Annotated in this window: 96 protein-coding genes, 4 tRNA genes and 5 pseudogenes; 34 read left to right on the top strand and 71 right to left on the bottom strand. The window is 66.4% G+C overall.

The features are described from left to right. The coding region (locus ACO6D6_RS12270; RefSeq protein ID WP_484785534.1) for a tetratricopeptide repeat protein at positions 1–2,400 on the bottom strand (2,400 nt) is incomplete at its 3' end. Between the two features lie 429 nt (positions 2,401–2,829). Then, the gene (locus ACO6D6_RS12265) at positions 2,830–3,375 is read right to left on the bottom strand and encodes a 2'-5' RNA ligase family protein (RefSeq protein ID WP_484785529.1); all 546 of its coding nucleotides are present in this window, start codon (positions 3,373–3,375) and stop codon (positions 2,830–2,832) included. A gap of 106 nt (positions 3,376–3,481) precedes the next feature. On the opposite strand from ACO6D6_RS12265, the gene ACO6D6_RS12260 reads away from it, so the two are divergent. Together ACO6D6_RS12260 and ACO6D6_RS12255 are read left to right on the top strand one after the other, a co-directional pair. Then, positions 3,482–4,690 carry a M20 metallopeptidase family protein gene (locus ACO6D6_RS12260; protein ID WP_484785528.1) on the top strand — a complete coding sequence of 403 codons (1,209 nt, stop codon included), beginning with the start codon at positions 3,482–3,484 and terminating at the stop codon, positions 4,688–4,690. A gap of 11 nt (positions 4,691–4,701) precedes the next feature. Further along, positions 4,702–5,409, top strand: a complete 708-nt coding sequence (locus tag ACO6D6_RS12255) for a hypothetical protein (protein ID WP_484785527.1) — start codon at positions 4,702–4,704, stop codon at positions 5,407–5,409. Between the two features lie 578 nt (positions 5,410–5,987). Here ACO6D6_RS12255 and ACO6D6_RS12250 read toward each other — a convergent pair. The 4 genes from ACO6D6_RS12250 to ACO6D6_RS12235 form a co-directional block, all read right to left on the bottom strand. Further along, the gene (locus ACO6D6_RS12250; protein ID WP_484785526.1) at positions 5,988–6,797 is read right to left on the bottom strand and encodes a MetQ/NlpA family ABC transporter substrate-binding protein; all 810 of its coding nucleotides are present in this window, start codon (positions 6,795–6,797) and stop codon (positions 5,988–5,990) included. Between the two features lie 68 nt (positions 6,798–6,865). Continuing rightward, entirely contained in the window at positions 6,866–7,537 is a 672-nt protein-coding gene (locus ACO6D6_RS12245) for a methionine ABC transporter permease (protein ID WP_484785525.1), read from the bottom strand. Beyond that, positions 7,534–8,667, bottom strand: coding sequence for a methionine ABC transporter ATP-binding protein (locus ACO6D6_RS12240; protein WP_484785524.1), 1,134 nt, complete (start codon positions 8,665–8,667; stop codon positions 7,534–7,536). The genes ACO6D6_RS12245 and ACO6D6_RS12240 overlap by 4 nt, the downstream gene beginning before the upstream one ends. A gap of 106 nt (positions 8,668–8,773) precedes the next feature. Further along, positions 8,774–9,349 (bottom strand): type II toxin-antitoxin system PemK/MazF family toxin, encoded by a 576-nt coding sequence (locus ACO6D6_RS12235; protein WP_484785523.1) that lies wholly within the window; start codon positions 9,347–9,349, stop codon positions 8,774–8,776. A gap of 598 nt (positions 9,350–9,947) precedes the next feature. On the opposite strand from ACO6D6_RS12235, the gene ACO6D6_RS12230 reads away from it, so the two are divergent. Further along, the gene (locus tag ACO6D6_RS12230; protein ID WP_484785522.1) at positions 9,948–10,529 is read left to right on the top strand and encodes a hypothetical protein; all 582 of its coding nucleotides are present in this window, start codon (positions 9,948–9,950) and stop codon (positions 10,527–10,529) included. 253 nt (positions 10,530–10,782) lie between these two features. Here the strand turns inward: ACO6D6_RS12230 and ACO6D6_RS12225 are convergent, their stop codons facing one another. Beyond that, positions 10,783–12,093 (bottom strand): hypothetical protein, encoded by a 1,311-nt coding sequence (locus ACO6D6_RS12225; RefSeq protein WP_484785521.1) that lies wholly within the window; start codon positions 12,091–12,093, stop codon positions 10,783–10,785. 338 nt (positions 12,094–12,431) lie between these two features. Here ACO6D6_RS12225 and ACO6D6_RS12220 point away from each other — a divergent pair, with 338 nt between their 5' ends. Further along, positions 12,432–13,463, top strand: coding sequence for an SH3 domain-containing protein (locus ACO6D6_RS12220; protein ID WP_484785520.1), 1,032 nt, complete (start codon positions 12,432–12,434; stop codon positions 13,461–13,463). A 602-nt stretch (positions 13,464–14,065) separates the two neighbouring features. Here the strand turns inward: ACO6D6_RS12220 and ACO6D6_RS12215 are convergent. Next, positions 14,066–14,806 carry an MOSC domain-containing protein gene (locus tag ACO6D6_RS12215; RefSeq protein WP_484785519.1) on the bottom strand — a complete coding sequence of 247 codons (741 nt, stop codon included), beginning with the start codon at positions 14,804–14,806 and terminating at the stop codon, positions 14,066–14,068. Positions 14,807–15,069: 263 nt separating this feature from the next. Between ACO6D6_RS12215 and pgi the strand changes: the two genes are divergently transcribed. Then, positions 15,070–16,743: a glucose-6-phosphate isomerase gene (pgi, locus tag ACO6D6_RS12210; protein ID WP_484785518.1), complete on the top strand. Its 1,674-nt coding sequence runs from the start codon at positions 15,070–15,072 to the stop codon at positions 16,741–16,743. Continuing rightward, positions 16,740–17,429, top strand: a complete 690-nt coding sequence (locus ACO6D6_RS12205) for a SanA/YdcF family protein (protein WP_484785517.1) — start codon at positions 16,740–16,742, stop codon at positions 17,427–17,429. The genes pgi and ACO6D6_RS12205 overlap by 4 nt, the downstream gene beginning before the upstream one ends. Positions 17,430–17,774: 345 nt before the next feature. On the opposite strand, the gene ACO6D6_RS12200 is transcribed toward ACO6D6_RS12205, so the two are convergent. From ACO6D6_RS12200 to ACO6D6_RS12190, 3 genes are all read right to left on the bottom strand, one after another. Further along, positions 17,775–17,848, bottom strand: a tRNA-Phe gene (locus ACO6D6_RS12200). Positions 17,849–17,873: 25 nt separating this feature from the next. Continuing rightward, positions 17,874–17,947 (bottom strand) — tRNA-Asp (locus ACO6D6_RS12195). A 123-nt stretch (positions 17,948–18,070) separates the two neighbouring features. Continuing rightward, positions 18,071–18,146, bottom strand: a tRNA-Glu gene (locus tag ACO6D6_RS12190). A 256-nt stretch (positions 18,147–18,402) separates the two neighbouring features. Here ACO6D6_RS12190 and ACO6D6_RS12185 point away from each other — a divergent pair. Continuing rightward, complete coding sequence (locus tag ACO6D6_RS12185; protein ID WP_484785516.1) at positions 18,403–18,582, top strand: DUF6767 domain-containing protein; 180 nt, start codon at positions 18,403–18,405, stop codon at positions 18,580–18,582. Between the two features lie 138 nt (positions 18,583–18,720). Here the strand turns inward: ACO6D6_RS12185 and ACO6D6_RS12180 are convergent, their stop codons facing one another. The 3 genes from ACO6D6_RS12180 to ACO6D6_RS12170 form a co-directional block, all read right to left on the bottom strand. After that, a complete protein-coding gene (locus ACO6D6_RS12180) occupies positions 18,721–20,379 on the bottom strand; it encodes an alpha/beta hydrolase (protein ID WP_484785515.1) in 1,659 nt (552 codons plus the stop codon). A 112-nt stretch (positions 20,380–20,491) separates the two neighbouring features. Further along, positions 20,492–21,448 carry an alpha/beta hydrolase gene (locus tag ACO6D6_RS12175; protein WP_484785514.1) on the bottom strand — a complete coding sequence of 319 codons (957 nt, stop codon included), beginning with the start codon at positions 21,446–21,448 and terminating at the stop codon, positions 20,492–20,494. 9 nt (positions 21,449–21,457) lie between these two features. Further along, positions 21,458–21,670 carry a DUF3073 domain-containing protein gene (locus tag ACO6D6_RS12170; protein WP_484785513.1) on the bottom strand — a complete coding sequence of 71 codons (213 nt, stop codon included), beginning with the start codon at positions 21,668–21,670 and terminating at the stop codon, positions 21,458–21,460. Between the two features lie 151 nt (positions 21,671–21,821). Here ACO6D6_RS12170 and ACO6D6_RS12165 point away from each other — a divergent pair, with 151 nt between their 5' ends. Beyond that, positions 21,822–24,029: an NADP-dependent isocitrate dehydrogenase gene (locus tag ACO6D6_RS12165; protein ID WP_484785512.1), complete on the top strand. Its 2,208-nt coding sequence runs from the start codon at positions 21,822–21,824 to the stop codon at positions 24,027–24,029. Positions 24,030–24,312: 283 nt separating this feature from the next. Here ACO6D6_RS12165 and purM read toward each other — a convergent pair whose 3' ends face one another. Together purM and purF are read right to left on the bottom strand one after the other, a co-directional pair. Beyond that, on the bottom strand, positions 24,313–25,353 hold the full coding sequence (gene purM / locus ACO6D6_RS12160; RefSeq protein ID WP_484785511.1) for a phosphoribosylformylglycinamidine cyclo-ligase: 1,041 nt from the start codon (positions 25,351–25,353) through the stop codon (positions 24,313–24,315). Then, entirely contained in the window at positions 25,350–26,813 is a 1,464-nt protein-coding gene (gene purF / locus ACO6D6_RS12155; RefSeq protein WP_484785510.1) for an amidophosphoribosyltransferase, read from the bottom strand. Before purF ends, purM begins: the two co-directional genes overlap by 4 nt. Before the next feature lie 635 nt (positions 26,814–27,448). Between purF and ACO6D6_RS12150 the strand changes: the two genes are divergently transcribed. Then, the gene (locus ACO6D6_RS12150) at positions 27,449–27,844 is read left to right on the top strand and encodes an endonuclease domain-containing protein (protein WP_484785509.1); all 396 of its coding nucleotides are present in this window, start codon (positions 27,449–27,451) and stop codon (positions 27,842–27,844) included. A gap of 94 nt (positions 27,845–27,938) precedes the next feature. Here ACO6D6_RS12150 and ACO6D6_RS12145 read toward each other — a convergent pair whose 3' ends face one another. The 4 genes from ACO6D6_RS12145 to ACO6D6_RS12130 form a co-directional block, all read right to left on the bottom strand. Next, positions 27,939–29,267, bottom strand: coding sequence for a M20/M25/M40 family metallo-hydrolase (locus ACO6D6_RS12145; protein ID WP_484785508.1), 1,329 nt, complete (start codon positions 29,265–29,267; stop codon positions 27,939–27,941). Between the two features lie 86 nt (positions 29,268–29,353). Continuing rightward, positions 29,354–30,220, bottom strand: coding sequence for a sugar ABC transporter permease (locus tag ACO6D6_RS12140; protein ID WP_484785507.1), 867 nt, complete (start codon positions 30,218–30,220; stop codon positions 29,354–29,356). After that, entirely contained in the window at positions 30,220–31,791 is a 1,572-nt protein-coding gene (locus tag ACO6D6_RS12135) for an ABC transporter permease subunit (protein ID WP_484785506.1), read from the bottom strand. The genes ACO6D6_RS12140 and ACO6D6_RS12135 overlap by 1 nt, the downstream gene beginning before the upstream one ends. A 58-nt stretch (positions 31,792–31,849) precedes the next feature. Further along, positions 31,850–33,055 carry a sugar ABC transporter substrate-binding protein gene (locus ACO6D6_RS12130; RefSeq protein WP_484785505.1) on the bottom strand — a complete coding sequence of 402 codons (1,206 nt, stop codon included), beginning with the start codon at positions 33,053–33,055 and terminating at the stop codon, positions 31,850–31,852. Between the two features lie 155 nt (positions 33,056–33,210). Between ACO6D6_RS12130 and ACO6D6_RS12125 the strand changes: the two genes are divergently transcribed. Continuing rightward, positions 33,211–34,194 carry a LacI family DNA-binding transcriptional regulator gene (locus ACO6D6_RS12125; RefSeq protein WP_484785504.1) on the top strand — a complete coding sequence of 328 codons (984 nt, stop codon included), beginning with the start codon at positions 33,211–33,213 and terminating at the stop codon, positions 34,192–34,194. Continuing rightward, a complete protein-coding gene (locus ACO6D6_RS12120) occupies positions 34,191–35,813 on the top strand; it encodes a glycoside hydrolase family 13 protein (RefSeq protein WP_484785503.1) in 1,623 nt (540 codons plus the stop codon). The genes ACO6D6_RS12125 and ACO6D6_RS12120 overlap by 4 nt, the downstream gene beginning before the upstream one ends. 97 nt (positions 35,814–35,910) lie before the next feature. On the opposite strand, the gene ACO6D6_RS12115 is transcribed toward ACO6D6_RS12120, so the two are convergent. Further along, positions 35,911–36,546: a class II aldolase/adducin family protein gene (locus ACO6D6_RS12115; protein WP_484785502.1), complete on the bottom strand. Its 636-nt coding sequence runs from the start codon at positions 36,544–36,546 to the stop codon at positions 35,911–35,913. A 72-nt stretch (positions 36,547–36,618) separates the two neighbouring features. Further along, on the bottom strand, positions 36,619–37,335 hold the full coding sequence (locus ACO6D6_RS12110) for a GntR family transcriptional regulator (RefSeq protein ID WP_484785501.1): 717 nt from the start codon (positions 37,333–37,335) through the stop codon (positions 36,619–36,621). 129 nt (positions 37,336–37,464) lie between these two features. On the opposite strand from ACO6D6_RS12110, the gene mtnA reads away from it, so the two are divergent. The 5 genes from mtnA to mtnK are packed head-to-tail and all read left to right on the top strand — an operon-like array spanning position 37,465 to position 43,438. Beyond that, a complete protein-coding gene (mtnA, locus tag ACO6D6_RS12105) occupies positions 37,465–38,502 on the top strand; it encodes an S-methyl-5-thioribose-1-phosphate isomerase (protein WP_484785500.1) in 1,038 nt (345 codons plus the stop codon). Positions 38,503–38,521: 19 nt separating this feature from the next. Then, positions 38,522–39,628 carry a substrate-binding domain-containing protein gene (locus ACO6D6_RS12100; protein ID WP_484785499.1) on the top strand — a complete coding sequence of 369 codons (1,107 nt, stop codon included), beginning with the start codon at positions 38,522–38,524 and terminating at the stop codon, positions 39,626–39,628. 2 nt (positions 39,629–39,630) lie between these two features. Next, a complete protein-coding gene (locus ACO6D6_RS12095; RefSeq protein ID WP_484785498.1) occupies positions 39,631–41,163 on the top strand; it encodes a sugar ABC transporter ATP-binding protein in 1,533 nt (510 codons plus the stop codon). After that, entirely contained in the window at positions 41,156–42,181 is a 1,026-nt protein-coding gene (locus ACO6D6_RS12090; RefSeq protein ID WP_484785497.1) for an ABC transporter permease, read from the top strand. Before ACO6D6_RS12095 ends, ACO6D6_RS12090 begins: the two co-directional genes overlap by 8 nt. Before the next feature lie 24 nt (positions 42,182–42,205). Continuing rightward, positions 42,206–43,438: an S-methyl-5-thioribose kinase gene (gene mtnK / locus ACO6D6_RS12085; protein WP_484785496.1), complete on the top strand. Its 1,233-nt coding sequence runs from the start codon at positions 42,206–42,208 to the stop codon at positions 43,436–43,438. On the opposite strand, the gene ACO6D6_RS12080 is transcribed toward mtnK, so the two are convergent. From ACO6D6_RS12080 to ACO6D6_RS12060, 5 genes are all read right to left on the bottom strand, one after another. Further along, on the bottom strand, positions 43,429–43,845 hold the full coding sequence (locus ACO6D6_RS12080) for a heat shock protein transcriptional repressor HspR (RefSeq protein WP_484785495.1): 417 nt from the start codon (positions 43,843–43,845) through the stop codon (positions 43,429–43,431). The genes mtnK and ACO6D6_RS12080 overlap by 10 nt on opposite strands. A 1-nt stretch (position 43,846) precedes the next feature. Then, a complete protein-coding gene (dnaJ, locus tag ACO6D6_RS12075; protein ID WP_484785494.1) occupies positions 43,847–45,004 on the bottom strand; it encodes a molecular chaperone DnaJ in 1,158 nt (385 codons plus the stop codon). Positions 45,005–45,059: 55 nt separating this feature from the next. Beyond that, positions 45,060–45,542 carry a nucleotide exchange factor GrpE gene (gene grpE, locus ACO6D6_RS12070; protein ID WP_484785533.1) on the bottom strand — a complete coding sequence of 161 codons (483 nt, stop codon included), beginning with the start codon at positions 45,540–45,542 and terminating at the stop codon, positions 45,060–45,062. A gap of 86 nt (positions 45,543–45,628) precedes the next feature. Beyond that, positions 45,629–47,488 (bottom strand): molecular chaperone DnaK, encoded by a 1,860-nt coding sequence (gene dnaK / locus ACO6D6_RS12065; protein ID WP_484785493.1) that lies wholly within the window; start codon positions 47,486–47,488, stop codon positions 45,629–45,631. Between the two features lie 307 nt (positions 47,489–47,795). Then, a complete protein-coding gene (locus tag ACO6D6_RS12060; protein ID WP_484785492.1) occupies positions 47,796–48,461 on the bottom strand; it encodes a DUF1707 SHOCT-like domain-containing protein in 666 nt (221 codons plus the stop codon). A 206-nt stretch (positions 48,462–48,667) separates the two neighbouring features. On the opposite strand from ACO6D6_RS12060, the gene ACO6D6_RS12055 reads away from it, so the two are divergent. Next, entirely contained in the window at positions 48,668–49,387 is a 720-nt protein-coding gene (locus tag ACO6D6_RS12055) for a glycoside hydrolase family 16 protein (protein ID WP_484785491.1), read from the top strand. A 935-nt stretch (positions 49,388–50,322) separates the two neighbouring features. Further along, a complete protein-coding gene (locus tag ACO6D6_RS12050; protein ID WP_484785490.1) occupies positions 50,323–52,812 on the top strand; it encodes a calcium-binding protein in 2,490 nt (829 codons plus the stop codon). A gap of 360 nt (positions 52,813–53,172) precedes the next feature. Here the strand turns inward: ACO6D6_RS12050 and ACO6D6_RS12045 are convergent, their stop codons facing one another. Then, entirely contained in the window at positions 53,173–53,631 is a 459-nt protein-coding gene (locus tag ACO6D6_RS12045; protein ID WP_484785489.1) for a hypothetical protein, read from the bottom strand. A gap of 312 nt (positions 53,632–53,943) precedes the next feature. Between ACO6D6_RS12045 and ACO6D6_RS12040 the strand changes: the two genes are divergently transcribed. Further along, positions 53,944–54,255 carry a helix-turn-helix domain-containing protein gene (locus ACO6D6_RS12040; protein WP_484785488.1) on the top strand — a complete coding sequence of 104 codons (312 nt, stop codon included), beginning with the start codon at positions 53,944–53,946 and terminating at the stop codon, positions 54,253–54,255. On the opposite strand, the gene ACO6D6_RS12035 is transcribed toward ACO6D6_RS12040, so the two are convergent. The 12 genes and pseudogenes from ACO6D6_RS12035 to ACO6D6_RS11980 all read right to left on the bottom strand — a co-directional run bounded on the left by ACO6D6_RS12035 (position 54,147) and on the right by ACO6D6_RS11980 (position 64,890). Next, on the bottom strand, positions 54,147–54,719 hold the full coding sequence (locus tag ACO6D6_RS12035) for a transposase (protein WP_484785532.1): 573 nt from the start codon (positions 54,717–54,719) through the stop codon (positions 54,147–54,149). The genes ACO6D6_RS12040 and ACO6D6_RS12035 overlap by 109 nt on opposite strands. Positions 54,720–54,730: 11 nt before the next feature. Beyond that, a complete protein-coding gene (locus tag ACO6D6_RS12030; RefSeq protein WP_484785531.1) occupies positions 54,731–54,973 on the bottom strand; it encodes a hypothetical protein in 243 nt (80 codons plus the stop codon). A gap of 10 nt (positions 54,974–54,983) precedes the next feature. Further along, complete coding sequence (locus ACO6D6_RS12025; protein ID WP_484785487.1) at positions 54,984–55,190, bottom strand: transposase; 207 nt, start codon at positions 55,188–55,190, stop codon at positions 54,984–54,986. Positions 55,191–55,257: 67 nt separating this feature from the next. Further along, positions 55,258–55,572 carry a transposase gene (locus tag ACO6D6_RS12020; RefSeq protein WP_484785486.1) on the bottom strand — a complete coding sequence of 105 codons (315 nt, stop codon included), beginning with the start codon at positions 55,570–55,572 and terminating at the stop codon, positions 55,258–55,260. A 596-nt stretch (positions 55,573–56,168) separates the two neighbouring features. Further along, positions 56,169–56,435, bottom strand: a pseudogene (locus tag ACO6D6_RS12015) (NAD-dependent epimerase/dehydratase family protein); the annotation flags it as partial. Positions 56,436–56,559: 124 nt separating this feature from the next. Further along, positions 56,560–56,847 (bottom strand): annotated as a pseudogene (locus tag ACO6D6_RS12010) (NAD-dependent epimerase/dehydratase family protein); the annotation flags it as partial. Positions 56,848–56,897: 50 nt separating this feature from the next. Then, positions 56,898–58,277, bottom strand: a pseudogene (locus ACO6D6_RS12005) (UTP--glucose-1-phosphate uridylyltransferase). Between the two features lie 639 nt (positions 58,278–58,916). After that, positions 58,917–59,336: pseudogene (locus ACO6D6_RS12000) on the bottom strand (galactokinase family protein); the annotation flags it as partial. Between the two features lie 184 nt (positions 59,337–59,520). Then, positions 59,521–61,653 carry a glycoside hydrolase family 2 protein gene (locus tag ACO6D6_RS11995; RefSeq protein WP_484785485.1) on the bottom strand — a complete coding sequence of 711 codons (2,133 nt, stop codon included), beginning with the start codon at positions 61,651–61,653 and terminating at the stop codon, positions 59,521–59,523. Positions 61,654–61,684: 31 nt separating this feature from the next. After that, entirely contained in the window at positions 61,685–62,575 is an 891-nt protein-coding gene (locus ACO6D6_RS11990) for a carbohydrate ABC transporter permease (protein WP_484785484.1), read from the bottom strand. A 3-nt stretch (positions 62,576–62,578) separates the two neighbouring features. Continuing rightward, positions 62,579–63,496, bottom strand: coding sequence for a carbohydrate ABC transporter permease (locus ACO6D6_RS11985; RefSeq protein WP_484785483.1), 918 nt, complete (start codon positions 63,494–63,496; stop codon positions 62,579–62,581). A 38-nt stretch (positions 63,497–63,534) separates the two neighbouring features. Continuing rightward, positions 63,535–64,890: an ABC transporter substrate-binding protein gene (locus ACO6D6_RS11980; protein WP_484785482.1), complete on the bottom strand. Its 1,356-nt coding sequence runs from the start codon at positions 64,888–64,890 to the stop codon at positions 63,535–63,537. A gap of 105 nt (positions 64,891–64,995) precedes the next feature. Between ACO6D6_RS11980 and ACO6D6_RS11975 the strand changes: the two genes are divergently transcribed. After that, positions 64,996–66,015: a LacI family DNA-binding transcriptional regulator gene (locus ACO6D6_RS11975; protein WP_484785481.1), complete on the top strand. Its 1,020-nt coding sequence runs from the start codon at positions 64,996–64,998 to the stop codon at positions 66,013–66,015. Between the two features lie 257 nt (positions 66,016–66,272). Here ACO6D6_RS11975 and ACO6D6_RS11970 read toward each other — a convergent pair whose 3' ends face one another. The 7 genes from ACO6D6_RS11970 to ACO6D6_RS11940 form a co-directional block, all read right to left on the bottom strand. Continuing rightward, positions 66,273–68,549, bottom strand: coding sequence for a 3-keto-alpha-glucoside-1,2-lyase-like domain-containing protein (locus ACO6D6_RS11970; protein ID WP_484785480.1), 2,277 nt, complete (start codon positions 68,547–68,549; stop codon positions 66,273–66,275). Between the two features lie 480 nt (positions 68,550–69,029). Further along, entirely contained in the window at positions 69,030–69,242 is a 213-nt protein-coding gene (locus ACO6D6_RS11965) for a hypothetical protein (RefSeq protein ID WP_484785479.1), read from the bottom strand. Between the two features lie 43 nt (positions 69,243–69,285). Continuing rightward, a complete protein-coding gene (locus ACO6D6_RS11960; protein WP_484785478.1) occupies positions 69,286–70,086 on the bottom strand; it encodes a transposase in 801 nt (266 codons plus the stop codon). A 192-nt stretch (positions 70,087–70,278) separates the two neighbouring features. Beyond that, positions 70,279–70,626 (bottom strand): hypothetical protein, encoded by a 348-nt coding sequence (locus tag ACO6D6_RS11955; protein ID WP_484785477.1) that lies wholly within the window; start codon positions 70,624–70,626, stop codon positions 70,279–70,281. Positions 70,627–70,654: 28 nt separating this feature from the next. Beyond that, positions 70,655–70,730, bottom strand: a tRNA-Ala gene (locus ACO6D6_RS11950). 47 nt (positions 70,731–70,777) lie between these two features. Continuing rightward, a complete protein-coding gene (locus ACO6D6_RS11945) occupies positions 70,778–71,545 on the bottom strand; it encodes a hypothetical protein (protein WP_484785476.1) in 768 nt (255 codons plus the stop codon). Between the two features lie 76 nt (positions 71,546–71,621). Then, positions 71,622–72,911 carry a molybdopterin molybdotransferase MoeA gene (locus ACO6D6_RS11940; RefSeq protein WP_484785475.1) on the bottom strand — a complete coding sequence of 430 codons (1,290 nt, stop codon included), beginning with the start codon at positions 72,909–72,911 and terminating at the stop codon, positions 71,622–71,624. 17 nt (positions 72,912–72,928) lie between these two features. On the opposite strand from ACO6D6_RS11940, the gene ACO6D6_RS11935 reads away from it, so the two are divergent. From ACO6D6_RS11935 to mscL, 4 genes are all read left to right on the top strand, one after another. Beyond that, entirely contained in the window at positions 72,929–73,504 is a 576-nt protein-coding gene (locus tag ACO6D6_RS11935) for a 5-formyltetrahydrofolate cyclo-ligase (RefSeq protein WP_484785473.1), read from the top strand. A gap of 31 nt (positions 73,505–73,535) precedes the next feature. Continuing rightward, on the top strand, positions 73,536–73,811 hold the full coding sequence (locus ACO6D6_RS11930; protein WP_484785472.1) for an FmdB family zinc ribbon protein: 276 nt from the start codon (positions 73,536–73,538) through the stop codon (positions 73,809–73,811). Between the two features lie 68 nt (positions 73,812–73,879). After that, positions 73,880–74,494, top strand: coding sequence for an SAF domain-containing protein (locus tag ACO6D6_RS11925; RefSeq protein WP_484785471.1), 615 nt, complete (start codon positions 73,880–73,882; stop codon positions 74,492–74,494). Positions 74,495–74,787: 293 nt separating this feature from the next. After that, a complete protein-coding gene (gene mscL, locus ACO6D6_RS11920) occupies positions 74,788–75,147 on the top strand; it encodes a large conductance mechanosensitive channel protein MscL (protein WP_484785470.1) in 360 nt (119 codons plus the stop codon). A 49-nt stretch (positions 75,148–75,196) separates the two neighbouring features. On the opposite strand, the gene ACO6D6_RS11915 is transcribed toward mscL, so the two are convergent. From ACO6D6_RS11915 to ACO6D6_RS11895, 5 genes are all read right to left on the bottom strand, one after another. Next, the gene (locus ACO6D6_RS11915) at positions 75,197–75,541 is read right to left on the bottom strand and encodes a hypothetical protein (protein ID WP_484785469.1); all 345 of its coding nucleotides are present in this window, start codon (positions 75,539–75,541) and stop codon (positions 75,197–75,199) included. Between the two features lie 2 nt (positions 75,542–75,543). Continuing rightward, positions 75,544–76,920, bottom strand: a complete 1,377-nt coding sequence (locus ACO6D6_RS11910; protein WP_484785468.1) for a UTP--glucose-1-phosphate uridylyltransferase — start codon at positions 76,918–76,920, stop codon at positions 75,544–75,546. Positions 76,921–77,183: 263 nt separating this feature from the next. Then, a complete protein-coding gene (locus ACO6D6_RS11905) occupies positions 77,184–77,546 on the bottom strand; it encodes a type II toxin-antitoxin system VapC family toxin (RefSeq protein WP_484785467.1) in 363 nt (120 codons plus the stop codon). Further along, a complete protein-coding gene (locus ACO6D6_RS11900; RefSeq protein WP_484785466.1) occupies positions 77,543–77,749 on the bottom strand; it encodes a type II toxin-antitoxin system VapB family antitoxin in 207 nt (68 codons plus the stop codon). The genes ACO6D6_RS11905 and ACO6D6_RS11900 overlap by 4 nt, the downstream gene beginning before the upstream one ends. Before the next feature lie 180 nt (positions 77,750–77,929). Continuing rightward, the gene (locus ACO6D6_RS11895; RefSeq protein WP_484785465.1) at positions 77,930–78,493 is read right to left on the bottom strand and encodes a TetR/AcrR family transcriptional regulator; all 564 of its coding nucleotides are present in this window, start codon (positions 78,491–78,493) and stop codon (positions 77,930–77,932) included. A gap of 65 nt (positions 78,494–78,558) precedes the next feature. Between ACO6D6_RS11895 and ACO6D6_RS11890 the strand changes: the two genes are divergently transcribed. Further along, positions 78,559–79,575, top strand: a complete 1,017-nt coding sequence (locus ACO6D6_RS11890; RefSeq protein ID WP_484785464.1) for an alpha/beta fold hydrolase — start codon at positions 78,559–78,561, stop codon at positions 79,573–79,575. Positions 79,576–79,645: 70 nt separating this feature from the next. Here the strand turns inward: ACO6D6_RS11890 and ACO6D6_RS11885 are convergent, their stop codons facing one another. Both ACO6D6_RS11885 and ACO6D6_RS11880 read right to left on the bottom strand, forming a co-directional pair. Further along, the gene (locus ACO6D6_RS11885; protein WP_484785463.1) at positions 79,646–80,686 is read right to left on the bottom strand and encodes a glycoside hydrolase family 76 protein; all 1,041 of its coding nucleotides are present in this window, start codon (positions 80,684–80,686) and stop codon (positions 79,646–79,648) included. A 208-nt stretch (positions 80,687–80,894) separates the two neighbouring features. Next, positions 80,895–81,236 (bottom strand): hypothetical protein, encoded by a 342-nt coding sequence (locus tag ACO6D6_RS11880; protein ID WP_484785462.1) that lies wholly within the window; start codon positions 81,234–81,236, stop codon positions 80,895–80,897. Between the two features lie 364 nt (positions 81,237–81,600). Between ACO6D6_RS11880 and ACO6D6_RS11875 the strand changes: the two genes are divergently transcribed. The 3 genes from ACO6D6_RS11875 to ACO6D6_RS11865 all read left to right on the top strand — a co-directional run bounded on the left by ACO6D6_RS11875 (position 81,601) and on the right by ACO6D6_RS11865 (position 84,616). Next, complete coding sequence (locus ACO6D6_RS11875; RefSeq protein ID WP_484785461.1) at positions 81,601–83,301, top strand: NAD-dependent malic enzyme; 1,701 nt, start codon at positions 81,601–81,603, stop codon at positions 83,299–83,301. A gap of 131 nt (positions 83,302–83,432) precedes the next feature. Beyond that, the gene (locus tag ACO6D6_RS11870) at positions 83,433–83,771 is read left to right on the top strand and encodes a hypothetical protein (RefSeq protein ID WP_126379335.1); all 339 of its coding nucleotides are present in this window, start codon (positions 83,433–83,435) and stop codon (positions 83,769–83,771) included. A 191-nt stretch (positions 83,772–83,962) separates the two neighbouring features. Further along, positions 83,963–84,616: a hypothetical protein gene (locus ACO6D6_RS11865; RefSeq protein WP_484785460.1), complete on the top strand. Its 654-nt coding sequence runs from the start codon at positions 83,963–83,965 to the stop codon at positions 84,614–84,616. A gap of 24 nt (positions 84,617–84,640) precedes the next feature. On the opposite strand, the gene ACO6D6_RS11860 is transcribed toward ACO6D6_RS11865, so the two are convergent. Then, positions 84,641–85,111: a GNAT family N-acetyltransferase gene (locus ACO6D6_RS11860; protein ID WP_484785459.1), complete on the bottom strand. Its 471-nt coding sequence runs from the start codon at positions 85,109–85,111 to the stop codon at positions 84,641–84,643. Between the two features lie 114 nt (positions 85,112–85,225). Beyond that, the gene (locus ACO6D6_RS11855; protein WP_484785458.1) at positions 85,226–85,642 is read right to left on the bottom strand and encodes an SdpI family protein; all 417 of its coding nucleotides are present in this window, start codon (positions 85,640–85,642) and stop codon (positions 85,226–85,228) included. Between the two features lie 662 nt (positions 85,643–86,304). Between ACO6D6_RS11855 and ACO6D6_RS11850 the strand changes: the two genes are divergently transcribed. After that, complete coding sequence (locus ACO6D6_RS11850) at positions 86,305–87,843, top strand: MFS transporter (RefSeq protein WP_484785457.1); 1,539 nt, start codon at positions 86,305–86,307, stop codon at positions 87,841–87,843. On the opposite strand, the gene ACO6D6_RS11845 is transcribed toward ACO6D6_RS11850, so the two are convergent. The 8 genes from ACO6D6_RS11845 to ACO6D6_RS11810 form a co-directional block, all read right to left on the bottom strand. Next, a complete protein-coding gene (locus ACO6D6_RS11845) occupies positions 87,832–88,404 on the bottom strand; it encodes a TetR/AcrR family transcriptional regulator (RefSeq protein WP_484785456.1) in 573 nt (190 codons plus the stop codon). The two genes, ACO6D6_RS11850 and ACO6D6_RS11845, sit on opposite strands and share 12 nt — an antisense overlap. A gap of 91 nt (positions 88,405–88,495) precedes the next feature. Beyond that, complete coding sequence (locus ACO6D6_RS11840; RefSeq protein WP_484785455.1) at positions 88,496–89,989, bottom strand: glutamine synthetase family protein; 1,494 nt, start codon at positions 89,987–89,989, stop codon at positions 88,496–88,498. Positions 89,990–90,176: 187 nt separating this feature from the next. Next, positions 90,177–90,692, bottom strand: coding sequence for a GNAT family N-acetyltransferase (locus ACO6D6_RS11835; protein ID WP_484785454.1), 516 nt, complete (start codon positions 90,690–90,692; stop codon positions 90,177–90,179). Between the two features lie 377 nt (positions 90,693–91,069). Next, the gene (locus ACO6D6_RS11830; RefSeq protein WP_484785453.1) at positions 91,070–91,786 is read right to left on the bottom strand and encodes a tyrosine-protein phosphatase; all 717 of its coding nucleotides are present in this window, start codon (positions 91,784–91,786) and stop codon (positions 91,070–91,072) included. Between the two features lie 340 nt (positions 91,787–92,126). After that, positions 92,127–93,350, bottom strand: coding sequence for an ATP-binding protein (locus ACO6D6_RS11825; protein WP_484785452.1), 1,224 nt, complete (start codon positions 93,348–93,350; stop codon positions 92,127–92,129). Positions 93,351–93,763: 413 nt separating this feature from the next. Continuing rightward, a complete protein-coding gene (locus ACO6D6_RS11820) occupies positions 93,764–94,297 on the bottom strand; it encodes a mycothiol transferase (protein WP_484785451.1) in 534 nt (177 codons plus the stop codon). 76 nt (positions 94,298–94,373) lie between these two features. Continuing rightward, positions 94,374–95,138 carry a class I SAM-dependent methyltransferase gene (locus ACO6D6_RS11815; RefSeq protein WP_484785450.1) on the bottom strand — a complete coding sequence of 255 codons (765 nt, stop codon included), beginning with the start codon at positions 95,136–95,138 and terminating at the stop codon, positions 94,374–94,376. A 104-nt stretch (positions 95,139–95,242) separates the two neighbouring features. Beyond that, a complete protein-coding gene (locus ACO6D6_RS11810) occupies positions 95,243–96,166 on the bottom strand; it encodes a ribonuclease Z (protein ID WP_484785449.1) in 924 nt (307 codons plus the stop codon). A 654-nt stretch (positions 96,167–96,820) separates the two neighbouring features. Here ACO6D6_RS11810 and ACO6D6_RS11805 point away from each other — a divergent pair. Then, a complete protein-coding gene (locus ACO6D6_RS11805) occupies positions 96,821–98,212 on the top strand; it encodes a hypothetical protein (protein ID WP_484785448.1) in 1,392 nt (463 codons plus the stop codon). Beyond that, a complete protein-coding gene (locus ACO6D6_RS11800) occupies positions 98,205–99,392 on the top strand; it encodes an ARPP-2 domain-containing protein (protein ID WP_484785447.1) in 1,188 nt (395 codons plus the stop codon). Before ACO6D6_RS11805 ends, ACO6D6_RS11800 begins: the two co-directional genes overlap by 8 nt. Before the next feature lie 29 nt (positions 99,393–99,421). On the opposite strand, the gene ACO6D6_RS11795 is transcribed toward ACO6D6_RS11800, so the two are convergent. Then, positions 99,422–100,075 carry a hypothetical protein gene (locus ACO6D6_RS11795; protein WP_484785446.1) on the bottom strand — a complete coding sequence of 218 codons (654 nt, stop codon included), beginning with the start codon at positions 100,073–100,075 and terminating at the stop codon, positions 99,422–99,424. Between the two features lie 234 nt (positions 100,076–100,309). Here ACO6D6_RS11795 and ACO6D6_RS11790 point away from each other — a divergent pair, with 234 nt between their 5' ends. Together ACO6D6_RS11790 and ACO6D6_RS11785 are read left to right on the top strand one after the other, a co-directional pair. Continuing rightward, positions 100,310–103,657, top strand: a complete 3,348-nt coding sequence (locus ACO6D6_RS11790) for a bifunctional proline dehydrogenase/L-glutamate gamma-semialdehyde dehydrogenase (RefSeq protein ID WP_484785445.1) — start codon at positions 100,310–100,312, stop codon at positions 103,655–103,657. A gap of 763 nt (positions 103,658–104,420) precedes the next feature. Beyond that, positions 104,421–104,741: a putative quinol monooxygenase gene (locus tag ACO6D6_RS11785; RefSeq protein ID WP_484785444.1), complete on the top strand. Its 321-nt coding sequence runs from the start codon at positions 104,421–104,423 to the stop codon at positions 104,739–104,741. A 37-nt stretch (positions 104,742–104,778) separates the two neighbouring features. Here ACO6D6_RS11785 and ACO6D6_RS11780 read toward each other — a convergent pair whose 3' ends face one another. The 5 genes and pseudogenes from ACO6D6_RS11780 to ACO6D6_RS11760 all read right to left on the bottom strand — a co-directional run. Then, entirely contained in the window at positions 104,779–105,726 is a 948-nt protein-coding gene (locus ACO6D6_RS11780; RefSeq protein ID WP_484785443.1) for a CAP domain-containing protein, read from the bottom strand. A gap of 492 nt (positions 105,727–106,218) precedes the next feature. After that, positions 106,219–106,764: a GNAT family N-acetyltransferase gene (locus tag ACO6D6_RS11775; protein ID WP_484785442.1), complete on the bottom strand. Its 546-nt coding sequence runs from the start codon at positions 106,762–106,764 to the stop codon at positions 106,219–106,221. A 43-nt stretch (positions 106,765–106,807) separates the two neighbouring features. Further along, complete coding sequence (locus tag ACO6D6_RS11770) at positions 106,808–107,239, bottom strand: GNAT family N-acetyltransferase (protein ID WP_484785530.1); 432 nt, start codon at positions 107,237–107,239, stop codon at positions 106,808–106,810. 136 nt (positions 107,240–107,375) lie between these two features. Beyond that, positions 107,376–107,771: a nuclear transport factor 2 family protein gene (locus tag ACO6D6_RS11765; protein WP_484785441.1), complete on the bottom strand. Its 396-nt coding sequence runs from the start codon at positions 107,769–107,771 to the stop codon at positions 107,376–107,378. Between the two features lie 50 nt (positions 107,772–107,821). Beyond that, positions 107,822–108,004: pseudogene (locus ACO6D6_RS11760) on the bottom strand (CAP domain-containing protein); the annotation flags it as partial. Between the two features lie 48 nt (positions 108,005–108,052). Between ACO6D6_RS11760 and ACO6D6_RS11755 the strand changes: the two are divergent. Then, complete coding sequence (locus tag ACO6D6_RS11755) at positions 108,053–109,324, top strand: ATP-binding protein (protein ID WP_484785440.1); 1,272 nt, start codon at positions 108,053–108,055, stop codon at positions 109,322–109,324. Positions 109,325–109,441: 117 nt separating this feature from the next. Here the strand turns inward: ACO6D6_RS11755 and ACO6D6_RS11750 are convergent, their stop codons facing one another. Further along, positions 109,442–110,002, bottom strand: a complete 561-nt coding sequence (locus ACO6D6_RS11750) for a CAP domain-containing protein (RefSeq protein ID WP_484785439.1) — start codon at positions 110,000–110,002, stop codon at positions 109,442–109,444. Positions 110,003–110,694 lie beyond the last annotated feature (692 nt).

The raw sequence follows: 110,694 nt of genomic DNA, 5'->3' as shown, positions 1-110,694 counted from the left end.
AGCCCGCCGAGGATCACTGGTTTCCAGCATTCCCGCAACATTGTCCAAAGCAACCGTGAGGTCCCGACGAGCCTGCAAATCACCCGACAACCGCCCAGCCAGCTCCCGACTGATATCAAGAGACTCCTCATACAACTCCAAAGCCCGCCGAGGATCACTATGCTTCAGCATTCCCGCAACATTGATCAAAGCAACCGTGAGGTCCCGACGAGCCTGCAAATCACCCAACAACCGCCCAGCCAGCTCCCGACTGATATCAAGAGACTCCTCATACAGCCCCAAAGCCCGCCGAGGATCACTGGTTTCCAGCATTCCCGCAACATTGATCAAAGCAACCGTGAGGTCCCGACGAGCCTGGAGATCCTCGGGCCAGATCTCGACCAAGTGGCGGGTGATGGCGAGGGACCTCTGGTAGCTCTCTCGGGCTTGCGCAGGGTCGGTGTTTCGGAGGACATCTCCCAGCAGCGAATGAGCGAGGAAACTGGTTTGGGTGCTGGTGCCTGCTAGGTGGGCGGTCAGGTTGTGCAGCATGGCGGTGATGCGGGTATCAGTCACATACCTCAAAGCAACATGCCGAATGAAATCCGGAACCTTTTTGAGGAGTTCCGGTTTGCGGGTCAGGATGTCGGGTAGGGCGTCGGTGATGGAATCGACCTCCCACAATTCTGGTGCTTTCGTGAAATCGCTGCCGAGCTCATCAGCTCTTTGGATGATGAAATCGTCCACGAGATCGGTTTCTGGTGGGTTGTGGGTTTTGAGGTGGTCTACGACGAGGCGGTGCATGCGGCCTGTTGCTCCGGGGTGGCGTCCTTCGGTGATCAGGTCGCGGCCTTCCAGGGTGCGGCGGATCCGGGTCCAGCGGCCCTTCAGGAACTGTGGTGTCGACTCAAACACCTCCGGATTGGTCCGTTTGGTCAGTTCCTCCAGCCAGGGCCAGGGGATGGTGTCGGGTGGCATGGCGGCAGCCAGTCGAAGGACCTGCAAGGAGCCGGGGAGGGTGTGTTCCAGGTCGGTGAGCGACTGATCGAGGATCACCGACAACAACTTCTCACGATGCTCAATCTGGGTTTTCTCCCTGTCTTTCAGCATGGTGTCGCTGGCGGTCAGGTTCTGGGACCGCAGATGATCCAGGTAGTCGCGGACCGTGACCTCCGGGTGGGTGGACAGATACACCCCGGCCTGCTCGACCGCCAGGGTGAAGCCGTCGAGCAGTTCCGCCAACTCCTCGGCGGCTGCCCGGTCATCCTCGCTCCGAAAATCGGCACGATGACCCCCGCTACTGCTGGGTTGGAAGGCCTGCAACAAGGAAACGGATTCCCTGATGCTCAACCCTTGGAGGTGGATCTGTTTCAAACGACTGGAGCCGGCGAAATCCTCCGTGCCGAGGCGGGTGGTGACCGCCACATGCATATCACTGTCCTGCGGCAACACACCCACCTGGGGATCGGTCAACAGAGCCGGTTCGGACACGTTGTCGAGGATCAGCAACACATGACCACCGGCGGCTTGGCGCCGCAACTCCATCAACACATGCCTGCCCGTGAGTTCAGGATTACCCTGGGCCTCCTCGGGAAGCAGGAGACCTGGTAGGTCTGGGGCGAGTCGGGCCAGCAGGGGCAGCATCTCCCGTGCCCCTTCCGCGGGGATCTGCCAGATACCTCCCGCGTAGTGGCCCCGATGCTGGTTTCCGTAATGCCGAACCAACTCGGTTTTACCGATACCACCCAAACCCCGCACCGCAGTGACCACACCGATGGTCGACGACGACGCCAACACCGCACCGAGACGGGAGAGTTCTTGATGGCGACCCACAAACCGGGACGTGCCGCGCGCCAGATTCCCGACGCCACCTTCCCAACGGCGACGGTTCTGTCTCTGCTGATACAGGTCATCGCCCAGGTCCCGGATCCGGTCCTCCGCGCCCTCCAGGGTTGGGGCGGCATCACGGGTGAACACATCCTTCAGGTCTTGACCCTGCATCTTCGTCACCCGGGCATGCCAGGCCCGATGTTCCTGATCGGGCTGGTCCTGTTCGGATGTGTCCTCCAGCAGCACCGACACCAACCCTTCCCCGGTGCCCGGGCCCGTCGGTTTGACCTCGTACTCCTGGAACTCCCACAAACAGAAATCGCTCTCGAAATAGGGTGTGGACACACACGCCATGAGCACCTCGGACTCGCGAACCGCCCACGCCAACTGGGTCCGCCACTCCTCCCGAGTCCTCAGGTCATGACGATCAAAGAACACCTCGAACCCGTCATCAAGAACCTCCCGGGCCTCCCGGCGCAGCGCCTCCACCAACTGCTCCACCCACCCCACGGCATCATCCCGACGGGAATAACTCACAAACACCGAATACCTACGAGACGGCGTGGGGTTCTCTGGGCTCGTTGGCGGCATCGACACGACAATTCTCCCAAAACTCGCTGAACAACCTGTACAAACCCTACTGACGGACAGAACCGCCGACGGACCCGGACAGGTCAGCCCCACCCGCGGGTCGGGAGCTTCTACCGGGCGCCAGAAGTGGTTTCGACACGGGCCGCTCCTTCGTCGCAGTCCGGCTCAACCAGCTTCAAGAAGACGAACCCTTCCACGCCCCTCACCCGTGTTCACGAATCGCGGAAGAAAAACGGTTCAACGTCGTGTGACGACGTTGGACCGTCGGATCCCCGCGATTCGTGCCTGGAGCGGGAGGGGCGAAGAGACGTCTATCACGGCGTGCTCTACGTTTACAGCGATCCCCCGCGGTTCGTGCCTGGAGAGGGAGGGGCGAAGAGACGGCGGGTCGCACACGAGGCGGCGCGATTCGTGTGCGGGACGATGGGGTCAGGTTCCCAGCTGGTAGGTGCGGTGCCGTTGCCAGCGACCGGTTCCGGGGGGTGGGCCGCTCCACAGTTCGACGGTGGTGCAGACCTGGCGGATCGGTAGTTTGCTGAGCACCTCGGCCTCCGCCGCCTTCAGCTCGGAAAGGGGCGCACGTTTGCCGATGGTGACGTGCGGGACGGCCCGTTCAGGAACGGCACCGAAGGCGGGGTATTCGGGGAAGACCTCACGGATCCGGGTGACGAGGTTCGTCAGCACCGTCGCCTCGTTGGGAACGAGGTAGACCGAATCCGTGCCGAACCATGCGGTGCTGGTGAAATCGATGTGGAACCGCCCGAAGTCGCGCAACACCTCGGCCAGGGCGTCGTCTTCGTCCATCGACAGGTTGGTGGTGAACGGGTACAGCAGGTTGAGATGCGCCGATACCCCGTCGGCGGCCGACGGATCCAGGCGCTCACGCAGGGTCTGCAAAACCGGTTCCGTGTCCGAGCATTTCAGCATCAACGCTGATTGCCGACGCACCAGATAGGGCTTACGGGCGGCTTGCATGAGGACATCTTATGTTTCTCACAGCATTTACGTGGCATTGGACAGAGGCGAGTCGCGATACGGGCAGCTCCCGGAGATCCGCGGGATCGTGGAAGACTTGGGCTCCGTGAGCATCCGGGAATACTGCAGCCAGTTGAACACCGAGCTCGTGGCCCTGCGCCGTGAACTCCACCAGATCCCCGAGGTGGGCCTCCACCTGCCGCTGACCCAGGCCAGGATCCTGAAGGCCCTCGAAGGTTTGCCGTTGGAGATCACGCTGGGCAGGTCGCTGAGCAGCGTCGTCGCGGTGCTGCGCGGCACCGCCCCGGGCGGGGGTGAACGCCCCGTGGTGCTGCTGCGCGGCGACATGGACGCGCTGCCCGTGAAGGAGCTGTCGGGCGAGCCCTTCGCCTCGACGAACGGGAACATGCACGCCTGCGGCCACGACCTGCACATGTCGCTGCTGGTGGGGGCGGTGAAGGCCCTCGTCGCGCACCGCGACGAACTGGCCGGGGACGTGATCTTCCAGTTCCAGCCGGGCGAGGAGAGCGTCAACGGCTGCCTCCACATGCTGAACGAGGGCCTTCTCGACGTCGCGGGACGGCGCCCCGAGGCCGCCTGGGCCATTCACGTGTGGGCGGGCCTCGATCCTCTCGGCACCTTCTCCACCAAACCCGGCCCGGTGATGGCCAGCACCGACGAGATCAAGGTGCGGGTGATCGGGCGCGGCGGGCACGGTTCCGCCCCGCACATGGCCGCCGACCCGGTCCCCGCGATGGCGGAGATGATCACCGCCACCCACGCCATGGTGACGCGACGGTTCAGCGTCTTCGATCCGGTGGTGGTCAGCGTCGGCCGGGTCCAGGCCGGCACCGCCGCGAACGTGATCCCGGAGGACGCCTTCTTCGACGCCACCATGCGCACCTTCTCCGATGCCTCCCGGACGCGCCTGAAGCAGCTGTGGCCGGAGCTGCTGGAGGGCATCGCCCGCGCCCACGGCGTCGGGGTGGAGATCGAGGTGGTGGAGCAGTACCCCGTCACCGTCAACGACGAAGCCGCCGCCGATCACGTCGCCGACGTGGTCCGGGAGGTTTTCGGCGAACACCGGCACGTCCGCTGGAGCGAACCCCTGGCCGCGGCCGAGGACTTCTCCCGCATCCTGGAGACCGCACCCGGCTGCTTCATCGGGTTGTCGGCCTGCCTGCCGGAGCTGGATCCGGCCACGGCCCCGACGAACCACTCCGCCTACTGCCGGTTCGACGACTCGGTGATCGCCGACGGTGCCACCCTGCTGGCCGAACTGGCCCACAGGCACCTCGCGCCCTCCGCCCAGTAATCTGGTCGGTGATGACCACCCAGCCGACACCTCCCTCACCCGTCCCGCATCCCCCGGCGGCCCCCGCCCCCCGGAGCGCCGCGGCACCCCGCCGGCTCGCGGACGGCCCCCAACCCCACGGGGCCGCAGCCGTCGCCGCTGCCCCGCCCGCTCCGAAGGAGATCGCGACGCTACCGCCGCTGCCGGTGCTGCGCCAGGACGTGCCGCTGTCGAAACGCACGGGGGAACCACCCCGCCCGTGGAGCGTGCTGGTGGGGTTGGTGCTGTTCTGCCTGGCGGCCGTCGCCGTGATCCTGGTCTATGCGCGACACTGGTGGCTCGCGGTGCATCCCGACTCCTATTCGTCGTCAGCGCACCTGATCCAGTGGATGGCCCCCGAGCCCGGCAAGTGGTTGTCGCTGACCCTGGAAGGGGTGCTGGCGCTCGTCCTGGTGCTGGTCGCGGGCGCCTGCGCCGTCGCCGGCTATCAGGCGTGGATCGGCTGGAGCTGGGCCCGGGCCATCTCGGTGGCGGCGCTGGCCCTGACCGGGGTCGCTGTTCTGCTGTTCGACATGTGGGCCCTGGTCGCGGTCGGCCTGGCCCTGTTGGGCGCGGTGTGCGTGTTCCTGCCAGCCACGAACCGCTACTTCCGCTACTTCGCGGCCCATCGAGCGAGGCGGGAGGAAACCTACCGGACCCCGGAGAGGATCTTCTACGGTCGCCTGCCGCGTTTCCGCTAGAGGCGAAGGGTGACGACGAGGGAGGAGGCTCGCACCCGGGCTGTCGATGACGACGTGCCGGCCCGCGACCTCGCGGCGAGGGGTTGACGACGAGGGGGTGAGGGTCGCACGGGGTGGTTCCCGTTCACGAAACGCGGAGATTCGACGGTTCAACGTCGCCACACGACGTTGAACCGTTTTTCTTCCGCGTTTCGTGAACGGGAAGAGGGGGGTGTGGAAGGGGTTCGTCTTCTTGAAGCTGGTTGAGCCGGGGCACGCCCCCCTCCCCAAGCTGATTGAGCCGGGGCGCGACGAAGGAGCGACCCGAGTCGAAACCACCCCGCACCCGAAAAACAACCCCGACCACGGCCACTTGGTTTCGACACGGCCTACTCGCTGACGCTCGCAGGCCGGCTCAACCAACTTCAAACCGGGAAAGCTGGTCGAGCCAGCACGTCGGTACCCGGTAGCCAAACCCGACCCCCAGATCCCAGCCACCCTCACCATGGTTTCAACACGACCCACTCGCAGAACCAGCAGGCCGGCTCAACCAGCTCGGGATAGCTGGGATCTGGGATCTGGGATCCCCTTGGAGAGATCTACTTGGAGGCGAGGACCTCGCCCTTGGGCCAGGTCTGCTTGATGAAGTCCTTGACCTGCTGGCTGTGCAGCAGTTCGTCGAGCTTCTTCACACCCTGGTTGGTGTTGTCCTCACGCCACACGAGGATGTTGGCGTAGGGGTTGTTCTCCACCTGCTCGACCAGCAGCGCGTTGCTGGTGTCCAGGTTGGCGCTGAGGATGAAGTTGGAGTTCACGAAGACCAGGTCAAAACCCGGGTCGTCCAGCAGCTGCACGTTGATCTCGGGCTGGTTCTCCTTGAAGTCGAGACCGCGGGGATTCTGCTCGGCGGTCAGGTTGAGGACGGTGGATTCCTTGGTGAGATTCTTCAGCAGGCCGGCCTGCTCCAGCAGTTTGAGAGCGCGGTACTGGTTCGTCACGTCGCTGTTGATGGCGACGGTCGCTCCGTCGGGCACCGTGGAAAGGTCGGTGTGTTTCTTGGAGAACACGGAAAGGGGTTCGACGTGGACTCCCTCTCCGTGGGCGAACTTGTAGCTCTTTTCCCTCATCTCGTCTTCCAGGTAGGGCAGGTGCTGGAAGTAGTTGGCGTCCAGGGAACCATCGCTCAGGGACGAGTTCGGAAGCACGTAGTCGTCGAACTCCTTGATCTCGATCTCGATCCCGGCCTCCGCCGCGAGGTTGTCGCGGACGTATTCGAGGATCTTGGCGTGAGGCACGGGACTGGCCCCGACCCTCACCTTGGTCTTGTCCGACGAACTGCCGCCACCGCAGGCGGTCAGCATCAGGGTCGCGGCCAACAAGGCCGCGAGCAGGGACAGGTGTTTACGCATAATGGCTGCGTCCTTTCCGGGCCAACCACGAGTTGGCCGCTGTTGTCTCGTGCCGCGCCAGTTCCTGTTCAGCGGTGATCGACGCGACGGATCACCACATCTCCCAACATCTGGATCAGCTGAACCATTCCAACGAGGATCGCGATGGTGATCAGCTGCACGGATGTCTCGAAACGCTGATAGCCGTAGTTGTAGGCGAGACGCCCGAGTCCACCGCCGCCGATCAGCCCCGCCATGGCGGAGTATCCGACCAGCGTGACCACCGTGGTGGTGACGGCCGCCACCAGCGACGGACCGGCCTCCGGCAGCAGCACCTTGGTGACGGTCTGCATCCGGGTGGATCCCATGGCGTGGGCGGCATCCACCTTGCCGGGATGGACATCGCGCAGCGCCGATTCCACGAGCCGGGCGAAGAACGGCACGGCACCGATGGTCAGCGACACGCAGGCCGCCAGCGGTCCCACTGATGATCCGGTGAGCCACCGGGTGAACGGAATGAGGCTCAGCATCAAGATGGCGTAGGGAATGGAGCGGGTGACGTTGGCGATGGTGGACAGCGTGATCGAGAGCACCGGATTCGCCACGATCCCGCCGCGCTGGGTGACGAACAACACCACACCGAGCGGCAGCCCCAGGACAACGGTGGCGAGGCTGGAGATGCCGACCATGACGAGGGTCTCGTAGATCGCGGGCCCGAGAGCCCGGAGGATGTCGTCGAGGCTCAGTTCAAGGAGGATCATCGGCCGGCTCCGTTCAGCTCGGATGTGGGGGTGCGTTTGGCATCGGCGCCGAGCTGGCGCAGGTATCCCACCACTGCGTCGGGGTCGGTTCCGTCCGGCACCCGGAGTCTCAGATGACTGAAGGTGATCCCGGCCAGGTGCTCGACGCTGCCCGCGACGATCGGGATCGTCACCCCGAAGTGCTGCGATGTGAGCGCGACCACGGGACGGTCGGCGGTGCTGCCGGATGCGAGCACGTCGATGAGCTGGCCGCCGTTCTCGACGCTGGGGTCGTGGGGTGGGATTCCCAGCAGCGTCTGAGACAGCGACCCGTCGAGGGTGCGGATCACCTCGGTGAGCGGTCCGGATTCTACGATCCGTCCCGCCTCGAGCAGCGAGACGGAATCGCAGATGCGTTTGACCACGTGCATCTCGTGGGTGATCACGAGAATGGTCAGGCCCAGCTGGGAGCGCAGGTCGAGGAGCAGGTCGAGGATCTCGTCGGTGGTATGGGGGTCGAGGGCGGAGGTGGGTTCGTCACACAGCAACACGGCGGGGTTCGTGGCGAGCGCCCGAGCGATGCCGACCCGCTGCCGCTGTCCGCCCGACAACTGCGCTGGATGGGCTTTCGCGGCATCCGCCAGCCCGACGAGGTCCAGCAGTTCGAGGGCGCGGTTCCGAATGGAGTCCCGGCGCCCCTGGGATTCCAAAAGGCATCTGCCGATACGGAAGTTGGGCCGGCTGATGTGTTCGGTAAACGGCCCCAGGATCGAACGGATGAAAATCTCAAGCAGTTCGAGTGAACGTTCCCGTCTGGAGGCATGGACCTCCAGGGGGTAGGCGATGTTGCGCCACACGGTGCGGGAGTCGAACAGGTTCGCGTGCTGGAAGACCAACCCCAGGCGCCGGCGGGCGTTGCGCAGCGCGGTTGAGTGAACCTTGGTCAGTTCCACACCACCGATCTTGATCCTTCCCGAGGTGGGACGGTCCAGCATGGCCAGGCATCGCACCAGGGTGGATTTTCCCGCCCCGGAATGGCCGATGATGCCGTGGACGCTGCCCTTGGGGACGGTCAGGGAGACTCCGTCGAGGGCACGCACCTTGCGCCCGGACTGGTGATAGACCTTGCGCAGGTCGGTTACGGTGATCAAGAACCCTCCTGGATGGTTGGCGTGCTCTTCAGAGGCCGCACAATTGCATCAACCAGGAGGGCCCCAAGTAAATTCCTGCGCTGTCCGCGCCGCCCGGTTCGCGTCCTCACCCCCGGACGGCATCCGCGACGGCCTCGAAGACGTCGCGGTCCAGGACGGCACCGATCCGGCGGACGCCGTCGGGGTCGATGCGGATGATCCGGTTGATTCGTACCTCGCTGGGACGTCGCTGCGGATCCCACTCCCCCGTCCCGATGTCCATCCAGAACCTTCCGCTGCGAGCCTCCTGGGCGGCGTCGCGGTCGTGGTCCTTGGATGTCAGCAGCAGCCCGAGCAGCCACTCGCGGTCGCGGCCGATGATCAGCACGGGCCGGTCCTTGCCCTCCCTGTGGTCCTCCTCGTAGGGCACCCAGGTCCAGACCACCTCGCCCGGGTCGGCCTCCTGCCCGGGGGCCGGGGAGTAGGTGATCCTGGGGGTTCCCTTGAAATCGCCCGGGTATTCGCGGCGCGCCGATCTCCCGGTGTGCCGAGTGCCGGTCGGGTGCTGTCCCGTGTTGCTGGATGTTCTCGTGGTACGCCTCCTCGTGCTGCGGCTCCGGCGTGACCGGTTCACGTCGGGTCTGAACTGGGCCACGAGGTCGCGAAGGATCCGTGACAGCAGGGTACCCAGCCAGTTGCTCATGGGAACACCCTAGGGCCTGCTGCATCAACGGGGCGGCGCGTGGTGGAGTTTCGGTAAACCAGAGGCCCGCGCCCGTCCGATGGGGGGGTTCGGGCGGGCGCGGGCGTCCTTGGGTCCCGGTTAGCCGGGAGCCGGCATCGCGGTCCGCTGCCCAGATGGGGGGAACAGGCTACGTCTCCTGCGCTCCGGCAAGAACTACGTTACAGCACTCGACCCCCGCAGGGAAACGAAACGCCCCTCGTGTTAACCGCCAATAATCCTTTGCCCATCGACACGTTAACCGCGAGCAATCTCTCTTGCCCACCCTTTGGCCCTCCCGAAGAGACATTCACCTTCAACAAGGGGCTTGGCGACCCTTCGTCAGCCCCCCGGGGTCGCCCGCCCGGCCTCTGCCGGGACGGTCCCGGGGGGTCCGTCCCGGCACCCAGGACCACGGCCGGGTGGTTTTGACCCCGAGTTATGATTGCTGCCCCGTCCGCAGGTCCCCGGATACCCGGCTGGGCACATGGCCCCGGCCCCGCGATCGTGTCCCACGACAGCTTCCACTTGCGCAGGTCCTTGAGCACCTGGTCGCAGCCCCGATGGCATGATGGCCACCATGTCTGACGCACCCCTGAACGGCACCGTCGCGCTGCTCGACGACGCTCCCCTCGACGACCTCATCGGAGTTGTCGAGGTGCTGGCCCAGGAAGGAGTGGCAAACCTGTCGCTGCCCGCCGGGGCACCGGACCTCGAAGAACTCGTGGCCCTCTACGGCCGCCGGGTCAGGATCGGGGTGCACGGCCCGGTGGACGACCCGGCGAAACTGGTGGCGCGGGGAGCGGACTTCCTCCTCCCCGACTTCCTGCCCCCGGACCTGGCGATCACCGCGGACACACTCAAGGTGGCCTGTTACGCCTCCGCCATGACACCCAACGAGACGGTGGCCGCACTGGAGATGCCCGTGTCCGGGGTGCAGCTGCGCCCCGCGGAGATCGTCGGACCCACGATGGCGGAGCACCTGAGGGATCTGGGGCTGATCGGAAGAGTCGTTCCGCGCGGCGGGCTGATCCCCTTCACCGCCAAGCAGTGGTTGAAGGCGGGCTCCCCCGCAGTGTGCATGGACCGGCACCTGCTCGGTGACGCCCTCACGGGCGGCGACCTGGCGGCTCTCCGCGACCGCTGCCGCAGCCTCGCCTAGGAAGGCACCGATCACGGCTTCACCAGGACCCGGACCGGGCAGCCCCTCGTTCACACGTCCTGGCGCCGGGACGCCACGGCCGGCATTGGCCCGCCTCCCCGGATGCGTGCTCAAGGGGCGCCACGAGAACCGCAGCGGCAGCGAGTAGACAGGATGACGCGACGAATTCGGAGCGTGTGTGCGCACCCCGCGGGCAAGGAAACCGGTGTTTCCAGCAAAGCGGCCAGGGTCAGCGGGTCCCTGGCCGCGCACCTCAGATCCCGCGACGCGGCCGCGGATCGCCTCCGCGACGCGGCTGCGGGTCCTGTGGTGGCTCTTGGGCACGCATGCGAACCTGGGTGATCTCCGCTTCGGAGAAGTCGTCCCAGTCCTCACCGGGAGCACGCGGCGCAGGTGGCGGCACGTCCTCCCCTTCACGGAACCACGCCGGAGGCATGGCCTGCGTCTCCGGTTCCCCCCGGGACGCGGCAACCTCGGTGACGCCCTGGGGAACCAGGTACTCGGTTTCCGCACGTGCATCGGTCTCGTCGTTCAACCCCAGACCCAGGTCATGGCCGGTCTCCCCCACGGGATCGTCCTCGAGCAGTTCCCCGTCGCCGATGAACCCCGAGGTTTCCTCGTCCGCATCCCTGCGCCGGGAGCGGACGATGAAACCGAGCACGGCCAGGGCCGCGGCCGCGACGAGCACCACACCTCCGCCCACGAGCCACCAAAGCAGGGATCCGCCGCGCCCCTCACCCTGCGTTGCCGCGCCGGACTGCGAGGTGGTGGCGGTTGGGCGTGTGCTGGCCGCCTGGGATGACTCCTGCGGGGCAGCGCCCTCGGTGGCCTCGCTCGCGGTTGGGGTGGGGCTGCTCTCGACTATGGGCTCGCTGACGGTGATTTCCTTCTCGGCCGACCCGGGTTGCAGGTTCGCGCCACCCGCGAAGGTCGCGACCAGTTTCCCGGTGCCGACGGCAGCCGTTCCCGGGATCTCCACGTAGCTGTCGAAATTTCCGCTGGCATCCGTGACCAGGTTGTAGTCGGAAAGCGCAGCGCCCTCGTAGGTGAAGGCCACCAGGGCACCCGAGACCGCCTCGCCGGAAACCGTTTTGACGCTGCCCATCACCCTGACGAGGTCCCCCGGGGTCGTGCTGGCGGGTTCGACCTCCAGGGTCACCACGGTGGTTCCCTGCGCCGAGAACTCGATCCGTGAGGTCTGTGACGACGGGGCGTGCTGGGCGTCTCCCGGATAGGTGATCAAGAGGTCCTGGGGACCGGTGAGCTTGTCCGCGGGAATGTTGAACTCCATGGCGAAGGCGCCATCGCCTCCGCTGACCACGGTTTGCAGCGGCTGCCCCGCGACGGAGGCGGTCAGTTGCCCGCCACCCACTCCGCCACCGGAACCGTCGCGGAGGGCCCCCGTCACCTTGACGTGTCCCGCGGTGTCAGCCGCCACGCTGGCCTGAATCTGCGTTGGGGTCGGGTCCGCCCAGGCCTTGAGGCCCGGGACGAGCAGGGTCAGCAGAGCCGCCAGCAGCAGGCTCAGGGCCATTCGTCTCGCCCGCAAGATCGGTGAACTCATTCGGTTTCCTTTTCAGGAGGGTCCTGTGCAGATTACCGGGAAGGGTCACAGGGTGTCATGGCGCCCGCACCTTCAACGCCGGACCCGGGGTGGAAGTTCCGCAGCGAACCCACGCCCGCTCACCCCCCGAAAGCTGCCGACACCCCGTCGCCAAGCCCGTTTCAGCCTACCGTTCGCCGCCCCTTCCCAGAAAGAGAGCCGACGAGGCGAGATGACGCGACCTGTCGGGCGTGGGATGATGCATCCGGCACTCAGTTCACCGGAGCGTGGTTTGTGCAATCCGCAACCACAACCTATCCTGAGAGACGCTCAGGTAATTCTAAGAAATGAGGGGATCCATGGCCAAGGCACGACGCGCCTTCCTGGAGGAGGACGACCAGGACATCCTCGACATCACCCCTTCCGCCGTCACTTCCCCACGACGGGAGGCCAAGCGACCTCGCGTCCTCGGCAAGCTGCTGGCACCCATCGCACTGTCCGGTTTGGTCGTAGCAGGCTCCTTCGCAGTCGCGAGCCGGGGCAATTCCGATCAGATCGCCGACCCGAGCTACCAGAACACGGACCTCGGTTTGAGCCGCGGTGGCGAGCGAGCCCCGCTTCCCTCCGTGTCCCCGTCCGGTGACGCCGAGACCAGCACCCCGGATCCGTTGCCGACCCCCACCGAAACCCCAGAGGCAACACCAACCGAAACCGCCGCCCCCACCGAGGAAGCCACCCCGACCAACACCTTTGACCCCTCCGAGCTCGGCGAGAAGACCGGCGAGAAGTACATCGCGTCCTCGGCCAACGTCCGCACCGGTCCCGGTTCCAGCTACGACGTGCGCACCACGCTCGACGCGGGCATCGCGGTGACCGTGACGAACGTCAGCTCGGCTGGCTGGCAGCAGATTTCCTACAAGGGCCGCGCGGGCTGGGTGAAGTCCGACCTGCTCACCGACAAGAAACCCGAGCGCCCGGCCCCCTCCGAATCAGGTTCCGGTTCAGGCTCCGGTTCCGGCGGTTCCTCCAGCGGCTCGTGTTCGTCCTCCTCCGCGAGGAGCATCGAATCCGGGCTGACCTCGAAGACGATCTCCGTGCTGCACGCGGTCTGCGCGGCCTTCCCGGATGTGAAGTCCTACGGTGGCTACCGCAACGAGTCCGGGTATCACGGCCAGGGTCGTGCCATCGACGTGATGATCTCCGGCGACCGCGCCTGGGAGATCGCCAAGTGGCTGAGGGAGAACGCCAAGAGCCTCGGCGTGATCGAGGTCATCCACGCCCAGAAGATCTGGACCACCCAGCGCGCCTCCGAGGGCTGGCGCTCCATGTCGGACCGAGGCTCGGCCACGGCGAACCACTACGACCACGTCCACATCTCGGTGGGCGGCTGAGCCGGGCACGAAACACCCCAACTGACCCGGGACCGCGCGTCCCGCCCTCCTGCTGTGCTCGGACCGCACCATTTCCCGCACACCCTTCTCCCCGTGCCCGGACCGCACCATTTCCCGCACACCCTTCTCCCCGTGCCCGGACCGCACCATTTCCCGCACACCCTTCTCCCCGTGCCCGGATCGCACCGTCTCCCGACCAAACCCCGCCCCCTCCTCCTGCCGTGCCCGGATCGCACCGCCTCCCGGCCACGCCTCTCCTCCTGTTCACGAAACGCGGAAGAAAAACGGTTCAACGTCGTGTGACGACGTTGAACCGTCGAATCCCCGCGATTCGTGAACAGGAGGAGGGGCCAGCAGCCTGAGTCCGCGGCGCTCACGCAGGACAGCTTCCGCATTTCGTGCACGGGGGAGGGGCGTGGAAGGGGTTCGTCTTCTTGAAGCCGGTTGAGCCGGGACGCGAGGAACGAGCGGCCCGAGTCGAAACCAACTTCAGGCGGGATGTCTCGACACGACCAGCTTGGAAAGGGCTCGGCTCAATCAGTTAGGCGGAATCGCGTGAGCCGTCCCTGTGCGTGGTTTCTGAGGACCCTGACCTGCACAGCTCAGATGAGCGCCACCCCGTCACCGACCGCCACGACACCTTCGTTCAGGGCGCGGCCCGCAACTCCCCAGCAGATCTTGCCCTCGCGGGTCCGATAGTCGGCGAGGGCCGCCAGCACGTCTGCCTCCCCTCCCGGGTGTTCCGGGTGCAGGTTCACGACGGGACAGCGCCCGATCCACTCCTCCACCAGCACCTCCACCTCCCCGATCCGCAGCCGGGACCCCACCAGGGCCTCCTCGTCGACGGGCCCGGCCAGGTCATCCACGCCGACTGTGAGTCGGAAACGACGCGGATCCACCGGGCCTCCCATGCGTCGCTCCAGTTCGGCCAGGGAGCTGGCGAACCACAGACTCACGGGAGCTCCGAAGACGAAACCGCCCGGACGGACCAACCCCGCCAGCACGCAGTCCTGCCCGAGATACCCGGCCAGGGCCCGGCTTGCGGGGCCGGGTAGTTCCTCCACCTCCACTCGCCTGCCCCAGTAGTCGGCTTCCCACCGCCGCCCCACTTCGAACGGCTGGGTCACGCGCGACGAGTCCGGGAACCCCAGCTCCAGCGCTGCCCCTTCACACCGGGCACGCACGGCCAGCAGCGCCGGATTCCGGACGGTCCTCAGCACGGCCCCGCCACCCGCCTCGACCGCCGCGAACCTCCGGTCGCCCGCCACCCCGTCGGGCCCGATCCGGATGCGCTCGCGCGGCAGGATCGCGGTTCCCTTGACCTCGGCAAACCCCAGACTCATCACCTGCATGGTTGTCATTCTCCCCCGGAAATCCGCTGCCGGGCAGTCGCGAACACGTAGCGCCGTCAGCCGCCCCGCGACCATCGAGCCGTTGGCGTTCCGGGTTCGCCACCCGCGAACGATTTCGCGGCCGGCACGGGAACCACGGGCGCGAACAACAGCAGCGCAATCGCCGCCGGTGAGGGCAACGGGACCTGGAGGAAGTCGCTGGCCGCCGGGTGGGGGTCGCGGCTGAAACCGTTACAGGACCTAAGCTTGGAGCCATGATCAAGCCGGTTGACGCCACCACCACTGCTGCCTGGGATGAGCTGGACGAGCTCGCTGACAATGCCGAACTGGATCTTCGCAGGGCCTTCGCCGACGACCCGGAACGGGCCGCCCGTTTCACTCACACCGTCGGGGACCTGCACGTCGATCTGTCGAAGAACCTCATCAACGACGAAGTCGTCGCGGCGCTGCTGCGGCTCGCGGAACAGACCGACATCGCCGGCCGCCGGGACGCGATGTTCCGCGGCGAACACATCAACGTCACCGAGGATCGCGCCGTGCTGCACACCGCGCTGCGGCTGCCCCGCGACGCGGAGCTGACGGTCGACGGGCAGGACGTGGTCGCGGATGTCCACGAGGTGCTGGACAAGATGTTCGCCTTCGCCGACAAGGTGCGTTCCGGCGAGTGGGTGGGGGTCACGGGCAAGCCGATCCGCACCGTGGTCAACATCGGCATCGGAGGTTCCGATCTCGGGCCGGTGATGGTCTATGAGGCGCTGCTGCCCCACAAGCAGCAGGGCCTGGAGTGCCGGTTCATCTCGAACATCGACCCGACCGACTGCTTCGTCAAGACCGCGGACCTGGATCCCGAGACCACGCTGTTCATCGTCGCCTCCAAGACCTTCACCACCCTGGAGACCCTCACCAACGCCCGCATGGCCCGCACCTGGCTGCTGGACGCCCTGGTAGCCAAGGGCGCCATCGAGGACACCGAGCAGGCCCGCCGCGAAGCCATCGCGAAACACTTCGTCGCCGTTTCCACCGCACTGGACAAGGTGGCGGAGTTCGGCATCGACCCGGTCAACGCCTTCGGGTTCTGGAACTGGGTGGGCGGCCGCTACTCGGTGGACTCGGCCGTCGGCCTGCCGGTGGCGATCGCGATCGGTCCCGACGGTTTCCGTGACTTCCTGGCCGGTTTCCACGCCGTCGATCAGCATTTCCGCACGGCCGAGCCGTCGCGCAACGTGCCTCTGCTGATGGGGTTGTTGAACATCTGGTACGTCAACTTCCTGGGCGCCACCAGCCACGCGGTGCTGCCCTACGCACAGTACCTCCACCGGTTCGCCGCCTACCTGCAGCAGCTGACGATGGAGTCGAACGGCAAGTCGGTGCGCTGGGACGGTTCCCCGGTGACCTGCGAGACGGGCGAGGTGTTCTGGGGCGAACCCGGCACCAACGGCCAGCACGCCTTCTACCAGCTGATCCACCAGGGCACCCAGCTGATCCCCGCCGACTTCATCGCGGTCGCCAACCCGCCACACGCGATCAAGGACGGCGATGTGGATGTGCACGGCATGTTCCTGGCGAACTTCTTCGCCCAGACCGCGGCGCTGGCCTTCGGGAAGACCGAGGAGCAGGTGCGCGAGGAGGGCACGCCGGAGGAGATCGTGCCGGCGCGGGTGTTCTCCGGTAACCGGCCCACCACCTCGATTCTGGCGCCCGCGCTGACACCGTCGGTGGTGGGGCAGCTGATCGCGCTGTACGAGCACATCACGTTCGTGCAGGGGATCGTGTGGGGCATCGACTCCTTCGACCAGTGGGGTGTCGAGCTGGGCAAGAAACTGGCCCTGGAGATCGCCCCCGCGGTCTTCGGCGACGCCCACGCCCTGGCCAGGCAGGACGCATCCACCCGGGCGCTGGTGTCCTGGTACCTGGAAAACCGGCGGTGAGCCCGCACGAGGAGAAGACGAGCAGACCACGTCGCCGCCGCCTGGAGGTGGCGGCGGCCGTGGCCCTGACCGTCACGCTCGGTCCGATCCTGTCCGGGGTTTTCATGGTGGCCTCGGGCAGCGCCGACCGGATCTACACGGCGGGTGATCACGTCCCGGCCCGGGACGTGATCATGGTGCTGGGCGCGAAAGCCGATCCCGGGCGCCCGTCGGGGTTCCTGACGGCCCGCCTGAATGTCGCCATCGATCTGTTCAACTCGGGCAGGGGCAAGGTGATCCTCGTCACGGGGGCCAACACCGCGGAGAGCAACTACGAGACCCAGGTGATGGAGGACTACCTCATCGCCCAGGGCATCCCCGCGGGCAGGATCGTGCAGGACGTCGCGGGCTACGACACCTACGACTCCTGCATTCGCGCCCGCGACGTGTTCGGGGTGCGGGAGATGACGGTGGTCTCGCAGGCCTACCACCTGCCACGCACGATCACCACCTGCCGGGCCCTGGGCGTCGACGCCATCGGGGTGGGTGACTTGACGGCCCAGCGGAACTGGCCGGATCGTTATTTCCAAGGGGAGCTGCGCGAGTTCCCGGCGTACGTGAAGATGCAGCTCGACCTGCTGCGCGGGGCCAAGGCGACGCAGTCGCCGCCGAGCACCGCCATCCAGGACGCGCTGAAGAACAGCTGAGTCGTCCCCTCAAAGCCGGTTGAGCGGGGGCGCGAGCCCCCTCCCCAAGCCTGTTGAGCCGGGACGCGAACCCCTCCCCAAGCCGGTTGAGCCAGCACGTGAGCGCCAGCGAACGGCTGAGTCGAAACCACCACTCACACCCGACGGGTAGAACCCAACCCCAACACCCCGAACAAAGTCACCAAGGTTTCGACACGCCCAGCTCGCAGAGCGAGCAGGCCGGCTCAACCAGCTTGGCGATGGGACGGTTTTGGTACGCCCGGCTTCGGGGAAGGTTGAGCCCCTCGGGTCGTCTCGCCTGATGACAAAAAAGAACCCCGCACTGTTGCGGGGGGGAATCTCGGGTGGCCAGGGCCGGGGTCGAACCGGCGACCTTTCACTTTTCAGGCGAACGCTACTACCAACTGAGCTACCTGGCCGGTGGGTGGCCTGTAGCTCACCCAGCGACCCCGACGGGACTCGAACCCGCGACCTCCGCCGTGACAGGGCGGCGCGCTAACCAACTGCGCCACGGGGCCAATCTCTTGGCCTGCTGGCTCTCACCAGCCCGGGTAACTCTAGCGGCACTCCCCGGTTTTGGGAAATCGGAGTTCAGGACCGCCTGGCCACCCGTTCCAAGGAACTCCGGACAGGAGTCTCCCTGGCATCCCCAACGGGATTCGAACCCGTGTTGCCGCCGTGAAAGGGCGGAGTCCTAGGCCTCTAGACGATGGGGACCGGACCCGAGAAGGATAGTGGTGATCCGCCGTCTGGGCAAACCAGCCCTCCCAACACCATGCTCGGGCCATCCCCAAAGGGTTTTCCAGGACCAGTTCCCGGTGTTCCCCGGAACCGTCGCTCACAGCCTGGCCGATTCCATTCAGCGCGGCGAGGTGGCTGCCACCGATCCAGTCGAGAAGCACCTGCCGGAACCGGCTGGCTGGTCTGGCCGAGGTACTGACCCCGCGGAGCCCCGGGAGTAGCCTTGATCTTCGTGAGCAGAAGAGTCGCCACCCCGATGTGCCCGTTGCGCCCCGGCGACCCCTGCGGATTGTGCGTTCCCGGGGCCGACGGGCCCCACAACTGCCCGACGGTGCGTCTCGTGCTGGAGGACCCCGAGATGCGGGAGATGTGGCTGGCGAAGAAGACCGAGAAACGCGCCACCGCCAAGTGATCGCGGGCCCCTCTCAGACGCTGCGCGGGGCCCGTGGGTGGCGAGCCAGCACCGGAGCTTGTCGCCCTGGCCCGTGACCCGGACCGGAAACAACAGGTGCTGCTCCCTGAAGCCGGTTGAGCCAGCACATGGACGAAATCAGGCCGGGCAGGAGGTGCCGTCGGCCGGAACCTCGCCGGTGACGAAGTACCTCACCACAGCCTCATCGATGCACGTGCTCCCCTTGGTGAAAGCGACCGCGTGCCCCGAGCCCTCCCACGTGAGCAGCGTGGCGGATTCGAGCTGCGCGGCCATGGCGGCGGAGTAGTCGTGCGGGGTCACGGGGTCCACCCTGGCCCCGATCACCAGGATGGGACCGGCCCCCTTCGCGGTCAGTTTGAGGTCGGGCGCGGAATCAGCGGTCCAGTACTCGCACATCGGGAGCACCCCGAGGTTGGCGGCGAACACCGGGGCCTCGGCGGCATGATCGGACAGATCCTCGGCCGCGGCCTCAACTCCCCGATCGGAATGGTCCACGCAGGAGATGGACGGAAAGGCGTGAGTGAACGTCGTCCACCCAATCCCATCATGACCGGTGATGGCGTCGAAGTACTCGAGCATCTCCGCTCCGTCACCGTCCATGGCATGCTGAAGGGCGGCCGCCAGTTGCGGATAGGTCGACTCGGCGCCGTACAGAGCCGCCCCGAGTCCGAGAGCCGCCACCGACTGCGTCAGTTTCCGCTCCTCCACGGCCACGGGGGTCGCGTCGAGACCCTTGAGGAAGGTGTCGATGCGGTTGAGCACGGCATCGCGATCCTCACCGAGGGAACAAGACCCCTCTCCCGCACACCAGTCGGCGAAGTGCTGCAGGGCCTTCTCGAATCCACTGACATCCAGCAGGGCGGGTGAGGGGGCGGAGATGTCGACGGCGGAGTCGAGAACCAGCCGTCCGGTGCGCTCCGGGAACAACTCCGCATAGGTGGAGCCGACGAAGGTGCCGTAGGACCAGCCGAGGTAGTTCAGCTTCTCCGCACCGAGAAGGTGCCGAAGCAGGTCGAGGTCGCGGACGTTCTCGATGGTGCTCAGGTGATCCAGCAGCTCACCGGAGGCATCCCGGCACTGCCTGGCGAAAGCCTTCCAACCTTCCTGCTTCGCTTGTTCCTCGGTCTCGTCGTCAGGGGTGTTGTCGGACAGGAAGGCGGCATCCGTCTGCTCCGTGGTGCCGCACTCCACGTGGGTGGATTCCCCGACACCACGCGGATCCCAGCCGACCAGGTCATGGCCGGGAACGGCATCGGCGGGCAGGAGTTGGACGACGGGACGCGCCGATCCGCCCGGGCCGCCGGGATTGATGAGCAACGGCCCCATCGACGGATTCGCCGATGGTTTCCGCGTCAATGCGATGTCCAAGGACGCCTTCCCCGGGTTCTCCCAGTCGAGTGGAACTTTCATGGTCGCACACTCGATGTCCTCGTCCTCTGCACACGTCTCCCACGTGATCGTCTGCTGCGCATACACCGAGAGGTCATCCCCCAGGGCGGCGGGCAGCTCCACCGAAGGCACACCGCTGCCCTTGTAGTCGATCTGACGATCCTTGTTCCGACCCTCCAAGGCAGGCCAGGTCTCGTGTTCCGGGACCGGGATCTCAGGCACCCCCGGCTGCCACCTGGGCTGTGTGGAAGGCGCCGCCGACGAGGTGGGCGATGTCACCGGGGACGAACTTCCGTTGCTCCCCGCGGCGTTGCAGGAGACCAACGACACAGTGGCCGCAATGGCCGCCAGCCCCACCAAGGACCGTTGCGAAAACAGTTTTCTCATGACTTCTCCTTGCTGCCAGCCACTCGGAACGCTACGAGAACCCGTGGCATCGCTGCTTCCCCTGAGAACCCCCTGAGATCCCAGCCGGCAACTCGGTGCGGCCAGGCCCCGGTCAGCCGTAGGTGGCGAGCCAGCGCCGGATCTCGTGGAGGAAACGAAGCCGCGGCTCCTCCAACGACAACACCAGGTCGTGCCTGCCGTCAAGGATGCGGATGAGGGTGACGTGGTTGCCGATCTGCGGGGCCCGCGCGGCCAGGGCCTCCACGTCGAGAACCAGGTCCGCGCGGTGCATGTCGTCGTTCCAGGTTCGGGAGGGGTCGCTGCGGGCGCTGATCAGCATCAGCACCGGGACCTCGATTCCGAGGCCGGCCGCCACCTCCGCGTGTCCACGCATCACCGCCGACATCCAGCCGACCCGGGGCAGGAAGGCCGGATCCCCTTTGAGGTTGTGGTTGTAGTGCCACTCCCCCTCCTCGTCTGCGGAGATGGAGCGACGGTAGAAGCCCAGATCGGGCAGGGGAAGCGCCCGGGTGGGGGAGAGCGTCCCAACCGCGCTGAAGGCCGCGGTGAGGGCGGGACGCCAGGCCTGGAGGCTCTGCAGCTCCAGCCACGGCGAGTTCAGCACCACGGCATCCGCCACCCCGGGCCGGGCGCTGACGAACAACGAAACCACCAGCCCGCCCGTCGAGTGCCCGAACAGCACCAGGTGATCGTGTCCCTCGTCGCGGATCACCTCAATGGCGGCGTCCAGTTCCTGGTGGTACTCGCCGAGGTCGGCGGTGTAGCCGGCGAGCTGTCCGTCGCGCAGCGACCTGCCGTAGCGGCGCAGGTCGAGGGCGTAGAAGTCGTACCCCCAGCTCTCGACGGCCTCGGCCAGGTGGGTCTGGTAGAAGTAGTCGCTCCACCCGTGGACGTACAGCACGGCTCGGGAGGACACCGGCCCGGCGTGCCGGATCAGCGTGGCCACCACCTCGTGTTCCGGTTCACCCGGGTATGTCCGGGCCCCGGGCAGGGGAATGCTGAACTGCTGGTAGCCCGGCAGTTCAGCATCCGGAACCCAGGAAATCACCGACGGAGGTCAGCGATGCGGGTACTCGTCCTCGAAGTCGTCGTCAGTGTTGTACTGCTCAGCGAGGTCTGCGTACGCATCAGGAATGTCGGTGGTCTCCCGGGACTCGTACTTCTCGCCTCGGAGCTCACGCTCCAATGACGCGAAATCGGTGTCCACTGAGCGATACTTCAAATCGCGTGCCACCTTCGTCTGCTTCGCCTTTGCACGGCCGCGCCCCATATGGGTCGACCCCCTCGTTCAATCATCGCGGACTTGCCGCGGAATCTGTCAGTAACTCGTGACCACGAGCCTACCGGAGTCAGCCAACATGCTCAAAGCTCCCCTCCGGGTAGGCTGGCCGAGTCGCATCGCTGAGACCTGAGGAGACCCGATGGGAAAGATCATCTACACCCTCACCGACGAAGCCCCCAGGCTGGCCACCTGTTCACTACTTCCGGTGCTCCAGGCCTACGGGCGCCTGGCCGGCATCGGCATCGAGGGGCGCGACATCTCCCTGGCCGCCCGCATCCTGGCGCGTTTCCCCGACTTCCTGCCCGATGACAAGCGGGTTTCCGACGATCTGGAGGAGCTCGGGGAGCTGACGAGGGACCCTTCGGCCAACATCATCAAGTTGCCCAACATCTCCGCCTCGGCGCCGCAGCTGAGGGCCGCCATAGCGGAGCTCCAGGCCAAGGGTTTCCCCCTGCCCGATTACCCGGAGGAACCCGCCACCCCGGAGGAGCGGGAGATCCGATCCCGCTACGACCGGATCAAGGGATCCGCTGTAAACCCCGTACTACGCGAGGGCAATTCCGACCGCCGCGCACCCGAGTCCGTGAAGAACTACGCGCGCGCCAATCCGCACCGGATGGGAGCCTGGACACCGGATTCGCGGACCCGCGTCGCCACCATGAACTCCGGCGACTTCCGCCACAACGAGCAGTCGGCGGTGCTGGCCGGCGGCGACGTGCTCACCATCCGCCACGTCGCCCCCGACGGCACCACAACCGTCCTGCGGGAGGGCCTGGAGGTGCTGCCCGGGGAGGTCGTGGACGCCACCGTCATGCGCGCGGTGGCTCTCGATGATTTCCTGACCGAGCAGGTGGATGCGGCCAAACGGGAGGGTCTGCTGTTCTCCGTGCACCTGAAGGCCACCATGATGAAGGTCTCCGACCCGATCATCTTCGGTCACGTCGTGAAGGCCTTCATCGGCCCCATCCTGGAACGCCACGGCGATGCCCTGGCCGCCGCGGGCCTGTCCCCCGACGACGGCCTGGGCGCGATCCTCGCGGGCCTGGGAAGTCTCCCGGACGGCGAGGAGATCCGGGCCGGGATTGAGGCCGCCCTGGCAGAAGGACCCGCCCTGGCGATGGTCGACTCCGGGCGGGGCATCACCAACCTGCACGTTCCCTCCGACGTGATCGTCGACGCCTCCATGCCCGCCATGATCCGCAACTCCGGGCACATGTGGGGACCCGACGGCGCGGAGGCCGACACCCTCGCGGTGCTGCCCGACTCCTCCTACGCCGGGATCTACCAGGCGGTGATCGACGACTGCCGCGCCAACGGTGCCTACGATCCACGCACCATGGGAACCGTCCCCAACGTCGGGTTGATGGCGCAGCAGGCCGAGGAGTACGGCTCCCACGACAAGACCTTCCACATCGAACGCGACGGCCGCGTCGAGGTCGTGAACTCGGCCGGGGACGCGCTGCTGCGCCACGACGTCACCGCGGGCGACATCTGGCGGGCCTGCCAGACCAAGGACGCCGCCATCCGCGACTGGGTGGGACTGGCCGTGACCCGGGCCCGCGCGACCGGCTGGCCCGCCGTGTTCTGGCTGGACGAGACCCGCGCCCACGACCGCAACCTGCTGCTCAAGGTGAAGACCTACCTGGCCGAACAGGACACCGATGGCCTGGACATCCGTGTCCTCTCACCCGTCGAGGCCACCCGGTTCACCGTCGAACGCATCCGACGCGGCGAGAACACCATCTCGGTGACCGGCAACGTCCTGCGCGACTACCTCACAGATCTGTTCCCCATCCTGGAGCTGGGAACCTCGGCGAAGATGCTCTCCATCGTGCCGTTGATGGCTGGTGGCGGGCTGTTCGAGACCGGCGCGGGCGGTTCCGCCCCGAAACATGTGCAGCAGCTCCTCGCGGAGAACTACCTGCGTTGGGATTCGCTGGGCGAGTTCCTGGCGTTGGCCGCGTCGCTGGAGCACCTGGCCTCCAAGGGCAACGCGAAGGCCGCGGTGTTGGCCAGCACCCTCGACCGCGCGAACGGGCGGTTCCTGGCCGAGGACAGGTCACCGACGCGGAAACTGGGCGGCACCGACAACCGCGGGTCGCACTACTGGCTGGCCCGGTTCTGGGCTGAGGAACTGGCCAACCAGCACGAGAACACCGGCCTGGCGGTTGCCTTCGGTCCCGTCGCCACAGCCCTCGTGGAGGCCGAGGACGCGATCACCTCGGAGCTGATCGCGGTGCAGGGCTCCCCCGCCGACATCGGCGGCTACTACCTGCCCGACGAAACCCTCGCCTCGGCGGTGATGCGCCCCTCCCCCACCTTCAACGCCATCATCGACGGCCTCTGAGAGGCACCGAGCAAGGGGTGGTTTCGACACGGCCCACTCGCTGACGCTCGCAGGCCGGCTCAACCAACTCCCACAAGGACAAAGCCGGTTGAGCCGGGTCGCGAGCACCCCCTCCCCAAGCCGGTTGAGCCGGGGAGCGAGGAACGAGCGACCCGAGTCGAAACCACCCCACGACCGAAAAGCAAACCAGACCACCCCGCCTGGTTTCGACACGGCCCACTCGCTGACGCTCGCAGGCAGGCTCAATCGACTTCCGTCCCTACGGAAGCGGCTGGGATGGGGGTCAGGTGAGTTCGGCGACACCGGGGCCGTCGTGGGCCTCGATGCGTCCCAGCACCCAGGCGTCGATTCCCCGCGACCCCAGCAGCGTGACGGCTGCGTCCACGCTGGTCTCGGGCAGGATCGCGACCATGCCGACGCCCATGTTGAGGGTGGCCTCGATGTCGGCCTGCGAGACCCGGCCCACCTGCTGCACGAGCCGGAAGATCGCGGGCGGGCTCCAGGAGTCGCGTTCCAGCCGGGCCCTCCGACCCGCCGGGATCACGCGCGCCAGGTTGTTGGCCAGCCCGCCGCCCGTGATGTGGCTAAAGGCGTGGCACTCCACCTCGCGGATCAGCGCGAGGACATCGAGGGCGTAGACCCTGGTCGGGGTCAGCAGCTCCTCACCGAGGGTGCGGCCCAGTTCGTCGACGTGCCTGTCCAGCCGCCAACCGGCCTGTTCCAGCAGCACGTGCCGCACCAGTGAGTAGCCGTTGGAGTGCAGCCCGGAGGAGGCCATCGCCAGCACAATGTCCCCGGCCTCGACGCGGTCGGCACCGAGGATGGCGTCGCGTTCCACGACCCCGGTGGTCGCGCCCGCGACGTCGTACTCCTCAGGGCCGAGCAGCCCGGGGTGTTCGGCGGTTTCCCCGCCGACCAGGGAGCAACCCGCCGCGACACAGGCGTCGGCGATGCCCGAGACGATGGCGGCGATCCGTTCGGGAACCACCCTGCCGCAGGCGATGTAGTCGGTGACGAACAGCGGTTCGGCGCCGCAGACCACCAGATCGTCAACGAGCATGCCGACCAGGTCGAAGCCGATGGTGTCGTGGCGGTCGAGGGCCTGGGCGATGGCGACCTTCGTGCCCACCCCGTCGGTGGAGGTCGCCAGCACCGGATGGGTGTATCCCTTCAACGCCGAGGCGTCGAAGAACCCGGCGAAACCACCGAGCCCGCCCAGCACCTCGGGTCGGCGGGTGCGGGCCACGGATGCCTTCATGAGTTCGACGGCGCGGTCACCGGCCTCAATGTCGACTCCGGCGGCGGCGTAGGCGGACTGGCTCATTTCTCCTCCAGGTGAAGCAACTCGGCCTGGCCCTTCGGGACCGCTATCGGGTAGCGGCCGTCGAAACAGGCACGGCACAGATCGGTGGCGGGACGGTGGGTGGCCTCGGTGAGGGCGTCGAGGGAGATGTAACCCAGGGAATCGGCCCCCAGCGACCGGCAGATCTCGTCGACCCCCAGCCCGGGCGCGATCAGCTCGGCGCGGGTGGCGAAGTCGATGCCGTAGAAGCAGGGCCACTCCACGGGCGGCGAGGAGATGCGCACGTGCACCTGACTCGCCCCGGCCTCGCGGAGCATGCGCACCAGGGCCCGCTGGGTGTTGCCGCGGACGATGGAGTCGTCGACCACCACGAGTCGTTTGCCCGCGATGACCTCCTTCAGCGGGTTCAGTTTCAACCGGATGCCGAGCTGCCGGATGGTCTGGCTGGGTTGGATGAACGTGCGACCCACGTAGGCGTTCTTCACCAGTCCGAGGCCGAACGGGATGCCGGAGGCCTCCGCGTATCCGACGGCCGAGGGGGTGCCGGAGTCGGGGGTGGGGATCACCAGGTCGGCCTCGACGGGGTGTTCGCGGGCGAGGATACGGCCGATCTCGACGCGCGTGGCGTGGACGCTGCGTCCCGCGATGGTGGTGTCGGGGCGGGCCAGGTAGACGTACTCGAACAGGCAACCCTTCGGCTTGGCCTCGGCGAAACGCTGGCTGCGCAGCCCCGCCTCGTCGATGGCGATGAACTCTCCGGGTTCAACCTCCCGGACGAAACTGGCCCCCACGATGTCCAGGGCTGCGGTCTCGGATGCCACCACCCAGCCGGTGGCGAGCCGTCCCAGGACGAGGGGACGCACGCCCTGCGGGTCGCGGGCGGCGAACAGCGTCTTCTCATTGATGAAGGTCAGACAGAAAGCCCCCCGCAGCTTGGGCAGCACCTTCATGGCGACCTGCTCGATCGGTTCGGTCCCGAAGGAGGACATCAGCGCGGTCACCAGCGAGGTGTCGTTGGTGGAGTCCATGGTCTTCTTCTCGGGGACCTGCTGGTCGGGGTCGAGCTCGCGGAGCCAGGACTCCAGTTCGTGGGTGTTGGTGAGGTTTCCGTTGTGGGCCAGCGCCAGGCCACCGACGTGGGTGGCGCGGAAGGTCGGCTGGGCGTTGTGCCACACCGAGGCGCCGGTGGTGGAGTAGCGGGTGTGGCCGATGCCGAGCCGCCCGCGCAGGGAGGTGAGGGTCGCCTCGTCGAAGACCTGGGAAACCAGTCCCATGTCCTTGAACACGGTGATCCGTTCCCCCGTGGAGACCGCGATGCCGGCGGATTCCTGCCCGCGGTGCTGGAGCGCGAAGAGCCCGTAGTAGGTCAGCTGGGCCACGTCCTCGGATGGAGCAAAGACCCCGAAGACGCCGCAGGCGTCCTTCGGGCCGTGATCGATGGGATCGAGATCAAGCGATAGTCGGCCATCAGGTCGGAGCACCGGCTCAGCTTATCGCGGGCCCGCCGGTAGGAGGGTCTTCTGGTCCACGAGTCACGGTTGCGCAGCACTCAACCCGAGAAATCCCCCGCCGGGGCCGAGAATCCGGGTTGAGTGCTGCGCAACCGGGGGTTCGCGAAGTAGAGCCGTCCTGTGGAAAACGATGGGTGACGGTTCTGCCGTTCCCATGGTGGGAGTATGAAATCCCCACTGGCTCATCTGCCCATAGTGGCGCGCAGAGACCACCCGCATCTTCGTAATCACATCGACCATCTCATTCGCTCCGGTCAACTCACCCCGCTTCTGCACGGGTCTCCTGCTGGGCGGATCAAGAACCCGACTTCTTCCTGCTGGTCAGAGCCGCCGTTTCCTGGAATCCCAGAGCGATTCTGGTCGGAGCCACGGCCGCGGCCCTCACATGGTGGCCGGAACTCAAACCTGACCGGGTGGAATTGGCCTCCCCTCCGCCTCGGAACCCCCCGCCCTGGATCAGGTGCAGGCGTCTGAGGATCCCGGCCTCACTCACGGAAGAGCTGGGCGACACGAGAGTCGTCACCCCTGAGTTGTCGGTGCTCGGAATGCTTGACGGCGGGGACGCCAACCCCATGTGTGAGGCATTGAGACGCGGAGTGACCACTGTGGCGCGCATCCGAACCACCCTGGAGCAGATACCCCGAGCCTCGGGAAACCTCGTCCGCAACGTCCTGCTGTCAGCCGCGAGGGACAACCCTTGGTCTCCCCTGGAACTCGAGGCCCATCAGCGACTCCGGCGAGCCGGTTTGAAGGGCTGGAGGACGAATCACCGGGTGCTGCTGGATGGTTTGGTCCATTTCCTTGACATCGCTTTCCCGGGCGCCCGGCTCGCCTTGGAAATGGATGGTTGGCAGCACCACGGCAACCACCTCTGTTTCGTCGCGGACCGCGTCCGGCAGAATCGCCTGGTACTGGGCGGTTGGACCATTCTGCGCTTCACCACCCAGAGCTTGGATCGCCTGGTTCCCGAGACGAAGCGGGCGCTGGCACGGTTGAGATGAAAGACGAAACCCGGTTGCGCAGCACTCAACCCGGAAAATTCCCCGCAGGGGCCGAAATTATGAGTTGAGTGCTGCGCAACCGGGTTGTGTCGGGTCAGCCCGCGAGATTGTTCAGCAGCAGGGTCTCCGCCAGGGCCGCCTTGGCGAAGTCACCGAGGTCCAGCGACTCGTCGATGCCGTGCATCCGCGAGTTCGGGTCGGTGACGGCGGTCACCAGCACCAGGGCTCCGGGATTCCGGTCGGCGAACTCGGCGACGATCGGGATCGATCCCCCGCAGCCGATCTCCACGGCCTCAACCCCGAAAGCCTCCCGGAAAGCGGCCTTCGCGGCCTCGGCGCGCGGCCCGTCGAGGGTGATCCGGCTGGGCGCCCCGCACTGCCCCGCAGCGACGTCAACGTGTGCGCCCCAGGGCGCGTTCTTGCGCAGGTGATCCTCCAGGGCCTTCGCCGCGGCCACCGGATCCTGCCCGGGTACCAGGCGCACGCTCACCTTGGCACGGGCCGACGGGATCAGGGTGTTGGATGCCTTCGCCACGGGGGTGGCGTCGATGGCCAGCACCGAGGCGGAGGGTTTGAACCACATCCGTTCCACCACCGACCCGTCGCCGATCTGTGAAACCCCCTCGAGCAGCCCGGTTTCCTCCAGCAACCGGTCCTCGGGGTAGTCGAGGTCGGGTCCGGGCCCCGAGACGAGACCCTCGATCGCGACATTCCCGGCCTCGTCGTGCAGGGTCGCCAAAACTCGGCACAGCGCGGTCAAAGCGTCCGGCACCACCCCGCCGAACTGCCCCGAGTGCAGCCCCTCCGCCAGGGTTGAGACAGTGACCTGGCAGTCCGCCACACCGCGCAGCGACGTGGTGAGCGACGGCTTTCCGACCTCCCAGTTGACGGAGTCGGCGACGACGTAGACATCGGCGGCCAGTTCGTCGCGGTAGCGGTCTAGCAGCGTCGGCATCGTCGGCGACCCGATCTCCTCCTCGCCCTCGATGAACACCTTCACCCCGACCGGCGGTTTGCCGTTGAAAACCCGCAGCGCCGCCAGGTGCAGCGCGACCCCACCCTTGTCGTCGGCCGATCCGCGCGCGTACAGCCTGCCGCCGCGTTCCGTCGGTTCGAATGCCGGGGAGGTCCAGGCGTCGGCGTCGCCGGCGGGCTGGATGTCGTAGTGGGCGTACAGCAACACCGTCGGCGTCCCCTCAGGCCCGGGAAAGTTCGCCCACACCGCCGGTTTCCCGCCGCCGTCGAGGAGTTTCACCTCCGAGGCCCCGAGGTCCCGGAACAACCCGGAGACCGCATCGGCGCAGGCGGCGACGTCGGCGTCGTGTTCCGGCATCGAGGAGATCGACGGGATGGAGATGAGTCTGTGCAGGTCGGCGATGGCGGAGGGCAGCGCCCTCTCGACGTTCCAGGCGAGATTGGTCATGCCTTCACCCTACAGAGAGCACATCGGCAGGGATCGATGACGTCGATCCCTGCCGATGTTGCCGTCCGTGGAGCCTCCCCGGGACCTCAGCCCTTGACCGCGCCCGCGGTCAGTCCGGCGACGATGTACTTCTGCAGGTACATGAACAACAGGATGATCGGGATGGCCGCGACCACCGCGCCCGCCGCGAACAGCGACCACGGGGCGTTTCGTTCGTCGGATGCCCACACGTACATGCCGACCGCCAGGGTGTAGTCCTCCGGACTCTGCAGCACGACCTTGGCGAGAATGAATTCGCCGTAGCTGCTGACGAAGGACAGCAGGCCGACGACCACGAGGATCGGGGTCACCAGCCGCACGATGACCCCCCAGAAGATCTGGGCGTGGGTGGCGCCGTCGATGCGGGCCGCCTCGTCCAGCTCCTTCGGGATGGTGTTGAAGAACCCGTAGATCAGGAACGTGTTGCCGCCGAGCGCCCCTCCGAGGTAGACGGCGATCAACCCGAGGGCCGAGTTGAGCCCCAGCACCGGGTAGATGTCGCGCAGCATCAGCAGCAGCAGGAAGATCGCGACGAAGGCCAGCATCTGCGGGAACATCTGGACCAGCATGAGAGCCGTGAGCCCGCCACGACGCCCCTTGAACCGGTAACGGCTGAACGCGTAGGCCGCGGACGCCGCCATCAGCACCGTTCCGATCGCGGTCGTGGTGCTGACCACGAACGACTGCAACATCCAGCGCGGGAAATTGGTGCCGAACAGCGTGGCGTAGTTCTCCGTCGAGACCGTGCGGAACAGTTCACTGGAACCGCTGATCGTGCCTCCCGGGTTGAGCGATGCCGACAGCACGTATAGCAGCGGGAAGATGCAGTAGATCATCAGCACCACGGCGAGGATGTGTTTCCAGCCCACTTCCTTCCACCAGCGGGCGCCCTTGAGGGTGACGTTGTCGTTCATCACATGATCTCCTCGAGCTTGCGGGTCTGCCGGAATCCGAGCCAGGCGATGACCCCGACCACCACGAAGATGAGCAGGGACAACGCGGACGCCAGGCCGTACTGCTTGCCTCCCGACTCGAAGGCTATGGAGTAGACCATCGAGATCAGGATGTCGGTCTCACCGATCAGCACCGGAGCACCGGAATAGTTCGGGCCGCCACCGGTGAGCATGTAGATCAGGGAGAAGTTGTTGAAGTTGAACGCGAAGCTGGCGATCAGCAGCGGCGCGAGGGAGACCATGAGCATCGGCAGCGTGATGTTGCGGAACCTTCGCCAGGCACCCGCCCCGTCCATGATGGCGGCCTCGGTCAGTTCGGCCGGGATCGCCTGCAACGCCCCGGTGCTGACCAGGAACATGTATGGGAATCCGAGCCACAGGTTGACCCCCAGGATGGCGAGTTTCGCCATGCTTCCATCGGACAGCCACGCGATGTCGGCCCCACCCAGGAGCTGGTTGATGATCCCGAACTCCTTGTTGAGCATGCCCTTCCAGGTCAGCGCCGCCAGGAACGCGGGGAAGGCGTAGGGCAGCAGGAAGATCGCGCGGTAGAAGGTGCGTCCCCTGACCCGTTTGTCGTTGTAGATCACGGCCAGGGCCAGCCCGAGGGCGAAGGTGGTGAGCACGGAGAGAATCGAGAAGGCGAAGGTCCAGGCCGTGATGCCGAGGAAGGGACCCGTCAGCCGCGAGTCGTTGAAGACCTCGGTGAAGTTCTTGGTCCCGACGAACACCCGCCAGCCCGGGGTGAGCTGCGACCCGTCGCTTGCGACGAAGGCCCCCACGGACTCGTCGGCGTGATAGACCTTCCCGTCGGGGTCGGTGAAGGTGTCGGCCGCGGCGTCGTAGGTCAGCGCCGATTTCGCGACATAGGCGAAGGACGCGTTGTCGGTGCGCAACCAGCCTTGGGTGGGGTCATCACTGAGGTTGACGCGCAACTCCAGCACATTCTGCTGCCGGGCCTGCACATCGGCCGGCGACAGCAGGTTCCACCCGGGCACCTCCGTCACCCTGGTGCCGGCGACAACCGCTCCCTGCACCTCCGCGAGAGGAGTGTTCTGGGTTCCGACCTCGGCGTGGCCGTCACGCACCACCGCGAATCCAAGCTCGCCGTCCTTCTCGACGATGGTCACGGGGTAGGTCGAGGTGCCCTCGACCCTGCGGTCGGAGGTCTTGAGGATCTGGGTGATGGCGGGCTGTTTGGAGTCGTTGTGACCGTCACCGTAGTTGGTGAACGCCACCCAGGCGGTGGAACCCATCACGTAGACCTGGTAGACGAGCAGGAAGACCAGGCCGGGCAGCAGGTACTTGGCGGGGATCGCCCGCTTGGAGAAGTAGACGTAGTCGGCGACGAGCAGCGCCACGACGAGGAACCCCAGCACGAACCATTGCCGTTGGGGAATTGAAACCATGATGCCGTACAGCCCGAAGGCGTTGACCAGGGCCATCAGGACCAGCTTCGCGTAGAAGCCGGGACGTTTGTAGTCGCGGGCATGGGACAGCCGCGGCTCCGCGGAATCGGTTCTTTCTTTCATGTTGTTTCCAGACCGGAAACCACGCGGGGGCCCGGGGAGCCCCCGCGTGGAACACCGATCAGCCCTTGGCGAGCGCGTCCTCGACGTTGGAGATCATCTGCTGCCAGGTGGTCACGGGATCCTCCCCGCGGAGGATGCTGAGTTCGGCGGAACCCCAGTGACTCCAGACCGCATCCATGCCGGTGATGGCGGGCAGGGCCTGGCCGTTCTCACCGGCGGCCTCGAAGCCCTTGAGGACCGGGTCGGTGACGGCCGCCGCGGCGGACTTCAGCGCGGGCAGGCGCCCGCCCTTCTCCTGCAGGATCTTCTGCGCCTCGTCACCGGCCATGTAGTCGAGGAACTGGTTGGCCAGCAGCGCGTTCTTGGAGTGCGACGACAGGTAGACGCCCTGCACCCCGACGAATGGGGCGGCTGGCTGGCCACCCGCGGAGGGCACGGGAAGCACCGAGATGTCGAGCCCGGCCTTGGTGAACTCACCGGTCCACCAGGGTCCGGTGATGATGTAGGGGGACTTGCCGTCGAGGAAGGCCTGCTTGGCCTGATCCCCACCGATGGACTCGGACAGCACACCCTCGTCGGTGAGTTTCTTGATGTAGGCGGCGAACTTCTCGCCGGCCTCACCCTTCATGCCGATCTCGGTGGTGTCGGGTTTGAACAGCGGGGCACCGAAGGAGCTCTGCACCGGGTACAGGTGGTAGGCGTCTCCCTTGTCGCCCTGCTGGATCAGCACGGGGTGGCCCGGGGTGAGCTGCTTGCCCTGGGCGATGAGCTCGTCGAAGGTGGCCGGGGTGTCCTTGGCGAGGTTGTTGTTGCGCACCAGTGCGATGTTCTCCACCGCGTAGGGAACGCCGTAGAGGGTTCCGTCGCTGGTGAAGGCCTTCTTCGCGGCATCGGAGAAACCATCTGCCTTGTCGCCGAGCTCGACGGGCGCGACGACGCCGTTCTTGACCAAGCTGCCGATCCAGTCGTTGGCGCCGACGATCAGGTCGGGGCCGGCCCCGGAGGGGGCTTGGGCGATGAAGTCCGTCCGGACGTCATCGGTCGGTTTCTGCACCACCTCCAGTTTGACCCCGGTGGCCTTCTGGAAGGCTTCACCGATGGCGTTGAACCCCTCGATGCGGGTCTCGTCGGTCCACAGGGTGAGGGTTCCGGAGGCCTGGGAACCGCCGGAGGAACTGTTAGGGGTGGTGTTGCTTGCGGAGCCGCAGGCGGTCAGGGCGAAGACCAAGCCGGTGGCCGCCAGTGCGAGCAGGCGCTTGCTCATGTGGTTCTCCTGTTCTGCAGGGCCGGCTTCGACGCCGACCCATGGTTCTGCTACGCAGACGCTAACAAAATCTCTGCACGATTGCAGCAATTTTTCAGACAATTTTGGCCACAATTTGATAACGTCTCGCAGACAGACTGACCACGGAGGTAAGGATGGGTACGCGACCACGAATGTCGGACCTGGCCGCCAACGCAGGCGTATCCGTCTCCACGGTCTCCCGGGTGCTCAACGGCAAACCCGGGATCCGGGAGAACACACGCAGGGCGGTGCTCCAGGCCATGGCCGACCTCGGTTATGATCGTGAAAAATTGCAGCAACGCACCGGAGTCGTAGGTGTGATGGTCCCGGAGCTGTCGAACCCCTCCTTCCCCGCCTTCGCGGAGCGCCTGGACGCCATGTTCCAGCCCGTCCACCGCGCCGTGATCGCCGCAGCCGGTCCACTGGGCGCGAACGAACCCTCGTGCATCGCCACCCTCCTGGACCTGGAGGTCGACGGTGTGGTGTCCATATCGGGTGCCGCCGCCGACACCGAGGCCGACCTCACCCCCTACCTACGGCTGGTGGAGGCCGGGGTCCCGACGGTGTTCATCAACGGCCACACCACAAAACTCGCCTCGGCCTTCGTGAACTGTTCCGACGCCGACGCCGTCGCCGCCTCCGTCGCCCATCTGAGGTCGCTGGGGCACGAACGCATCGGACTCGCCGTCGGCCCGGCCCGTTTCCTGCCCACCCAGCGCAAGTCGTCGGCCTTCCTCGAACTCGGTTTCGGGAAGGACAGCATCGAACGCACCATCTTCACCCCGGAGGGCGGCCAGGTTGCGGCCGCAAAGCTGTTGGCAACCGGGCACACCGCCATCATCTGCGGCTCCGACCTGATGGCGCTCGGGGTGATCCGCGAGGCCAATTCCCGCGGGCTGCGGGTCCCGGACGATCTCTCCGTGATCGGCTTCGACGACTCCCCGCTGATGGCCTTCACCGACCCCCCGCTGACCACCGTGCGCCAACCCGTCCAGGCCATGTGCGAGGCGGCCGTCTCGGGGCTGGTGCGGGCGATGGACGGCAACACCCCCGACGGCACGGAACTGATTTTCCGACCCGACCTGATCATTCGTCGATCGACAGGACCGAGAACATGACAGACAACCACGAGTGGTGGCGCTCCGCCGTCATCTACCAGATATATCCCCGCTCCTTCGCCGACAGCGACGGCGACGGCTACGGGGACCTGCCGGGCGTGATCTCGAAACTGCCCTACCTCAAGGAACTGGGTGTGGACGCGGTGTGGCTGAGCCCGTTCTACCGCTCCCCCATGGCCGACGCCGGCTACGACGTCGCCGACTACCGTCAGGTCGATCCGCTGTTCGGTGCCACCACCGACGCCCACCGGCTGATCGAGGAGGCCCACGCGCTGGGGTTGAGGGTGGTCATCGACCTGGTGCCGAACCACACCTCGGATGCCCACGAATGGTTCCAGGCCGCGATCGCGGCCGAACCCGGCGCCCCGGAGCGGCAGCGCTACCTGATCCGCGACGGCAGTGGCCCCAGCGGTGAGCTGCCGCCGAACAACTGGCGGTCGCTGTTCGGCGGCGAGGGGTGGTCGCGGCTGAAGCGCCCCGACGGCACCCCGGAGCAGTGGTACCTCCACCTGTTCGACGTCCACCAGCCCGACCTCGACTGGGACTCCGACCTGGTCAAGGAGGGTTTCGACGACATCCTGCGGCACTGGCTCGACCTCGGGGTCGACGGTTTCCGCGTGGACGTGGCGCACTCCCTGGTGAAGGCCGACGGCCTACCCGACGCGGAGGAACACACCAAACAGGGCAACTTCAACCTTGGCCCGATGTGGGACCAGGACGGCGTGCACGACGTCTACCGCCGCTGGCGGAAGGTCCTCGAAGAGTACGACGGCGACCGGGTGCTGGTGGCCGAGGCGTGGATTCCCGTCCCGGAACGCCTGGCCCGCTACGTCCGTGCGGACGAGATGCACCAGGCGTTCAACTTCGACTTCCTGTCCTCCGCGTGGGACGCCGCCAGCTACCGCCGGGTGATCACGAAGACGATGGCCGCGAACGCCACCGTCGGGGCGCCCACCACCTGGGTGCTCAGCAACCACGACGTGGTCAGGCATGCCACCCGCCTGGCACGCGAGGACACCTCCGACACCGAGGGCATCGCCGCCACCGATCCGCAACCCGATGCCGCGCTGGGCATCAGGCGCGCCCGCGCGGCGACGCTGATGATGCTGGCGCTGCCCGGGTCGGCGTACCTGTACCAGGGCGAGGAGCTGGGGCTGCCGGAGCACACCGCCGTTCCGGACGACCTGCGCCAGGACCCGATCTGGTTCCGTTCCGAACGCGACCAGGTGGGACGCGACGGCTGCCGCATCCCGATGCCGTGGATCGGCGACGCACCCGGAGCGGGTTTCTCCCCGACCGGCCGGACCTGGCTGCCGCAGCCGGATTCGTACGCCTCCCTGGCGGTCGACCGGCAGGTAGGGGTGCCGGGTTCGACCTGGAGCATGTACCACGACGCCCTGCGCCTTCGTCACCAGTACGGGCTGGGGCTGGGTCACCTCACCTGGGAACAGGCCCCGGAGCACGTCGTCTGTTTCGACAACGGCGAGGTCCGCGTGATGGTCAACATCGGCGGCGACCCGGTCCCGCTGCCGGAGGGCGAGGTGCTGCTGGCCAGCACGGAGCTCGACGGCGTCCTGCCCACCGACGCCGCCGTCTGGGTCCGCAAACCCCTCGACTGATCCCTGCCCGGGTGGCCCTGAGGTCGCTCCTCAGGACCACCCGGCGGGCCTCGCTCCCTGCTCCGGCTCATCGCCGCGAATCAGGGCCGCGAACCGCTCAACCGCGCATGGCCTGCAGGCGGGCGATCTCCTCGTCCGGCAGGTCGTTGCCACCGCCAACCAGGGACATGGCCCAGTCGATGTGGGCGCAGTGCTCCAGCCGTTCCATGTGGAAGTAGGCGGACATGAGGTCCGGACCCCAGGTCAGCGCCCCGTGGTTCTCCAGCAGGCAGGCCACACCCCGCCGCACGAACGGGGCCACCGAGTCCGCCACCGCCGGGGTGGAGGGCGTGGCGTAGGGAGCCAGCGGAACCTCACCCATCCCCACCACCACCTCCGGCAACATCCGGTTGACCAGGCCCTTTCCCCGAGCAGCGAGCAGTGTTGCGTGGACGGGGTGGGCGTGGACGACGGCCTGCACCCCCTCGTCCTCCTTGTAGACCCGAAGATGCATGCGGATCTCCGACGAAGGCCTCGCCTCACAGCCGGGAACCGGAGTGCCCGCGAGATCCACCACCGCCAGCATCTCAGGGGTCATGAATCCCTTGCTGACCCCGGTCGGTGTGCAGAGCACCCGGTCCGCGTCCAACCGGACAGACAGGTTCCCGTCGTTCGAGGCCACCATGCCCTTGGTCCACATGATCCGCCCGACCTCACAGATCTGCTCTCGGAGCCGGAGTTCGTCGGCCACCATTGCCGTCTCCCTTCATCGCAACTTGTCAAACAACTTAGGAGCAGGTTGCCATGAAGTCAACAAGCAACCCGTTCAGCGACGGCGTTGGATGGTGAAGTTGTAGCGCCCCTCGATGAAGTAGGTGCGCGAGTACATCAGCACCTCGTCGCCCTCCGTGTAGTGCATCTGGTCCAGCAGCACGAACAGCTCATGGGCCTGCGCCTCCCGCCCCCACCCGATGTGGGCGGAGTGGACCGCGTGGATCTCGGCCTCCCCGCGCGACGGCTGGACGCCGAGCTCGGCCGAGAAGAAGGCGAACAGCGAACCCTCCAGGGACTCCGGGTCGAAGTCCTCGGGCAGGATGGCCATCGGGATCAGGTCGTAGGAATAGGCGACGACCTCGCCGTCGGCCAGGATCGTGCGTCGCAGCTCCAGCACATCCGTGTCCCCGGGCACCCCCATCCGCGAGGCCTCCTCCGGCATGACCGGGCGTTTCACCCGTCGCACGTACTCCATCCCCGGTACGCGCCCCTCCTTGCTGATGGATGCCGTGATGGAGTCCAGCCGCTCCAGCCCTGCATGGACCGTGGGAGGGCTCACCACGAACGTGCCCACCCCGTGCCGGGTGGTCACCAGCCCGAGCGCCTCCAGCTCCCGCAGCGCGGCACGCACCGTGGGCCTCGACACCCCGAACTCGCTCGTCAGCGAACCCTCCGTCGGAAGCCTGGCCCCCGCCGACAGCTCCTCCGTCGCGATCCTGCGACGCAACTCGCCAGACACCCGCGCAACCAGGCTGGTCCTGCCCGCCATTCAACAACTCCTCATTCACCCGGAACTCGACCAGCAGAGTAACAGGTTGATGACAACTGGTTGACTTCTTTCGAAAGTTATCCGTACTCTTAGGTAGAGATGTCGGACAACGTAGTTCGAAGGAGGAACATGGTACTCGCGATCCAGTGGGTGGACGGCTCCCCGCCGGGGATCCGGCTGCTCGACCAGACCCGCCTCCCGGAGCAGGAGGAACACATCGACGTCACCACCGTGGATGTCCTCATCAGGGCCATCCAGGACCTGGCCGTGCGCGGCGCCCCGGCCCTCGGGGCCGCCGGTGCCCTCGGCGTGGCCGTCGCCATGCTGCAGGGTGTCCGCGAGGGCTGGGACGAGGAGCGGCTGGCAGCCGAGATCGACCGGCTCCGAAACGCCCGCCCCACCGCGGTGAACCTCGCCTGGGGCGTGGACCGGATGCGCCCGCTGATCCCCCGGGGGATCGACGCCGTCCTCGCGGCCGGACTCCAGGTCGTCGCCGACGACACCGCCGCGAACCGGGAACTCTCCCGGATCGGCGCGGACTGGATCCTGGCCCACACCAACCGACGCCCGTTGCGCATCAACACCCACTGCAACACCGGTGCCCTGGCCACCACCGCCCAGGGCACCGCCTACGGCATCATCAAGGAGCTCTTCGGACGCGGCCTGGTGGAGATGGTCTACGCCGACGAGACCCGTCCCCTGCTCCAGGGTTCCCGCCTCACCAGCTGGGAACTCACCCGGGACGGCATCCCCCACCGGGTGCAGGTGGACGGGGCCGCCTCGTCGACGATCCTGCGCGGTTTGGTCGATGTCGCGATCATCGGCGCGGACCGGATCGCGGCCAACGGGGACACGGCCAACAAGGTGGGCTCCGTGGCCCTGGCGCTGGCCTGCCGACGGGCGGGCATCCCCTTCGTCGTCGCCGCCCCCTCCTCAACCGTCGATCCGGCGACCGCATCCGGCGACGACATCGTCATCGAGCTGCGCGAGGAGGCCGAGGTGCTGGAACTGGCCGGGATCCGCACCGCTCCGGGCACGGCACGAGGCTTCAACCCGGCCTTCGACGTCACCCCCCACGACCTCATCGACGCGGTGGTGACCGAACGCGGGATCGTCGAACCCGCCCTCTCCCCAAATCCCCGCTGCATGGCGCGGATCCTCAGCTGATCACAGCGAAGGAACAGACATGAACAAGCTCTCCCTCAGCAGCATCCTCCTGGCCTCCACCCTGCTGGTGACGGCCTGCAGCCAGGGCACCCCACCCGGGGGTGCCGCATCCTCGGCGGTCAACGAACCGAGCGCCGCGGTCAGTTCCGGCAAGGCCCCGCTCCCGGCCCCCTTCGACCAGGGACAGGTCCACGTCGCCATCATCCAGAACACCGGTCAGGGCGACTACTTCCAGCAGTACCTCAACGGCACGAAGAAACAGGCCGAGGCCCTGCGCATGAAACTCGACGTCTACGACGCGCAGGGTGACAACGCCACGCAGGCCTCCCAGCTGGACCAGGCCATCGCCTCCGGCGCCAAAGGCATCATCGTGCGCCACGGCTTCCCCGACACCCTGTGCCCGGGGGTCAACAAGGCCCTCGACCAGGGCATCAAGGTGGTCATCTACGACGTCGAGATCCAGAAGTGCGCGCCCCGGGCCGTCCAGACCCAGCAGTCGGACGAGCAGATGGCCAAGCTGGTCCTCGACCAGATGGTCACCGATGTCGGCAAGGACACCCAGGTCGGCTACGTCAACATCGCAGGCATCGCGCCGCTCGACCGTCGCGACGCCGTGTGGCAGACCTACAAGACCGCCAACGGGTGGACCGAGAAGTTCAAGACCGGCAAGTACACCGCCTCGACGGCCACCGACACCACCCCGATGGTGGACAGCGCCCTCAAGGCCAACCCGGATGTGACCGCCATCTACGCCCCCTACGACGAACTGAGCAAGGCCACCTTGTCCGCCATCGAGCAGAACCCGGGCCTCAAGGGCAGGATCTCGGTCTACGGGGCTGACATCTCCACCGCCGACATCGCCCTCATGGTCGCCGACGGCAGCCCGTGGAAGGCCACCGGCGCCACCGACCCGAACGCCATCGGCGCCGCCGTGGTGCGCACCCTGGCCCTCAACCTGGCAGGAGAACTGAACGGGCTGAACGTGGAGTTCCCGCCGATCCTCGTCACGGCGACCATGCTCAAGGAGAAGAACATCACCAACATGGACGACCTGCGCAAGGCCGAGCCCGCCCTAAACATCTCCGATGTGTCCAGCTCCGACTGGATGCCCGTCGTCACGTTCTGACCATGACCGGCGAGGACACCGACGGCCCGGTCCTGGAGCTGAACGACATCACGATGTCCTTCGGCAGCAACCGGGTGCTGCGTGGAGTGTCCATGGCATTCCACGCGGGTCGCATCACCGCTCTGCTGGGCGCGAACGGGGCCGGCAAGTCCACCCTCATCAAGATCCTGGCCGGCGCCTACCAGCGCACCGGAGGCACCATCCGGGTGGCCGGGGAGAGGATCGAGATCACCAGCCCCACCGACGCAGCCGGTCACGGCATCCAGACGGTTCACCAACGGATCGACGAGAACCTGGTCCCGGGTCTCACCGTCGCCGAGAACCTGCTCTTCGAGCAGATCCTGCGCAACCAGGTGCCCCGGGTCACCTCGGTGCGCCACCTCCTTCCCCGTGCCCGGGAGGTGGCGGCCACCCTGGATCTCGGCTGGGATGACGCCAAGCTGCGTTCCGACGCCTTCGACCTCGGCATCGCCGACGGCCAGCTGGTGCTCCTGGCCAGGGCCCTCAGTCAGCGACCCAAGGTGCTGATCCTAGACGAACCCACCTCGACGCTGTCCCAGACCGAGAGCGAGCGCCTGTTCGAAGTGGTGCGACGGCTCCGCGACCAGGGGGTGGCCATCCTGTACGTGAGCCACCACATGAGCGAGATCCAGCACCTGGCCGACGAACTGCTGGTGCTGCGCGACGGGCAGATCACCGATCACCAGGTCCGCCCCCTCGACCTCGGACGTGCCGTGCGTTCCATGCTGAGCAACTCGGTGCTGGCTGACGCCGCGGCCATCGAGGAACGCCGTGGTGACCTCGTCGCCCTCGAGTTGACCGGGGTCCGTCTGCTCCCCCGTTCCCGGCCCATCGACCTCGCCGTGCGTCACGGTGAGGTGACCGGGATCGTCGGGCTGATCGGCGCGGGCAAGACCGAGCTGGCCCGCACCATCTACGGGGCCCGGCCCTTGACGGAAGGTGCCATGAAGCTGGCGGGAGAGCCGTTCGCTCCCCGCCACACCAGCGACGCGGTGAGACGTCGGGTGTACCTCGTACCCGAGGACCGCGCACACGAGGCGATGCTCCCCGGCTGGTCGTTGATGCGCACCATCTCCCTGCCCTTCCTCGGCCAGGACAGTCCCGGAAATGTCATCCGACATGCGTTGGAGCAGCGTCGGGCCAAGCAGGTCATCCAGGACTTCCAGGTGGTCACCACCGGCCCGGACCAGCTCGTCGACTCACTGTCCGGTGGAAACCAGCAGAAGGCGGTGGTCGGCCGCTGGATCCTGGCAGGGCCCGAGGTGCTGGTGCTCGACGAACCCTTCCGGGGAGTGGACATCGGGGCCCGGCGAGTCCTGTCCGCCAAGGCCCGGGAATGCGCTGGCGAAGGGGCCGCCGTCGTGGTCCTGTCCAGCGACATCGACGAGATCCTGGAGGTCGCCGACCGGATCATCGTCCTCGTCGAGGGGGAGATCACCCTCGACTCCTACACCACCCAGACCAGCCACGACGAGATCGTGCAACGTATGTCGGAGGTATCCGAGAATGTCTGAAACAGCCGCTCCGACGCCCCTGGCGAAGGTCCAGGACCTCGTGGTCAAGTACGGATTCGTCGCCGTGACAATCCTCCTGCTGGTCTTCTTCGCCCTGACCGAACCGGCGTTCCGCACCTCGGCCTCGATGTTCTCGATGCTGAAGTTCGCCTCGGTCACCGCCATCCTGGGTCTCGGCATGACCCTGTCGATGGTGGTCGGTGGCATGGACATGTCCATCGGTTCCACCGCCGGGCTGGCCGTCCAGATGGGGGCCATGACGATGGTGTTCCACAACATGACCGGGGAGACCGCCATCGTCGTGGTCCTGCTCTCCGGCGTTCTGGTCGGGCTGGTCAACGCGTTCCTCATCGTGGTCTGCAAGATCCCCGACCTCCTGGCCACCCTGGCCATGATGTTCGTCATCCAGGGTGCGAAGCTGATCCCCGTCAACGGCCAGTCGGTCTCGGCGGGCATGGTGCTGGCGGACGGCACCCAGGCACCGGGGCGTTTCACCGAGAGTTTCCTCCAGATCGATCGAGGATTCATCGGCCCCATCCCGATCCCGGTGCTCATGATGCTGGTGCTGACGGTGGTGGTGTGGTTCTTCCTGGCCCGCACGAAATGGGGCCGCATCATGTACGCGGTCGGGGCGAACCCCGAGGCGGCCAGGCTGGCCGGGGTGAAGGTCAACGCCTACCGGGGCATGGCCTACATCCTCTCCGGCACCTTCGCCGCGCTGGGTGGGCTGGTGCTGGTCTCCCGGATCGGGCAGGGTGACGTCAACGCCGGCGCCTCGTCCCTGCTGGAAGCGGTCGCCGTCGCGCTGGTCGGCACCTCGGTGCTGGGCGCGAACAAACCGAACGCCTGGGGCACCCTGCTCGGCGCCCTGCTGATCGGCATCGTCCTGACGGGCCTGACCATGAAGGGTTTCCCCTACTTCTACCAGGACACCGCGAAGGGTCTGGTGCTGCTGCTAGCCCTGATCTTCTCCTACACGATCTCCCGCAAGAAGGTCCGCTACACCCCGGCGACCTGATACCCGAAGAAAAGGTGTTTTGTCATGGCTGACTACGAGTTCCTGACCGAGGACACGATCCCGGACTTCCTGCGCAGACATCCCGAGGCCGCCGCCCGGGTCGACCTGGAGCGTGTCGTCTCGGTACACGAGATCGGCGACGGGAACCTCAACCTCGTCTTCCTGGTCAAGGACGCCGCGGGCCAGGGCGTGTGCATCAAGCAAGCGCTGCCCTACGTCCGCATGACCGGTGAGGGCTGGCCGATGACCCCGGAGCGGGCCCGCCACGAGGTGGAGGCCCTCACCACTCATGGCGCACTGGTGCCGGAACTGGTGCCACGGGTGTTCTTCTTCGACCCGTCCCGTTACATCTTCGTGATGGAGGATCTCTCCGACCATCAGGTGTGGCGCAACGCCCTGAACCAGGGACAGCACCACGATGGCGTGGCCGAGGCCCTGGGCACCTTCATGGGGGCCTGCGCCTTCGGGACCTCGTGCCTGGCCAAGGATCGTGAGGAACTGGCGGCCGCGACGGCGCGCGCCCTGAATCCTCAGCTGTGTGAGATCACCGACGATCTGGTGTTCACCGAACCCCTCGTCGATCAGGGCCGGAACCGGTTCCTGGCGGCCAACGCCCCTGATGTCGCCGAATTCCAGGCGGATGCGGCCATGATGCGGGCGATGGGATGGGCGAAGTGGATGTTCCTGACCCGGGCCGAGACCCTCATCCACGGCGACCTGCACTCCGGGTCGGTGATGGTGCGCAAGGCCGACCCGTCGGATCGTCACGCGGCCTCGGTGAAGATCTTCGACTCGGAGTTCGCCTTCTACGGGCCGCAGGGCTTCGACCTCGGAGCGGTGTGGGGCAACCTCGTGCTGGCGGCCGCCCGCGCCCTCGCCCTGGGCGAGGAGGAGCGGGCGGATTGGCTGCTCGGGCTGATCACCGAGGTCTGGGAGGCGATGGATGCGGAGTTCCGCCGTCGCTGGCCGGATCGTCGCGATCCCCGGGTGTTCGGGGCGGAAACCTTGGAGGACCTGCTGCTGACGTGGCGCTCCGATGCGTGGCTGTACGCGGCGGCCAAGATGTCCAGGCGGATCATCGGTGCGGCGAAGGTCACAGACATCGAGACCCTCCCGGAGGAGCTGCGGGAAGGAGCGGCACGAGGTGTGCTCCGGGTGGCCCGTCGTCTGGTGCGCAAGCATGCCGCCGACAGCCGCCCCGAGGCCCTGGCCCGGCTCGCCGCGACGACGCTGCGGCAGGCCAGGACTCAGCGGTAGGGCAGGGCCAGCAGGTCGCGTCGTCGGACCCGGTTGTGCTGGACCGCGCCGGTGGAGTCGGCGGTGAACAGGCGTATGTCACCTCGGCTCTGGAGGCGACGCACCGCCTTGCCCAGACGCTCGATCTGGGTGTTGAGGGAGTCGATCTCGGCCTCCAGCGCCAGGATGCGGCGGATGCCCTCCAGGTTGATTCCCTCGTTCTGGCTCAGGTGCTGGATGTGGCGGAGTTTCGCGACGTCCTTCAGCGAGTAGCGCCGCCCCCTCCCCCGCGACCGTTTCGGCACCACCAGCCCGAGCCGGTCGTAACCGCGCAGGGTTTGCGGATGCATGTCCGCCAGCTGCGCGGCCACCGACACCGGGAACACCGGGGCTTCGGGGTCAAAGGCCTGAGGCAGGTTCTTGCCCATGTCAGTCTCCGAACAGCGCGGCCCGCGGATCTTCCTGACCCGCCTTCTGGGCGTATTCCTGCAGCGCGTTCCTGGCGGCTTCGCTGAGGTGTTCCGGAACCTTCACCTGGATGGTGACCAGCAGGTCCCCCATGGTGCCGTCCTTCCTGCGCACCCCCTTGCCGCGGACCCTGAGGGTGCGTCCGTTCGGGGTGTTCGGGGGCACGCGCAGTTTCACCCTGGGCCCCTGCAGCGTCGGGATCTGGATGTCGGCACCCAGCGACGCCTCCGCGAAGGTGACGGGCACCTCGATGGTCAGGTTGTTGCCCTGCTGCCCGAACAGCTTGTGGGGGGTGACGTGCACGGTGACGTAGAGGTCACCCGCCGCCCCGCCGTTCTGCCCGGCGACACCCTTGCCCTTGATGCGGATCTTCTGTCCGTCGATGACCCCGGCGGGGATCCGGACGTTGACGGTGTTGGTGGACTTCCCGCGACCGGAGCCGTTGCACGCCGGGCAGGGGTCCTCGACCAGCAGTCCGCGACCACGGCAGTCGGTGCAGGGTTCGCTCATCGAGAACACCCCGCCCGAGGTGGAGCTACGCATCCCGGAACCGTCGCATCCGGGGCACACCTTCGGCAAGGTCCCGGATTTCGCGCCCGTCCCGCGACACGCGCTGCACGCCTCGTCGGACATGGTTCGCATCGCGACGGTGGTGCCCTCGACCGCCTGCTCGAAGGCCAGTTTCACCTCCCCCTCGATGTCGGCCCCGCGGCGCGGTCCCCGCTGGGAGCTGCGTCGCGACCCGCTCGAACCGCTGCCGCCGAAGAGGTTGCCGAACAGGTCACCGAAACCGCCCTGCGCCCCTCCCGCGTTGCGGAACAGATCCTCGAAACCGGTGCTGCCCCCGCCCGAACCGCTCCGCCCGAAACGCACCCCGGCGCCACCGAACAGGCTGCGCGCCTCGTCGTATTCCTTGCGTTTCTCCGGGTTGGAGAGGATCGTGTTGGCCTCGGCGGCCTCCTTGAAACGGGCCTCGGCGGCCTTGTCTCCGGGGTTGGCGTCGGGGTGGTTGTCCCGGGCGATCTTCCGGAAGGCCTTCCGGATCTCCTCGGCGCTGGCCTTCTTGTCCACGCCGAGGACCTTGTAGTAGTCCTTTTCTATCCAGTCCTTGGTGCTCACTCATCGCCTCTCATCTGCGGGGGGCCGGCGCCACCGCCCCGGCCCCGTCCGCGGCTCAGTCCTGCCTGGGATTGGCGACGGCGACACGCGCCGGCCGGATCACTCGGTCCCTCAACTGGTAGCCCGGCTGAATGACCTGCGAGACCGTGGTCACGGTGACCTTCTCCTCGAGGGGAACCTCCATCAGAGCATCGTGATGGGTCGGGTCGAAGGGGTCACCGACGGCCCCGAAGACGACCAGACCGTGCTTGGCCGCCACCTTCTCGAACTCGTCTGCCACCATCTTGAAACCACCGTCCAGGTCCCCGTGGGACTTGGCCAGCTGGATCGCGTCGAGCACCGGCATCAGATCGATCACCACGGCCTCGATCCCAAGCTGCCGGGCCAACGCCCGATCACGGTCCACGCGTTTCTTGTAGTTGATGTACTCGGCCTGGAGCCGCTGCAGATCCGTGGTCCGCTCCGCCGCGACGGTCTCCCAGTCGGGGGTTTCCCCGGCCTCCCCGTCGTCCTCAGCGCTTCGCCGGGCCTCGGTCACGGTCTCTTCCTCGGCGGGCACCGAGGCGGCTGATTCAACAACCGCCTCGGCCTGCGCCACTACCTCATCAGGGGTGGGCTGCTCGCTCACTTGGATTCCTCGTCGTCCACGATCTCCGCGTCGACGACGTCCTCCTGGGAGCCGTCACCGGACTGAGCCGAGGACTCCCCCTCGGATGCCTGCTGCTGCGACGCCTCGGCCTTGGCCTGGGCCGCGGCGTACATGGCCTGGCCCATCGCGGCGGCCTTGGTGTTGAGGTCGTCGATGGCGGCCTTGACCGCATCGTTGTCCTCGCCCTTCAGGGCCTCCTTCAGCTTGTCGACGGCCTCGACGACCGGGGCCTTGGTCTCCTCACCGATGCTGTCGGCGTTTTCCTTGAGCAGTTTCTCGGTGCGGAACACCAGGGCGTCGCCCTCGTTGCGCATGTCGACGTTCTCGCGGCGCTTGCGGTCCTCCTCGGCGTGGCTCTCGGCCTCGCGCACCATGCGGTCGATGTCCTCCTTGGCCAGCGCGGAGCCGCCGGTGACGGTCATCGACTGTTCCTTGCTGGTCGCCAGGTCCTTGGCGTGGACGTGGACGATGCCATTGGCGTCGATGTCGAAGGTGACCTCGATCTGCGGGACCGAACGCGGCGCGGGCAGCAGCCCGGTCAGCTCGAAGTTGCCGAGCGACTTGTTGTCGCGAGCGAACTCACGCTCGCCCTGGTACACCTGGATCATCACGGAGGGCTGGTTGTCCTCGGCGGTGGTGAACACCTCGGAACGCTTCGTCGGGATGGTGGTGTTGCGCTCGATGATCTTGGTCATCACGCCACCCTTGGTCTCGATGCCGAGGCTCAGCGGGGTGACGTCGAGCAGCAGCACGTCCTTGACCTCGCCCTTCAGCACACCGGCCTGCAGGGAGGCGCCCAGCGCCACGACCTCGTCGGGGTTGACGCCCTTGTTGGGCTCCTTGCCGCCGGTCAGTTCACGCACGAGATCCGCGACCGCGGGCATGCGGGTGGAACCACCGACCAGCAGCACCTGGTCGATCTTGTCGACGCTGGTGTTGGCGTCCTTGATGACGGTGTTGAACGGCGTGCGGCAGCGGTCCAGGAGGTCCTCGGTCATCCGCTGGAACTCGGCGCGGGTCAGTTTCTCGTCAAGGTGCAGCGGGCCGGCCGCCGAGGCGGTGATGTAGGGCAGGTTGATGGAGGTCTCGGAGGCCGAGGACAGCTCGATCTTGGCGCGCTCGGCGGCCTCCTGGAGGCGCTGGCGGGCCATCTTGTCCTGCGAGAGGTCGACGCCGTGCTTGTTCTTGAACTGCGTCGCCAGCCACTCGACGATCTTGGCATCCCAGTCGTCGCCACCGAGCCGGTTGTCACCGTTGGTGGCCTTGACCTCGAAGACACCGTCGGCGATGTCCAGGAGGGAGACGTCGAAGGTGCCGCCACCGAGGTCGAAGACCAGGACGGTCTGCTCCTTGTCGCCCTTGTCGAGGCCGTAGGCCAGCGCAGCGGCGGTGGGCTCGTTGATGATGCGGTCCACGGTCAGGCCCGCGATCTCACCGGCCTCCTTGGTTGCCTGGCGTTCAGCGTCCGAGAAATAGGCGGGAACGGTGATGACCGCGTTGGTGACGGCCTCACCCAGGTAGGCCTCGGCGTCCCGCTTCAGCTTCTGCAGCACGAAGGCCGAGACCTGCTGCGGGCGGTAGTCCTTGCCGTCGATGCCGACCTTCCAGTCGGTGCCCATGTGACGTTTGACGGAACGAATGGTGCGGTCCGGGTTGGTGACCGCCTGACGTTTCGCCACCTCACCGACGAGCACCTCTCCGGAGGGGGTGAAAGCGACAACGGACGGGGTGGTGCGGGCTCCCTCGGCGTTGGGGATGACGGTGGGCTCGCCACCCTCGAGGACAGCGACGACCGAGTTGGTGGTGCCGAGGTCGATGCCTACTGCACGTGCCATGTGGGTATCTCCTGATTCATTGTGTGGCCAGCGTTTGTTGCCAATCCCAAGCCCCTTGAGCGGGGCAGACTCAACTATGCCACACGGACGGTTCAGGCTGCAACTCAAAGTTGAGCCTCAGGGACTCAACCCGGGTTCGGTCGGGGTTTTCCCTTGTTCGTCGGCTCGCGGAACACGCCCGCGCGTTCGGCATCCGTCCAGCCTCCGGAGCCGGGGAACAGGCACCCCCGCGGGGCTGGGGATCGCCGGTAGTTCCAGGCGGTCCCGGCGGGGTCGTCCATCACCCACCGGACCAAGCGGGCGCTTTTCAGCGCCACGACCTCCTCTGGTATCTATTCCTGTTCCTTTTCTCCCTTTCCTCCCTCAGGTATTTCTCCAGCCGGATATTGAGGCCACCCAGGACGTGCCAGCCATTGATGATGACGGCCCCGTTCGCGCCGTCGCCGTCTGCATCCGGTTCGATCTCGACCGTTGACATGATGTTGATGCTCCGGTTGATCACCTGGACCCGCCACGGCAGGTAGACGGTGAATCCACCCAGCACCGATTTCAGGTTCAGTTCGATCACCACCCCCGGCGCCATGATGTCCTCGACGTGAATCGCGCTGCCGCCCAGCACCGTGACGCTTCGTATGGTCGACATGCTGGGGCTCATCCGGACCGTCCCGCGCCTCAGGAGGACGACCTCGCTGTAGGGGGAGATGTTGTCCGTGACGATGATCCGCTCGGGAGGCTCGTCGGAGGGCTCTTCCTTGCGCCACTTGGCACCACCCGGCAGGTCTGAGATGAGATCGGACAGGTCGCTGACGTAGCGGGCCTTGAGGCAGAACTGCTGCCTGTCCTCGAACTCCTCACGGCCGAGTTGGTCCGCCGCGTAGGCGGCCTGGAGCATTTCGAGCACCTCGTCACGGTCAAGGTCACCGGCACGTATCTGATCCCGCCGCGACGCCCCCTTGGGCAGCTTTTCCGACATGCAAGGCAGTCTACGGCCATCGCGGCCGCGGCGTCTCACCAATACCAACGAAGGTCGGAAAAGTCTTCAACCAAAAAGTTCCGCGGAAAATCGGAAATCCCTTGCCGGGTTCCTGAGACCATTCGATTTCAGCCGGCCGGCGCGAAACAACGGCGCCGTTCGAGCAGAATGGGTTCCGGAGGATTCGGTGTTCCAGGAACCGGGAGGTGATCGACGTGCACGAGGAGTCCTCGGAGGCCGACTTGTTCGCGTACCGCAGCTACGGGGGCTGGGGCGTGCAGCGCCCCGAGCACGGCACTCTGGGCCGGTACAGCCCCGACATGACCAGGGTGCTGCCCGACGGCCGCACCGTCGCCCTGACGTTGCGCCTGGACCGCGCCGCCTACCAGCTCTACCGCGAGGCCGGGGCCGATCACGAGCAGGCGCTGCACAACTCCCTGCTGTGCCCTGCGTGGGCCGGGATCCACGACACCCCCGGGTCGGGAACGTGGGAGATCGAGCTCCAGGCCCCGGCTTCGGACCGGGTGGAGTTGGTGGCCATGCTGTGGCCGCATGACGACCGGGAGTGGCCCCGCGGGGAGATCAACCTCCTCGAGGGCCGCATCGGCACCGGCCGGACCCTCACCAACCTCCACTGGCCCGATCCCGGAACCGGACAGCCCGCCCACGCACCCGAGGAGATCGACCTCGACGTCACCTCGTGGCACCGCTACCGGGTGGACATCGCCCCGGGCCTCGTCCGCTGGCTCGTCGACGGCGAACTCCGCCGTGAGCTCCGCACCCCCCACGCCCCGCACGACCTGCCCCTTCACCTGGTGGTCCAGGCCGGGGTCAATCCCACAATCCGGGAGGACTGGCACGACGACCTGGAGTGGGAACAGACCATCCTGTTCCGCCCCCTCCGGACCCCGGGGTCTCGCTCATGAACCGCTGAGGCACGCCCTCCGAGGGAACGGGAAACACCATCCGATCCGGTTTTCCCGGCGATTCACGCACAGAGGCCACACAGCCCGGCCGGGCAGAAGCTACCCCGCGAGGGCATCTCAAAGCAGCTCTTTGACCGGTTCCTTGCGTCCTCGAAGGCATCCCTCACCGCCGCACATGCCCACCTCACGACCTCCGACCACCGCAACGCCACTTGTAAATATGTAGATTTACAGGCAGCCAGCTCCCGAAGCTGGGCCGCGTGGCGATCGGGGACCTGCAGCGCGACCGCGAGGCGGCTCAGGTCGGCCCGCCGACGACCCCGACGTGCCGTGGACCCCTGGGCGCGGTTTGCATCCGGTCGCTCATCCCGAGAAGCCATCAAAACCCACCCACGGCCCGCTCGCACACCGCCAAGGACCCGGACCGGAGCGGATTCGGGGGTGGTCGCGGGCAGATCTCATCGGCTTGCCGTCCGCCCCGCAGACGCTGCGGAAACCCAAAATAATCGAACTCATGAGATAATACCTGTACTACGCCGAGGTCGAAAATCCAACGGCGGATTCGACGATGCGGACCGCCCCGGACGTCACCGCGCGATCCCCCACCACGGCCTGTCCCTCGAACTCCCAGCCGCGCCCCACCGTCGGCGCGACACAGAATTATGCCCTACTTGTTCGATTAAATCCGCTTGCTGTCGCTTCCCGCGAAGCGCACAACGCTCCGCTGTTTGAGGCGCAGCGATGCGCAGTGACGATTTCACCGGAGCAGGGCCGGCGGGCGCACCCTCCAGATCTGGCCGATCCCCACCCCGCCCTGATTCCGCGGCAGCTCTTCAGCTAGTCTTCCCCTGCGCCCCGCCTTGTGACTATCCTTGTGCTCGGCACCCCAGTCAACGCTTCCGCAGTGGAGCACCGCACAAAACTGGAGCCTTCTCATGAAATCACCATCGCGACCGCTGCTGACCACGCTGGTCTGCTCCCTCGTCGTGCTCACGGGCTGCGCCTCCCCCTCGGTACGGGAAGCGCTGAGTCCCTCCGACTCCTCCGCGACGACACAGTCGGCGGAGGATTCCCTCTGTCCCGGGTCTGTTCCGACCTCGCCCCACTCGGCCTCGGCCGGGAACATCCCGTCCGCACCCACGACGACAGCCACCCGCCCGGCTTCCGGCCTACCGGAGTTCCACTCCTTGGCCGAGGCGCGGAAGCAGCTCCCGAAGGACTCGACAGGTTTCATCCTGACCGACGGCATCACCTCACTCACCTACGCGAAGGGCACCGGGGACGGTGAGGTGGCCATCAAGGGAACGACCTACGCCACCACGTTCGAGGAGATCAAGGACGGCGGAAAAGAAGGTTTCATTCCTCTGTTGGCGCAGGACATTCCCGCCGATGCGACGTCCACCCTCAAGGCCGCCCTGGAACTGGCCGGGCAACGTGGCGTCGGTGTCCGGCTGAGCCCGTCGCAGAGCTACACCGTCTCCGGCGAGCTCGTGCTTCCGAAGGGGATGACGTATTTCGACGGCGCGGGTGCGACCATCACAACCGCGCTCAAGGGCGGGACCAGCGATGATCCGAAGAATGTTCTCCGGATCGCACCCGGCTCCAGCGGAACAACCCTGACCAATACCACGATCGACATGACGGGTTCCGACCCCCACACCCGTGGGGTGCTGGTCTTCGCAAAAAGCGAGGAGAACATCAGCGATGTGACCATCAGTGGTCTGACCATCGCCAATTCCAGGTATCGCGGCATCGCGGTGCTGGGACGCGAAGGCGATGTTGACAACATCCGCATCGAGAACAACCAGGTCGCGGTGGCGCCTGAACTCCAACGCACTGAAGGGGTGGTTGCGATCGGTGTCTACTCCGGTCTCTCGGAGAGCTCCAAGCCGGTCTACGACCAATTCGTGACAACCGGCGAGGTGTCGAAACTCAGCCACACGGCAACCAGGGTCACCGTCTCCGGGAACCGCATCACGGGCGGGTACTACGGCCTCGAATTCTCCGGGGTCGGTTGCAGCGTCGTGAGCAACAACTTCTCAACCATGAACACCCGCAACCTGTCCATGCAGGACAGCTCCTACGGGAACACGGTGGAGGACAACCACTTCAACTACAGCGTCTCCTCGTCCATTCACCTGGCATACGGGTCTCACAACAACACGATCCGGCGCAACACGATCGTCACCGGCATCTCCATGGGGCAGGGGCTGCTTCAGGCCTACCAGGGCAGCCATGACAACACCTTCCAGGACAACACCATCGAGGTCTTCGAGGACAAGGCGACACAGGTTGTCAAGGAAGACGATCCCGGGGAGATTGACGACGCCCCGAAACAGCCCAATTGGATGATGTACGTCGGTCCCTACTCGAACAACAACACCTTCACCGGAAACGTCCTCTCGGGGCAGGCCAACAGGTCGGTCGTCGCGGTGGAATCAATCTGGGACAAGAAATCCTCGTTCTCCGGCGAGGGGAACGGGAACCCGTACTCGTACATGGGAACCCACCCGGGTTACCCGGGAACCTCCATCGAGGTGGACTACGCCGGAGGGCGAGGGGATCTCACGGGAACCACGATCACCGACAATGTGATGTTCACCACCGGGACCCCGTTCTACGTGGCTGCTGACGTCTCCAAGGGTTTGGCGGTCAAGAACAATGACGTCGCCGGGGCCTCGGACGGCAACGAGCGTCTCATCGGCAACAGCACGGGCCTGAACCTGTCCGGGAACCAGCTGGCGGGTACCGGGTACCCGGTTGACAAGCCCTTGGTCCAGCACGAGGGCAGCCTCGAAGGCGTCGGCACGGCACGCGTCACCTACACCGACCGGACGATCGGCACCCATCACTCCCAGGTCACCACACAGCAGGGCGATGACAAGGACACCAACCTCGTCGTCGACTCCCCCGACGACACCGTGACCGACGCCGGGGGCAACGACACCCTCAACACCGCCGTCGACTCGACCCTGCCGTCGGGGGTGGAGAATCTCCGGATGCTGGGCAGCGAACCGCTGCAGGCCACGGGCAACGAGCTGTCAAACACGATGCACGGCAACTCCGCGGACAACGTCATTGACGGTGCCGACGGCGATGACACCCTGGCAGGTGGTCAGGGAGAGGACACCCTCACCGGTGGCGCGGGGAATGACAAGTTCGTCCTGGACGGCCAGCTGAACGGCGACGTCGACAAGATCACGGATTTCACCACGGGACAGGACAGGATCAACCTGCCCGTGGCCACCTTCGGCGGACTGAACGGCAGCTGGTTCACCACCGGCACGGTCACCACCACCACGCGGGTGTATCAGCAGGGGGAGACGTTGTTCTTCGACGCCGACGGTTCGGGCACTTTGTTCGCCCCGGTCGCATTCGCAACGTTGCCGCAGGGAGTCCAGCTCACCGTCAACGACTTCGCCTGATCCCCAACCCCGGGGTCTGCGGATCCGTGGTCGGGTGGTCTGCCGCGGCAGGCCACCCGACCTTTCACGTGGCCACGGAACAAGATTTGCGGAATCAACCATTGGGAGCTTTCCGGAGAGGGCATGGGCGTCTCCGACGACTACGCAACACTCACCGTGAGGTCGGATTGCATCAATTCCAATGGATGTTTCCGAACCGACTTCACCGGGAGGGGCAGGAATTCTTCCCCGGGCTGCGCCTCGACGGCCTCGACCCGAACACCCGCACTCCGGCGGTGACGTTTGAGGACCTGACCCGACTCCTGTTCGGTTCCAAGGCGCACTGGGTCGCATGGAACATCCCTTCCGGGGTTCGGACCGTCACGAACCGTTTTCCTCGGCGACTTCTCGTGCCGCTTTTTCTCTCGGAGGGTGTTTCTCCAACCAGTCGAGCAGGAATTTCATGAAGATGAGAGCGATCAGGCTGGCCGTCAGCGCAGCGAGGAGACTCTGGAAGAATGTTGTGAACAGCCACGCGACCGAGAGCCATATGAGGAGGTCCTCGAAGACGTCGCCGATTCTCCGGAAAATCCCGATGACGAGAAGAGCCGTCAGGAACGCATTGATGACCGTGGTGATGACCCAGAAAGCAGGAAACATCCACAGGAGGTTGAGCCAGAGCCACGGATCGTGGCTCCGCAGCTCACCGACACCCGGGATGAGGGCGACGCCCACCACACCCACCGCCATCGGTACGGCGGCAACGGCGCTGACAGCGACGAGGAGCCAGAACATGATGACAGCACCCCAGAAGGTGACGGGCTGATCCTTTGAGCTCATGTTCTGGTTCCTCTCGTTCAGACGAACGTCACGAACCACCGCGCGATTTCGATGGCCACATCTGTCGGGATGCCGTTCTGCGTGAGGAAGGTTGCGATACCCAGCTCGGTTGTGTCTCCGATCGAGTCTACCAAGCCATAGATCTTGTCAACCTAGGAACGAACCGGATTAGGCAGGCATGGGCGTCCGTATGTCAGGGCTATTTTGTTCGCTTTCCTGAGGATGGATCCCAAAGACTCCTGCCCTTTGCTGGCCCTGTCCTCTAGTGGCGTGGCGTTTAAATAGTTTTATGGTTTGGTGGGGTAGTGGAGCATGGCGAACAAACCAGCCCCGACCCTGCCGCTTCGTGACGGTGACCAAGCGATACTTGAGAAGGTGGTGCGTTCGAGTGCCACAACAGCAGGGGCAGCGCAGCGGGCGAGGATCGTGTTGCTGGCCTCTCAGGGAGTCGCGAATGCGTTGATCTCTGAGTTGGTGGGGGTGTCTCGACCGACGGTGAATCTGTGGCGGGGCCGCTACCTGGAACACGGTCTGGAGGCTGGGAGCCTGTCAAGTTCTTTGTGTAAGCGTTCGCGGTCATGGTGGTCAGAGGTGGGGGTTGATGCGGTCGGGGTAGACCAGTGAGAGCTGTTGCAGTGCTTGTTTCCAGTTCGTCGTGGCCTGGCCCTCGACGAGGCGTCCGGGTGCTTTGCGTTGCTCGGTGCGCAGACCTCGCTCTTTCGCCCGGTCGCGCGCTCGATTTGTCTTCGATGTCGCAGATCGCCAGCCAGAGCAGCTTGACGACCGCGTGATCGTTGGGGAAGTGGCCGCGGTTCCTGGGTCACCTTCCGCAGCTGGTGGTTGAGCGACTCGATCGAGTTGGTCGTATAGATCACACGCCGCAGTTCGGGCGGGAACGCGAGGAAGGGCGTGAACCGCTCCCCGCGCGTCACGGAATGCCTTGCTGGTCGAAGGGGTAGCGCCTGCCCAGCTCGGTCGCCTCGAAGGCGGCGAGCTCGGCAGGCGCTGTCTCGGCGTTCGCGGCCTGATAGATCGGCTTCAGCGCGGCGGTGACGGCCTTGCGGTCGGGGGTGGGAGACGAACCGCATCGCGGCGCGGATCAGGTGGACCACGCAGGTTTGCACGGTCGCTTCCGGCCAGGCCTGTCTCGACCGCTTCGGGGAAGCCTGTCAGGCCATCGCAGCAGACGATCAGTACATCCCCGGCACGCCGCGGTTGGCGAGCTCGGCGCAAACGGCCGCCCAGAACCTCGTGCCCTGGTTCGCCGCACCCAGATGCCCAGCACGTGCTTGATGCCCTCCATGTCGATGCCGATGGCGAGATGGGCGGCCTTGTTGCGCACGTGCCCGCCGTCACGGACCTTGACGACGATCGCGTCGAGGAAGATCACCGGGTAGAGCCGCTTCCAGCGGCCGCTGCTGCCAGATCAGGATCTCCTCGCCGATCTGGTCGACGATCTTCGAGATCGTCTCGTGGCTGATCTCGGTGCCGATCGTGGAGGCGAGATGGTGCTGGATATCACGCAGCGTCATGCCGCCGGCATAGAGCGAGATGATCATGCCATCGCCCGTCCAGGCGCCGCTGACCCTTGGGCACCAGCATCGGCGTGAACGTGCCGTTCCGGTCTCACGGGATCGCCAACTCCACGTCACCGATCTCGGTCGCGACGGTCTTGGGGGACATACCGTTGCGGGAGTTCTCATACAGCGACGCTTCCACAGCGCCGCGCTCGTAGCCGACGCGCTCGGTCAACTCCGCCTCCAAACCACGCTCCAGCGCAGCCTTGAGCATCCCACCGATCAGACCCTGCCCGCCCGTGAGGGCCTCGCCGGCATCGATCTTCGCAAAGATCTCATCCAACGCGCCCGAAACCTTGAGCTGATCGGCGATCTCCTTCTGCCTCCAGCACCCCTCCTCACGATCCAGATTCGCCTTCGTCATAGTCACAATCTGTTCTCCTTCGAGACAAGACCACCCCGCTTACACAAACCATCTGACACGCCCCAGTGCATCGTGCACCCGGTTCGGCAACACCTTCCGGTACACCGCCCGGCAGCACCGCGACACGATCGGGAAGTCTCTCAAGCCCGTGTACACGGCCCCCGTCCGAGCAGGCAGCGCAGGACGGGTACGCCGAGTTCCCCGCCGAGTGGGGTGAGCGGTATCCGGCGATCGTGCAGCTCTGGCGGACCTCCTGGGCGCAGTATCGTGCCGTTCCTGAACTACGACGCCCGAGATCCGCCGGGCGAGCAGCACAACCAACCCGATCGAATCCGTCAACACCGGCTACCGCAGGACCGTCCCGGGCACGCGGGCACTTCCCGAACAAGGCCACGCCGATCAAGTGCCTATACCTAGTGACACACTCGCTTGACCCCACCGGCGCAGGCCGAACACGCTAGATGATGAGATGCAAAGCCTACGCTGAACACGTATCCGAACCCACCTTCACCAAACAGATCAAAAGAACCACTCACCGAAAACCACCCGACCCCACACACCGTCCATCGGACAAACCCGGGAGAACTGGCTCTCCACTAAACCCGGGGCGGTTCACAGTCGCGGACGCAGATGCCATCGGGGGTCGGGTAGTCGTCTCCGAAGATCTGCGGCTCCTCGCCCGCTTGAAGCCGGTCGATGATCAGCGGGAACAGGTTGCGGGAGCTGCTGCCGGGCACGTCGGGGTCGGCTGATCCGACGACGTTGAAGTAGCGCAGGGACACGCCCCGGAACCCTGGCTGGGCGCGGGCGAGTTCGTGCAGGATCCATTCGGAGACGAGTTTGGACTCGCCGTAGGGCGACTCGGGGACGGTCGGGGTTTGCTCGGTGACGGTGTCGGTGGCGGGGGGCGCCGTACACGCCGACGCTGGAGGAGAACACGAACCGGCGCACGCGGCATGTGGTTGCGGCTTCGAGCAGGTTCACGGTGCCGGTGACGTTCTAGGTGTAGGTGTGCAGCGGACGCGTCACGGACACCCCGGCGTACTTGAACCTAGCGAGGTGGACGATGCCCTCTACCCGGTGGTCGTGGAGCACCTGTTCGGCGAGGATCTGGTCGACGACCGACCCGACGATCAGGGGGACGCCGACGGGGATGAACCGGGCGTGGCCGCTGGAAAAGTCGCCCAGTTCGACCGGCGCGAAACCCGCACCTGACAGGGCGCGGACGGTGTGCGCGCCGATGTAGCCGGCGCCTCCGGTCACGAGCCACCGCATGAAGGCCTCCTTGGTCGTTGCTGTGTTGGGCTGCTCATGGCCTTGGTCGCCTACAGGTTCGGTGTCGAGCCATTGAGGATCGTGCCGTCGGGGATTTGGCCGCCTTCGGGGCCGAGTACCACATCGCCGACCACGATCACGTTCATGCCGATCTGCCAGTCGCCGCGGACAGCAAACGCGCGGGCACCTCTGAGGGAGGGTGAGGTCGGCACGCGGGCCTCGAAATCGTCGACCAGCTTGTAGTAGCGGCTATCTAGGTCGATGCCCGGGATCTCGGAGGTCGCCCGCAGCCTGGCGTCCTCGCCCAGCTCGAAGACGTCCGAACGCCGCAGCAGCTCACTGGTCGTCTTCACCGGCAGGAAGCGATCCTTGCCGACGGCGATCGCCCGGGCGCCGGGGAAGACCTCGATGGCCACCCCATCGCGCACTCCAGTTGGATCACCTCCGGCGAGGAGGGGCAGCCGGGTCGACGGTCTTGAGGTTGCGGATCAGGGGCAGGCCGAGCACCCCGCCGCGCTCCACCAAGGTGTCGCGCACCTGCCGGAGGTCCAGCCAGAGGTTGTTTGCATGGAAATACGGGTTCTGGAACTCGTCGGTGAAATAGACCGTCTCCTCCGGCGCGGTCTGCGCGGTGTCCCGCAGGATCAACTGCCCGTCCGCCTTGCGGATCGCCAGATGCCCGCCCTTGCGGTCGTTCACCGTGCGCAGGCACACCTCGGCGGCGCAGAGTGCGCCGGTTCCGGCGAACCACCCCGCCAAGACGGAGTTCGGAGCTGCGCCGAGGTTGTCGCCGTTGGCGATGCCGACATAGCGGAAGCCGGCGTCCAGGAGCGCGTCCAGCACCCCCGAACCCCACCGCGCGGGATAGACGTCGCCGTGGCCTGGAGGGCACCATTCCAGGCTGGGGTCGGCGGGCCACTCGACGGGAGTGAGGTCGTCCCGCCTGATCTTCGGCTCGACGCTCTGCAGGAAGTCCAGCGGGAGGCCGTCCACCGCCAACTCGGGATAGCGCTCCAGGTAGGGCAGGGTGTCATCGCGGGTGCGGAAGCTGTTCCTGAACAGCAGTGGCAGCCGCACCCCGTTGGCCTGCCTGGCGTGCAGCACCTGGACGACGATCAGGTCGAGGAAGTTCTTCCCGTTTCGCACGGTGAGCAGGAATTTGGCCTGGTCGAGGCCCATGGAGGTCCCGAGGCTGCCGTTCAGCTTGATGATGACTGTCTGGGAGAAGGCCGCGCCGACATCGGCTTCGCTGATCTCGATCCCGTCGAGCTGGGGATGGTCGAGCAGCGGTTCGATGCCGACCTCGGGAATGATCCCGGCCTCGCCCGATTCCGCCTGCCGGTAGTAGTGCGCGAACACGTCGATGGCTACGGGATCGACTCGGCCGACCGCATTGTCTCCGTGCTCAGGAACAGCCCACGCTCACTCATCGGTACGGTTACTCCTCGCTGTTGGTGGTCCAACTCGCCTTCGGGCTTCGAAATCTTGTCGGTGTCGCTGGGCGTGGCGGACGCCCTCCGACGGGCGGTGAAACCAGCTGGCGCTAGGTAACCAGCCCGGGCAACAGCGGCGGCCTCGGCGTCGGCAAGCATGGTCTCCACGGCCAAGTCCACGTTCGGCGCCGTGATCTCGTAGTCGTCGCGCATCGACGCGTGCGAAGCGGTCATCAGCCGTCCCACCTCGGCGAAGTCGCCGACCGACAGGGCGGCAACAGTGCCCTGGACACGCGCGTTCTCGGTCACGACATGGCGCACGTGCCGGCCCTCGAACTCGGGGAGCCTGGTCAACGCGGCGGCCGGGCCGATCACCTCGCGCAGCAGGCCGATGCCCAGCTCGGCGCAGGCGGCCACCCACAACGCCCGCCGCGCCGCGTACTTGCCGTCCATGTTCGCGGGCGGTGTCTTCGTGCCGACGACCAGGATCTCCGGCCCGGCGGCTGCCACGTCCAGCGGCATCTGCGCCACCTCAAGACTGCGGCAGTCGAGGAACAGGGCATGACCCTGCGTGCACAGCGTGGACGCGGCCTGGTCCATCAACCCGGTGGAAGCCCCGACGTAAGAGTTCTCCGCCACCTGGCACGGCCGGGCGCGGTCCATCGACTTGATGTCGAGGCCGCACAGGTCGCACAGCGCCGCCATCACCACGCACTTGATCGCGACCGAACTCGACAGGCCCGCGCCCGCCAGGACGCTGGACGAGAGCACCAGGTCGGCCCCGCCCACCTGGTGGCCCGCCTGTCGCAGCGCCCAGACGACACCGGCCAGGTATGCCTGCCAGCCATGCTCGCCCGGCACCACCTCGCCCGACTTGACGGTGGAGTCCAGGTCGAGCGACAAGAAGCGCCAGCGACCGTCCGCACGCGGCGCGGCGGCCAGCCACGCTGCCTGCGGGATCGCGAACGGCAGCACGAAACCGCCGTTGTAGTCGGTGTGCTCACCGATCAGGTTGACCCGCCCCGGCGCTTCACCCACACCCCGGACGGCGGCCATCCCACGATGGCGGTGAAGGCGTCGACGACCGCTGCGTTGTCCATACCGTCCTTATCTTCCTGAGAAGGGAGTTGCTGTGTCTGGCAGTCGCTGGTGCGAGAGACACGGAAGCCGCAGCTTGCCTTGAGCTGCAGGGTGTGGCGCGCGTCACGTTGGCTGTTGGGCGCGCGCCACACCGGTCCGGTCAGGCCGTGCGTGCGCCACGGCGGTTGGGTGGTTCGATGGGGGCTGCGTCGAGGTAAGTGCGGGCGGCGATCTCGCCATTGCTGGTGGTGAACCAGATCAGGAGTCTGGCGGGCTTGCTCGGTGGCGGGACGGTGAGGCTCACGGGGTCGCTCGTGCGCCAAGGCTGAACGATGAGCTTGGTGGTCTCGGCATCGGGGTTTGGAGTCGTGTCGGGGAAGGGCCGACCGCTGTGCGTCCAAGCTGCTGTCACGTTCCCTTGTAGCGGCTCATCGCCGTGGTGGGAGACGCGGACGGCGAGTTCGAAAGGTTCGGTCGGGACCGGAATGTCAGCACCGGCGGCTCCTGGGACGAGGTCGATGATGATGGTGGTAACGGCGTTGATGTCGGCAGGGTTTAGTCCGCCGCGGTCCTTGGGCCGGCGGTGGATGTTGACGAGGCCTGCCATTTCGTGTTCGACGTCGGCGAGTTCGGTGTAGACGTAGCCGACGAATCGGTCGTGGCGTCTGAGTTCCTGAGTTTGCCAGCGGAGGTACCAGGCGCGTTCGAGGCTGGTGAAGCCTGCCCCGTATTCGCTGTTGAGGATGGGGATGCCGTGGCGCGGGTGGTCTGGTGAGCCGTAGAGGGGTTTGTCGACGGTGAAGTCGGGGCCGAGTTTCACGGGGAAGTCCTCGCGTTCTCCGGCTGCGAGCGCGTTGAGATTGGCGGCCCAGGTGGCAGGGCTGTCGTCGTAGTAATGCCAGTCGACGAGATCGGTGCGGACATGTGCCCAGCCGGAGTTTTCCACGATGGGCCGGGACGCATCGAGTGCGTGGAGCGTGTCGTAGGCGCGCTGGGCGGCAGCAGCCCGTTCGTGGCTGCCGGGGATGTCCCAGTCGAGTCCCCATTCTTCGTTGTAGAGGCCCCAAATGATGATGGCGGGGTGTGCGCCGTCGCGTTCGACCATGGGGGCGAGTTGAGCCTCGAAGGCGGCCGCAGCTTCCGGTGTGTATCTGCTCGGGCCCGGAGGTTCCGCCCAGACGAGGATGCCCGTGCGGTCGGCATGGTGGAGCCAGCGCGGTTCTTCGAGCTTGATGTGTTTGCGGACGAGGTTGTAGCCGAGGGAGCGGGCGAGTTCGAGGTCGCGGACGAGGGCGGCGTCGTCTGGTGCGGTGAGGCCGGTGTCGGGCCAGTAGCCCTGGTCGAGCACGCCCCGGATGTAGAGCCGTTCGCCGTTGAGCCGGATCTGGTCGTCAGCTGTTTCGATGCGGCGGAGCCCGGTAGTGATGATGAAGCGGTCGGGGTGGTCGTCGGTGCCGGTGGTCAGTTCGATGCGGTACAGGTGTGGGTCGGCAGGTGACCAGAGCCGAGGGTAGGTGATCGTCAGGCGCCCTTCGAAGGATCCCTGGTCGTCGGTGATGAGGGTCGTCTCCTCGCGTTCATGAGAGCCTTCGATCACGCGGGCGTGGACGGTCACGCCGCTGATGTGGTCGCCTGCGACCCGGCCGGTCAGTTCGATGGCGTCCAGTGAGTCGCCGGAGACGGTGATGGTGGACGGGTAGGTGCGTCCGCGGGCTTCGAGCCAGACGGTCTGCCAGATGCCGGAGGTCGGGGTGAAGGAGACGCCGTCGTAGTCGTCTCGTGGGATGGAGCGCTGTTTGCCGTGCGGGATCGTCCGTTTGTCGGCGGGCGCGTCGACGTCGACGGTGAGCCGGGCACTCATGCCCGGCATGAGGCGTTCCGTGAGGTCGAACTCGAAGGGTGTGTAGCCACCGGTGTGTTCGCCGAGCGGTTCGCCGTCCAGCGAGACGACGGCGTGGTGGTGGACGGCGCCGAAGCAAAGGACGATGCGCGCGTCCGCCCATTCGGCCGGCGCGTCGATCAGTCGTTCGTACCGTCCGTGTTCTAGCCAGGTCCGTCCGATCCCCGATGCGGGTGTCTCCCAGGCGAACGGGACCGTGATCAGCTCCGGGGTCGCATGGTCGCTTTGAAAGTCCCATTGCCCATTCAGGTTGATCCACCTCTGGGACCTGTCCCGGTCGGGCCGTGGGTACTCCGGCCTGGGGATGCCCGGCGTCTCGTGGGCCGTCGGGGAGAGTCCTCGGGAAGTGGCCTCGGGCAGGGTGGGTGCCGCTTTGGGGACGAGCACGGACATGGAGAGTGTGCCTTTCTTGGGATGGGGGCGTTCAGCCCTTGACGCTGCCGGCGAGGATGCCGTTGATGAAGTGCTTCTGGAGCGAGATGAAGATGATCAGGAGCGGGATGAGTGCGACGGAGCTGGCGGCGAGCAGCTCGCCGGTGACGGTGGCGTAGTCGGCACCGATCTTGTTGCCGGTGATCTGCTGGGACAGGGTGGAGAGCATCACCTGGAGGGTCGCCATGCGTTCGGAGTTGGCGGCGACGACGGGCCAGACGAAGTCGTTGTAGATGTTCATTGTCGTGAGGACGGCGAGACCGGCGAGACCAGGCCGGATCACGGGGACGACGATCCGCCAGAAGACGCCGAACTCGCCGCAGCCGTCGACGCGGGCGGCGCCGAGGAGTTCGTCGGGGACGGCGGCGATGACCTGTCGCATCCAGAAGATGGCGAAGGCATCGATCGAGCCAGGGAGGATGAGCGCCTGGTAGGTGTTGACCCAGCCGAGCTGCTTCATCTCCAGCAACAGCGGGATGATCAGGACCAGAGTGGGCAGCATGAGGGTGATCAGGACCGCGCCGAACAAGAGGTTCTTGGCGGGGAAGCTGTACTTAGCGAAGCCGAACGCGGCGAGCGGGGCGAAGAACAGGGTCATCGCGCCCTTGACGAGAAGCACGATGGCTGTGTTGAGGAAGCCTTGGGCGATCGGGACGTCGTGCAGCATCTCTGCGTAGTTGGCGAGGGTGAACCCGGTGGGGTCGATGGCGAGCGGGTAGCGGATGATATCGGCGGCGGGTTTGAAGGCGGACAGCAGCGCCCAGGCCACTGGGGACAGGAACGCGAGGGTCAACACGAGCAGGAATGCCTGGGTGCCGATCTGCGGGTATGCTCGCCGGGTGCGTGCCACCGGGACGGCGTGGGGGGCGGTTGTCGTTATCATAGGCTAGTCCTTCGCTCGCAGTAGGCGGACGAACAGCAGCGACAGGGCCATCACGAAGATGACGAGTAGGAAGGAGTTTGCGGCCCCGGTTCCCAAGTCGCCTCGGGTGATGTGGTTGTAGAGGTAGTAGCCGGCTGTCGTGGTCGAGGAGTAGGGGCCTCCCTGGGTGACGACGAACGGTTCGGCGAACATCTGGAAGACTGCCAGCGTTTGCAGGACGACGGCGAACATCATGGTGCGCCGCACGAGGGGGACGGTGATGCTCCAGAACTGGCGTCGTGGGGAGGCGCCGTCGATGGCGGCGGCCTCGTAGATGGTGGCATCGATAGCCTGTAGCCCCGACAGCAGGATGATGACGATGAAGCCCGTTGTCTTCCACAAGAACAGCAGGGCGAGTGTCGGTTTGGCCCACTCGCTGGTCGTCAACCAGCCGACTTCGGGGAGCCCGAAGAGGTTGAGCAGGCTGTTCACGGCACCGTAGTTCTGGTCGAACAGCACGACCCAGATCTGCGCCACCGCGACCAATGGGGTGACGAACGGGACGATGAACGCCGTCCGGTAGAACCCCTTCAAACGGGTCTTCGCGTTGTCGAGCAGCACCGCGACGAACAGTCCGAGCACGATCTGTGCCGGCACAATGAGCAACCACAGGGTCGCGGAGTTGCCCATGGAAGACCAGAAGCCCGGATTGGTGAGCAGATAGGCGTAGTTGTCCCAGCCGACCCATCTCGGCGTGCCGGAGCCGTGCCAGTTGGTGAAGGAGAGCTGGAGGGTGAACAGCATCGGGTAGACGCTGAAGGCACCGAAGACCACGATGAACGGCAGCACGAAGACGTACGGGGCGAGGCGTCGGCGCAGCGGAAGCCCCGCTGCTCCGTGTTGCGGCCGGGTCTGCGCGCGCGGGGGGTCTGTCACGTTCATCGCGGTCATCGGTGTCTCACCTGGAGTGCTCGACCGGGCTACTGCCGGTCGATGAGGTTGGTCTGGATATCCGTGGTCGACTGCGAGATGACCTGGTCGGGGGTCATCGTGCCGTCGAGCATCTTCTGGACGTTGTTGCCGAGGTAGTCGACCGCACCGGACCACCACGAGGGCGTCGGGACGCTGCCGGGAATCTGCGCGCCGGCCTCGGTCGCCACCTTCCACAGGTCCTGGTTGCCCAGCGACGGGTCCGGCTGGAACAGCGGCTTGGCGGGGTCGGCCGCGGGCAGGTACGCCGGTATCGACGTGTTCAACCCATGGGGATAGACCGTGTTCGGGCCGTACACGGCGGTGTAGCCGGCCTCGTCGAACATCAGGAACGAGTAGAACAGCCAGGCGAGTTGTGAGTTCTTGCCCTGTTTGGGGAGGATGAACGACGATCCGCCCATCGCTCCGCTTCGCGGCCCGCCGGAAGTCCACGCCGGCAGCGGCATCGCCCGCCAGTCTCCCGAGGTTTCCTTCAGCAGCTGCTGGGGCGCAAAGTCGAACCAGATCGCCCACGGGTAGAACACCTGCTTGCCCGAGTCGAGGGTCTCGACGTCGGTCGGATCCAGGTACTCGGCGCGGGTTCCCAAACCTTCCTTCGACACGGTGTCGAGGAAACCGAGAATCTGCCGGTACTGGTCGGAGTCCAGCCTGAGCTTGCCATCCGCGTCGGCAATGCTCGTGCCGAGCTGGCTGGCGTACATTTCCAGCTGCAACTGCCCGAGGAAGGCCGCCTTCTCCAAGTGGATCGGGCCTGAGTCGGGAACAGCAGTCTTGTACGCGCGTGCCGCCGCGAGCAGTTCGTCGTAGGTCTGGATCTTCGTGGCATCGACGCCCGCCGCGGTCAGCGCGGTCTCGTTGTAGAACAGCAGGCCCGGGTTCAGATCGAACGGCACCCCGTAGATCCCGCCCTTGAGCGAGTTCACGTCGACCTTCTGCTTGGCGATGTCCTTCACATAGGGCGACAGCACATCGGTCAGGTCCCACAGGTGGTCGGCATACCCGGCGACCAACTGGTCGTCGAGGAACACCCCGTCGGGGACATCAGTGCCGGTGATGAGGGTGTTCTGCAGCTTGGACGCGATATCCACCGCCTCGTGATGCACGACGATGTTCGGGTACTTCTTGTTGAAAGCCGCGATCGCGGCGTCGAACACCTCGAAAAGGTCTCCCTTCCGGTCCCAGATCGTGATCTCGCCGGACGGGGAAGTCTCGGTCGACGCCTGCAGGCGGCTGGACGGGTCCCCGCCGCCTTGTCCCGCAACAGGGCCGACGCAGCCAGAGACGATCACAGAGACGACCAGAGCGGCGGCGCCCACGGCACCAGCAATTCGGCGTGGCTTGTTCATGGCACTCCTTCGTACATGTTTGCCAACGTGCGCAACACACTACCGCAGTCTTGCGCACGTTGGCAACGCTATAGTGGGCCTGGGTTGAAGAACGGGGAGGTCACCATGCCGGCAACGCTGAGGGACGTCGCCGCCCACGCCGGAGTGTCACTTCGAACGGTGACTAACGTCCTCAGCGGCTACAAACATGTGAGCGAGAACACCCGCCAACGCGTCCACGCATCCATTGAGGAACTCGGCTACCGGCCCAACCCAGTTGCACAGACGCTCCGCACCGGACGCACCGGCGTCCTCGCCCTCATCGTTCCCGAAATCGACGTGCCCTATTTCTCCGAACTCGCGCGCCATGTGATCGACGCCGCCGCGGCGGTCGGCTACCGGGTGATGATCGATCACACCGGACACAATCAGGAACGGGAGCGCGAACTGCTGACAAGCACAGATCGCGGGATGCTGTTCGACGGGATCCTGTTCTGCCCCCTGGTCACCAGGGCCGAGCTCGACCAGATGAACGGCCGGACTTCGATGCCACTCGTCCTGCTAGGCGAGCACGAGTTCGACGGCCGCTACGATCACGTCGCCATCGACAACATCCAGGCAGCCCACGACGCCACGCGTCACCTGCTCGATCTGGGACGTACCCGCATCGCTGCCATAGGCCCACAACCCAATGAGACCTTCACCACGCCTCGGCAACGCACCATCGGCTACGAGATAGCACTCCGGGAAGTCGGCATCACCCCCGACCCAGCCCTCGTCCAGCCCGCCACCCACTATCGACGCGCGGACGGCTACCATGCCACCAGGGCCCTGCTCGCCGCCGACCGCTCCCCCGACGCCATCTTCTGCTACTCCGACCCGCTCGCCATGGGAGCCCTTCGCGCGGCCCACGACCTCGGACTCCGCGTCCCTGATGACATCGCCATCATCGGCATCGACAACATCGAAGAAGGCCGCTACTCCCTGCCCTCCCTCAGCACCGTGTCACTCGACACCCGACACATCGCCCACGAAGCCGTCAGCCACATCACCGCCCGTATCGACAACCCTGACACCCCCGCCGAAGAAGTCGTCGCCCGCCACACCGTCATCCCCCGTGAAAGCACCACCGGCAAAACCGCCTGAGGCCGCAGCTACCAGCCAGAACGACACAACCGGGGCACGAGCCTGTACGACCACCTACCATTGAGAGAGCGACGCGGACCAAGATCGTGCTTACCGGATTGTCGGGTGTCCGCCATAGACCTGGATTGACTGTAGTCGGTCCCTGGAATCATGGGAAGAGGATGTGCCCGCGACAACATCTGCCTCGGCCCGGATATCACCTCATCGAGTTGCGATCACCCGGGGCGGCGGCAGGATCGCCGCCCCGGGTTCTGCTGCTACGGCGCCGCGGAGATGGCGATGTTGCGCCAACTCGCTGCCGTGTAGTGCGACCGCAGCCCTGGCGCTCCCGCCGCCTGGCAGCCCGCCACCGTCTGCGACAGAGTGGTCGGGCCGGTCGACAGGTCGCCGGGTTGGGCGGTCACCTGGAACGTGCACCCCTTGACCGAGACCCGGAGGTGGTACCAGGCGCCGGTCGTCACGCCCCCGGTCACCGGCACGGACGCGATGCCCGTCCAGTTGTTGTTCTGCCGGCCGAGAACGAGTTGGTCGGACGCCTCCTCAAGGCCGATGTAGTAGCCGGAGTGGGCGTCAGCGCCAACCGCCGGGGTCGTGGTGCGGACCAGCAGGCCCGCCTGGCCGGTGGACTCAAGCCGCACGTCGGCGGCAATGGTGTAGTCCGTCCAGGACGCGGCCCCGAGCATCGCCTTGGGGCCGGCCACGTCGCTCGCGGTCTGGGACACCAAGCCCGCCGCCGACTGCCAGGTTCCGCCGTACTCGGCGAACCTGTTCGGGGTCACCGACACATCCCGCCAGGAGGCGCTGGTGAAGTGTGCACGGAAGCCCGCCATGCCGGCCGTCTGGCAGCCCGATACCGTCTGACTGATCACGGTCGCCGACGACGACAGGTCGTCCGGCTGGACAGTAATCTGGAAGGCGCAGCCCTCGACGGCGATCTTCAGGTGGTACCAGACACCGGTGGACACCCCGCCGGTCACTGGGGTGGTGGCCAGCGAGGTCCAGTTGCTGTTCTGGCGGCCGAACACCAACTCGTCCGAGGCCGACTCGATCCCGATGTAGTACCCGGAGTGCGCATCCGAACCCACGTCGGGGTCGGTGACCCGGACGAGAAGCCCCGCCTGGCCCTCGGAGGTGAGCCGGACATCGGCCTCGAACACGTAGTCCGCCCACGCCGTCGACCCGAATAGCGCCTTCGCGCCGGCGATACTCGCGGTCTGGGCGAGCGTCCCCGAACCCTTCGTCCACGTCCCACCGTACTCGGCGAAACCGGCCTTCGCACTCGACGACAGATCCGGCACCGGGTTGACGTCACCGAGACTGGCCCTACCGATCCGGATCTCGCACTGGTTGCCTGCGCCAGCGATCCACGTACCGGCCAGGTACAGCAACTCCTGGCCATCCGGGCTGGGCAGAATAGGCGAGGAGTAGCCCGGGCAGGACGGCTCGCCGGGGTTGTAGCCACCGGTCGGGTCCACGCTGATCGGCGCCGTCAGTTCGTGCCAGGCACCGACGCCGAGGTTCGTGTTGGCAAAGACGACCTTGCCAGACTCGCCCTGCACCGTATAGTTCCCGGTCGTGCCGGTGCCGACCCGCTGGCCAGACAACAGCACTGTCCCGTTCGGCCCGCCCGCAGAGGTCCAGGTGATGTACGGAGTGTGGAGCAACTGCCGACCGTCCGCGGTCTGCACCAACGTGCCCGGATTGCTCGCCATGCCCCAGTTCAGCCCATCGGGACTCGTCTTGAAGTAGACCTGGCAGGCATGGTCGGCGTCGGTCGCGTCCCGGCACATCTCATAGCTCATCAGAAACGTGTCGTTTGGCAACGCCGCGATCGTCTGCATGCCCGGCCGGGCAAGGTTGTCAGACGGGAACGCCACATCAGGCGTGATCGTCGACGTCCACGTCTGGCCGCCGTTTGTGGAAGTGAAATGGCCGATGATCTGGTTGTTGGTCGAGCCATTCGACGGCCGCTCGTCGCTGATGAAGCACGCCAGGGTGCCGGACGGCGTCTGCAAGAACCATGGCTCCCAGATCCCGTGCCCGATCGTGTTCGGCTCGCTAGAGGTCGTCACGCAGTTCGACAGCCAGGTCCACGTCGAGCCGCGGTCGGTGCTTCGAAACACCTCTACCTTCTGCGTGGTGTAGTCGCCGAGCTTCCACGCCGTGCCAGCCGCAAGGATGTCGCCTGCAGTCAGCCCGCCGGCGGTGTGCGGAACCTCGTACAGCACGGGCGCTTCCAGGTCCCAACCCGAGGTGTGGGACGCCAGGGTCGACACCTGCGACCAGCTGGTTCCGCCGTTGGTGCTGCGGTAGATCGGCAACACCGTCGGAGAACCCTGGAACCGCTTTGCGAATGTCGCCAGCAACGTGTCGTTCACACTGTTGTCGTTGACGACGCGGATCAGCCGCGGGTAGCTCGCATCACCATTGGGGTAGGCCACCAGATTCGGAGAGAAAAGCACATTGCCATCGGCCACAGCCGAAGCAACAGGTGCTGGTACAGCGACAAGCGTTGCGGCAAGCAGAGCGGTCACAACCGCTCCGCGCACTGATGCACGTAACACGATCCACCTTTCGTTGTCGCGATGCCGACAACGAAGACAGCCGATGCGGCACCGCACCTTTTGCCAACGTGAGCAACACGTTACAGCCACTCAGGCAGTGCCGTCAATACCGCGAGTTGACTCGTCTAGAACCTTCGCCTGGGCGGGTTTGTTGCTTCACGTGGTTTCTCCGGATGCTGTGTGCTTCGTTGCCTCACGTGAGGGGGCTCCGCGTCTGGGCATGATCGATCATGGAGTTGACGATTGTCCCGCGTCAGGTAGTTGGCAGGGTTTCTTCTTGTTTGAAGGTGGGGATGGTCGCGCTGGCGCGGCCGAGGTGGACTTCGAGGGGCCGGTTCCAAGCGATGGCTTCGTGAGGGCGCACGGTGTTGTATTCGATGCGGTAGTCCTCGACTCGCTCGACGAGTGTGAAGGCGTCGGGGATGTCGTCGAGGAACAGGCGCTCGTATTTCAGTGTCCGAACCCGCGTTCGCGTGACCCGTTCTGTCCCGGCGATCTCACTGGCGTGCGGAAATGCCGGAGCTCGGGGTGGCGCATGATGAACAGTTCGAAGTTCAGCGACCGGAACGGGCCGCCGTTGTCGGTCACGCTCGTCAGCACCGGTGGCAGCTCGCCGGTGTCCTCGTTGACGGGGCAGGTATTGACGAGCGGATGCCCGAACATGCGCTCGTGGTCGGTCAGGGCGAGCTCGATTGCCGTGATCGCGTCATGCTGGTTCGCAGTCGGCGAGATATGCCAAGGGTGCTCGTATTTTGAGTACCAGTCCCGGCACCCCGCGATCCGCCAAATCCCACCCGAGGTGGTCTCGAACTCGGGCAAGATCCAGCTGCCACACCCGGTTCGGGCCGGTCGGGGGCTTCGCGAACACAGCTTTGCGGTCCTTGGCGAGCTCTCGACGCTTCTTGGTGTATTCCGAGGGCAGGATCAGGTGGTCGTCTCGCAGCAGCCGCAGCACGGCCGCCTGGGAGACCTTGTGACCATCGTGACGGGTCATCGCCCAGATCTTCCGGTGACCCCACTCCGGCTTGGCCAACGCATGCTTGGTGACCAAGGTCCGAGCGGCTTGTCTGACCGGCTGCGGCCACCGGCCCTTCGGCGGCTCAGCCCGCTTCGCTTTGGCCTGCCACCTGCGCCAGGTGCGTTCGGGCATGTCGATCACTCGGCAGAACCTCGCGGTGGACATGCCCGCCTCCACACGGATCACTTCGAGGTCCTGGAAGGGCCCAGGCGACCCTCCGTGCTCTTCATTCCACACCCGGATCTCAACCGCAGCCTCACCCAACACCTGAGTCAACTCAGCGACCTCGGCCTCAAGCTGCTGCTCCCGGGACGTGGGCTTGGACTTACCCGCCTCAATCCCGGCTCTGCCGCCTTCAAGGAACTGCCGTTTCCAGTTCCCGATCACCTGCTCGGAAACCTTCTCCCGACGAGCTGCCTCAGCAATCGAGATCTCACCTTTCAGCACGGACAACACGATGCGGAGCTTCTTCTCCACAGGGATCGTCACAGGACGACTCAAAATAACTCAGACCTTTCAGCCAGGGCATTGCATCAGCAACTAACCACCCCTGCCACATAGTCTGACGCGCGACAAAACACCCCATCCGGCACCCCACAACGGCCCATCCACCCCACACCCCGACCACCCTTCGACCAACTCACCAACCCAACCCTGCGACACGACGCCGGACTCACAGACTCAGGAAAGAACAGACGCAGCGAATCCGCCCGCTGGAATGGCAGCAGCGACCAAGGCAATGACGACAGCCGGAGAAATGACAGCAACGAGGGTAGAAGCCGGAACGGACATGGCGGCCAAGGCAACAACGGCACCCACGTCAGCAGCAGCGCTCACCCCGATCAAGCAGCCATCCGCAATAACGCCCATTTCAATCAAGCGGCCACCCGCACCGGCACCATCAGTCCTGTCGCCGCAACCACTACCCGCAGCAGCATCGACATCACCACCCGCACCGCCGCCACCCAGCTCCCCGACAACCCAAAAACCCTCCAGGAGGATCTCCCGGAGGGCGACACCCACATTCACGTGGGTGATGTTTCGTGTAAGTCGCTTGTGGTGGAGCTAAGGGGATTCGAACCCCTGACCTTCTCATTGCGAACGAGACGCGCTACCAGCTGCGCCATAGCCCCGAGTACCGGACGATGGTAGCACCAGCGTCCGGCAGTGTGGCAAATCGTCACTGCCCCGCGGCCCGGGGCCAGTGGCTCTCCTCCTCCATGTACCAGTCGGCCGGGGCGGCCCGTCGCGGCTTCGGCCCGTCCAGGCGGTCGGCGGTGGGGATGATGACCGTGTTGGTGACGGGGGCCGACAGGTCGATGGTGCGGACGGTCCGCGGCACGAGCGGCTTCGAGACGTAGGTGGGGGCGATCACGGGGATCGGATCCCACAGCGGGCCGGTCGTCTCGGGTGCGGTCAGGTCGACGGAGAACTCGTGGGAGGTTTCCTCCTCCTCGACGGCTTTCATCATCGAGGTGGACTCGCCTTCGGTGTAGCCCGCCCTGACCTGGGCGGCCTTCTCGTCGAAACGGCGGTGCATCTGCTTCACACCGGCCCGGGCGGAGACCAGGAACGCCACCAGCGCGACGACGGGGATCGCTACTGCCCAGCCGGGCACGACGTTGAAGACGCTGAGGCCCAAGCACAGCAGGGTCATCACCCCGAGCACCGTGACCATGCGGCGCCGCCGCATGGCCGCCGCACGCGCCATCAGACGCAGTTCAGTGAGCTCGGCCCTGCGAGTCAGGGGCGTGGAGACCTCGACGGGAGTCTCGTCCTCGTCGTAGTCGGTGATGGTGTTCTCGCGCAGGATCCGCATGGAACCGGAGAAACGTTCCGCCGGTTCCCCGTCGAGGGCGTCGATGTCGTCCCTGTGCACCGACAGCCAGGGCAGGCCGAAGGCCAGGACGGCCAAGACCAACACACTGATGACAATTCCTGCGAGCACGATCACACGTTAAACAACACCGGCGTAGTTCGCCTCCGCGGCACGCCGCCGACCCGCCGAGGAGCCTGAAGAAAACTCAGGATTTGTCCAAGAGCCAGCATTGAACGGCTTCTCCGGGACGCACCAGCTCGGTGTCCTCGTCCAAAACGATCAAAGCGTTTGCGCTACCCAGCTCCGCCATGGCGAAAGGGTCGCTGATCCGGGTGGCGGTGCGTAGCCGCCCGTCGTCAATGACCTCGGCACGCAGCAGGTGCCGCTGCCCCCAGATCGAGCGCATCGTGGTCCTGGCTATGGCCCTGACGGTTTTGCGTCGCACGTCGGCGCCCATGAGACGCCGCAGCAGCGGCCACACGAAAACCTGGAAGGACACGTAGGCCGACACGGGGTTCCCGGGCAGCATCACCATCGGGACGCGTTCCTCGCCGATCAGCCCGAAGGTCTGGGTGCGTCCCGGTGACATCGCCACCTCGACGGCATCCACCAGCCCCAGTTCCGACATGGCCTCGGCCACCGCCTCGTACTCCTCGCGGCGCCCCCCGGTGGTGGAGATGACCAGGTCCGCGCGGATCAGCTGATCGGTGATGGCCTGCTTCAGTTCCTGCTTGTCGTTGGAGTGCACGGCCACCCGGAAGACCGTCGCCCCGGCCGCCCGGGCGGCGGCGGAGATCAGGAACGAGTTGGCATCCGTGGACTCGCCGTAGCCGACGCTCTCCCCCGGTTCCACCAGGTCCGCTCCGGAGCTGACCACCACCACGCGCGGCCTGGGTCGCACCAGCACCTTGTCTATCCCCGCGGCGGCCAGCATCCCGACGCTGCGGTCGGTGAGCACATCCCCTTCGGAGAGCAGCCGGTCCCCGACCGCGAGGTGTTCCCCCGCCGCGCGCAGGTACTCGCCCTCCGCCACTTCCTGAATGATCTCGATGCGCTCCCCCACGACCGTCGCGTAGGAGTCGGGCAGGACCGCGGTGGCGCCACGCGGAACCACCTCACCGACATCGACGGGCACGGCCTGCCCCACCCCGAGGTGTTCCGTCCCGGTGACGAGCTGGAGCGACTCCACCAGCTGATCGTTGTCCCACATGTCGGCGGCGCGCACGGCATAACCCGCAACCTTGCTCGTCGAGTTCGGCGGAACGTTGATCATGGAGTCGATGTCCTCGCAGATCACCTGGTTCCACGCCTCCAGCACCGACATGCCGAAAGGTTTGAGGGGCTCGACGAGTTCCAGCAGGTACTCGACGTGGTCCTGGACACGGCGCAGCCCGTTGAGATCCGGCTCGGGCGGAGGAGGAAGGGTCGGAACGGGGGTCTCCTCCGCGATCTGAGGTTCCTCTTCCACATGCTTCCTGCGACTGAAAAGCGCCATGTTTCTACGATAGGCCAATGGATTTCACACATGAGAAGGGCACGCTGCGGGAGACCATCACCGCGCGACGCAGCGCACTGGACGAGACCGGCTGGCGGAAACTCGACGCATCCCGCCTCACAGCGCTGCTGGGCCAGCTGCCGGATCCCGGGGTGATCGCCATCTACGCCTCGCGGCAGAACGAACCCGACACCCTGACCGCCGTCGCGGAGCTGCGCAGGCGGAGCTGGAAAGTGTTGCTCCCGAAGCTGTCCAGGAACCCGGACTGGGCCTGGGCCACCGACGAGCTCCGCCCCGGCTGGGCGGGCATTCCCGAACCCACCGGCCCCGGTCTGGGAATCGATGCCCTCGGGCAGGCGGATGTGATCGTGGTGCCGTGCCTGGCGGTTTCCCGGGACGGTTCCCGGCTGGGCATGGGTGGCGGCTGGTACGACCGCGCGCTCCACCACCGCCGGCCCGGGACACCCGTCTGGGCGCTGGCGAACGCCGACGAGGTGCTGCCGAAGCTACCCAGCGAACCGCACGATCTCCCCGTCGACGCCGTGGTCACGGAGAACGGATTCACTCGTCTCGGGGTGGGGAGCGTATCCTGATTCGCGTTTGTCCACCGAAGCGGGAGCGTGAATGCCCACCTATCAGTACCGTTGCACGGTCTGCAGCAAGGAACTCGAGGCCGTCCAGAAGTTCTCCGACCCTGCCCTGACCACCTGTCCGGCATGCAGTGGCGACCTGCGGAAGGTCTACAGTGCCGTCGGCGTGGTTTTCAAGGGCTCCGGTTTCTACGCGACGGACTCCCGCAGGTCGACCTCCGCGTCCAAACCGGCCTCCAGCCCGGAGACCAAGACGGATTCGACCCCGGCCCCCGCCAAGGCAGCGGAAACCGCCAAGGCCGCGTCCTGAGGGAGACCGCCGCGAATCGGGGTGTGGAAAAGTGACCCGCGGGGGTCGTTTCCTCCCATAACGAGGATGTGGAGAGTTTCATCAGGCGCCTGGGGCGCTTCCTGAGCTGGCATCGACGCGCCGTCGCGGCCCTGTTGGCGGGCCTCGGCGCCTTCGCGATGGTGTCCCACCTGTCCCCGAACGACCAGGACCGGGTCCCGGTGGTGGTACTGGCCCGTTCCGTGGCCGCGGGGACGGTGCTGAAAAGCGACGACCTGAAGGTCGCACGACTACCTCTCGACGCGCTTCCCGGGCAGCGGTTCCCGGATCCCGGGGAGTGCGTCGGCCAAACCTTGGGCTTCGGACTGGAGACTGGCACCGTACTTCAGCCCGGGATGCTCGCGGCATCGCCATCGCTGGCCGAGGGGCGATCTCTGGTGCCGGTCCTGGTCCGCGACAACTCCCTGAGGTCGCTGATGTCCCCCGGCACCCCGATCACGCTGGTACTTGCCGATTCGGGGCAGGTGATCACCGCCGACGCCCGGGTCTCCGCCATGCCCGGCAAACCGGAAGGGACCCTGTTGAACCCGGGTGGCGGCGCCAAACCCCTCATCCTGGTGGATGTCCCCGCGGCGGTCGGCCCCGATGTTTCTGCTCTAGGTCAGCAGGGAAAGCTGACGGTGATTCTCGGAAACGAGTCCTAGGGTCCCGGGAAACCCGTTCTGATTGCCCCCTGCGACAACGAATCCCAAGGACCCGGAAACCCCATATTTACGGTTGTCCCTGTCCCCAAAACCCACTTCCGGCGCCGGCAACGTCATCCGATTGGCCAGAATTCACCTTCAAACGGCGTTTGGCACCCGAAACACTGGCTTCACCCCGCACGATCTGCATAAAGTGTGAGTTCGGTCCCCACCAAAGGGCCACCCGGGCCTGAATCCCCAGACTCCGGGCCGCTTCCCAGCCTTCCACAAGGCAGGGTACAGGAGGAAAGCAGTTGAAGGGCTTCAAGGAATTCATCATGCGGGGCAATCTCGTCGAGCTTGCCGTCGCAGTCATCATCGGTACCGTGTTCTCCGCGGTGGTCAAAGAGTTCACCGCCGTTCTCATGGGCTTCATCGGCAAGATCGGCGGCCAGCCGGACTTCTCCCATGTGACCTTGTTCGAGGTCAATATCGGCATGTTCATCAATGCGACGATCACCTTCCTGATCACCGCGGCCGTCGTCTACTTCTGCGTGGTCAAGCCGTACAACATCCTGCGCGAACGCTACTTCCCGAAGAAGGAAGAGGAGAAGGGCCCCAGCTCCGAGGAGCTGCTCGCCGAGATCCGCGACCTGCTCCGCACTCGCGCCTGATATCCCAAAGACGTGCCGCTCCGCTGGGTGGAAGAGCTTCGGCGAGCATTCACCCCCAGTGGGGCGGCCGATCCGCCAACAGCCGGCGTTCGTCGGCGTTGGGTGGACGCACCGGGGCCTGCGCCCGGGACCTCGTCCCGGCCAGGCCCAGTTCATTTCTCACCCGGGCCAGCAGCGCATCGAAACGCGCGAACCCCAGCTCCCCGCGAACCTCCAGATCAATCGGGAAGGGCCACGGAAGGCGCTGCCGCATCCGTTCCTCCCGCAACGCGGCCAACCGCCTGACGTCCCAGCCGAGCCGGGTCAGCTCGGCAGCCAGACCGGTCGCGTCACAGGTGACCGGCAGCGTCTCCCCCGTCAATGCCCGGGCGAGTTCCACCGCATCGTCGGCCAATCTCAGGCACCCAGCACGGTTCCGGTGGGAACAACCCGCGGCGTGCCCTCGTCGGACAGTTCGGCGGAGCCCACCACCTTCACTCCCGGCTCGAAGGTCCAGTCGCCCTTGACCCGCAGGCTCTCGGCCCCACGCAGCGACGGGGCCTGCGGAATGCGGGCGTCAAAGTCCTGAACGGTCTTGTAGTAGCGGGAATCCAGGCTGACCTCGGGTGTGGCGGAACGCGCTACGAGATGGCCGTTCTCGTCGAGGTCGTAGACATTGGACCGCAGCAGCAGCAGCTCGTTGGTGGTTTTGACGGGCTGGAACCGGTCGCGACCGACGCAGATGGCGGTGGCCCCCGGGAACACCTCGATCGCGGCCCCCATCGCCGTCTCCACCTGGATGACCTTGGGCGAGTCGGGATCGGACGGGTCCACCGTCTTGTCATTGCGGATCATCGGCAGCCCGAGCACCGCATCACGTTCACGGATGGCGTCGAGCAGGCGTTGCAGGTCGAACCACAGGTTGTTGGTGTGGAAGAACGGGTGCCGGTGCTCGTCGGTGAAGTAGTCCATCTCCTCGGGCGCGGTCTGGGCGGTGTCGCGGAGGATGAGCTGCCCGTCGTGTTTGCGGATGGCCAGGTGCCCGCCCTTGCGGTCGTTGATGGTGCGGCGGCACAGCTCGGCGGCGTAGGGAGCACCGGATGAGGCGAACCAGCCCGCCAGGCGGGCGTTCGGCGCGGCCCCGAGGTTGTCACCGTTGGAGATGCAGGCGTAGCGGAACCCCTTCTCGATGAAACGTTGCAGCAGGTTCTGCCCCCACAGGGCGGTGTAGAGGTCGCCATGACCGGGTGGGCACCACTCCAGCGACGGATCCTTCGGCCACTCGACCGGGGTCAGGTCATCGGCCCTGAGTTTCGGTTCCTGGTTCTGCAGGAAACTGAGCGGCAGGTCGTCGACGGGAAGGTCGGGGTAACGTTCCAGGTAGGCCAGGGTGTCGGCCTCGGTGCGGAAGGAATTCATGAACAGCAGCGGCAGCGGGGCGTCCCAGTCACGCCGGGCGGCCCGCACCTGCCGCACGATGAGGTCCAGGAAGTTCAGGCCATCCCGCACCTCGAGCAGGTTCTTGGCCTTGTCGAGTCCCATCGACGTGCCAAGTCCGCCGTTGAGTTTGATGACCACGGTGGCGCCTATGGCCTCCCGGGCCTCGGCATCGCTGACCTCGACGTCGTCCAGCATCGGCGGGTCGAGCAGGGGCTCAATGCTCTCCTCCCGGATCAACCCGGTCTCCCCCGATTCCAGGAGTCGGTAGTAGTGGGAGAACACATCGATGGCGCTGCCATCCACACCTGCCTCCACCATCTTGCGACGGGCGGCTTCCAAACCCTGCTGTGACACTGCTGACCTCCGTTCTGGGTTACAGGACCATCCTAGGTGTCCGGGTACATCATGTCTGGCTGCTGCAGACCGGATCGGGCAATCCGGCCGAAGAGTATTCCCCCCTTCCCGAAGCCGGTTGAGCCAGCACGTGAGCCCCCCTTCCCGAAGCTGGTTGAGCCAGCACGTGAGCGCCAGCGAACGGCTGAGTCGAAACCCCCGCAACCGGTAGCCAGACCCCGACCCCCCTCACCACGGCTTCGACCCAACCAGCTGGCAGGCTCTCACTCGAAGGCGATCTCCAGTTCCTTGGCGACCGCTCGGAGGCGTTTGTCGCGGGTCCACAGGCGGGACCCCGGGACCACCAGGACGGAGCCGATGAGGTTGACGTCAACCAGGCTGAGGCCGCGACCCCACAGCTGTCTGGTCTCGACGAGGTGCAGCAGTTCGTCGTCGTGGAGGCTGGGAAACCGGTACAGGTTCGACAGGTATGACATCCGCACCGTGCGGGCGGGCATGGAACTCAGCGACAGCTCCCCGATGACCATGGCGTGGCAGCCTGCCTCGTCGCCGCGCAGCAGGCGCACCAGGCGCAGGTCGCTGCGACGGAAGTGGTCGATCCAGACGGAGGTGTCGACGAGGATCACTTCGCGAGGTCCCCGAGGTCCCGGGTACGCGACGACATCTGCGCCTCCGGTTCGGTGCCGCCTAGCGCGGCCAGGCGGCGGGCACTCTCGACGCGGATCAGTGTCTCGAGGCCCTCACGGAGCAGGACGGAACGTTCCTTGACGCCGGTCAGTTCCTGAGCGCGCGCCACCAGATCGTCGTCCAAGGTAACGGTGGTTCTCATGGGTCATCGTCCTCTCCGGCGTCAAACGTAGCATCAGCTGATGCACACGCTGACGTTGCCGCTTTGTTCCGAGCCTTGATCGAACCACACACCCGGACCATCGGATTTCTCTTCGCCTTGACGAGAAGCGCGGATGCATGCGACCCGCGGAGATCGCCCGGCGGCCCGGAGCCCGCTGATTCAGCCGGGCAGCACCTCGGCGATCAGGTTGTCCAGCAGCTCGGTGGCCGCCCGGGGTTCCAGACCGCCGACCAGCACCCGGATGGCCAGCCCCTCGGCCGTCGCCATGAGACGCAGGGCGACGGCGGGGGCGTCGGCGACTCCGCATTCACCGAGCAGCGCGGCCGCTTCCTGTACACCCCCTGCGTGGCCCCGCTGCACCAGTTCGGCGATCACGGGGTCGTCGACGCTCTTGGCCTCGTAGGCCAGCCAGATCGAGGTCCCGATGGCGAACTCGGGGGTGGTCGGGATCCGCCCCAGGACGAGCCGGCGCAGCCTTTCCACGGGGGTGGTGTCGTCGACGGCCTCGAACCGCTGAGTCGCGGCCTTCAGGAGTTCCCGGCAGCTGTCGCGGACGAGCTCCTCCCGCGAGGCGTGGTAGTGCTGGATACGACCCACGGAGATCCCGGCCTCGGCGGCGACGGAACGCAGGGTCACGCCTTCGATTCCCCGCTCGGCGATGACGGCCCACACCGCCTGCGCTATCTCCCGGCGTCGCACGTCGTGATCCACCAATTTCGGCACGGGACAAGCATAGAGGTTTTGACGATGCACTTGCATCGCAAAAGAAACAGTGCAAGTGTATTGCCATGGACGCAGAAAACTCTCCGGAACCCACACCACGCCCTCCTCTCCGGAAGCGCCGTCGGTTGCTGATCCTGACCCTGGTCTTATCGCTCGCCGCGAACGTTCTCCTGCTGGCCACGCGCGGCGGCCCGAGGGTCGGGCAGTGGCGCAGCGCCTCGGCCCGCGAGACCTACCTCGCCGCCTACCAGGAGGTGATGGCGGGCATGCCCGCGGCGCGGGAGTGGGATGTCGCGACCTCCTGGGGCACGGTGCACGTCGCCTTGTTCCCGGGGCCGGAAGGATCAACCAAAACACCCCTCCTGCTGCTGCCGGGGTGGGGAGCGGGCATTCCGATGTGGCGCGACCTCCTGCCGGTCCTGACCCGCGAACGCCCCGTCTACGCCCTCGACGCGCTGGGGGACGCGGGACTCAGCAACCAGTCGGTGCCGCTGAAAACACCCGAGGCGAACGCCGGCTGGATCAGCGAGACCCTCACCGCGATCGAGGCCCCGCCCGTGCACGTCGTCGGGCATTCCTTCGGCGGCTGGCTGGCCACCAACTTCGCCCTGAAGCATCCCGAGCAGACGGTCTCGCTGAGCCTGTTCGACCCGGTGCAGACCTTCTCCTCCCTGAAATGGAAGGTCTACCTGCTGGCCATCCCCGCCTCGATCCCGCTACTACCGCAGTCGTGGCGCGACGCCGCCCTGGCGCAGATCGGCGGCAACGAGACCATCGATCACGACGACCCCCTGGCCCGCATGATCGACGCGGGAACCAAGGGATACTCCTCCGCCCGCGACCTCCCACCGCAGTTCACCGACACCCAGCTCGGTTCCCTGGGCGTCCCGGTGTATGTGGCGATGGCGGGAAACAGCGCCGTCCTGTCCGATCCCCCGGGCGCGGTGCGCCGCGCCGAGGGGCTGGTGCCGAGGGTGGAGGCGAGCCTATGGGAGGGTGCGACGCACTCGCTGCCGCTGGATGAACCGGAAAAGGCCGGGACCGCGGTCCTCGACTTCATGAACCGCCACGAGAACCCCTGATGGCAAGGACTCATGCTGACAGGGGACCGCTGGTCCAAGACCCCTCCCCCGAGTCATCGGGCCGCGAGGGCTAAGCGGGCAGGGCGGCTGCCGCCTCCATGAGCATCCAACCCGAGAGCTGCACCGACAGGTCGCGTTCTGTGATCCAGTGGCTCCGCTCGGGGGTCCGCGCGGGTTGGTTCCACTCGGGCCCGAAGCACGGCAGCCCGTCCGCGTCCTTGGCCGCGTTGCGCCACGCCGCATCCGCGGAGGCCCGCACCATCTGGGCAGCGAGCTGGCGGGTGTCGTCGCTGCCCTCGAACCGGTTGGCCACGAGCGTCAGGTAGCGGGCGAGGATCCCGGCGAACAGCCCCCCGTCGCCCCCGCCCTGGCCCGTGATCACCCCGTCGGGGTCGCTGAGGTGCCGCCAGGTGGCGGAGACCAGGTCCATTATCCGGCGCGGGGACTCCGCCCCCATCACCTCCAGTTCCGCGCCCAGCACCACCCCTTGGCAGTAGGTGTAGACGGTGGCGTCGAGACGCGCCCCCTCCCGCGAGATCACCAGCCCGTCGGCCACCAGGCCGCTGCCGAGCATCAGGTTCTTGGCGATCCAGTCTGTGATCCGCGCCGCCTCGTCGCGGTACCCGGCGCGCGCCAGCATGATGGCCACCGGCCCGTTGGCGGGGGCGTTGAGGAAGTCGTCGCCGACCCGCCAGGGCACCACGCCCTCGGCCCGGATGGCGCCGCGGCAGGCCCGGATTATGGAGGCGACGCTGACCGAGGTCCCGAAGACGTCGTTGCCGCGCTGCAGGGCGAGACCCCACCAGGCCATGTCGTCGTAGTAGCTGTTCGTGCGCCTGAAGCCGTTGCGGATCAGGCTGGCGCGCACCATTTTCTGCGCCAACACGGCCCTCTCCCGCCTGGGGTCGCGAAGTTGGGCATCGACGATGCAGTCGAACAGATGCGCCTGCCACCAGTACCGCCACGCCAGGAGCAGCCGGTGGGGCGGCCTGGTGGGGTGGGAAACCACCCCGAGGCGGGTCCCGGGAAACGCCCAGAGACGCCGGATGTTTCGGGTTCTGACCGCGCGCTCCGCCAGTGCGGCACGTTCGACGGGGCTGTCGATCTGCATTTCATCCTCCTGTTCCCCACGGGGATGGTCATGACCCAGTTAACCAGCGAACCCCGGTCAGGCGATCCGACGGCTCGTCCAACCAGCGACCATTCACGGCTGACGCGCCACCCGGACCGGATTCTTGCACATTCAACGAGACGCCGTGGCGGCCGATTCACGGGACAGGACCGGTCGCCACGGCGTCTCCCACGCCCAAGCGGCGTGGTCAGTCGTCGAAGTCGTGGCCTGCCGCGTCGGCCTCCTTGATGAGAGCGGCCATCCTGTCGTCCTCCAACAGGTACGGGGCGATGGCGGCCAGGAAGGCGTCGAGATCCTCAGGAGTCCCTTGGGCCGAGAACATGCCGCTCTCGGGATCCATGCCGATCTCGGGCGCCAGACCCCGGGAGATGAGCCAGTTCGCCACGCCCTCCCAGAAGTAGCCGTTGGGTTGATGACCATGGGCCTCGACGACCTTCCACGTGGGTGGTGCGTCGCACTCGAAGAAGACGGAACGACTGCCGTCGTCGAGATCAATTGACCCTATAAAGCCCGGGATGGCCTCGGACACTGCTCACTCCTCGTTGTGTTGGCGATGGGGCGGTTGCCCGCCGCACAGTGTTACAGGTTGCCGTCCAGGAGGATCATGCGGGTCCGTGTCCGCGATTCAGGCCTTCACACCCGCCGGCCTCACGGGCAGCCCCGCCCGGTAGATTGATGCCCGGGAAGCACTGATTGATCATGTCGTGGCCGCGACTCCCGGAAGCGGGCGATTCGGCGCACCGACATTCCGGCCGGCTCGTTCCGGCGCGGAAAACCGGACGCCGGTGCGCCCTCCCTTCCCGCTCGGGACACCCGCGCCGAGAACAGCCCCGATCAGCGCTTCCCCGGGTTCCTGAACAATTGAGACAACAAAGGGCGAGAGGCACGTCGAGATGCAGCAGTCGGGATTCAAACTGGACACCGGTTCACGGAAAACCACCCTGGAGATCAGTTCCCGCGGCCGGCTGGTGCTCACCAACCCGGTGTCGAACCGTGGCACCGCGTTCACCGACGCCGAGCGGGAGCAACTCAACCTGGCGGGGTTGCTGACCAACCGGGTCTCCAGCATCGAGGAGCAGCTGCAGCGCACCTACGGCCAGTTCACTCGCTGCCCCTCCCCCTTGTCGAAATTCATCTACCTGTCACAGCTGCGAGACCGCAACGAGGTGCTGTACTACCGGCTGGTCAGCGAACACCTGGAGGAGATGCTCCCCATCGTCTACACCCCAACCATCGGGGAGGCCATCGAACGTTTCAGCCACGAGTACGTCGGCACCCGGGGCGTGTTCCTGTCCATCGACCATCCCGAACGCATCAAGGATTCACTGCTCAACTTCGAGCTGCCTCCCGAGAACGTCGACCTGGTGGTGGTCACCGACTCCGAGGGGATCCTCGGCATCGGCGACCAGGGGATCGGCGGTATCCAGATCGCCATTGGGAAGCTGGGGCTGTACACGGCCGCCGCTGGCATCCATCCGCAGCGCGCCATCCCGGTGGTCCTGGACGTCGGCACCGACAACCTGGGGCTGTTGCACAGCGACCGCTACCTGGGTGAACGCCACGCCCGGGTCCGCGGCGAACAGTACGACGAGTTCATCGACCATTTCGTGCGGGTGGTCACCGAGCTTTTCCCCAACGCGTTGATCCACTGGGAGGACTTCGGCGTCGCCAACGCCCACCGCATCCTGCAGCGCTACGCCAAGGAGATCTGCACCTTCAACGACGACATCCAGGGCACCGCCGCCGTCGTCCTGGCCGCCACGATCGCGGCCGTGCGGCGCACCGGGATCCCGCTGCGCAAGCACCGGTTCGTGATCTACGGGGCCGGGACCGCGGGTATCGGGATCGCCGACATGATCCAGGGTGCGCTCAGCGCGGCGGGCCGTGACCCGGGCCAGTTCTACGCCTTCAACCGCAACGGGTTGATCATCGAGGACAGCCCCGGAGCACGGGAGTTCCAGAAACCCTACGCGCGGCCCCGCTCCGAGATCGACGGCTGGGACGTGGCAGATCCGCATCGCGTGAACCTCCTGGAGACCATCCGGAACGCCCAGCCCACCATCCTCATCGGCACCTCCGCGCGCGGCGGGGCGTTCTCGGAGGAAGTGGTGCGGGAGATGCACTCGTACTGCGAACGTCCGGTGATCATGCCGCTGTCCAACCCCACCGACCGCTGCGAGGCCCGCCCCTCGGACCTGCTCAACTGGACCGACGGAAAGGCCCTGATCGCCACGGGCAGCCCGTTCGAGCCGGTGCGTCGCGGTTCCGTGCACCACACGATCGCGCAGGCCAACAACGCCCTCATCTTCCCGGGCCTGGGGCTGGGCGTGTCGGTGGTGCGGGCCAGGCTGGTCAGCGAGGAGATGATCTACGCGGCCGCCCAGGCGCTGGCCGGTCTCGTCAACGAACACCAGCCGGGGGCGTCGCTGCTGCCGACCATGCGCGACCTCCGGATGGTCGCGGCGACGGTGGCGAAGGCGGTCGCGGAGACCGCCGAGTCCCAAGGCCTGGCCAGGCGCCCTTTGACCAACCCGATCCAGGACATCTACGAACGCATGTGGAAACCGGAGTACCCGGAGCTGCGCATCGTGTGACCCGCACCCGGGACGTTCGCGGTTCGACGTGAGCCGCGAACGTCCTCACGCCCCGACACCGACGCTCCCGATCCACACCCGCCACCCTCATACAGCGGACTCCTGCGGAAGGAGTCGCATCCGCTCCCATCATGGCCGTCATCAAAACACCTTCAGGAAACATCGGCTGCGAGATCACCCCGGATTACGCCGGTTGCGGAATCCAGAGCTACAAATCCGACCAGCCGTACGGCAGTGGGAATGGAATACCGCGTTGGTGGGTCCCCATCGATGGATCCATCGAAAAGGTGGAGGCGGTGCGACACACCTTGTTCTCGAAACCCGACCGCGACCCGCAGGTGATTCCCTATGGCACCGTCGTATATTACGAGAAATACGTGTGCGCATCCGAGGAGAACGGGCTGACCTGTTGGAACACCGAAACCGGGCACGGCGCCTTCATGAATCGTGACGGGGTGGACACCTTCTGAGACGGGGCAGTTGAATCCCCCGGAACGCGCCGGGCCCTCGTGGCGCCGTGACGGGGCGGCCGTCCCCGATCGATCCCGAGACTTCCGTCCTCCTCAACTCCGACGCGGCTACGGAGCTCCCAACCATGTACCGTGACCTCGTTTCGTGGCACTCTGGTTGTGTTCACATCACTCCCAAGCAGGAGATACCCATGTCCCTCCCCAGACGTTCTGCCTCAGCGGTCACTGCTCTGCTGGTATCGGTCGCTCTTCTGTCGGGTTGTGGTTCCAAGGGCCAGCAGGAAGCCAACGCCCCCATGAACCCCCAGACCAGCGCCGGAGCGGCTGAGATCAAAATCCCCACGTCCCGTCCCTCGAGGAACAGTTCGTCGAAGAAACCAACCCCAACCGCCACGCCGTCGCCCTCCACCCCGCAGGTGCAGGTCCCGGAGGGGGCCTACGCGGACGCAGGCGGCCCCAAACCCGCGAACGCCACCCCCGTCACCTCGGTGAACCCGTCCGGGGTCGCGGTGATAAAGACCCCGTCGAACAACATCGGCTGCGACCTGTCCGCCTCCTACGCCGGCTGCGGTGTCCTCAACTATCAGCAGAGCAAACCCTACGGCAGCGACGAGGGCGGGGCGAAGTGGTGGGTTCCCCTCGACGGCTCGTTCAACCAGGTCCATTCGAAGGGCGACGCCCCCTACTTCCTGGGAACGGATCCGGCACCGCAGGTGCTGCCGTACGGGACGGTAGTCCACCACGAGAATTACGTGTGCGCCTCCGAGCAGAACGGTCTGACCTGCTGGGACACCAACACCGGCCACGGGGCCTTCATGAACCGCGACGGCACGGCCATGTTCTGATCGGTCAGCTCCCGTTGCGGGCGTTCAACCGGTGAGCGGCTTGACCATTATCAGGCAGGGGGTGCCCTCGCCCCACAGGTGGGTTTCCTCAAGTGGGAGGAAACCCATTCGTTCGTAGAACCGACGGGTGCGGGCGTATCCGGGGTCGGGGTGCGAGGGGCCGAGGGTCTTGACCATCAGCAACCGGACGCCGCCGTCCCGGGCGTCGCGTTCGAGGGCCTCGATCATGGCCCTCCCGACCCCGCGGCCGTGGTGTCCGCGCTCGACCACCATCAGGTGGAGTTCCGCGACGTTCGGGAAGTGCCGCACCACGAGGGTCACCCCGACAACCGTCCCCGCGGCGTCGCGAACCGTCCAGGTCTCCATCTCTCGGGCGGCCCCGATGTAAGCGGCGTTGGCATCCTCACGCCCGAACCACTCCGGGACACCGGACAACAGCCGGGCGACGTCACGTGGAACCGGGAAGCCACGGCGAGCATCCCACTGCTCGGTCATGCGCCGGGACACCGGCCGGGTCGAAGGCGCACCGGGCAGCGCCGCAGGGCGGGGAGAGAACGTGTGGTCCCACCCGGCCTCCCGGGCTTTTCGTGGTCGCTCACGACCGGAAGCCTACAGATCCTGCTTCTCCTCCGCCTCGGCCTTCTCGCGAAGCAACTCCGCGGCCGCCCGGTCCGCGACGAAGACGGCGTACCCGATGACCCCGAAGGCGCTTATGGCGATCAAGTAGAAACCTATTGACGCGGTGTAATAGGAGAAGTAGGGAATCACCACCCAGGCCGCGGAGATGCAGAAGACCACGCCTGCCACCTGGATGGCTCTGGAGGCCCGGATATGACCCACCTTCCAGGCCTCCTCGCTCGCCAGGGTGTTGGCCGTTCGAATGCCCGCTGCGTCATCGCGTCCGTATTTCCCGGTGCGGGCGAGACGACCCAGGAGAATCAGAATCCAACCGCACATGATCATGCCTCCGGCCATGATGATCCGGGTGACCCACCACACGATTACCGATTCGTCTCCCAGATTCACCGTATCTCCTCCCAGACCGCCAACAGGCGGTTACTGACAACTGGCCCGCCCGGAGAGGGCACTCGACCCACGCCCGACGAACCTCCGGTCGGCGATAGTTGATCATTCTACTAACTCGACCTCAAGGCGAGAAATATGCATTCACGAAGCACCGGATCCGCAGCACAGGCAGACCCGAAACCCAACGGACACACCGAGCTGAACTTTCGTATAGTAACTAAAGTTCAATCAAGGCTCCCTCGTATTACTTTTTTCACCTCAAGAGGGGGTCGAAAAGATCCGTCCACCTCTCAGGGATAGACTATCGGACACCGGGCACCCACTTTTGAGGAAACAGGGAAATGAGATCCGGGCCGCACATCGGATTTGAATGATTCGACACCCCCGCCCCGCTGGCTTCTCCTCCCACCCGGACACCGGGGCCAGCCCCCGACCCCGGGGCGCCCCCGATGATGGGGTCCGCAGATATTCCGGCAGCAAGGCCAGCCCCGGCCCCAGGGTGACCCCGACCCTGCCGGGACCCGGGCCGCCCGATCCCCACACGGCGATACCCGGAAACCGAACACCCCCGGGACGTCGCGGAACAGCGGCAAACCTGGTCTGCACCGCCACCCCGGGACCCGCGAGTTTATTACCGACCATTTGGTCGGTAAGGTTTCGGTATGACCAACTCCCGCGGCACCCGCACCGTTACCGGCCGTTCCTGGGCGGCCCTCGGCGTCCTCACCCTGGCCGTCATGCTGCTGGCGATAGACGGAACCGTGCTGACCCTGGCCATCCCCGCCCTGACCGCCGACCTGGCGCCGAGCGCGTCGCAGATCCTGTGGATCGGCGACATCTACTCGTTCACCCTGTCGGGACTGCTCGTGGTGATGGGCAACCTCGCCGACCGCATCGGCCGCAAACGCCTCCTGATGATCGGTTCGGTCGGGTTCGGGCTGTCGTCGCTGCTGGCGGCGTTCGCCACCTCCCCCGAGCTGCTGATCGCGGCCCGGGCCCTGCTGGGGATCAGCGGCGCGACGATCATGCCGTCGACGCTGGCGATCATCCGTTCGCTGTTCCCCGACCAGCAGCAGCGGACACGGGCCATCGCCATCTGGTCGGCGGGTGCGACGGCCGGGGCCGCCATCGGGCCGATCGTCGGTGGGGCGCTCCTGGAGCACTTTCCGTGGGGCAGCGTCTTCCTCATCAACGTCCCCGTCATGGTCGCGGTGGTCGCGGGCGGGCTGTTGCTGCTGCCGGAGTCGCGCAACCCGGAAAGCGGGCGGATCGACCTGCTGTCGGCGGTGCTGTCGATGGTGGCCATCATCTCGCTGGTGCAGGCCGCCAAGGAGATCTTCTCAGCCGGTTTCACCATCACCGCGGTGGTCGCCCTCGTCCTCGGGCTGGCAACGGGCTGGTGGTTCCTGCGTCGGCAGCGCACCCTCACCACCCCGCTGATTGACGTCTCCTTGTTCCGGAACCGCGCCTTCACCGCGGCCGTGACCGCCGACACCGTGACCATCTTCGCCTTCGTCGGGTTGCTGTTCTTCTTCTCCCAGTACCTTCAGCTCGTGCGCGGGCTCAGCCCGCTCCAGACCGGGCTGCTGGAGCTCTCGGGGACGGTGGCCGCGATCGTGGTGGTCGCCTTCACGGGGATCGCGGTCCGCAGGTTCGGGACCGGTGGCGCGATCAGCGCCGGGCTGGGGCTGGGAAGCGTCGGCCTGGTGGTCCTGGTTTTCGCCGAATCCGCGACGGGGCTGGCCGGGATCGTCATCGCCTTCGCGCTGGTGGGTTTCGGCATCGGTTTGTCGATGACCCTCAACACCGACGCCATCGTCGGGGCGGTGCCCACAGAACGCGCCGGGGCCGCGTCGTCGATAGCCGAGACCGCCTACGAACTCGGCACAGCCCTGGGGATCGCGCTCCTCGGTTCCGTCCACACCGCCCTGTACCGCGCGGCCCTGCCGTCCGGCGCCGGTCCGGAAATCCGCGAGTCGCTGGCCTCCGCGGTGTCCCTGCTGGACCCGGCCGACCCCACCCTCGCCGGCGCGAAACACGCCTTCACCACGGCGATGCAGTGGACCTCGGTCGGTGCCGCGGTTCTGCTGGCGGCTACCGCCGGCCTCGCCTGGTTCACCATCCCCAGCACCACTTCCCCGAGTGAGGTGGTCACCCCAGAGGGGAGGCCCCGGCTCGATGTGGAACGCTCAGTCCGGTAGCTCGCCCCCCTCGGTCAGCGACAGCAGCAGTTCCCTGCCCTCGGCCAGGCTGGCCTGCGTCTCCTGGCCGTAGCAGGCGGCCATCGCGAGCCCCTCGGCGGCGCGGCGCACCACCAGGATCCGCTGCGGGGACAGGCCGTCGGCCGCCAGATTCTCGGCCCACCAAGCGGTGTCCCGTTCCGCGACCTCGATGGCCTCCGGGAAGTCGAGAACCCCCGCCCACACCGGGGTCGGGGAGAAGTACCGCAGCACGTCCTGCGATCCCGTGCAGAGCGCCCTGATGTAGGCGCGCATCAACCTGCCGGGACGCTCGTCCGAGGCGTCGAGGTGCTGCATCACGGCCTGACGGAGGGTGGTCACCACGTCCTCCAGGAGGGCGACGATGAGCTGTTCCCGGTTCGCGAAGTGGTGCAGCAGGCCGCTCTTGGACACCCCCGCAACCTCGGCGATCCGGGCCAGCGAAGCGCCTGTTCCCCGCTCCGCCAGCACCTCGGCGGCGGCCTTGAGCAACGCCGCGCGGGTGCGTTCGGCGTTGCGGGTGCGGTGACCGTCCCGGGTCATGGGGTCACCCTACTGAGGTCCCGGAGGGCGCGGGTCGGAGCGGACGCACCCCGCTCCGACCCGCGGGAAAATCCTCCCGGTGAGGAGGTCGTCATCCGATGTGGAAGTACCGCGCCACCAGGTCCTCCACCAGGATCCGGTCGGCCGCGATCTCCTCGCGCAGGTTCTCGTCCTCGAGCGCGAACAGCTGCTCGGCCCAGGCGTCGATCAGGCCGGGCGGGAAGACACCCAGGGCCTCGTAGTCGGCCCGCTGGTCCAGCAGACAACGAGCGGCAGCGGCGCAGGAGGAGGGCAGCTGGTCGAGCCCCTCGTGCTTGGACGCGTCACCGCTGACATAACGGGCCTTCGCGTAGTCCAGCATCGCCGGGTCGCTCAGCCCGATCCTGGCCGCGACGGTGATCCCCGCCAGCAGCAGGTGAATGTTGGCCGCGCCGTCGGGGGACCTGAGTTCGACGGTCTGGGAGTCGTTGGGAAGCTCCCCGACGGGTCCCTCCTGCGGGTTGGCGTCGCGGAACATGCGGTCGTCGAGATTCTGCCAGCCGAGCGGCACCCGCACCAGCACGGAACGGTTGCGGTCCCCCCAGCAGATGGCGGTGGGGGCCTCCTGGTGCGGGACGAGTCGCAGGAAGGACGTGGGGACCGGGTTGCCGAAGGCCGTGAGGGAAGCGGCGTGCGAGAGGTATCCACCAACGACGCGGCGCGCCACGTCGGTGAGTCCTGCGCCCTCCGAGAACTGGTTGACGCCGTCCTTCATCAACCGGGTGTGGAAGTGCATCCCCGACCCGGCCTGCCCGACGACGATCTTCGGCGAGAACGAAACCTCGATGCCGTGGGAATGCGCCACCCGCCGGACCACCCACTTCGCCAGGGCCATCTCGTCGGCGGCGCGGGTGACGTCGGTGGGGAGGAACTCGATCTCCTGCTGCACCATCTGGAGACCGTCGGCGATGAAGTTCCCGACCTCGGCGTGGGCGTACTTGACGGAACAGCCCATCCGCGTCAGGTGGGCCAGGGATTCGACGCGCACCGCCTCCCACTTCGAGAACGGCCCGGCCTCGTGGTAGCCGCGCTGGGGTTCGACGGGGAACAGTTCCTCGGCGGGCGAGAACAGGTAGTACTCCAACTCACCGAGGGCCTCCAACCGGCAACCGGTCTCGTCCTCGAGGGCCTGCTGGGCCTTGCGGAGGATCTGCTGCGGGGAGCTGGCGAGGGGGTTGCCCTCCACGTCGTAGAAGCCGCACATGATGTCGAGGGTGGGCAGCTCCGAGAAGGGGTTCAGGAACGCGGTGCGCAGCTGCGGCACCACGTAGAGGTCGGAGCTGGCGGCGTCGACGAAGTCGAACAGCGACGATCCGTCGACCCGCTCCCCCATCGTCAGGATCCTGTCCAAGTGGTCGGCCGACTGGATCGCGAAGTTCAGCACCTTCAGCCGCCCGTCACCGCCGAGGTATCGCAGGTTGAGCATGGGAATGCCCTGCTCAGCGACGAAGTGGATGATGTCGGCGCGGGTGAACTCGTGCGGCTGTTTTCCGAGGGCACGAACCAGCGGGTTGGGGTTCAGGGCAAGGGTATCGGTCTCCGCCATGGGGGGTCCTCCTCTTCGAGCTGTCCCAGTTGTCTCAGCTGTTTCAGCCATGCTACGACACAATCACCCCCGGGACCCGTTGACCGGCGCTTGCCCGGTCGCGCAGCACTCGACGCCCGAAACCACCCCACCGGCGGCACAAACCGGGTTGAGTGCTGCGCAACCGTCATCCGCGCCGGGTGCCCCACTACCCGGTCGCCACTCGGTAGTGTCGGAGCCCTTCCGCGATTTTCTCCAGCTCACCTCCGGCCGTTTCGATGACCCGGCGGGATCCCTCGTTGTCCTCGGCGCAGAGGATCAGGGCCTCCCCCACACCGATTCCGTTCAGCATCCCGAGGCCCACGCGGAGCAGGGTGGTCGCGATGCCGCGGCGACGCACTGAGGGCCTGACGGCGTATCCGATGTGGCCGCCGAAACGTATCAGGTGATCGTTCAGTTCGTGACGGACGGAAACCCGCCCCAACCATCGGTCGCCATCGACGGCCCACAGCATCGTCGCCGGGACGAAACCCTCCGGCGGATCGGTTTCATCCAGGCGTCGACGGGCACACATCGCGGCAAACCCAGCGGCGGAGTCGCACTGCTGTCGGGTGAAGCCGAATGCTCCGGTGCATTCGGCGCCCCGCTCCTCCTCCGCGTCGAACTCATCCCACGCCTCCAGGAACGAAACCCTGAACCTTTCGTCCGGTTCGATGATCCGCATGCTGGGACTCTACCGAGATGTCCTGAGCCCCATACCAGAAAGGGGCTCGACACAACCCCCTCTTCACCGCAACCGGCATCGCCCCCCTCCAAGCTGGTTGCGCCGACCTGCGAGCCCCGCGAACCGGTCGAGTCGAAACCACGACGAGGACAACCAGCAACTGGCGGCCGGAGCTGCCAACCGAAGGACCACTCCTTGACCGAGACCCGACACAACCGGCACCGCCCCCACCAAGCTGGCTGAGCCGACCTGCGAGCCCCGCGAGCCGGTCGAGTCGAAACCACAGCAAGGACGCCCAACAACCGATGGCCGGGGCCACCAACCGGAGAGCTGCTCCCTGGTTGAAACCCGGTGCAACCGGCACCGGACGAGGCGGTTCACGCATCCAGGAGGAGCGCCCGGAGCCGGTTCCGGGTGGTCTCGGGAAGCCCGATCGCATCCAGATGGGCCGGGACCCCTGACGCGAACCGCTCGACCAGGGACCACGTCCTGTGAATCCACGCCTTCACCTGCTCATCGCTCCACGCGGTCTGCCGATCGTGGGTCGGGGCGTGACTGGTGACCCCCGCCATGGCCCGCATGGACTGCGCGTAGTCGTCGGCGACGACACCGGGCGCGACCCCCGCGTTGGCGAGCAGGATGGCGGTCACCATGCCGGTGCGGTCACGCCCTGCGCTGCAGTGCACGAGGATCCCGGGTTCTGCTGCCGCCAGCGTCGTCAGGGCGGCGGCCACCAGGCCGGGGAGGATTCGCAGGTTGTGGGGCCAGTATTCGGGGGAATCAAGGATCGGGAAACAGGTTTCCCGGAACTCCGTGTTGTCGTGGTCCTCGGTGGGTGCGCAGCGAATCACCACGTCCCGCAGGACATCCTCACCCACCCGGGGATCGCCGTCACGCCTGCCCTGCTCCTCGGGGCAGCGCAGGTCCACCACGGTCCGCAGCCCCCAGCCGCGGGCGGCCCGCCAGCCCTGCTCCGGAATCAGCTCGCGGCGAGGTCCCCGCGCCACCCTTCCGTGTCGCGTGACGCCCCAGCGACCGGCCAGCCCGCCGAGGTCACGAATGTTGGGCACCCCGCCCCAGTCGAGTTCCCGCACCCGGGCAGTCTACGTCCGGTGGGCGGAACGACCCCGAACCGCAGGATGATTGACGGAGCAGGCAGGAGAACGCAATGACCTTGATCGAGGTCCCGTGTCCCATCTGCGGTGCCACCACGAAAACCCTGCCACGCTACCCGCGCAGGGTGTGTGGCACCTGCGCCGCGAAGGCCTCCGACGAGTCGGGGCGAGCCCTGGAGTTCTTCTTTTTGCTGGCCTTACCCCTTGTTTGCTGGCCTTGTTCACGTTTGCTGGCCTCACAGCACAGGCAAACGTGAACAAGGCCAGCAAACCGCGAATAGGGCCAGCAAACCGGCGCCGCTTGTGTGGACCGAAAACCTCAGGCACCCAGGAGGGCCAAGGGAACCACGGCCACCCCGTCGGGGCGCCTGTAGGCGTGTTCACCGGTGTTGAGCAGCACCAGGTCAGCCACCTGGTCTCCCAGTTTTTCCTTCAGCCACAGGAGATGCCGCACGTCTCTGTCCGAAGCCGCCCGATTCAGCTTGATCTCGAAGGCCACGATCCGCCCGTCCTCGCCCTCAACGATCAGGTCCACCTCCTGCTCGCCGCGTTTGGTGCGCAGGTGGAACACGTCGCCCCCCGACACCTGAGCGGCGCCTCGAACGGTGAGCATCGCCAGATTCTCGAAGAGTCCTCCGACCAACGATCCGCGCGACCCGAGCCACCGTCCCTGCCCCTTGGCCAGTATTTCCGGGGTTGCGCGGAGGAGGACGGCAGCGAGCGCGGGATCAGCCAGGTGATGTTTGGGTGCCTGCACCAGGTTGCGGAGCGAGGTTCCGAGGGGACGCCACGCGGGCACGGGGTCCAGGAGCCACAGGGAGGTCAGCCAGTCACGGTAGCGGCTGACAGTCGCTTTGGTGGGTGGATCGGCATCACCCGGGGTGGCCGCGGTCCTGATGGTCTCCCAGGTTGCCGTCGTACCCACGGCCGAGGCATAGGCGCTCAACCACCCCATCAGGGAGGCAGGGCGACGAATCGAGACGCCGCGTTCGTCGGGGAGCTCGCGTTCGAAGATCCGGGTCGTGTAACTGCGCAGCTGCGCCGTCCGCACGCGAGGAGGAAGCCCGCGCAGCCCCGGGAAACCCGACGCGAGAATCTCCTCCAGGTAGTCACTCACTCCCATCGGGCTCGTTCCCGACACCTCTGCTACCCCTCGGAGCAGGGCGGCCATGCCGACCGACGGTTCGACCCGATCACGTTCACAAAGCGCCATGGGCCGTATTCGCAGGGAAAGGATACGTCCGGCTCCACTGTGGATCGGGGCGTCCAGACATGGCGATGCGCTACCGGCCAGCAGGAAGCTCCCGGGGTCGGCGCCGTCGTCCACGGCCCTGCGCACCGCATCCCAAACCGCGGGGACCCGCTGCCATTCGTCGATGAGCAGCGGCTTGGGAAGCCGGGTAACCAGTTCCGGATCCGCCCTGGCCATTCGCCAGTGCTGTTCAAGATCCAGGCGCAGCTCGTCGACGACCCGACGGGAGGCGGTTGACGTCTTCCCCACCCCCTTGGGACCGTCCAACGTGACCGCGGCGACGTGCGGCATGAAGGCGTCCAGCTCCTGATCAACCAGCCTCGCAAGCAGTCAACTATCCCTCTGGGAGAAGAACTACTATCCCTCTGGGCGCCGCGGTGATGTCAGCCAACCAACCGTTCGGGCAGGTCTACCACACCCACTCCTCTTGCTTCACGGTTTGCTGGCCTTGCCGTCCATTCGCTGGCCTTACTCCTTGTTTGCTGGGCTTGTTCATGTTTGCTGGCCTCACAGCGCAGGCAAACATGAACAAGCCCAGCAAACCGCAAATAGGGCCAGCAAACCGGTGATAGGGGCTTCTCGGAGGACCCGATGGGCCAGCGGGCAAACCCACGGACGACAGGCCGATCCGACACCCCCTCCTCCGAGGTGGCACGTCGCGACGGTCGCGACGACCCACCCCGAGGACCTCAGGGGAAACCACGTCAGAAGCCGATACTCCATTCCTCGATCTGGCCGCGGGCATAGGCCGCCTGCCCCAGGTGGGTGACCGCGTCGTCGATGATGCTGACCAGCCGCACCCCGCGGGTGACCGGCGGATTCCACTTGGTGTCGATCACCTCGTCCAGATCGTCGGCGGACAGACCCGAGACGTAGGTCTTGAAAGCCTCGGCGCAGGCCTGGAAGTAGTCGAGCAGCAGGGCAGGGTCCTCGACGCACAGCGCGGCGATGTCCTCGGCGGTGTCGCCGAAACCGATCGACTTCGGGCCGCGGTCGATTCCGAGGCGCTCACCCCAGCCGTCGGTGATCCACAGCTGCTCCGAGATCTGCCCGGCACTGGCCAGCCACGCCACCTGAATGTCCATCTGCCGGGCGGCGTGCCACACCAGCCAGGCGATCGAGTTCGCCCGGCCGCCGGGCATCGCGTGGAGGGTCTCCCTGGAGATCTCCTTGAGCACCGTCCGGGCCGTCTCGACGGGCCGGTTGACCGAATCAATCAGAACTGCTTGAGCATCCATGAATCGATCCTGCCACCGTCCGGCAAACCGCCTTCCCGGCGCCACGCACCGGACGGCGTAGAGTCCCGGACCCGTGTCACGGTTTCGTGGCGTGAATCCGAAAACGCCGCTGCGTGACCGTGATCCCGGGGCTGGCGGCCAGCTCCGACAGCCGTTCAAGGTGTTCGTCCACGCTGAACCCGGGCACATCCCACGGCACGTAGCCGAGGTAGATCACCAGGGCCTCGACATCGGTGAACCGCATCTGCCCGCACCACTCGTCAACCTGATCAATCCTCATCCCGACGGCCTCGAGATCGGCGACGAATCTTTCCGCCGTGACCTCGGGGTAGGCGAAACCGGTCTCGAACCATTCGTGGATCTCCTCCGCATCGCGGCCATCCACCTGCTGGGTCAGCAGCCGTCCCCCGGACGCGAGCACCCGGGCGACCTCACCGGCATCGATTCCTTCGTGACGCGACATTACCAAGTCCAGCTCTCCGTCCCCGAAGGGCATGGCCTGCCCGGTTTCCGCGTCATAAGGCAACACCTCGATGCCTCGCGTCCCCAGGTTTCGCCGCGCCACCGCAAGGTTCGGTTCCCACCCCTCCGTCGCGACGACGGTACGGGCCCCTCCCCGGTCATCAGGAAGCGCGTCGACGAGACGGATGAGTCGTTCACCTCCCCCGGTGCCGAGATCGGCGATGGCCCGGGCCTCCCGCATCGCATCCAGGCAGTCGGCCTCGAAATCCCACCAGGGATCGTCGGCGATGAGCCTCCCCTCCAGGGCAGAGAAGTCCCAGCCGGTCATCCTCGCCTCGGCGTGTGCCCGTCGCAGCGACTCCAGGAGGTCGTGTTCCATGTTCCTTCTTCCTTCCCGGTTCCGAAGGTTCCCGTTGGGGACCCACCAGTCTCACAACTACCCGAAAGCCAAAAACCGGTCTCGTCACCCGCCCACGGTGCCATTCAGCAGATGGCGGGGTCCACCGGCACCCGGTCGAGGTCCTCCAGGGCGATGACATCGTCGTGGATGCCGTTCGCCTCCCGCAGGTGGTCGTCGGTGGTGGTGTACCGGGTGGAGAAGTGGGTCATGGCCAGACGGCGGGCCCCGGCTGCTGCTGCGATGCGGGCCGCATCCAGGGCGGTGCAGTGTCCGTGTTCGACCGCCAGCTCCCGCAGGTCGCTGGTGTAGGTGGCCTCCATGACCAGCAGGTCGACGTTCTCGGCCAGTTTCTCCGCGGCCGGGCAGGGCCGGGTGTCCATGACGAACGCGAATGACCTCCCCCGTCGCGGACGCGACACCTCCTCCAGCCGGGTGATGACACCGTCGATCTCCACCCGGCCCTCGCGGTTCAGCTGCCCGACGGCGGGGCCGCAGATGCCGCGGGCGGCCAGGGCCTCCGGGTCGAAGCTGACCCCGGGCAGGTCCTCCACCCGGTATCCGATGGCGGGGACGCGGTGGTCGAGGCAGGCCGCCGAGAGGACGAAGTCCTTGGTCCGCAGCACCTCACCGGGCTCCGGGCCCGCGTCGACGGGCAGGAACCGGATGTCGGCCTGGTCGTGGTAGATGCTGGCGCGGTGGAGCCTCTCGACGTACTCCTGTCCCTGGGCCGGGTAGACCACGGTGACCGGGTGGGGCACCTGTTCCAGGGAGATGCGCTGCAACACCCCGGGCAACCCGAGGCAGTGGTCGCCGTGGAGGTGGGTGAGACAGATGACGTTGATGCTGCGCGCCGAAACCCCGGCCCGGGTCATCTGCCGCTGGGTGCCCTCACCGCAGTCGAACAGGACACCGCTGGCTCCCCACCGCAGCAGGTAGCCGTTGTGGTTCCGCGTCTTCGTGGGCACCAGACTGGACGTTCCCAGCGCGACGAACTCACGATCGCTCATCTTCTCCTCCTCGTTCAGCCCCCGGGACCTGTTGCGAAAAGCGCTACCCGAGCGAGGATTCACCGAGCGGGGTGAGGCGGTGACCCGCCATCGTGTTCCTGTACCGGGTCGTACCGGCCACGATGCTGGGACGCCGAATCGCCCTATCCGGCGCGCCGCAGCCGGGCATGACTTCCGCAACAGGACCCATACCCTACGGGACCGGCTCGGGTCCCAGGACCGGGGCTGCCGGCACGACTCACCGCAACCCGCACCCTCGGTGGCTGCTCCCTAGCTGAACGCGTCACCCGGGAAAACCCCACCCGGAACCTCTCACCGGCGGGGCGGGTCCGGAATGGCTCCGGTGGCGGACGAGAAAACGACGTGACGGGGATGCAGGATCACGAGTCCGTCCTTCTCGAACATGAGCCGTCTCGATCGTCCTTGAACTCCTGACCGGGAACGATTGCCGATTCCGCTCCCGGGTTTCTCGGTGTCACGCCCTCCCGTGCGCAGGAACGACGCCCCCACCTGTCACGACGGTTTCCGCGCCGCTACGATGACCCCCGTGTCCGTGGGACCCGGGTGTGATTTCCGAGCTTCCCTGTACAGGAATTACTTCCACATCACACCGCTCCTCCCCGGACACCCCCATTCTTGACACCCGGAGATTCGATGCTGAGCGCGGACGAGGTCACACGCGAGGACCTGTTGACCTTCCTCAACGCCGCCTTCGCATCCACCGGGCAGGCCGAGTTCCTCACCGGCGCCGACGAGCAACGCCTGGGGCTCGGTTTCCTCCACGAGTACGTGCGCGGCAACTATCGTCGCCTCTACGCCCGGCTGCTGGCGGTCGGGGTGAATCACTTCAATGTCGCGCAGATCATCATCGGACTGCTCAGCAGCGGCCGCGACACCCCCGACGACTTCCGCAGCGAGGAGAACGCCCTGTTGCACGCGGGGTTGCGTTCCCTGCCCCCGCAGCGGGTCTGGAAACTGATGGCACGGCTGCGCCGGGAGGACATCAACAATCGTCGTACCCGCGCCCTGATCCGCGACTACATCGCCGAACATCCCGACCTCGCCTTCCACGCGGTGAAGTACCGCCGCAAGATGGCGGGGGCGATGCGTCACGCGCACCTGCATCCCGGCGGTGAGCTGGCCAATTTCCTGTTCGGCAACCACAAAGCCCCCTTCGACACCCCGATCCTGGAGCGCTACCGGCAGGCACGGTTCAGCAAAAGTGCGGTCCGCGAGCTGCCGTTCAGCGTCGCCCAGGGCCTGGCCGCCAAGCACGGCATCAGCCCCGACGAGCTGCTGAAGAGCATGGGAAACCGCCTCACCGAACGGGAACGGCTCCGCGTCGCCGGGCGCAGCGACACCGTTCAGGTGCGTCCCGAGAAGCTGTCGCTGACCGAGCTGGCCGGCTATGTCCTGGGAGTCGAAACGCCGCGGGACGAGATCGGCTGGTTGGCGGCCTCCGCTCGGACGGTGCTGGCGCGCAGCGGTCCCCTGCCCCTGACCGGGAGGGTGGCCGCCGTGCTGGACAACTCGTTCTCCTCCTCGGGTTCCCGCGAGAAACGCCGCCGGCCGCTGGCCGTCGCCTGGGGCGTGGACCAGCTGCTGCGGGCAGGGCTCACCGACCACGACTACAGGGCTTTCTGGACGCATCCCATCGCCGAAGGAGAGGTACCCCATCCGCGGGGACAGACGAATCTCACGGAGCGGTTGATCGACGCCCTCGACTGGGGTGCGACGACGGTGCTGGTGGTCTCCGACGGCGTCGAGAACGACCCTCCCGGGGTTTTCCACGCCGCCCTCGAAGGTGCGTCGCGGATCGTCCCGGAGCTGTACGTGCTCCACTTCAATCCCGTCTTCGACCCGCAGGAGTTGCAGGTGAGCAGCCTCAGCCCGCTGACCCGCTCCATCGGATTGCGCAACGCCGAGGATCTGCCGACGGCACTCGGTTTCGCGCGCTACGTCACCGGCCACGGCGACCTGGCGGAGCTGGAGGCCTACCTCGAACGCCGGGTGCGGGATTTCCTGGAGGGAACAGGACATGCGTGAGATGGCACCGCCCCTCGAGCTGACGGGCCTGCGACCCGCCCCCGCGCAGACCTTCGGGGCTTTCCGGTTGATCCCGTTGCTGCGAGAGACCCCCTGCGAGGATGTCCGGTTGTCGCGTGCGGTCATCTCACCCGGTTTGAAAATCGTCGACCTGCCCGGCCGGAAGAGCTACATCGCCTTCGTCCCCCACGGGTTGCGTCTGACCTGGGGTTCGGCCGCGGGCACTCAGGTGAAGAAGAAGGACACCCCCGACGACTGGCAGTTCCTCGAGTCGGTGCACCGGCTGCGGAAGAAGGACGGTGAGGACGCGCTGCGTTTCCTGCCGCAGCACCTGGCCATCGAGGGTCTCCTAGAGCTGCACTTCAAGCCCCCGACGATCGCTTGGCAGGAGTTGTCGCAGGGGTTCAGGAACCTCGGGATGACCCACCGTTCGGAATCCTTCTTCTCCGGGCGGGAGATTCCCGGATACGCCACCGCCCTGCGGACCTTCGAGCTTCACCGCGATCAGGTCGGGATGCTGGTCCACGCCTCCGACACGCTGATGGCGGCCTTCGTCGTGCCGGCCGCCGAGGACTACAGGATGCTGCACCGCACCCTCCTCGACGATCTCTACGGCGAGTTGATGATGACCTACGCCCTGAACCGGCCCCACCGCTGGCTGGTGGATGCGGACCCGCACTTCTCCGGGGCCACGAGCATCGACGGGCTGCGCGAGGCGTTGGAGCGCGTGCGTCGCGACTGGTCCGAGACCACCACCGAGATCCTCCTGGGTGACTGGAAGGATCGTCCCCTGCTCACCGAGACGGTCTATCATCCCGGGAGCATGCGCCTGGAACGCTTCGTGACCGACCTGGAGCTGCGCCGCCCCAACCACATCGGGGAACGCCTGGTCCGTGACGACGGCGAGCTGCTCTACGTCAACACCCTGCGGTTGAGTTCGGCCCAGACCCGGCGCGCCCACCTGCTGCACCAGCTCTCCATGCACGACTGGAACCTGCACGAAACCGCCGCAGCTCTCGGCACCGACCTTCCCGGGCTGGTCGCACGGATCACCGCGCGGGGTTTCGGACACCTGATCAACAACACCGTCCGGGAGCAGGCGGCGAAGAAACTCCGGGAGCAGGGGCGTCTGCCTCGTCACCAGGGACTCCGGGAGACCCCGCACACAGACGCCCCGTGACTGGTGGCCGCCTGGCCGTGGAACAGGGGTTAGAACGTCGCTGTCGCGTCGCGGTTCATGAACGCGCCGTGCCCGGTGGTGGTGTTCCAGCAGGTCAGGCCCGCGTCCTCGGAGGCACACACGTGGTCCCCGTGGTAGACGACGGTTCCGTATTCCACCTGCTGGCCGGGGGTTTCCGGTTTCTGGAACAGGGCAGGTTCGCTTCTCGAGACGATCTCGGGTTCCGCCTGGTCCGCGGAAGCGGGACTCTTCATCCTCACCCACCATTTGGGACCCAGTTCGTCGGAGCCGTAGGGCTTGCTGTCCGTGTAGTTGACGACCCCGCAGCCCGCGCTCGTGTCCGAGAACTCGCAGCTGATGTTCTTCGACGGGGTGACGATCACCGCGTACCCCGAATGGACGGCGGTGATCGGGGTGGCATTCGCGGGTCGTGGTCCGCCCGCCCCCGGATAGGCGCCCGGGATCGACACCGGCGAGCGCTTCGCGGACGGCGATACCCCCGACCCTGCGGAGGGACGAGCCGTGGGCAGGGCGATGCCCGCCGAGTCCTGGGCACTCGGCGCACCGGAGTCGGAGGTCGTGTTCTGCTCCGTCCCGGAAGAACCCCCGCAGCCGGCAAGCAGCCCCGCGACGAGCACCAATGCGAGCAGCGGACGGAAGCAACGACGGGCGGGCACGGACATGGTGTCTCCTCCTGGCTCTCTGCGCCCTGGCGGGCAGTGGGCATCCCCCACTCTGTCACGAAGACCCCTTCAAGGAGGAGCCCCGGGATCATTCCGCCGCGGTCCGTGACGACATGTGCCCAACACAGGTCCATCCCCGGGCCGGTATCGTCCGCGACCATGCCGCCGGGCGGGGCACCGCCCCAAAACCCACCATCCCAACCCGGATGGGAAAACTTGAGGCAAGATGTCCCTGTGAGCAACGTGACCTCCCAAGCATTGACAGACAAAGCTGTGCGCACCGCGCGACGATGGGCGCAGCGCTCCCTCGCCTACCCGGAGCCCCGGGCGGCGAAGCTGCTGGCCAGTGCCCTCGACCACCCAGAGGGGCTCCGCTTCACCCTTGAGTTCGTCGACGGCGTCCTGCGCCCCGAGGATCCGGCGGTGGCGGCAAAGAACCTGGGTCGTCTGGCGCGGCAGCCCGTTCCCTTCCTCCCCCCCTACCTGCGTGCCGGCCTGGGGCTCGGCGTCGCCCCCGCGCCCCGGGCAATGCTGCCTGCCGTGCGGCGCGCCTTTTCCCTGTTGCTGGGCGATCTCGTCGTCGACATCGGCAGCGACCTCGGACCAGCGTTGGCCAGGTTGCGCAAGAGCGGCGCGAGCCTGAACATCAATCTTCTGGGCGAGGCCGTCCTGGGTGACGAGCACGCGTCGTCGCGGCTCAACCGCACCATCGAGCTTTTGAACCGGCCCGACGTCGACTACGTCTCCATCAAGGTTTCCTCGGTGATGGGCCCCCACTCGCCGTGGGCCCACGACACGACGGTGGAGGAGGCCGTGGTCCGTCTCGGCCCGCTGATGGAGGCCGCGAACAGGTCGGGCAAGCTCGTCAACCTCGACATGGAGGAGTACCGCGACCTCCACCTCACCCTCGAGGTGTTCGAACGGTTCGCCATGAAGCTGCCGAAGCTGAGGATGGGCCTGGCGGTCCAGGCCTACCTGCGCGAGTCGCCGCTGATGATCGAGCACATCCAGAAGCTGGCGCGGCGCCGCTGCGAGGCGGGTGGCATTCCGCTGCGGGTGCGTCTGGTCAAGGGCGCCAACCTGGCGATGGAACGCACCCAGGCGGAGCTGCGCGGCTGGCCGAACCCGATCCTGCCGTCGAAGGTCGAGACCGACGCCAGCTACCTCAGCGCCCTCGACCGGCTCCTGACCCCCGAATCCATCAAGACCCTGCACGTCGGTTCGGCCAGCCACAACATCTACAGCCTCGCCACCGCCGTCGAGCTGGCGAAGGCCCGCGGCATCACCTCGGGCTTCGACATCGAGATGCTGGCGGGCATGGCGGTGCCGTTGCAGCGGGTGATTCTCGACGAAATGGGTGCCCTGCGGCTCTACGTTCCCGTGGTACCCCGCAGCGAGTTCGACTCCGCGATCACCTACCTGGTGCGACGTCTGGAGGAGAACGCCGCACCGGAGAACTTCATGTCCGGGGCGGCCTCCCTCGGCCGTGACATCGCCTTCCTCGACAAGGAGGAGGGACGTTACCGCGACGCCGTTGCGCTGGTCGGCTCCCCCACCCCGGCCGCTTGGGCGGTCCAGGAACGCAGCGAACCGACGTCCGTGTTCGCCAACGCCTCCGACACCGATCCCGCGCTGCTCAGCAACCAGCGGTGGGCCGATTCCATCCGCGAGTCGCTGCCCGCGCCCGATCTCGGCAGCGGCACCGTGACGGAGGGCACCCTGAACTCCGCCAAGGCCCTCGACAAGGTGCTGGAGACCGCCGTCGCCGCGGGGAAGCGCTGGGCCGCGACCCCCGCGAAGGAACGCGCCGCCGCGCTTCACCGGCTGGGTGTCGAGCTGGAGGCGATGCGCACCGAGCTGGTCACCGTCGCCGCCGACGAGGTGGGCAAGCTCATCGACCAGGCGGACGTCGAGGTTTCCGAGGCCTGCGACTTCGCCCACTACTACGCCTCCCTCGCCGGGGAGGAGGTCGACGGCGCCACCCACCGTCCACCGCGGGTCACCGCGGTCATTCCGCCGTGGAACTTCCCGATCGCGATTCCGCTGGGCGGGGTCGCCTCCGCCTTGGCCGCGGGGTCGGCGGTGCTGCTGAAACCCGCATCCCCGTCGCGTCGCTGCGCGGCACTGCTTGCCGAGGCGTGCTGGCGGGCGGGCCTGCCACGCGACCTGGTGCAGTACGTCGTCATGGGTGATCGCGCGCTCGGCGAGAAGCTGGTGCGTGACGAACGCGTCGAACTGGTCGTGCTGACCGGGTCGGCGGAGACCGCGGAGATGTTCCGTTCCTGGCGGCCGAATTTGCCGTTGCTGGCCGAGACCTCCGGCAAGAACGCCCTGATCATCACCCCGTCGGCCGACCTGGATCTGGCCGCCGCCGATCTGGTGGCGTCCGCGTTCGGGCACGCGGGACAGAAGTGTTCCGCCGCGTCGCTGGGCATCCTGGTCGGGTCGGTTGCCAGGTCGAGGCGTCTCCTGGACCAGATCATCGACGCCGCGTCGTCGTTGACGGTGGCGTGGCCGGAGGATCCGGCGGCCCAGATGGGTCCGCTCACCGAGGTGCCGGGCGAGAAACTGAGGCGTGGTCTCACCGAGTTGGAACACGGGCAGACGTGGTTGCTGAAACCGCAGCGCATCGACGACAGGCTGTGGCGGCCGGGCATCCGGACCGGGGTGCGGCCGGGCAGCGCCTTCCACCAGGTGGAGTACTTCGGCCCGGTGCTCGGGTTGATGGCGGCCCGCGACCTGGCGCAGGCCGTGGAGTGGCAGAACGGCACCGAGTACGGCCTGACGGCAGGTCTGCACTCCCTCGACGCGGAGGAGATCCAGTTCTGGCTGGACCGCGTGAAGGCCGGCAACCTGTACGTGAACCGCGGGATCACCGGGGCCATCGTGCGGCGTCAGCCCTTCGGTGGGTGGAAACGTTCCGCGGTCGGCACCGGCGGCAAGGCCGGTGGTCCGAACTACGTGGTGGGTTTCGGTTCTTGGGAACCGAAGGATCTCGGCCCCGCAGGCGCCCTCACCGACCCGAAACTCGTGCATCTCTTCCGGGCCGCCGCCCGGGTGCTCGACGAGCAGCAGCTCGAACAGCTCAACGTCGCGGCCACCTCGGATCAGGCGGCCTGGCGGACCCTGTTCGGGGTCTCGCACGATCCGTCGGCCCTGAAGGCGGAGATCAACGCGTTCCGGTACCGTCCCACGCCGGTGACGGTCCGGGTGGAGGTCGATGACCCGGTGCGTGTGCTGCGGGAGGCCTCGGCGGCCCTGGTCACCGGTTCCGCCGCCACCTTCTCGTTCCGTGACGCCCCGTCGGAGGAGCTGTCGGAGGTGCTGACCGGTCTCGGCCTGGCGGTCGAGGTGCAGGACGATGCCCGGTTCGACCGGGGCGTCCGGGGCCGGGTGCGGCACCTGGGTGAACGGGACCTGCTGACCGCGGTGGGCGGTTCCATCGACGTCAGCGTCCACGCCGGCCCGACCCTCTACCCGGGTCGCCTGGCTCTGCTGCCCTACGTGCACGAGCAGGCGGTCTCGGTGACGAACCACCGCTTCGGGCACCCGACGCCGCTGACCGACGACCTGCGCATCTGACACCCGCGCCGTTCCGTCGGCAAACGGACCTCAGGGGTCTCCCGGTGAATTCCGGGAGACCCCTGTCGCTTTGTCGTCCCGGTGGAGCACAATGGCGTTGATGTCAACGAGACCTTGAGGAATCGGCGAAGGGGTGACGACCATGCATGTTGCCATTCGAGCGATTCTCTCGATTCTGGTCTGCCTTTTTCTTCCGCTCCTGCTCGCTTCTCTTGTTTCCTCAGTGGCTCGCGTTGGGGTGGTGGAATCAACGCTCCTCTACATCATTGTTGTTGGATGCGTGGCCTACAGCTGGCGATACGCCAAGCGGAAGAGAGAACGCCGCCTCGCGCGAGAGAAAACCGAGACCTGACGGCATGAAACCTGGTTGTTCTCCGGGAAAATCAGCGACCTCCGGTCAAAGTTTCCTCGGAGAACAGCCGATGCCGAATCGAACAGCACGGGGAGCGCCAGCACTCGACTCGAAACCACCCTTTCGAAGCTGGTTGAGCCAGCACGTGAGCGCCAGCGAACGGCTGAGTCGAAACCTCCTGCGCCCGAAAAACAGACCCGACCACAAGCCCCCATACATACGCAAGACGGTTTCGACACGGGCCGCTCCTTCGTCGCAGCCCAGCTCAACCAACTTCACCACTCCCAAGCCGGTTGAGCCAGCACGTGAGCGCCAGCGAACGACTGAGTCGAAACCTCCTGCGTCCGAAAAGCAGACCCGACCACAAACCCCGGCCCCCGTCTCTTAGGGACAGGACATAGAGTTGACGACATGATCCTGATTGTCGTGAAGTTTCCCGTGAAGCCCGGACTGGCCGACGAGTTCATCGAGGCGGTGGGGCCTTTCACCTCCGCCACCCGCGCCGAGCCGGGCAACAAGTGGTTCGAGTGGTCCCGCGGCGTGGAGGACCCGAACGAGTTCGTTCTGGTCGAGGCCTTCAATGACGACGCCGCCGAGGCCCACGTCACCTCCGACCACTTCAAGGCCGGACTCGAAACCATGCGTCCCTTCCTGACCGCCACCCCCAAGATCATCTCGCGCACCGTCGACGGCGACGACTGGGACGCCATGGGAGAGCTCAGAATCGACTGACCCCGGGCGGCTGGGTGCCGTGGACGCCGCGGGCCCGTTACCCGCGGAGGCGGACCCGGCGGACGAGCGCCGTCGCGGCAGCCCCACCGACCATCACCATGGCCCCGGCCCCCATCAAGATGATCGGCGAGACGGGACCGTCCGGCGTCGTCGCGGCCACGGGGGCCGCACTGCTCGGCGGTGTGCTGGGGGTCGGCATCGCCTCCGGGGTGCTCGCGACCTGCGTTGGCGTGGGTGTGGGGGTCACCGTTTCCGACGGGGTTTCGGTGGCCTCGGGGGTCTCGGTTGTCTGCGTCGGGGTGGCGGACTCGGTTTTCTCGCTCTGCTTCCGTTCGCCGCTCCGGGACGTCTTCTTATTGCCCGAGCCTCCGGACTTCGTCGCGGTGGGCGTGGCGCTCCTGGTGTTCTTCCCGGTTTCCGACGAGCCGGACCGTTTCCCGGAGCCCCGGCCGCTCTCGGTCAGTCCCCTGCCGATGGGATCGCCGTAGCTTCCGAAGTTCTGGGTGGCGTACCAGGACCCGCTGCCAGATTCGTAGGCGATGCCGATCCCCAGGGAGTCCGCGTTGGGGTCGGTCATGTTGGCGTAATGCGGCGGGGAGTTCAGCCACTGGTCGAACAGCTGCGCCCCGATGTCGCCGCCGTCACCGCGCATGGCGATGTTCTCCGACGCACCCCGCCACCCCTGCGGGTAGTGGTCGGCGAAGTTCGGGCGGTGCTCCATCGATTTCCGGGAGGCCATCTGTTCGGACCAGTCCTGCGCCACCGCATCCAGCTCGGCGATCCGGATGACCGGTTTCAACCCCAGGCCGGCCCGCAGGTTGTTGACCTTGTCCAGGATGGTCCGGGTGTGCTCCGCCCCCTTGCCGCTGACGTCCACAGGGAGAACAGCGGGCCGTTGTTGCCCCGTCCCGGCGTGGGCCGTCGGGATGATGAGTGAGACCGCAGCAGTCAGCAACGCCACCAGGAGCAGGCGAACCATCTTCATCGGTAGTCCTCTCGGATTGGGAAGGCACCAACCATCCAAGCAGTTCCTTAACGTTTTTTCAGGTTCCGACGCACATTTTTCGGACACATCAAGGAACAAAACCCCAGTTCATGGGCTTCAAAACCTGCTCACCCCCGCCCGGAGGCTCTCAAGAAAATCTCAGGATATGCGCGCAGCGAGCATCCAAGATGCCCACTTGACCGAAAGGCCGACATGGTCCGCGAGGGGATTTCCGCGCGTCCGGCCCAGGACTTCCGCCGCATCCCGCAGGCATTGGCGCAGCGCCGGGACGGCAGGGAAACCTTTCCGGTCCGGCCAGGCCAGGCACGCCTCGGCACAGTGGCGCCCTCGCGGTGACTCATCCGCCCGATGCTCACCATCAGGATGCCGTCGGCGACGACGGCCTCCTTGGTGCCGAAATGCCGGCAGAAGGTCGTGGGTGAGACGTCGACGGCACTCTTCCAAGCCCGTCGCCCAAGACCTCCCGGCGTCTCAGGAGGTCGCGAGGACGTGTTCGTAAACGTAGTCGTCGCAGACCTGGTCGCCCACCGGCATGGTTTTCACACCGACCCTCACGAAGCCGTGTTTCTCGTAGAACCGGCAGGCACGGACGTTGCCCTGGTTGGTGTTGAGCCAGATGGCTGCGACGCAGAGGTCGTCGACGGCGATGCGTTTGGCCTCGTCCAGCAGGGCTCCGGAAACAGCGCCGCCGTGGCTGCCGAGGCGCACGTAGCACTTGGACAGGTAGGCGGCAGGCAGGTGCGTGACCCCGAAGGAGGGATCCGGCAGGAAGTCGTCACCGGCCATCATGAGCAGGTAGCCGTCGAGACCGCCGTCGGTCTCGTGCACGAGGACGGTGTGCAGTGGCGCATCAAGATGGGTGCGGAACCGCTCAGGGCTGAGGTTTTCCTCGACGAAGACCGCGATGTCCTTGTCTGTGATCTCGGGCGGACAGGCCATCGGGAAGGTTTCCGCAGCCAGCGCGGCGAGTGCCTCCACGTCCGATTGCTTTGCGGCACGCACCCGGGATTCGCTCATGGGCGCACAGGCTAGCGGGAGCCCGCCCACCGGGTTTGGTGCGTCACGAATTGAAACGGACGAACGACCTGCACCCCTGCCCGGGGAGGTCGCGGATCTCGGTGAAACCGATCGACTCGTAAAACGCCCGCTGCCCCGGTTCCGCGTCGGTCAGGAGCACGTGCTGGCGCACCCGGCTGAAGGGGGCGAAGGCCCGGTTGACGAGCGTCGTCGCGATTCCGCGACGCTGGAAGGAGGGGTGGACGAGAACGTCCTGCAGGTAGGCGATGGTGGCCCGGTCGGAGACGATGCGCGCCAGGCCGATCAGTTCGCCGCCCGACCGCGCGGTGACCACGACCGCCGAGTTCTCCAGCCCGCGGATCAGGGCATCCAGGTCGTCGGTGTAGGCGGCCCATCCCACGGAGTCGTAGAGCGTCCGCGTCTCGTCGCGGGACGGGAGCCGGTCGATGTCGTAGCTCACCTCGTCGTCACACATCACGCGCCTATTCTTTCCCACACCCACCGTCTGCACGATCTGTACCGTAGGGGCTGTACTTTTTGTATCACAGGGGGCGTTCCATCTGTATCACAGGAACATCTGCGGGCACCGCACCCGGCTGCCAAACCCCTTGTCAAAGCTGCATTTCGTCGGCGTCTTCCCGTCCCTGCCCGCAGCTCAGGGATCTTCCGTTCCAGTCGGCGCCACGCCCCAGCAGGTATTCCCATTCCCGGCGGATCAGACCATCCTCGAACTCGAAGATGTCCAGTGAGCGCCTGCCGTCCGTGTCCACGAGCAGCGTGGCGATGCGTCTGCCGTCCTCGGATTCAAGCATCTGGTGCATCCTGAACCGGGAGGCCGACTGCGCATATGCAGCGACGATGGTCTCGCAGTAGCGCTCACGCCCTTTGATGACGTCTTCCCCCAGGACCCATTCGACCTGTGGGTGCAGGAACTCCCGGTAGTTGTCCCAGTCCCGCCGGTTCTCCGCTTCGAAGAACTCCATCAGCTTTCTTCGGTAATCACTCATCGCTCGCCCCTACCGGGACCAGTCAACCATCATTCACAGCATCGGGGCGGTCAGGAGGCGACGAGTCCCGACCCGGCCGGGTTCTGGTAGCCGGCGAAGTTCTGGGTGGCATACCAGGACTTGGTGGCCGAGTTGTAGGCCAAGCCGATTCCCAGCGCATTCGCGTCGGGGGAGACCATGTTGGCGTAGTGACCCGGCGAGTTCCGCCACTGCTCGAAGAGCTGGGCAGGGGCTGTACTTTTTGTATCATAAAGAGCGTTCTATCTGTATCATAGAACTTCATGGAGTACCGTCCGCGAGTCCTTGACATGGTCCTGGACGACCTGATGCCCGGGCTTCCCGCGATTGCTCTTGACGGCCCAAAGGGAGTCGGCAAAACGGCGACCGCTTCTCGTCGCGCCAGCCGCACCTGGGCCTTGGACTCCGAGTCGCAGCGGGCAATAGTCGCAGCTGAACCCTCCCGAGTGGCTGGGTCGGGCACCACGTTCATCGACGAATGGCAGCACGTGCCCGCCGTCTGGGACGTGGTTCGCCGAGCCGTCGATGACGGCGCCCAACCGGCTTCCTTCCTGCTGGCGGGAAGCGCCACCCCGAATCCCAGGGCTCCCATCCACTCCGGGGCAGGCCGAATCGTGTCGCTTCGCATGCGACCCATGGCCCTGTGCGAACGAGCGGGTTCGAATCCCACGGTCTCCCTGAACGCCCTGCTGCGGGGGGAAGCGGGGGCCCTGAGCGGGGACACCCCCGTCGGCCTGGATCACTATGCCCACGAAGTAGCCGCCTCGGGCTTCCCCGGAATCCATGGCCTACCGGAACGATTGCGCCGCATGCAACTGGACGGCTACCTGCAGCGACTGGCCTCGAAGGAGTTGAGGACGGAGGACGATCCGGTCCTACGCCGCCCCGAAACCCTCATGTCCTGGTTGCGTTCCTATGCGTCGGCCGAGTCCACCACGACCACTTATGAGAAAATCCGTGACGCCGCGGCAATCGGCGACGGCTCCCCTCCGAACCGACCCACCACGCTTCGTTACCGCGACTGGCTCACGAGCATGTGGCTCCTGGACCCCGTCCCCCCATGGCAGCCATTGGGAATCAACCTCGGGGCGCTGGCCTCTTCCCCGCGTCACCAGTTGGCGGATCCGGCCTTGTCGTTGCGTTTGTTGAATGGTTCGGCGAGATCCCTCCTGCAGGGTCATGACGACGTGGTCCTCCCCGGCTGCGCTCCTTTGTTCGGGCGCTTGTTCGAGGCTTTGACGACATTGACCGTTCGCGTGTGCGCACAGGTCTCGGATGCCGTGGTCTCACATCTGAGGACGAAACGTGGCGATCACGAGATCGACCTGATCGTCGAAGGCCCCGAAAGGGAGCTGCTCGCGATCGAGGTGAAACTCACGTCTGCGATAGGCGACGACGATGTCCGTCACCTGGACTGGCTGCGCGGCAAGCTGGGCAGTCGGCTCACGGATGCGCTAGTCGTGACGACAGGGCCCGCCGCGTATCGTCGCAGGGATGGGATAGGCGTCGTGCCACTCGCCCTCCTGGGCCCCTGATTCCTTGGTGTTCTTCCATCACGGGCCCGGGTGGTCGCGATTTCACGGCATCGGGGCGGCCCGATGACCGGCCGAGCCGATCCGGGCCGCCCCGATGTCGCGGACGCTGACCGGTGGTCAGGAGGCGACGAGTCCCGACCCGGCCGGGTTCTGGTAGCCGGCGAAGTTCTGGGTGGCATACCAGGACTTGGTGGCCGAGTTGTAGGCCAAGCCGATTCCCAGCGCATTCGCGTCGGGGGAGACCATGTTGGCGTAGTGACCCGGCGAGTTCCGCCACTGCTCGAAGAGCTGGGCACCGATGTCACCGCTGAGGGCACTGCCACCACGCATGGCGACGTTCTCCGAAGCCGAGCTCCAGCCGCTCGGGTAGCCGCTGGCGAACTGCGGCCGGTGCGACATCGAGTTCCTCGACGCCATCTGCTCGGACCAGTCCTGGGCGATCGAGTCCAGCTGGGCGTAGCGGGTCACGGGGTTGAGACCCAGGCTCACGCGCAGCTCGTTGACCTTGGTCAGGATGGTGCGGGAGTACGCGGCACTGCTTTGCGTGACGGTCGCAGGAGCGCCCTGCACGGCCGTCTGGACAGGCGCATCCGATCCGGCGGAGGCCTGGGCGACCGGAGCCGCGACGAGCGGCACGACGGTCAGCAGGGCACCCGCGAACAAACGCGTCATCTTCATGAAGCAGTCCTCTCTTGGTTAGGGAAAATGGACTGCGAACCACTCCAACACAGGACCCCGGACCCCGTCAGCCCACCCGAAGGAGGAGAACCGGGCAGGAGCGGCACCCCCTCAGTGGTTATTTACCGTTTGACTAGTATGTTTGCCCGCTCAACCAGCCGCTCGGGGATCCCACTCCCCCATCCGAACCCCCGGGCGTGTCACCGAAGGCGACACTGCAAAGAGAACTGTCACGCACCCCGGACGAGAACCGCCCCGGCGCGAAAATCAGCAGATGAATGCATTTACTGACCTTGCGCAGCCCAAAATTTCCTCGCGCCAGCGCGCCATCGAACCGACACTCCATCCGCCTGCTTGAGCGTCAACCAGCATTCGTACCAGTTCGTTCCATCATTACGACCACGAGGCCGAAAGCGCCACTCCACGGGATACCAATTCCACCCCGTCGGTACACCAGCCTTCCAGTCATCCGCCTGCGCTACAGCGCAAGCCTTTGACCACAAGACAAGCGTTCCCGCAGGAAAGACCAGCAGACGTCGAAAAGGCAGGCAGAGGGCGAGAAGGCAAGCGCACCGGGAGCCCCAGGGACGCGCACACCGAACCTCACGACCCCGACAGACCCCACCCCGTCGGTAAGCCAGCCTTCCAGTCATCCGCCTGCGCTACAGCGCAAGCCTTTGACCACAAGACAA

It is taken from the genome of Arachnia sp., from assembly GCF_057238465.1.
Note: the sequence above shows the minus strand (reverse complement) of the source record. Positions and strands in the feature narration are given on the sequence as shown.

Coding starts and splice junctions, on each gene's coding strand:
- ACO6D6_RS12020 (WP_484785486.1), bottom strand. CDS start 55,572: ATGACGAAGGCGAATCTGGATCGTGAGGAGGGGTGCTGGAGGCAGAAG.
- ACO6D6_RS12040 (WP_484785488.1), top strand. CDS start 53,944: ATGGCGAACAAACCAGCCCCGACCCTGCCGCTTCGTGACGGTGACCAA.
- ACO6D6_RS11765 (WP_484785441.1), bottom strand. CDS start 107,771: ATGAGTGATTACCGAAGAAAGCTGATGGAGTTCTTCGAAGCGGAGAAC.
- ACO6D6_RS11810 (WP_484785449.1), bottom strand. CDS start 96,166: ATGAGCGATCGTGAGTTCGTCGCGCTGGGAACGTCCAGTCTGGTGCCC.
- pgi (WP_484785518.1), top strand. CDS start 15,070: ATGATCAAGCCGGTTGACGCCACCACCACTGCTGCCTGGGATGAGCTG.
- ACO6D6_RS12130 (WP_484785505.1), bottom strand. CDS start 33,055: ATGAGCAAGCGCCTGCTCGCACTGGCGGCCACCGGCTTGGTCTTCGCC.
- ACO6D6_RS11930 (WP_484785472.1), top strand. CDS start 73,536: ATGCCCACCTATCAGTACCGTTGCACGGTCTGCAGCAAGGAACTCGAG.
- ACO6D6_RS12135 (WP_484785506.1), bottom strand. CDS start 31,791: ATGAAAGAAAGAACCGATTCCGCGGAGCCGCGGCTGTCCCATGCCCGC.
- ACO6D6_RS11885 (WP_484785463.1), bottom strand. CDS start 80,686: ATGCAGATCGACAGCCCCGTCGAACGTGCCGCACTGGCGGAGCGCGCG.
- ACO6D6_RS11750 (WP_484785439.1), bottom strand. CDS start 110,002: ATGAAGATGACGCGTTTGTTCGCGGGTGCCCTGCTGACCGTCGTGCCG.
- mtnA (WP_484785500.1), top strand. CDS start 37,465: ATGGTACTCGCGATCCAGTGGGTGGACGGCTCCCCGCCGGGGATCCGG.
- ACO6D6_RS11845 (WP_484785456.1), bottom strand. CDS start 88,404: ATGACCCGGGACGGTCACCGCACCCGCAACGCCGAACGCACCCGCGCG.
- ACO6D6_RS12080 (WP_484785495.1), bottom strand. CDS start 43,845: ATGGGCAAGAACCTGCCTCAGGCCTTTGACCCCGAAGCCCCGGTGTTC.
- ACO6D6_RS12235 (WP_484785523.1), bottom strand. CDS start 9,349: ATGAGCAACTGGCTGGGTACCCTGCTGTCACGGATCCTTCGCGACCTC.
- ACO6D6_RS11780 (WP_484785443.1), bottom strand. CDS start 105,726: ATGAAGATGGTTCGCCTGCTCCTGGTGGCGTTGCTGACTGCTGCGGTC.
- ACO6D6_RS11975 (WP_484785481.1), top strand. CDS start 64,996: ATGCCGGCAACGCTGAGGGACGTCGCCGCCCACGCCGGAGTGTCACTT.
- ACO6D6_RS11840 (WP_484785455.1), bottom strand. CDS start 89,989: ATGGCGGAGACCGATACCCTTGCCCTGAACCCCAACCCGCTGGTTCGT.
- ACO6D6_RS11980 (WP_484785482.1), bottom strand. CDS start 64,890: ATGAACAAGCCACGCCGAATTGCTGGTGCCGTGGGCGCCGCCGCTCTG.
- ACO6D6_RS11850 (WP_484785457.1), top strand. CDS start 86,305: ATGACCAACTCCCGCGGCACCCGCACCGTTACCGGCCGTTCCTGGGCG.
- ACO6D6_RS12250 (WP_484785526.1), bottom strand. CDS start 6,797: ATGCGTAAACACCTGTCCCTGCTCGCGGCCTTGTTGGCCGCGACCCTG.
- ACO6D6_RS12145 (WP_484785508.1), bottom strand. CDS start 29,267: ATGACCAATCTCGCCTGGAACGTCGAGAGGGCGCTGCCCTCCGCCATC.
- ACO6D6_RS12225 (WP_484785521.1), bottom strand. CDS start 12,093: ATGAGTTCACCGATCTTGCGGGCGAGACGAATGGCCCTGAGCCTGCTG.
- ACO6D6_RS12125 (WP_484785504.1), top strand. CDS start 33,211: ATGGGTACGCGACCACGAATGTCGGACCTGGCCGCCAACGCAGGCGTA.
- ACO6D6_RS11795 (WP_484785446.1), bottom strand. CDS start 100,075: ATGTCCGTGCCCGCCCGTCGTTGCTTCCGTCCGCTGCTCGCATTGGTG.
- ACO6D6_RS12220 (WP_484785520.1), top strand. CDS start 12,432: ATGGCCAAGGCACGACGCGCCTTCCTGGAGGAGGACGACCAGGACATC.
- ACO6D6_RS12115 (WP_484785502.1), bottom strand. CDS start 36,546: ATGGTGGCCGACGAACTCCGGCTCCGAGAGCAGATCTGTGAGGTCGGG.
- ACO6D6_RS11995 (WP_484785485.1), bottom strand. CDS start 61,653: ATGTCCGTGCTCGTCCCCAAAGCGGCACCCACCCTGCCCGAGGCCACT.
- ACO6D6_RS12170 (WP_484785513.1), bottom strand. CDS start 21,670: ATGGGGCGCGGCCGTGCAAAGGCGAAGCAGACGAAGGTGGCACGCGAT.
- ACO6D6_RS11935 (WP_484785473.1), top strand. CDS start 72,929: ATGGATTTCACACATGAGAAGGGCACGCTGCGGGAGACCATCACCGCG.
- ACO6D6_RS11835 (WP_484785454.1), bottom strand. CDS start 90,692: ATGCGGATCATCGAACCGGACGAAAGGTTCAGGGTTTCGTTCCTGGAG.
- ACO6D6_RS11820 (WP_484785451.1), bottom strand. CDS start 94,297: ATGGATGCTCAAGCAGTTCTGATTGATTCGGTCAACCGGCCCGTCGAG.
- ACO6D6_RS11755 (WP_484785440.1), top strand. CDS start 108,053: ATGGAGTACCGTCCGCGAGTCCTTGACATGGTCCTGGACGACCTGATG.
- ACO6D6_RS11870 (WP_126379335.1), top strand. CDS start 83,433: ATGGCCGTCATCAAAACACCTTCAGGAAACATCGGCTGCGAGATCACC.
- ACO6D6_RS11990 (WP_484785484.1), bottom strand. CDS start 62,575: ATGATAACGACAACCGCCCCCCACGCCGTCCCGGTGGCACGCACCCGG.
- ACO6D6_RS11825 (WP_484785452.1), bottom strand. CDS start 93,350: ATGCCGCACGTCGCCGCGGTCACGTTGGACGGTCCCAAGGGGGTGGGG.
- ACO6D6_RS11875 (WP_484785461.1), top strand. CDS start 81,601: ATGCAGCAGTCGGGATTCAAACTGGACACCGGTTCACGGAAAACCACC.
- ACO6D6_RS12165 (WP_484785512.1), top strand. CDS start 21,822: ATGGGAAAGATCATCTACACCCTCACCGACGAAGCCCCCAGGCTGGCC.
- ACO6D6_RS12050 (WP_484785490.1), top strand. CDS start 50,323: ATGAAATCACCATCGCGACCGCTGCTGACCACGCTGGTCTGCTCCCTC.
- ACO6D6_RS11860 (WP_484785459.1), bottom strand. CDS start 85,111: ATGACCGAGCAGTGGGATGCTCGCCGTGGCTTCCCGGTTCCACGTGAC.
- ACO6D6_RS12110 (WP_484785501.1), bottom strand. CDS start 37,335: ATGGCGGGCAGGACCAGCCTGGTTGCGCGGGTGTCTGGCGAGTTGCGT.
- ACO6D6_RS11815 (WP_484785450.1), bottom strand. CDS start 95,138: ATGGAACACGACCTCCTGGAGTCGCTGCGACGGGCACACGCCGAGGCG.
- ACO6D6_RS11985 (WP_484785483.1), bottom strand. CDS start 63,496: ATGAACGTGACAGACCCCCCGCGCGCGCAGACCCGGCCGCAACACGGA.
- ACO6D6_RS12100 (WP_484785499.1), top strand. CDS start 38,522: ATGAACAAGCTCTCCCTCAGCAGCATCCTCCTGGCCTCCACCCTGCTG.
- ACO6D6_RS12035 (WP_484785532.1), bottom strand. CDS start 54,719: ATGCGGTTCGTCTCCCACCCCCGACCGCAAGGCCGTCACCGCCGCGCT.
- mtnK (WP_484785496.1), top strand. CDS start 42,206: ATGGCTGACTACGAGTTCCTGACCGAGGACACGATCCCGGACTTCCTG.
- ACO6D6_RS12140 (WP_484785507.1), bottom strand. CDS start 30,220: ATGAACGACAACGTCACCCTCAAGGGCGCCCGCTGGTGGAAGGAAGTG.
- ACO6D6_RS11965 (WP_484785479.1), bottom strand. CDS start 69,242: ATGTTCGGGCATCCGCTCGTCAATACCTGCCCCGTCAACGAGGACACC.
- purM (WP_484785511.1), bottom strand. CDS start 25,353: ATGAGCCAGTCCGCCTACGCCGCCGCCGGAGTCGACATTGAGGCCGGT.
- ACO6D6_RS11865 (WP_484785460.1), top strand. CDS start 83,963: ATGTCCCTCCCCAGACGTTCTGCCTCAGCGGTCACTGCTCTGCTGGTA.
- ACO6D6_RS12025 (WP_484785487.1), bottom strand. CDS start 55,190: ATGATCATCTCGCTCTATGCCGGCGGCATGACGCTGCGTGATATCCAG.
- ACO6D6_RS12265 (WP_484785529.1), bottom strand. CDS start 3,375: ATGCAAGCCGCCCGTAAGCCCTATCTGGTGCGTCGGCAATCAGCGTTG.
- ACO6D6_RS12180 (WP_484785515.1), bottom strand. CDS start 20,379: ATGAGAAAACTGTTTTCGCAACGGTCCTTGGTGGGGCTGGCGGCCATT.
- ACO6D6_RS11890 (WP_484785464.1), top strand. CDS start 78,559: ATGGACGCAGAAAACTCTCCGGAACCCACACCACGCCCTCCTCTCCGG.
- ACO6D6_RS12245 (WP_484785525.1), bottom strand. CDS start 7,537: ATGATCCTCCTTGAACTGAGCCTCGACGACATCCTCCGGGCTCTCGGG.
- ACO6D6_RS12060 (WP_484785492.1), bottom strand. CDS start 48,461: ATGTCGGAAAAGCTGCCCAAGGGGGCGTCGCGGCGGGATCAGATACGT.
- ACO6D6_RS11900 (WP_484785466.1), bottom strand. CDS start 77,749: ATGAGAACCACCGTTACCTTGGACGACGATCTGGTGGCGCGCGCTCAG.
- ACO6D6_RS11800 (WP_484785447.1), top strand. CDS start 98,205: ATGCGTGAGATGGCACCGCCCCTCGAGCTGACGGGCCTGCGACCCGCC.
- ACO6D6_RS12120 (WP_484785503.1), top strand. CDS start 34,191: ATGACAGACAACCACGAGTGGTGGCGCTCCGCCGTCATCTACCAGATA.
- ACO6D6_RS11805 (WP_484785448.1), top strand. CDS start 96,821: ATGCTGAGCGCGGACGAGGTCACACGCGAGGACCTGTTGACCTTCCTC.
- ACO6D6_RS11775 (WP_484785442.1), bottom strand. CDS start 106,764: ATGAGCGAATCCCGGGTGCGTGCCGCAAAGCAATCGGACGTGGAGGCA.
- ACO6D6_RS12255 (WP_484785527.1), top strand. CDS start 4,702: ATGACCACCCAGCCGACACCTCCCTCACCCGTCCCGCATCCCCCGGCG.
- ACO6D6_RS12090 (WP_484785497.1), top strand. CDS start 41,156: ATGTCTGAAACAGCCGCTCCGACGCCCCTGGCGAAGGTCCAGGACCTC.
- ACO6D6_RS12215 (WP_484785519.1), bottom strand. CDS start 14,806: ATGAGTCTGGGGTTTGCCGAGGTCAAGGGAACCGCGATCCTGCCGCGC.
- ACO6D6_RS11785 (WP_484785444.1), top strand. CDS start 104,421: ATGATCCTGATTGTCGTGAAGTTTCCCGTGAAGCCCGGACTGGCCGAC.
- dnaK (WP_484785493.1), bottom strand. CDS start 47,488: ATGGCACGTGCAGTAGGCATCGACCTCGGCACCACCAACTCGGTCGTC.
- ACO6D6_RS11770 (WP_484785530.1), bottom strand. CDS start 107,239: ATGTGTGACGACGAGGTGAGCTACGACATCGACCGGCTCCCGTCCCGC.
- ACO6D6_RS11940 (WP_484785475.1), bottom strand. CDS start 72,911: ATGGCGCTTTTCAGTCGCAGGAAGCATGTGGAAGAGGAACCTCAGATC.
- ACO6D6_RS12045 (WP_484785489.1), bottom strand. CDS start 53,631: ATGAGCTCAAAGGATCAGCCCGTCACCTTCTGGGGTGCTGTCATCATG.
- ACO6D6_RS12095 (WP_484785498.1), top strand. CDS start 39,631: ATGACCGGCGAGGACACCGACGGCCCGGTCCTGGAGCTGAACGACATC.
- ACO6D6_RS12230 (WP_484785522.1), top strand. CDS start 9,948: ATGTCTGACGCACCCCTGAACGGCACCGTCGCGCTGCTCGACGACGCT.